Source organism: Mesorhizobium atlanticum (assembly GCF_003289965.1).
GTDB classification, from domain to species: domain Bacteria; phylum Pseudomonadota; class Alphaproteobacteria; order Rhizobiales; family Rhizobiaceae; genus Mesorhizobium; species Mesorhizobium atlanticum.
Map to the genome: position 1 here is coordinate 112,459 of NZ_QMBQ01000009.1, position 115,343 is coordinate 227,801.

The 115,343-nt window shown below is 60.0% G+C and carries 96 protein-coding genes, 7 pseudogenes and 2 riboswitches (1 of these 105 running past the window's edge); of the genes and pseudogenes, 55 read left to right on the forward strand and 48 right to left on the reverse strand.

Annotation, left to right across the window (positions count from 1 at the left end; genetic code table 11):
* From DPM35_RS26415 to DPM35_RS26455, 9 genes and pseudogenes are all read left to right on the forward strand, one after another.
* On the forward strand, positions 1 to 710 hold the final stretch of the coding sequence (locus tag DPM35_RS26415; RefSeq protein ID WP_112130135.1) for an L-aspartate oxidase. 832 nt of this gene lie to the left of the window's left edge; the window shows 710 of its 1,542 coding nt (coding positions 833–1,542); its start codon lies beyond the left edge, outside the window; it ends in the stop codon at positions 708 to 710.
* Positions 710 to 1,564: a carboxylating nicotinate-nucleotide diphosphorylase gene (nadC, locus tag DPM35_RS26420; RefSeq protein ID WP_112130136.1), complete on the forward strand. Its 855-nt coding sequence runs from the start codon at positions 710 to 712 to the stop codon at positions 1,562 to 1,564. The genes DPM35_RS26415 and nadC overlap by 1 nt, the downstream gene beginning before the upstream one ends.
* Before the next feature lie 152 nt (positions 1,565 to 1,716).
* The gene (gene bioB / locus DPM35_RS26425) at positions 1,717 to 2,658 is read left to right on the forward strand and encodes a biotin synthase BioB (protein WP_245431649.1); all 942 of its coding nucleotides are present in this window, start codon (positions 1,717 to 1,719) and stop codon (positions 2,656 to 2,658) included.
* Positions 2,655 to 3,803 carry an 8-amino-7-oxononanoate synthase gene (locus tag DPM35_RS26430; RefSeq protein ID WP_112130138.1) on the forward strand — a complete coding sequence of 383 codons (1,149 nt, stop codon included), beginning with the start codon at positions 2,655 to 2,657 and terminating at the stop codon, positions 3,801 to 3,803. The genes bioB and DPM35_RS26430 overlap by 4 nt, the downstream gene beginning before the upstream one ends.
* 16 nt (positions 3,804 to 3,819) lie before the next feature.
* Entirely contained in the window at positions 3,820 to 4,455 is a 636-nt protein-coding gene (gene bioD / locus DPM35_RS26435) for a dethiobiotin synthase (RefSeq protein WP_112130263.1), read from the forward strand.
* Complete coding sequence (locus DPM35_RS26440; RefSeq protein WP_112130264.1) at positions 4,455 to 5,720, forward strand: adenosylmethionine--8-amino-7-oxononanoate transaminase; 1,266 nt, start codon at positions 4,455 to 4,457, stop codon at positions 5,718 to 5,720. The genes bioD and DPM35_RS26440 overlap by 1 nt, the downstream gene beginning before the upstream one ends.
* A complete protein-coding gene (locus DPM35_RS26445) occupies positions 5,717 to 6,700 on the forward strand; it encodes a beta-ketoacyl-ACP synthase III (RefSeq protein ID WP_181592149.1) in 984 nt (327 codons plus the stop codon). Before DPM35_RS26440 ends, DPM35_RS26445 begins: the two co-directional genes overlap by 4 nt.
* A gap of 61 nt (positions 6,701 to 6,761) precedes the next feature.
* Positions 6,762 to 7,214: an aspartate 1-decarboxylase gene (gene panD, locus DPM35_RS26450; RefSeq protein ID WP_112130265.1), complete on the forward strand. Its 453-nt coding sequence runs from the start codon at positions 6,762 to 6,764 to the stop codon at positions 7,212 to 7,214.
* 219 nt (positions 7,215 to 7,433) lie between these two features.
* Positions 7,434 to 8,466: pseudogene (locus DPM35_RS26455) on the forward strand (MBL fold metallo-hydrolase).
* A gap of 35 nt (positions 8,467 to 8,501) precedes the next feature.
* Here DPM35_RS26455 and groL read toward each other — a convergent pair.
* Together groL and groES are read right to left on the reverse strand one after the other, a co-directional pair.
* Positions 8,502 to 10,133 carry a chaperonin GroEL gene (gene groL / locus DPM35_RS26460; protein WP_112130140.1) on the reverse strand — a complete coding sequence of 544 codons (1,632 nt, stop codon included), beginning with the start codon at positions 10,131 to 10,133 and terminating at the stop codon, positions 8,502 to 8,504.
* A 49-nt stretch (positions 10,134 to 10,182) separates the two neighbouring features.
* The gene (gene groES, locus DPM35_RS26465; RefSeq protein WP_112130266.1) at positions 10,183 to 10,497 is read right to left on the reverse strand and encodes a co-chaperone GroES; all 315 of its coding nucleotides are present in this window, start codon (positions 10,495 to 10,497) and stop codon (positions 10,183 to 10,185) included.
* Positions 10,498 to 12,020: 1,523 nt separating this feature from the next.
* Here groES and DPM35_RS26470 point away from each other — a divergent pair.
* The 9 genes from DPM35_RS26470 (at position 12,021) to DPM35_RS26510 (ending at position 20,670) form a co-directional block, all read left to right on the forward strand.
* Positions 12,021 to 12,977, forward strand: a complete 957-nt coding sequence (locus DPM35_RS26470; RefSeq protein ID WP_146767988.1) for a hypothetical protein — start codon at positions 12,021 to 12,023, stop codon at positions 12,975 to 12,977.
* 155 nt (positions 12,978 to 13,132) lie between these two features.
* Complete coding sequence (locus DPM35_RS26475) at positions 13,133 to 14,296, forward strand: porin (RefSeq protein ID WP_112130142.1); 1,164 nt, start codon at positions 13,133 to 13,135, stop codon at positions 14,294 to 14,296.
* A 297-nt stretch (positions 14,297 to 14,593) separates the two neighbouring features.
* Positions 14,594 to 14,709, forward strand: a riboswitch (TPP riboswitch).
* Positions 14,710 to 14,813: 104 nt separating this feature from the next.
* On the forward strand, positions 14,814 to 16,673 hold the full coding sequence (gene thiC / locus DPM35_RS26480) for a phosphomethylpyrimidine synthase ThiC (RefSeq protein WP_112130143.1): 1,860 nt from the start codon (positions 14,814 to 14,816) through the stop codon (positions 16,671 to 16,673).
* A gap of 3 nt (positions 16,674 to 16,676) precedes the next feature.
* Entirely contained in the window at positions 16,677 to 17,684 is a 1,008-nt protein-coding gene (thiO, locus tag DPM35_RS26485; protein ID WP_112130144.1) for a glycine oxidase ThiO, read from the forward strand.
* Positions 17,653 to 17,850 (forward strand): sulfur carrier protein ThiS, encoded by a 198-nt coding sequence (thiS, locus tag DPM35_RS26490; protein ID WP_112130145.1) that lies wholly within the window; start codon positions 17,653 to 17,655, stop codon positions 17,848 to 17,850. The genes thiO and thiS overlap by 32 nt, the downstream gene beginning before the upstream one ends.
* Before the next feature lie 2 nt (positions 17,851 to 17,852).
* Entirely contained in the window at positions 17,853 to 18,626 is a 774-nt protein-coding gene (locus DPM35_RS26495; protein WP_112130146.1) for a thiazole synthase, read from the forward strand.
* Complete coding sequence (locus tag DPM35_RS26500; RefSeq protein ID WP_112130147.1) at positions 18,623 to 19,228, forward strand: thiamine phosphate synthase; 606 nt, start codon at positions 18,623 to 18,625, stop codon at positions 19,226 to 19,228. Before DPM35_RS26495 ends, DPM35_RS26500 begins: the two co-directional genes overlap by 4 nt.
* Complete coding sequence (locus DPM35_RS26505; protein WP_112130148.1) at positions 19,219 to 19,977, forward strand: hydroxymethylpyrimidine/phosphomethylpyrimidine kinase; 759 nt, start codon at positions 19,219 to 19,221, stop codon at positions 19,975 to 19,977. The genes DPM35_RS26500 and DPM35_RS26505 overlap by 10 nt, the downstream gene beginning before the upstream one ends.
* Before the next feature lie 210 nt (positions 19,978 to 20,187).
* Complete coding sequence (locus DPM35_RS26510; protein ID WP_245431650.1) at positions 20,188 to 20,670, forward strand: hypothetical protein; 483 nt, start codon at positions 20,188 to 20,190, stop codon at positions 20,668 to 20,670.
* A gap of 74 nt (positions 20,671 to 20,744) precedes the next feature.
* Here DPM35_RS26510 and DPM35_RS32230 read toward each other — a convergent pair whose 3' ends face one another.
* Positions 20,745 to 20,927 (reverse strand): hypothetical protein, encoded by a 183-nt coding sequence (locus tag DPM35_RS32230; RefSeq protein ID WP_146767989.1) that lies wholly within the window; start codon positions 20,925 to 20,927, stop codon positions 20,745 to 20,747.
* 364 nt (positions 20,928 to 21,291) lie between these two features.
* On the opposite strand from DPM35_RS32230, the gene DPM35_RS26515 reads away from it, so the two are divergent.
* The 4 genes from DPM35_RS26515 (at position 21,292) to DPM35_RS26530 (ending at position 25,577) form a co-directional block, all read left to right on the forward strand.
* Complete coding sequence (locus DPM35_RS26515) at positions 21,292 to 21,645, forward strand: ArsR family transcriptional regulator (protein WP_245431663.1); 354 nt, start codon at positions 21,292 to 21,294, stop codon at positions 21,643 to 21,645.
* A gap of 28 nt (positions 21,646 to 21,673) precedes the next feature.
* Positions 21,674 to 23,011 (forward strand): serine hydroxymethyltransferase, encoded by a 1,338-nt coding sequence (locus DPM35_RS26520; RefSeq protein ID WP_112130150.1) that lies wholly within the window; start codon positions 21,674 to 21,676, stop codon positions 23,009 to 23,011.
* A gap of 55 nt (positions 23,012 to 23,066) precedes the next feature.
* Positions 23,067 to 24,263 carry a methionine adenosyltransferase gene (metK, locus tag DPM35_RS26525; RefSeq protein WP_112130151.1) on the forward strand — a complete coding sequence of 399 codons (1,197 nt, stop codon included), beginning with the start codon at positions 23,067 to 23,069 and terminating at the stop codon, positions 24,261 to 24,263.
* A 570-nt stretch (positions 24,264 to 24,833) separates the two neighbouring features.
* Positions 24,834 to 25,577, forward strand: coding sequence for an isopentenyl transferase family protein (locus DPM35_RS26530; protein ID WP_281004637.1), 744 nt, complete (start codon positions 24,834 to 24,836; stop codon positions 25,575 to 25,577).
* A gap of 226 nt (positions 25,578 to 25,803) precedes the next feature.
* Here DPM35_RS26530 and DPM35_RS26535 read toward each other — a convergent pair whose 3' ends face one another.
* Entirely contained in the window at positions 25,804 to 26,079 is a 276-nt protein-coding gene (locus tag DPM35_RS26535; protein ID WP_146767990.1) for a hypothetical protein, read from the reverse strand.
* Between the two features lie 388 nt (positions 26,080 to 26,467).
* Here DPM35_RS26535 and DPM35_RS26540 point away from each other — a divergent pair, with 388 nt between their 5' ends.
* The 3 genes from DPM35_RS26540 to metE all read left to right on the forward strand — a co-directional run bounded on the left by DPM35_RS26540 (position 26,468) and on the right by metE (position 32,255).
* Positions 26,468 to 27,325, forward strand: coding sequence for a sterol desaturase family protein (locus DPM35_RS26540; RefSeq protein ID WP_112130153.1), 858 nt, complete (start codon positions 26,468 to 26,470; stop codon positions 27,323 to 27,325).
* A gap of 766 nt (positions 27,326 to 28,091) precedes the next feature.
* Positions 28,092 to 29,084, forward strand: a complete 993-nt coding sequence (locus DPM35_RS26545; protein ID WP_112130154.1) for an adenosine kinase — start codon at positions 28,092 to 28,094, stop codon at positions 29,082 to 29,084.
* 529 nt (positions 29,085 to 29,613) lie between these two features.
* Positions 29,614 to 29,812: riboswitch (cobalamin riboswitch) on the forward strand.
* A 94-nt stretch (positions 29,813 to 29,906) separates the two neighbouring features.
* Positions 29,907 to 32,255 (forward strand): 5-methyltetrahydropteroyltriglutamate--homocysteine S-methyltransferase, encoded by a 2,349-nt coding sequence (metE, locus tag DPM35_RS26550; protein WP_112130155.1) that lies wholly within the window; start codon positions 29,907 to 29,909, stop codon positions 32,253 to 32,255.
* 63 nt (positions 32,256 to 32,318) lie between these two features.
* On the opposite strand, the gene DPM35_RS26555 is transcribed toward metE, so the two are convergent.
* The 4 genes from DPM35_RS26555 to DPM35_RS26570 all read right to left on the reverse strand — a co-directional run bounded on the left by DPM35_RS26555 (position 32,319) and on the right by DPM35_RS26570 (position 34,758).
* Entirely contained in the window at positions 32,319 to 32,729 is a 411-nt protein-coding gene (locus tag DPM35_RS26555; RefSeq protein ID WP_245431651.1) for a SemiSWEET family sugar transporter, read from the reverse strand.
* Positions 32,730 to 32,744: 15 nt separating this feature from the next.
* On the reverse strand, positions 32,745 to 32,927 hold the full coding sequence (locus tag DPM35_RS26560) for a tautomerase family protein (RefSeq protein ID WP_112130156.1): 183 nt from the start codon (positions 32,925 to 32,927) through the stop codon (positions 32,745 to 32,747).
* Between the two features lie 58 nt (positions 32,928 to 32,985).
* Complete coding sequence (locus DPM35_RS26565) at positions 32,986 to 34,089, reverse strand: mandelate racemase/muconate lactonizing enzyme family protein (protein WP_112130157.1); 1,104 nt, start codon at positions 34,087 to 34,089, stop codon at positions 32,986 to 32,988.
* 273 nt (positions 34,090 to 34,362) lie between these two features.
* The gene (locus DPM35_RS26570; protein ID WP_112130158.1) at positions 34,363 to 34,758 is read right to left on the reverse strand and encodes a response regulator; all 396 of its coding nucleotides are present in this window, start codon (positions 34,756 to 34,758) and stop codon (positions 34,363 to 34,365) included.
* Positions 34,759 to 35,325: 567 nt separating this feature from the next.
* On the opposite strand from DPM35_RS26570, the gene DPM35_RS26575 reads away from it, so the two are divergent.
* The 3 genes from DPM35_RS26575 (at position 35,326) to DPM35_RS26585 (ending at position 39,070) form a co-directional block, all read left to right on the forward strand.
* Entirely contained in the window at positions 35,326 to 36,087 is a 762-nt protein-coding gene (locus tag DPM35_RS26575; protein WP_112130159.1) for an SDR family NAD(P)-dependent oxidoreductase, read from the forward strand.
* An 8-nt stretch (positions 36,088 to 36,095) separates the two neighbouring features.
* Positions 36,096 to 36,905, forward strand: a complete 810-nt coding sequence (locus DPM35_RS26580) for an SDR family NAD(P)-dependent oxidoreductase (RefSeq protein WP_112130160.1) — start codon at positions 36,096 to 36,098, stop codon at positions 36,903 to 36,905.
* Positions 36,906 to 37,045: 140 nt separating this feature from the next.
* Entirely contained in the window at positions 37,046 to 39,070 is a 2,025-nt protein-coding gene (locus DPM35_RS26585; RefSeq protein WP_112130161.1) for a hydantoinase/oxoprolinase family protein, read from the forward strand.
* Positions 39,071 to 39,844: 774 nt separating this feature from the next.
* Here DPM35_RS26585 and DPM35_RS26590 read toward each other — a convergent pair.
* Positions 39,845 to 40,237, reverse strand: a pseudogene (locus DPM35_RS26590) (TIGR04141 family sporadically distributed protein); the annotation flags it as partial.
* A gap of 381 nt (positions 40,238 to 40,618) precedes the next feature.
* Entirely contained in the window at positions 40,619 to 41,161 is a 543-nt protein-coding gene (locus DPM35_RS26595) for a TetR/AcrR family transcriptional regulator (RefSeq protein WP_112130163.1), read from the reverse strand.
* A gap of 113 nt (positions 41,162 to 41,274) precedes the next feature.
* Between DPM35_RS26595 and DPM35_RS26600 the strand changes: the two genes are divergently transcribed.
* The 5 genes from DPM35_RS26600 (at position 41,275) to DPM35_RS26620 (ending at position 46,537) form a co-directional block, all read left to right on the forward strand.
* Positions 41,275 to 42,042, forward strand: coding sequence for an SDR family NAD(P)-dependent oxidoreductase (locus DPM35_RS26600; protein WP_112130164.1), 768 nt, complete (start codon positions 41,275 to 41,277; stop codon positions 42,040 to 42,042).
* Between the two features lie 262 nt (positions 42,043 to 42,304).
* Positions 42,305 to 43,624, forward strand: a complete 1,320-nt coding sequence (locus DPM35_RS26605) for a tetratricopeptide repeat protein (RefSeq protein ID WP_112130165.1) — start codon at positions 42,305 to 42,307, stop codon at positions 43,622 to 43,624.
* A gap of 51 nt (positions 43,625 to 43,675) precedes the next feature.
* Positions 43,676 to 44,833: a flavin monoamine oxidase family protein gene (locus DPM35_RS26610; RefSeq protein ID WP_112130166.1), complete on the forward strand. Its 1,158-nt coding sequence runs from the start codon at positions 43,676 to 43,678 to the stop codon at positions 44,831 to 44,833.
* The gene (locus tag DPM35_RS26615) at positions 44,830 to 45,870 is read left to right on the forward strand and encodes an alcohol dehydrogenase catalytic domain-containing protein (RefSeq protein WP_112130167.1); all 1,041 of its coding nucleotides are present in this window, start codon (positions 44,830 to 44,832) and stop codon (positions 45,868 to 45,870) included. Before DPM35_RS26610 ends, DPM35_RS26615 begins: the two co-directional genes overlap by 4 nt.
* Positions 45,857 to 46,537 (forward strand): cupin domain-containing protein, encoded by a 681-nt coding sequence (locus DPM35_RS26620; protein ID WP_112130168.1) that lies wholly within the window; start codon positions 45,857 to 45,859, stop codon positions 46,535 to 46,537. Before DPM35_RS26615 ends, DPM35_RS26620 begins: the two co-directional genes overlap by 14 nt.
* Before the next feature lie 31 nt (positions 46,538 to 46,568).
* On the opposite strand, the gene DPM35_RS26625 is transcribed toward DPM35_RS26620, so the two are convergent.
* The 7 genes from DPM35_RS26625 to DPM35_RS26655 form a co-directional block, all read right to left on the reverse strand.
* Positions 46,569 to 47,774: a MalY/PatB family protein gene (locus DPM35_RS26625; RefSeq protein WP_112130169.1), complete on the reverse strand. Its 1,206-nt coding sequence runs from the start codon at positions 47,772 to 47,774 to the stop codon at positions 46,569 to 46,571.
* A 46-nt stretch (positions 47,775 to 47,820) separates the two neighbouring features.
* A complete protein-coding gene (locus tag DPM35_RS26630) occupies positions 47,821 to 48,609 on the reverse strand; it encodes an amino acid ABC transporter ATP-binding protein (protein WP_112130170.1) in 789 nt (262 codons plus the stop codon).
* A 13-nt stretch (positions 48,610 to 48,622) separates the two neighbouring features.
* Positions 48,623 to 49,912, reverse strand: coding sequence for an amino acid ABC transporter permease (locus DPM35_RS26635; protein WP_112130171.1), 1,290 nt, complete (start codon positions 49,910 to 49,912; stop codon positions 48,623 to 48,625).
* Positions 49,909 to 51,177 (reverse strand): amino acid ABC transporter permease, encoded by a 1,269-nt coding sequence (locus DPM35_RS26640; protein ID WP_198419729.1) that lies wholly within the window; start codon positions 51,175 to 51,177, stop codon positions 49,909 to 49,911. Before DPM35_RS26640 ends, DPM35_RS26635 begins: the two co-directional genes overlap by 4 nt.
* 116 nt (positions 51,178 to 51,293) lie before the next feature.
* Positions 51,294 to 52,310: an amino acid ABC transporter substrate-binding protein gene (locus DPM35_RS26645; protein ID WP_112130173.1), complete on the reverse strand. Its 1,017-nt coding sequence runs from the start codon at positions 52,308 to 52,310 to the stop codon at positions 51,294 to 51,296.
* 89 nt (positions 52,311 to 52,399) lie between these two features.
* Complete coding sequence (locus DPM35_RS26650) at positions 52,400 to 53,713, reverse strand: mandelate racemase/muconate lactonizing enzyme family protein (protein WP_245431652.1); 1,314 nt, start codon at positions 53,711 to 53,713, stop codon at positions 52,400 to 52,402.
* Entirely contained in the window at positions 53,617 to 54,837 is a 1,221-nt protein-coding gene (locus DPM35_RS26655) for an MFS transporter (protein WP_112130175.1), read from the reverse strand. The genes DPM35_RS26650 and DPM35_RS26655 overlap by 97 nt, the downstream gene beginning before the upstream one ends.
* Before the next feature lie 161 nt (positions 54,838 to 54,998).
* On the opposite strand from DPM35_RS26655, the gene DPM35_RS26660 reads away from it, so the two are divergent.
* Positions 54,999 to 55,820 (forward strand): AraC family transcriptional regulator, encoded by an 822-nt coding sequence (locus DPM35_RS26660; protein ID WP_112130176.1) that lies wholly within the window; start codon positions 54,999 to 55,001, stop codon positions 55,818 to 55,820.
* 37 nt (positions 55,821 to 55,857) lie between these two features.
* Here DPM35_RS26660 and DPM35_RS26665 read toward each other — a convergent pair whose 3' ends face one another.
* The 6 genes from DPM35_RS26665 to DPM35_RS26695 all read right to left on the reverse strand — a co-directional run bounded on the left by DPM35_RS26665 (position 55,858) and on the right by DPM35_RS26695 (position 65,513).
* Positions 55,858 to 58,179, reverse strand: coding sequence for a molybdopterin guanine dinucleotide-containing S/N-oxide reductase (locus tag DPM35_RS26665; RefSeq protein ID WP_181592150.1), 2,322 nt, complete (start codon positions 58,177 to 58,179; stop codon positions 55,858 to 55,860).
* Positions 58,180 to 58,753: 574 nt separating this feature from the next.
* The gene (locus DPM35_RS26675; RefSeq protein WP_112130179.1) at positions 58,754 to 59,797 is read right to left on the reverse strand and encodes a GlxA family transcriptional regulator; all 1,044 of its coding nucleotides are present in this window, start codon (positions 59,795 to 59,797) and stop codon (positions 58,754 to 58,756) included.
* Between the two features lie 179 nt (positions 59,798 to 59,976).
* The gene (locus DPM35_RS26680; protein ID WP_112130180.1) at positions 59,977 to 61,497 is read right to left on the reverse strand and encodes a trimethylamine methyltransferase family protein; all 1,521 of its coding nucleotides are present in this window, start codon (positions 61,495 to 61,497) and stop codon (positions 59,977 to 59,979) included.
* Between the two features lie 506 nt (positions 61,498 to 62,003).
* A complete protein-coding gene (locus DPM35_RS26685) occupies positions 62,004 to 63,056 on the reverse strand; it encodes a quaternary amine ABC transporter ATP-binding protein (RefSeq protein WP_112130181.1) in 1,053 nt (350 codons plus the stop codon).
* A 140-nt stretch (positions 63,057 to 63,196) separates the two neighbouring features.
* The gene (locus DPM35_RS26690; RefSeq protein WP_112130182.1) at positions 63,197 to 64,207 is read right to left on the reverse strand and encodes an ABC transporter permease; all 1,011 of its coding nucleotides are present in this window, start codon (positions 64,205 to 64,207) and stop codon (positions 63,197 to 63,199) included.
* Positions 64,208 to 64,490: 283 nt separating this feature from the next.
* Positions 64,491 to 65,513 (reverse strand): LysR substrate-binding domain-containing protein, encoded by a 1,023-nt coding sequence (locus tag DPM35_RS26695; RefSeq protein WP_112130183.1) that lies wholly within the window; start codon positions 65,511 to 65,513, stop codon positions 64,491 to 64,493.
* Positions 65,514 to 65,893: 380 nt separating this feature from the next.
* Here DPM35_RS26695 and DPM35_RS26700 point away from each other — a divergent pair, with 380 nt between their 5' ends.
* Together DPM35_RS26700 and DPM35_RS26705 are read left to right on the forward strand one after the other, a co-directional pair.
* Entirely contained in the window at positions 65,894 to 66,586 is a 693-nt protein-coding gene (locus DPM35_RS26700) for a corrinoid protein (protein ID WP_112130184.1), read from the forward strand.
* 67 nt (positions 66,587 to 66,653) lie between these two features.
* Complete coding sequence (locus tag DPM35_RS26705; RefSeq protein WP_181592151.1) at positions 66,654 to 67,688, forward strand: GlxA family transcriptional regulator; 1,035 nt, start codon at positions 66,654 to 66,656, stop codon at positions 67,686 to 67,688.
* 162 nt (positions 67,689 to 67,850) lie between these two features.
* Here the strand turns inward: DPM35_RS26705 and DPM35_RS26710 are convergent, their stop codons facing one another.
* From DPM35_RS26710 to DPM35_RS32565, 4 genes are all read right to left on the reverse strand, one after another.
* A complete protein-coding gene (locus DPM35_RS26710; RefSeq protein WP_112130186.1) occupies positions 67,851 to 68,825 on the reverse strand; it encodes a DMT family transporter in 975 nt (324 codons plus the stop codon).
* Between the two features lie 931 nt (positions 68,826 to 69,756).
* Positions 69,757 to 70,230 carry a TniB family NTP-binding protein gene (locus DPM35_RS26715; protein ID WP_245431655.1) on the reverse strand — a complete coding sequence of 158 codons (474 nt, stop codon included), beginning with the start codon at positions 70,228 to 70,230 and terminating at the stop codon, positions 69,757 to 69,759.
* Positions 70,231 to 70,418: 188 nt separating this feature from the next.
* Positions 70,419 to 71,477, reverse strand: coding sequence for a hypothetical protein (locus tag DPM35_RS26720; protein ID WP_146767992.1), 1,059 nt, complete (start codon positions 71,475 to 71,477; stop codon positions 70,419 to 70,421).
* Positions 71,447 to 71,743, reverse strand: a complete 297-nt coding sequence (locus tag DPM35_RS32565; protein WP_112130188.1) for a hypothetical protein — start codon at positions 71,741 to 71,743, stop codon at positions 71,447 to 71,449. Before DPM35_RS32565 ends, DPM35_RS26720 begins: the two co-directional genes overlap by 31 nt.
* A 1,436-nt stretch (positions 71,744 to 73,179) precedes the next feature.
* On the opposite strand from DPM35_RS32565, the gene DPM35_RS26735 reads away from it, so the two are divergent.
* The 3 genes from DPM35_RS26735 to DPM35_RS26745 are packed head-to-tail and all read left to right on the forward strand — an operon-like array spanning position 73,180 to position 75,094.
* Positions 73,180 to 73,605: a hypothetical protein gene (locus DPM35_RS26735; RefSeq protein WP_112130190.1), complete on the forward strand. Its 426-nt coding sequence runs from the start codon at positions 73,180 to 73,182 to the stop codon at positions 73,603 to 73,605.
* 9 nt (positions 73,606 to 73,614) lie between these two features.
* On the forward strand, positions 73,615 to 74,133 hold the full coding sequence (locus DPM35_RS26740) for a hypothetical protein (protein WP_112130191.1): 519 nt from the start codon (positions 73,615 to 73,617) through the stop codon (positions 74,131 to 74,133).
* Position 74,134: 1 nt separating this feature from the next.
* Positions 74,135 to 75,094, forward strand: a complete 960-nt coding sequence (locus tag DPM35_RS26745; RefSeq protein WP_112130192.1) for a CBASS cGAMP-activated phospholipase — start codon at positions 74,135 to 74,137, stop codon at positions 75,092 to 75,094.
* On the opposite strand, the gene DPM35_RS26750 is transcribed toward DPM35_RS26745, so the two are convergent.
* The 5 genes from DPM35_RS26750 to DPM35_RS26770 are packed head-to-tail and all read right to left on the reverse strand — an operon-like array spanning position 75,091 to position 80,257.
* Positions 75,091 to 76,236 carry a hypothetical protein gene (locus tag DPM35_RS26750; protein WP_112130193.1) on the reverse strand — a complete coding sequence of 382 codons (1,146 nt, stop codon included), beginning with the start codon at positions 76,234 to 76,236 and terminating at the stop codon, positions 75,091 to 75,093. The two genes, DPM35_RS26745 and DPM35_RS26750, sit on opposite strands and share 4 nt — an antisense overlap.
* Positions 76,230 to 76,583: a hypothetical protein gene (locus DPM35_RS32235; RefSeq protein WP_146767993.1), complete on the reverse strand. Its 354-nt coding sequence runs from the start codon at positions 76,581 to 76,583 to the stop codon at positions 76,230 to 76,232. The genes DPM35_RS26750 and DPM35_RS32235 overlap by 7 nt, the downstream gene beginning before the upstream one ends.
* Positions 76,580 to 78,958 carry an argonaute/piwi family protein gene (locus tag DPM35_RS26760; RefSeq protein ID WP_112130195.1) on the reverse strand — a complete coding sequence of 793 codons (2,379 nt, stop codon included), beginning with the start codon at positions 78,956 to 78,958 and terminating at the stop codon, positions 76,580 to 76,582. The genes DPM35_RS32235 and DPM35_RS26760 overlap by 4 nt, the downstream gene beginning before the upstream one ends.
* Complete coding sequence (locus DPM35_RS26765) at positions 78,951 to 79,898, reverse strand: PD-(D/E)XK nuclease family protein (RefSeq protein ID WP_112130196.1); 948 nt, start codon at positions 79,896 to 79,898, stop codon at positions 78,951 to 78,953. Before DPM35_RS26765 ends, DPM35_RS26760 begins: the two co-directional genes overlap by 8 nt.
* Positions 79,895 to 80,257, reverse strand: coding sequence for a helix-turn-helix domain-containing protein (locus tag DPM35_RS26770; protein ID WP_112130270.1), 363 nt, complete (start codon positions 80,255 to 80,257; stop codon positions 79,895 to 79,897). The genes DPM35_RS26765 and DPM35_RS26770 overlap by 4 nt, the downstream gene beginning before the upstream one ends.
* Before the next feature lie 243 nt (positions 80,258 to 80,500).
* Here DPM35_RS26770 and DPM35_RS26775 point away from each other — a divergent pair, with 243 nt between their 5' ends.
* From DPM35_RS26775 to DPM35_RS33230, 4 genes and pseudogenes are all read left to right on the forward strand, one after another.
* Positions 80,501 to 81,487: a phosphoribosyltransferase-like anti-phage protein gene (locus DPM35_RS26775; protein WP_146767994.1), complete on the forward strand. Its 987-nt coding sequence runs from the start codon at positions 80,501 to 80,503 to the stop codon at positions 81,485 to 81,487.
* Between the two features lie 4 nt (positions 81,488 to 81,491).
* The gene (locus DPM35_RS26780) at positions 81,492 to 82,163 is read left to right on the forward strand and encodes an NADAR family anti-phage protein (protein ID WP_112130198.1); all 672 of its coding nucleotides are present in this window, start codon (positions 81,492 to 81,494) and stop codon (positions 82,161 to 82,163) included.
* Positions 82,164 to 82,616: 453 nt separating this feature from the next.
* A pseudogene (locus DPM35_RS33225) lies at positions 82,617 to 82,830 on the forward strand (hypothetical protein); the annotation flags it as partial.
* 36 nt (positions 82,831 to 82,866) lie between these two features.
* A complete protein-coding gene (locus DPM35_RS33230; protein WP_342633681.1) occupies positions 82,867 to 83,175 on the forward strand; it encodes a hypothetical protein in 309 nt (102 codons plus the stop codon).
* 78 nt (positions 83,176 to 83,253) lie between these two features.
* Here the strand turns inward: DPM35_RS33230 and DPM35_RS26795 are convergent, their stop codons facing one another.
* The 8 genes and pseudogenes from DPM35_RS26795 to DPM35_RS26830 form a co-directional block, all read right to left on the reverse strand.
* Entirely contained in the window at positions 83,254 to 85,275 is a 2,022-nt protein-coding gene (locus tag DPM35_RS26795; protein WP_112130199.1) for an ATP-binding protein, read from the reverse strand.
* Positions 85,272 to 86,690: an SIR2 family protein gene (locus tag DPM35_RS26800; protein WP_112130200.1), complete on the reverse strand. Its 1,419-nt coding sequence runs from the start codon at positions 86,688 to 86,690 to the stop codon at positions 85,272 to 85,274. Before DPM35_RS26800 ends, DPM35_RS26795 begins: the two co-directional genes overlap by 4 nt.
* 240 nt (positions 86,691 to 86,930) lie before the next feature.
* A pseudogene (scpB, locus tag DPM35_RS26805) lies at positions 86,931 to 87,661 on the reverse strand (SMC-Scp complex subunit ScpB).
* A 2-nt stretch (positions 87,662 to 87,663) separates the two neighbouring features.
* Positions 87,664 to 87,872, reverse strand: a pseudogene (locus DPM35_RS26810) (DUF1403 family protein); the annotation flags it as partial.
* Between the two features lie 572 nt (positions 87,873 to 88,444).
* A complete protein-coding gene (locus tag DPM35_RS26815; protein ID WP_112130201.1) occupies positions 88,445 to 89,206 on the reverse strand; it encodes an SDR family NAD(P)-dependent oxidoreductase in 762 nt (253 codons plus the stop codon).
* Between the two features lie 118 nt (positions 89,207 to 89,324).
* On the reverse strand, positions 89,325 to 90,326 hold the full coding sequence (locus tag DPM35_RS26820) for an alpha-ketoacid dehydrogenase subunit beta (RefSeq protein WP_198419730.1): 1,002 nt from the start codon (positions 90,324 to 90,326) through the stop codon (positions 89,325 to 89,327).
* The gene (locus DPM35_RS26825; protein WP_112130202.1) at positions 90,316 to 91,344 is read right to left on the reverse strand and encodes a thiamine pyrophosphate-dependent dehydrogenase E1 component subunit alpha; all 1,029 of its coding nucleotides are present in this window, start codon (positions 91,342 to 91,344) and stop codon (positions 90,316 to 90,318) included. Before DPM35_RS26825 ends, DPM35_RS26820 begins: the two co-directional genes overlap by 11 nt.
* A gap of 376 nt (positions 91,345 to 91,720) precedes the next feature.
* A complete protein-coding gene (locus DPM35_RS26830; protein WP_112130203.1) occupies positions 91,721 to 92,422 on the reverse strand; it encodes a class I SAM-dependent DNA methyltransferase in 702 nt (233 codons plus the stop codon).
* 1,238 nt (positions 92,423 to 93,660) lie between these two features.
* Here DPM35_RS26830 and DPM35_RS26840 point away from each other — a divergent pair.
* From DPM35_RS26840 to DPM35_RS26870, 7 genes are all read left to right on the forward strand, one after another.
* Entirely contained in the window at positions 93,661 to 94,425 is a 765-nt protein-coding gene (locus tag DPM35_RS26840; protein ID WP_112130205.1) for an SDR family oxidoreductase, read from the forward strand.
* 254 nt (positions 94,426 to 94,679) lie between these two features.
* Entirely contained in the window at positions 94,680 to 95,486 is an 807-nt protein-coding gene (locus DPM35_RS26845) for an SDR family NAD(P)-dependent oxidoreductase (RefSeq protein ID WP_112130206.1), read from the forward strand.
* Between the two features lie 36 nt (positions 95,487 to 95,522).
* Entirely contained in the window at positions 95,523 to 96,545 is a 1,023-nt protein-coding gene (locus DPM35_RS26850; RefSeq protein WP_112130207.1) for a beta/alpha barrel domain-containing protein, read from the forward strand.
* 154 nt (positions 96,546 to 96,699) lie between these two features.
* Complete coding sequence (locus DPM35_RS26855; RefSeq protein WP_245431657.1) at positions 96,700 to 97,809, forward strand: PLP-dependent aminotransferase family protein; 1,110 nt, start codon at positions 96,700 to 96,702, stop codon at positions 97,807 to 97,809.
* On the forward strand, positions 97,806 to 98,747 hold the full coding sequence (locus DPM35_RS26860) for an HAD-IIA family hydrolase (protein ID WP_112130208.1): 942 nt from the start codon (positions 97,806 to 97,808) through the stop codon (positions 98,745 to 98,747). Before DPM35_RS26855 ends, DPM35_RS26860 begins: the two co-directional genes overlap by 4 nt.
* 617 nt (positions 98,748 to 99,364) lie before the next feature.
* Positions 99,365 to 99,700: a LysR family transcriptional regulator gene (locus DPM35_RS33355; RefSeq protein ID WP_181592153.1), complete on the forward strand. Its 336-nt coding sequence runs from the start codon at positions 99,365 to 99,367 to the stop codon at positions 99,698 to 99,700.
* 272 nt (positions 99,701 to 99,972) lie between these two features.
* Complete coding sequence (locus tag DPM35_RS26870) at positions 99,973 to 100,812, forward strand: NAD(P)H-binding protein (protein ID WP_112130210.1); 840 nt, start codon at positions 99,973 to 99,975, stop codon at positions 100,810 to 100,812.
* A gap of 51 nt (positions 100,813 to 100,863) precedes the next feature.
* Here the strand turns inward: DPM35_RS26870 and DPM35_RS26875 are convergent, their stop codons facing one another.
* From DPM35_RS26875 to proX, 6 genes are all read right to left on the reverse strand, one after another.
* Positions 100,864 to 101,637, reverse strand: a complete 774-nt coding sequence (locus tag DPM35_RS26875; protein ID WP_112130211.1) for an SDR family NAD(P)-dependent oxidoreductase — start codon at positions 101,635 to 101,637, stop codon at positions 100,864 to 100,866.
* Between the two features lie 206 nt (positions 101,638 to 101,843).
* On the reverse strand, positions 101,844 to 102,080 hold the full coding sequence (locus DPM35_RS26880) for a biotin/lipoyl-containing protein (RefSeq protein WP_181592154.1): 237 nt from the start codon (positions 102,078 to 102,080) through the stop codon (positions 101,844 to 101,846).
* Positions 102,077 to 103,060, reverse strand: coding sequence for an alpha-ketoacid dehydrogenase subunit beta (locus DPM35_RS26885; RefSeq protein ID WP_112130213.1), 984 nt, complete (start codon positions 103,058 to 103,060; stop codon positions 102,077 to 102,079). The genes DPM35_RS26880 and DPM35_RS26885 overlap by 4 nt, the downstream gene beginning before the upstream one ends.
* Positions 103,057 to 104,067, reverse strand: coding sequence for a thiamine pyrophosphate-dependent dehydrogenase E1 component subunit alpha (locus tag DPM35_RS26890; protein ID WP_198419731.1), 1,011 nt, complete (start codon positions 104,065 to 104,067; stop codon positions 103,057 to 103,059). Before DPM35_RS26890 ends, DPM35_RS26885 begins: the two co-directional genes overlap by 4 nt.
* A 229-nt stretch (positions 104,068 to 104,296) precedes the next feature.
* Positions 104,297 to 105,070, reverse strand: a complete 774-nt coding sequence (locus DPM35_RS26895; RefSeq protein ID WP_112130214.1) for an SDR family NAD(P)-dependent oxidoreductase — start codon at positions 105,068 to 105,070, stop codon at positions 104,297 to 104,299.
* Positions 105,071 to 105,325: 255 nt separating this feature from the next.
* Positions 105,326 to 106,303 (reverse strand): glycine betaine/L-proline ABC transporter substrate-binding protein ProX, encoded by a 978-nt coding sequence (proX, locus tag DPM35_RS26900; protein WP_112130215.1) that lies wholly within the window; start codon positions 106,301 to 106,303, stop codon positions 105,326 to 105,328.
* 889 nt (positions 106,304 to 107,192) lie between these two features.
* Here proX and DPM35_RS26905 point away from each other — a divergent pair.
* From DPM35_RS26905 to DPM35_RS26915, 3 genes are read left to right on the forward strand one after another with little or no spacing between them, the layout of a single operon-like run.
* Positions 107,193 to 108,677, forward strand: a complete 1,485-nt coding sequence (locus DPM35_RS26905; RefSeq protein ID WP_112130216.1) for an aldehyde dehydrogenase — start codon at positions 107,193 to 107,195, stop codon at positions 108,675 to 108,677.
* 1 nt (position 108,678) lies between these two features.
* Entirely contained in the window at positions 108,679 to 109,566 is an 888-nt protein-coding gene (locus DPM35_RS26910; RefSeq protein WP_112130217.1) for a dihydrodipicolinate synthase family protein, read from the forward strand.
* A gap of 2 nt (positions 109,567 to 109,568) precedes the next feature.
* Entirely contained in the window at positions 109,569 to 110,906 is a 1,338-nt protein-coding gene (locus tag DPM35_RS26915; RefSeq protein WP_112130218.1) for an NAD(P)/FAD-dependent oxidoreductase, read from the forward strand.
* A 156-nt stretch (positions 110,907 to 111,062) separates the two neighbouring features.
* Here DPM35_RS26915 and DPM35_RS32935 read toward each other — a convergent pair whose 3' ends face one another.
* Together DPM35_RS32935 and DPM35_RS26930 are read right to left on the reverse strand one after the other, a co-directional pair.
* Complete coding sequence (locus DPM35_RS32935) at positions 111,063 to 111,311, reverse strand: hypothetical protein (RefSeq protein ID WP_342633684.1); 249 nt, start codon at positions 111,309 to 111,311, stop codon at positions 111,063 to 111,065.
* Positions 111,312 to 112,744: 1,433 nt separating this feature from the next.
* Positions 112,745 to 113,992, reverse strand: coding sequence for a M24 family metallopeptidase (locus DPM35_RS26930; RefSeq protein ID WP_112130219.1), 1,248 nt, complete (start codon positions 113,990 to 113,992; stop codon positions 112,745 to 112,747).
* Between the two features lie 401 nt (positions 113,993 to 114,393).
* On the opposite strand from DPM35_RS26930, the pseudogene DPM35_RS26940 reads away from it, so the two are divergent.
* Positions 114,394 to 114,930, forward strand: a pseudogene (locus DPM35_RS26940) (SDR family NAD(P)-dependent oxidoreductase); the annotation flags it as partial.
* A 41-nt stretch (positions 114,931 to 114,971) separates the two neighbouring features.
* A pseudogene (locus DPM35_RS26945) lies at positions 114,972 to 115,239 on the forward strand (hydantoinase/oxoprolinase family protein); the annotation flags it as partial.
* Positions 115,240 to 115,343 lie beyond the last annotated feature (104 nt).

Here is a 115,343-nt window from a genome sequence, read left to right on the forward strand (position 1 = left end):
GCGACGTCGTGGCGCGTGCAGTCTGGAGCCATCTGGCAGGCGGCCATCAGGTCTTCCTCGACGCGCGCAAACGGCCTGGCCCGGAATTTGTTCGACACTTCCCGACAATCGCAGCTGCCTGTCGCGGACTGGGCATTGATCCCGTGCACGATCCCATTCCCATTCATCCTGCCCAACACTATCACATGGGTGGTGTCGCTGTGGATGGGTTCGGCAGGACGTCGGTCAAGGGCTTGTGGGCCTGTGGCGAAGCTGCTTCGACCGGACTGCATGGCGCCAACAGGCTCGCCAGCAATTCCTTGACCGAGGCCGTCGTGTGCGCGCGGTGGGTCGCCGAAAGCGTAGCCGGCACGCCTTCTCGAAGAACAAAGCCAGTGTTTGCGGGCGATTACCCATCGCCAGATCCGATACCGGTGCGTGCGTTCGTCTCGCGCGCACTCGGAATTGTGCGCAATGGTGACGATTTGAAAGCAGCCGCACGGGCGTTGTTGCCGCTCGCCGAAAGCGAGAACGCGGCCTCGGATCCGGCGGCTGTCGCTCTGATGATTGCTATTTGTGCCTTGCGGCGCCGAGAGAGCCGCGGCGCTCATTACCGCGAGGATTTTCCTCGTCATGCGGCTGTTGCGCGACGTTCCGAGATCACCCTGGATGCCGCCTTGGCCGCAGCGCGGGAACTGGCACACTCGCCAACCCTTGAAGGCGCCCTTTGATGAGCCTGTCACCGCTTCCCGCAATCGTGCTCGAGCCGCTGGTGCGGTCAACCCTTCTCGAAGACCTTGGCAGAGCAGGTGACGTCACCACCGAGGCGACGGTCGCGAAGTATCATCACACCACGACTGTGCTAGCCGCACGCCAGCCCGGGGTTGTCGCCGGGCTCGATCTGGTGAGCCTCGCATTCAGGTTGATCGACCACAATGTCAAGATGGATGTGATCCGGGCGGACGGCAGCAGAGTTGCGCGAGGGGAGATAATTGCATCGGTGAGTGGTCCGACCCGGGCCATTCTCACCGCTGAACGGACGGCGCTGAATTTCTTGTGCCATCTGAGTGGCATTGCCACGGCAACCGCTTCGATTGTTGCAGCGGTTCGCGGACATCGCGCCAAGATCATCTGTACCAGAAAGACCACGCCCGGGTTGCGAGCTGTCGAAAAATATGCCGTGCGCGCCGGCGGCGGCGTCAATCACCGCTTCGGCCTCGATGACGCCGTCCTGATCAAGGACAACCACATTGCGGTTGCGGGCGGTATCCGCCCCGCCATCAAACGCGCGCGAGAGAACGTCGGCCATCTCGTCAAGATCGAAGTCGAGGTCGACACGCTGGCTCAGTTGGAAGAAGCCCTCTCGCTCGCCCCGGACGCTGTCCTGCTCGACAACATGTCGCTCGATGAGCTTAGCCAGGCGGTGGCCATGGTTGCCGGCCGATCAATCACGGAGGCATCGGGGCAGATCACCGCTGCAACAGCGCCGGCTATCGCAGCCACAGGCGTCGATCTGATCTCCGTCGGCTGGCTGACCCACAGTGCGCCAATTCTCGATATCGGACTGGACTTTTGCTCGCCATGAACGGCCAACGAGGGTTGGGCATCGACAGCATTCGAATCGGCATGGGTCGGACGAAGAAGCCAGGATAGGCGAAGAGCTAAAAAAACAGGACGGGTATGCGCGACACCAATCCGACTAAGACGATGTCACGGGCGCAATGTGCTGATGACGGGATGTGGACCGTGGAGAAGGCTCGGGCACTTCACGACGCACCCTTCAACAATCTGCTCTTCCTGGCGCAAACCGTTCACCGCCAGAATTTCGACCCCAACAAGGTCCAGCTCAGCCGGCTTCTCAGCATCAAGACTGGCGGCTGCCCGGAGGATTGCGGCTATTGCAGCCAGTCGGCGCATCACGAGACCGGCTTGAGGGCCTCGAAGCTGATGGAGGTCGAGCGCGTCATCGCCGAAGCGACCAAGGCACGTGACGCCGGCGCGACCCGTTATTGCATGGGCGCGGCCTGGCGCAATCCCAAGCCGCGCGACATGGATGCGGTGGTCGCCATGGTTGAAGGCGTCAAGGCGCTCGGCATGGAAACCTGCATGACGCTCGGCATGCTCGATCTCGAGCAAGCCGCGCGACTGAAGCAGGCGGGGCTCGACTACTACAACCACAACATCGACACGTCGGAACGCTATTACAGCGAGATCATCAGCACGCGCAGCTTTGCCGATCGGCTCGATACGCTCGACAATGTTCGCCAGTCGGGCATCAAGGTCTGCTGCGGCGGCATTATCGGCATGGGCGAGGAGCCGGCGGACCGGATCGACATGCTGGTCACGCTCGCCAATCTGCCGGAACATCCCGAAAGCGTGCCGATCAACATGCTCATCCCGATCGCCGGCACGCCGCTTGCCGAAGCAAGGCCGGTCGAACCGATCGAGTTCGTCCGCTTGATTGCGCTTGCCCGTATCATGATGCCGAAATCGCATGTCCGCCTTTCGGCCGGCCGCACCGCCATGACCGACGAGATGCAGGCGCTGTGCTTTTTTGCCGGCGCCAATTCGATCTTCGTCGGCGATACGCTGCTGACGGCGGACAATCCGGGCGAGGATAAGGATACGTTGCTGTTTAGGCGTCTCGGCATCGAGCCGATGGAACTCGATGCGCAATGAACGGAGCGCCGCTTGCTCGCTATGAGGCGACCTTGCAGGGGCTAGCGCGCAAGGACCGGCTGCGGACGCTTTCGCCGCGCGCCGGCCTCGACTTCTCGTCAAACGACTATCTTGGGCTTGCCGACTGCAAGAGGCTTGGCGATGCGGTTATAGCGGCGATCGCACGTGGCACGCCGGTCGGCGCCATGGGATCGCGGCTGCTGCGCGGCAATGCGCCGGAGCATGAGCAATTGGAAGCTCACGCTGCAGCCTTCTTCGGCGCCGAACGCGCGCTGTTCTTCGGCGGCGGCTACATGGCCAATTTCGCGCTGCTGACGGCGCTGCCGCAAAAGGGTGATCTGCTTGTTCTCGATGAGCTCGCCCATGCCAGCATGCATGAAGGCGCGCGCGCCGGCCGCGCGGAGTTCGTGCTGGCCCCGCATAACGAGGTGGACGCCGTCGAGAATGCGATCAAACGCTGGCGCGCCCAAGGCGGCATGGGGTGCATCTGGATTGCCATCGAAAGCCTCTATAGCATGGATGGCGGCTGCGCGCCTTTGGAGAGCCTTGTCGCGCTCGCCGACCGGCACGAGGCGTTCATCATTGTCGACGAGGCGCACGCCACCGGGGTGTGGGGACTGGATGGCCGCGGCCTTGCCGTCGCTTTCGAGGGCCGCGACAACATCGTCGCGCTCCACACATGCGGCAAGGCGCTCGGCGGCTCCGGCGCGCTGGTCACCGGACCAAGAACGCTGTGCGACTATCTCGTCAATCGCTCCCGGCCATTCATTTACGCCACCGCGCCTTCGCCGCTGATGGCGGTTGCTGCGCGTGAAGCACTCGCCATACTCGCCGACGAGCCAATGCGCCGTGTTCAACTGCATGAACGCATTGCCGTGGCGGGCCGCCAATTGGCAGAGCGCTGCGGCATAAAGCCCAGTGGAACGCAAATCCAGCCAGTTGTCATCGGCGACAATCGGCGCACCATGGCGGTGGCGGCTCAACTGCAGGCGCGCGGCTTTGACATCCGCGGCATTCGTCCGCCGACCGTGCCGGAAGGGACATCGCGCCTGCGCATATCGCTGACACTCAATGTCGACGAAGCCGCCATCTTTGCGATGATCGACGCGCTGGCAGAAGCGCTGGCCCAGGACGACCAAAGGTGACATGACCGGAGGCGGCATGACCAGAGGCATTGTCATCACCGGGACGGACACGGGCATCGGCAAGACGGTGTTTTCAGCGGGCCTCGCCGGCCTGCTTGACGGCTTCTATTGGAAGCCGGTGCAATCGGGCCTCGACGAGGAAACCGACAGCGAGATTGTTGCCCGGCTTTCCGGCCTGCCGGCCGGGCGCGTGCTGCCGGAAGTCTACCGCCTAAGCATGCCGCTATCGCCGCATCGTTCGGCCGAAATCGACGGCGTGGCGATCGAGGCGGCAAAACTCTCGCTTCCGGACCTGCCGGGACCGCTCATCATCGAAGGCGCCGGCGGACTGATGGTGCCGCTCAATCGGCAGACAAAATTCATTGATATATTCACGCAGTGGCAGCTGCCCGTCATCCTTTGCGCGCGCACCGCGCTGGGCACCATCAATCACACGCTGTTGTCGATCGAGGCCCTGCGGGCGCGGTCAATCCCGCTCGTCGGCGTCGCCTTCATCGGCGAGGAAATGGCGGACAGCCAACGGACGATCGCAGAGTTCGGCAATGTGCGGGAGCTCGGCCGCCTGCCGCACCTCGATCCGCTGACCTCCGCCACCCTGCGTGACGCGATGGCTGCCAATTTCGACCTTTCGTCAGTCGCGGGGATCGAATGATGTCGCAATCCCGCGTCTGGCATCCCTTCACACAGCACGCGCTGGAACCGGCGATCCCCGCAATCGTCCGGACGGAGGGCGCTTATCTCCATAAGGCCGACGGCACGCGCATCCTCGACGCCATCTCCTCCTGGTGGGTCGTCACGCACGGCCACCGCCATCCGCGCATCGTCAAGGCGATCGAGACGACTGCTGCCAGGCTGGACCAGGTCATTTTCGCCGGCTTCACGCACGAGCCGGCCGAAGATTTGGCCAAGGCCCTGGTGGATCTTGCGCCGGCAGGACTCGACTGGGTGTTCTATTCCGACAGCGGCTCGACCTCGGTCGAGGTCGCGCTGAAGATGGCGCTCGGCTATTTCCGCAACATCGGCGCGCCGCGCTCGCGCATCGTCGTCATGGAGCATAGCTATCATGGCGACACCATCGGCACGATGAGCGTCGGCGCGCGTGGCGTGTTCAACGCCGCCTACGAACCCTTGCTGTTCGAGGTCGACACCATCCCCTTCCCTGCCGCGGGGCACGAGCAGGAAACGCTCGATCGCTTCGAGGCCGTCTGTCGCGACCGGCGCGCCGCCGCGCTGATCGTCGAGCCGCTCGTGCTCGGTGCGGGCGGCATGCTGATGTATCCGGCTTCAGTTCTGACCGAGTTCAAGAGGATCGCGGAAACCTCAGGCACGCTGCTGATCGCCGACGAAGTGATGACCGGCTGGGGACGGACCGGAACCCTGTTCGCCTGCGAGCAGGCGCAGATCACGCCCGACATCCTGTGCACCTCGAAGGGTCTCACCGGCGGCACGGTTCCGCTCGCCTCGACGCTCGCGACCGAGGCCATCTTCCAGGCCCATTATTCGACAGACCGAAAAAAGACTTTCTTTCATTCGAGCTCCTACACGGCCAACCCGATTGCCTGCGCGGCGGCGCTTGCCAATGTCCAGATCTGGCACGATGAACCTGTGGCCGAGCGGATCGCGGCCCTGGGCATGCTGCAGGCCGCCCGCCTCCGGCGCTTTCGCGAAACTCCCGTCTTCAGCGACTGCCGGGCGACCGGGACGATCGCGGCGCTCGATTTGCGAACGAGTTCCACCGGCTATCTGGCCGAGATCGGTCCAAAGCTGCGGACGTTCTTCCTCGAGCGGGGACTGCTCATACGCCCGCTCGGTAACGTGCTTTATCTTCTCCCGCCCTATTGCATAACCGCCGACGAGCTCGACCGGCTCTATGACGCCATCGAGGAGGCCGGCGACTGCTTCGGCCCGAAAGCATGAGCAGGTCGTCGCGCATCCTCGGGCTTGGTCATCACGCGCCTGCGCGCAAGGTCGTGAATGCCGAGATCGAGAACAGTCTCGGCCTCGAGCCGGGCTGGATCGAGCGGCGCACCGGAATTCGCTCGCGCTTCTGGGCGACCGATGGCGATACGCTGTCCGGCCTTGCCGCGCAGGCCGGTGAGATGGCGCTGGCGAACGCCGATATCGATCGGAACGACATCCGCCTTCTCTTGCTTGCCACCTCGACCCCCGACCATCTTCTGCCGCCCAGCGCGCCGCTCGTCGCGTATCGGCTTGGCCTCGGCCGGGCCGGCGCCATCGATCTGACCGGCGCCTGCGCCGGCTTCATCTATGCGCTGATGTTCGCCGACGGTTTCACCCGCCTCCATGGCAGGCCCGCCCTTGTCATTGCCGCCAACATCCTGAGCCGTCGCATCAACCCGGCCGAGCGCGCCAGCGCCGTGCTGTTTGCCGATGCCGCCGGCGCCGTGGTGATCGGCCCCAGCGAGGATGCCGATAGCGGCATTCTCGGCGCCGCGGTGGACTCGGACGGTTCGCACTATGGGCTGATCCAGATTCCGGCGGGCGGCAGCAGTAGGCCATTCCATGATGAACTAGACATCGAACAAACCAGGATGACGATCATCGACGGCCGCGAAGTCTTCAGCAAGGCGGTGGAGATGATGACCGCTTGCTCGAAAGATGCGTTGGCCGCGGCCGGGCTGCAGCCGCAGGACATCAGCCGCTTCGTGCCGCATCAGGCGAATGCCCGCATATTCGACGCGGTCGGCAGGAACCTCGGCATTGCCGGCCACGCGGTCGTCAAGACGATCGCCGAATACGGCAATTCCTCCGCCGCGACGATCCCGCTGTCCCTGTCGCTTGCCAGTCAGGCCGAGCCGTTTCGGCCGGGCGAAAAACTGCTCCTGGCAGCGGCAGGTGCCGGGCTCACCGGCGGCGCGCTCGTGGTCGGAATTTAGCCGACCAGCGGCCGCCGACAAGACATCAAGCCTGATCATGGACCAAAAGGACAACAGCCCAATGCGGAAAATAGTCGCCGGCAAGCTTCACGGCATCCACGTCACCGAAGCAAACCTCAATTACCACGGGTCGATAACGCTCGATCCTGATCACTGCGAGGCAGCCGGGATCCTGCCCATGGAGTTCGTGGAGATATGGAATAAGAATTCCGGCGCGCGCATTTCGACCTATGTCATTCTCGGCGAGCGCGGATCACGATGCTGTATCCTCAATGGCGCTGCCGCCCGCACCTGCCAACCTGGTGACCCGATCATCGTGTGCAACTCCATCTACGTGAACGAAACGCATCTCACAGCGCTGAAGCCGCGGATCGTCACGTTCGACCAGGACAACCACATACGCGACCGCCTGAGCTACTCGGTCGATCTCGACGCATCTGGCCGCTATAGTTTCTCCATACTTGATGAGGCCAATGAAGCTTTGGCGATTTCTGCGGCCGTTTCCCGGGCGTGACTTTCCCTTTCCGCTCGCGTGAACCAACGCGCCGTTTGCTGCCCCGGAATCTGCGCGAGGTCGTGTCTTGATCGGCGCGCCATTTTCTGCGGCGTGCGAAGTATGACGAACCGCGAGGCCATCCCAAGGCGGGTGCTGAGCGTGCAGCGGCTGAGGCTAGCCTTAGAGCCGGACGACAGACCGCAATGATCTCGCGACCAGAAGATATGGAGCAAAATCATGATTTTCCGTCAGCTCTTCGATTCCGTTTCGAGCACCTACTCCTATCTGCTCGCCAGCCGCGAAGGCGGCGAGGCCCTGATTATCGATCCGGTTCTGGACAAGGTCGATCGCTATCTATCTACAGCTCATGCGCGAGCTCGATCTCAAGCTGGTCAAGGCGGTCGACACGCATCTTCATGCTGACCACATCACCGGTCTCGGTGCATTGCGCGACAAGACGCGGTGCATCACGGTGATGGGCGAGCAGACCAAGGCCGACGTGGTATCGATCCGGCTTGCCGACGGCGACAGGCTGACCATTGAAGGACTCGCTCTGGACGTCGTCCACACGCCTGGCCATACCGACGATTCGTATAGTTTCGTCCTGCCGGATCGGGTCTTCACCGGCGACACGCTGCTCATTCGCGGCACAGGCCGCACTGACTTCCAGAACGGCGATGCGCGACACCAGTACCAGTCGATCTTCGGCCGGCTGCTCAAGCTGCCGGACTCCACGCTGGTCTACCCGGCACACGACTACAAGGGCAACACTGTCTCCACCATCGGCGAGGAGAAGGCCTTCAACCCGCGCCTGCAGGTGAACTCGGTCGACGAGTATGTCGCGATCATGAATAATCTGAAGCTCGCCAACCCGAAAATGATGGATGTCGCCGTGCTCGCCAATAGGAAGATCGGGCTCAGCCAGGACGAAATCGCGCGGCGCGGCTGGGCGGCCAATGCCAACGAAGCGTTGGCGCTGGTCCATGTCGCGCTGATCGACTTGCGCGAGCGCTCGGAGCGCGAACGCCACGGCACAATTGCGGGTGCGCTGTATGTACCTTACCCGGAGCTGCAAGAAAATATCATGCCCGGCGGCGTGCTGCACGAGCTCGCCCGCTCGACCGGCAAGCGGCTTGTGCTTTACTGCGCCTTCGGTGAGCGTTCGGCCATGGCGGTGCAGGCCGCCCAGGACCAGGGCCTCACATCAGCCTGCCACATCGAGGGCGGAATCCACGCCTGGAAGAGGGCGAATGGACCTCTGGTAAGCTAGTCCCGCCCTCTCCCCAGAAAAGAAGGATGCCCTCGTCAGAAATCCATGCCGCCGCCGCCCGGCATTGGCGGCGCGGGAATTTCCTTCTTCGGCTTCTCGGCAACCATCGCCTCGGTGGTGACGAGCAGACCGGCGACCGAAGCGGCGTCCTGCAGCGCGGTGCGCACCACCTTGGCGGGGTCGATCACGCCTTGGCTGAAGAGATCGCCAAATTCGTTGGTCTGGGCGTTCCAGCCATAGCCGAACTCAGGCCTCTCGCGAACCCTGCCCACGATAATGGAGCCTTCCGCCCCACTGTTTTCGGCGATCTGGCGAGCGGGAGCCTCGATGGCGCGCCGCACGATCTCGACGCCGGTCCTCTGGTCTGGGTTTTCGACAGCTAAATTGTCGAGCGCCGTTGCAGCCCTCAAGAGTGCTACGCCGCCGCCCGGCAGGACACCTTCCTCGACCGCCGCGCGGGTAGCGTGCAGCGCGTCGTCGACGCGGTCCTTCCGCTCCTTGACCTCGACTTCGGTCGAGCCTCCGACTCGGATCACCGCGACGCCGCCGGCGAGCTTGGCTAGGCGCTCCTGCAGCTTCTCACGGTCGTAGTCCGAGGTGGTTTCCTCGATCTGCACCCTGATTTGAGCAACGCGACCGTTGATTTCATCCTTATGGCCAGCGCCGTCTACAATGGTGGTGTTTTCCTTCTCGATCTCGACGTTGCGGGCGCGGCCGAGCATTTCGAGCGTCACGTTCTCGAGCTTGACGCCGAGATCTTCGCTGATCGCCGTTCCGCCGGTGAGGATCGCGATATCTTCAAGCATCGCCTTGCGGCGATCGCCGAAGCCCGGAGCCTTGACAGCGGCGACCTTCAGTCCGCCGCGCAGCTTGTTGACCACCAGTGTCGCCAGTGCCTCGCCTTCCACGTCCTCGGCGATGATCAGCAGCGGCTTGCCGGACTGAACAACGGCCTCCAGCAACGGTAGCAAGGCTTGCAGATTGCTGAGCTTCTTCTCGTGGATCAGCACGTAGGGTTCTTCGAGCTCGGCCCGCATCTTGTCCTGGTTGGTAATGAAATAAGGGCTGAGGTAGCCGCGGTCGAACTGCATGCCTTCGACGATTTCGAGCTCGGTCTCGGCAGTCTTGGCTTCCTCGACCGTAATGACGCCTTCGTTGCCGACCCTTTCCATCGCCTCGGCAAGATAACGGCCGATCTCTTCGTCGCCATTGGCCGAAATCGTGCCAACTTGGGCGATCTCGTCGTTCTTCGTCACCTTGCGGGCATTCGCCTTCAAATCGGCCACGATCGCCTCGACCGCCTTGTCGATGCCGCGCTTCAAATCCATCGGATTTAGGCCGGCCGCGACTGCCTTGGCGCCCTCGGTCACGATCGACTGTGCCAACACCGTTGCAGTGGTGGTGCCGTCGCCGGCGATGTCGCTGGTCTTGGACGCGACCTCGCGCACCATCTGCGCGCCCATGTTCTCGAACTTGTCCTGGAGCTCGATCTCCTTGGCGACGGTGACGCCGTCCTTGGTGATACGCGGAGCGCCGAAGCTCTTGTCGATAACCACATTGCGGCCTTTGGGGCCGAGGGTCACCTTCACGGCATTGGCGAGGATATCGACGCCCCGCAGCATCTTGTCTCGAGCGTCGTTGTGGAATTTCACTTCCTTGGCAGCCATTGGTTCACTCCTGCGAATTATTGTTGACCACTTGTGGTACGCGGTTCGATCACGCGGCTTGCCTGGCCGAGGCCGAACCCTCGATCACACCCAAGATATCGCTTTCCTTCATGATGAGCAGTTCTTCGCCGTCGATCTTGATTTCGGTGCCGGACCACTTGCCGAATAGGATGCGGTCGTCGACCCTCACGTCGAGCGGGGTAAGCTTCCCGCTCTCGTCGCGAGCGCCAGGCCCGACGGCGATGACTTCACCTTCCTGCGGCTTTTCCTGGGCTGTATCTGGGATGATGATGCCGCCGGCCGTCTTCTCCTCGGCCTCGACGCGGCGGACGAGTACGCGATCATGCAATGGACGGAACTTCATGTCGTTCTCCTTCAGGATCAACAGATTGCGAAAGCTTCCCCGACTGGGCTGTCAGGACCAGATTGGGGTTCGCGCGAGCTTTGCGGCGTCGCGCGCACGCCGAACTGGTTTTGCTACCTTCTCATTCAAGAGGTGGACGGACCGGGGAATTCCGAATGCCATGGGCTCCTGCGCCATAAGGCGATTGAGGTTTGTCGCGTGAGTGCGAGGCCACGGTTCGGACCGGAACCATGCTGTGTACTGCGAAATAGGGTATTTGGCGCATATTGCATTGGGCACGCATAGATGGGTGCGCATCACATCAGGCAGGACGGGTTCAACTTGCGGCAGCGATATGAAATGAAAGAAGCGTCCACTTTCCCATTCGAAACAGGAAGCGGGCGTCTTTTGGCGGCTGCCAGTAGGTATTGATATCCCCAGCTATACGGCGCATGAAAGCTCGGCAAACCACCAGCTTCCTTTATCTCCGATACGAAAGCCAACGTGGAAACAAACAGCAAAGCTGTTATCGCTGTACATGTCACTTGAGTTCTCCGATCCTACTAGACAATGTTATCTGTTCTGCGCCTTTGAAAAGTGCACAGACCACTTAACATTTCACGCTCCACCTCCTCACAGACCACCAGCAAAACTCGTGCCACGCGCAGCGCCGACTTAAATTTCAATTATTTATCAAATGATGACGCCTCGTCGGTGAAAGTGGTGTCCCTATTTTGTCGAATTCCTTGCAGGAATTTGAATGAAAGCGTCGATGTTCCTTAACCCGTTAACTGAGGGCACGCCGAAGAGGCGAGATGCTCGTTGAGCGTTCGCCAGCGAGAAGCCATCGATTGTCGCGCAAGCGAACAACAGCCATGCTCAAAGCATGGCGGCAGACGTGACTGAACCGGATCAACACAAACCCAATGCGCGATTCAGCGGCGTTTGAATAATCGAGTGCAGCGCCTGCCCGGTCGACACATGACTGGTCAGGGCCGCGAGCCCGCCAGAAGCCGCTGGTCGCGCCCGGCGGGCATTTTTCACAGTAGGAGGCACGGATTAGCGCGAGAGCCTTCCCGCCGTGGGTCCGACCTCGAGAGTTTGCCCGCATCGCGAAGCCGGCGGATTTTGAAATTCATCACTCCTCACAAATTGAAGAGCTTCATGCCTCCAACCTTGTGACCGAGAATCGCGACATTGTCCGAAGCATGACAGATGTCCGACACACGCGGCATCTCAATTTTCATGCGGGTAAAGGTTTTCTTTGTTTGGCACGCATGTTGCGTCGGATGTCGCTAAACGCGTCTCGCGGAGAGTGTCGCAATGTTCGCACAATGCCGTCCCCGCCGGGATCAGGTCGTCCAATCGCGGAATCCCGGTGCCGAAGAAGCAAGCGGCCCCCTGGCAGCCATAGCCGGGGATGCACAGGGTCTTCGGCGAGGTGATCCTCTCGCCTGGAGATCAACTCTGAAGTTGGTCCAACCCGGTGAACTTCCGGATGTCTCCGACAGAACCCTCAAATCAACACAAAGGAGAATCTGGTGATGCGGCGAGTGGTTTTGACATGTGTCGTGCTATGCGGTCTGTCGGCGGGTGCGGCCGCTGCCGACGGACCGGTGGTTGCCGAAGCGGCGGTGCGAGGCGACGCGGTGGCCCCGGTCTTTTCGTTCGAAGGCGGGCTACGCTACTGGTACAGTAGCGGCGAAGCATCGAAGGATCTCTACGACAGCCGCGGCACGGTGATGGTGTCGCGCCTCACATATAACGACGTCGTTGCGAGTTCTGGCGAAGTCTTCTTCGACGCGACCCACAACCCGACTGGCATCTTCATCAAGGGCTTCCTCGGTGCGGGCGGGATTCCCAAGGGTTCTCTTAACGACGAGGATTTCGCGCAACCCCATTCGTTCGTGGAAATCTATTCCAACACGTTGTCCGGCCAACGCGGCGGCCGCCTCTCCTATTTCACCGCCGATGTTGGATACAATTTCTGGACGACACCACGCTCCCGCATCGGTGCGCTTGTGGGATACAATTTCTGGAACGAGAGCTACCACACCTTCCATTGCGCGCAGCAGGCGGCTAACCCGAGAATCTGCGTACCGGCCATAACGACCAATGTGGGCGTCATCAGCCAGGAGAACGATTGGCATTCGCTGCGACTCGGCCTGGCCGGGCAGACGCAAATCACCGAACGGCTGAGCCTTTCTGGTGACGTCGCGGTGCTGTTCACGCGGCTTGATGGCAAAGACCAGCACCATCTGCGCCCAGAGATCAATCCGATTCCCGAAGACGGCAACGGGCATGGCATCCAGCTCGAGGCAATGTTGAACTACAACGTCACGGATTTGTTCAACATCGGCATCGGCGGTCGTTACTGGCGCGCGGTATCTGCTGGCTATGAACATTTCGAGGAGACGCCGGGCGGTGGCCGACCGCAGGTCCTGCATTGGGAGGCTGAGCGCTACGGCGTGTTCGGGCAAGCGAGCATCAAATTCAACTGAAAGACGCCGCCAGCGCCAAGTTGCGGTTGGACAACAGCCCGAGCGTTTTGGACTCAACTTTCCCGGGTCGGCTGAGGCGGCGAGTCGGTGCAGCAGCCTTAAAGCTCGCGCGCAACGCGTCCCCTTCCCTTTTTATCTTTGAACGGAGAGCAAGAATGAACATCACGAGCCTTCTTCTCGGCTCAGCTGCGGCCCTGTTTGGAGCCTCCGACGCTCGCGCCGGCGTGATCGCCGCCGCGGAGCCAGACCCGACCGAGTATGTCAAGATCTGCGATGTCTATGGCGCGGGCTACTTCTATATCCCAGGCACCGAGACCTGCCTGCGCATCGGCGGCTATGTTCGCTACGACATCGGCCTGGGTGATGTCGGCGCGTTCGATGGCGCAAAGGCAACCGAGCAAGAGGACGGCAGCACCAATGCTACTTGGCACAAGAATGCCCGCTTCACGCTCAAGAGCTGGACGAACCAGGAAACCGAATTCGGAACGTTGAAGACCTATAGCGAAACCCGGATGAACTTTGGTAACCTCAACGCTTATTCAGATGGAGATGGTCTTCGAAACTACGCTTTCAACAGAGACCTAAGCCTGACTTTCGCCTGGATTCAGCTTGGTGGCCTGCGAGTCGGCAAGGACTGGTCGGCCTTCGACATGTTTATTGGCTATCCTGGCAACGTGATCAATCAGATGCTCGTTCCCTATGGCGATTTCGACACCACCGTCGTCCAGTACTACTTCGACGGCTGTGACGGAGTTTCGGCTGTGGTCTCGCTTGAAGACGGCGAAGGCGCGATCGACAGCCTGGACAGCTATGTTCCACATGTGGTCGGCGGCCTAAAATACACACAACCATGGGGCGCGATCACCGGCGTGGCTGCTTATGACAGCAACTACGAATCGGTGGCCGGGAAGGTCCGCGTCGAGGTCAATGTCACCGACGAACTGTCGCTCTTCGGAATGTTCGGCTACGGCTCCAATGGCAAGCTCAATGATGATTCGAATAATGCAGTCGACGCTCACGGCCGCGGTTTCTACAAAATTTGGGGGGGCAGCTGGTCTTTCTGGGCTGGCGGCACTTACCAGTTTAACGAGACAACTGCGTTCAACCTCCAGGTCTCGGGTGATCAGCTCAAGAACTATGCTTTCGCTATGAACGTCGCCTATACGCTCGTTCCAGATTTCACGGTTATAGCCGAAGTCGACTATGATCGCTGCGGCGACTTGTGCGTCGGGATGGTAGGTCCGTCGAAAACGAACTGGACGAACGCCGACAAAAAGAACAGCCTCGGCGGCATCCTGCGTTTCCAACGGTCATTCTAACGGGGGCCGTCCGTTCTAACCGGGTCCGCGAGAATAAGATTCGCCGCGTTGATCGCTATGAGGCGCGCGCCGATCGAGGCGATCTGCGCGCAATCTTTGTGCCGGTTGAAAAGGTGATTGAAAAAGGGCATCGCGGTCCGGTCCTACGACTTGGCAGTCTCGGTATCCCTGCCTTTATCCTCCGGGGCCATGAATTGTCGCCCAAGATGCGCGAACTTAGTCCTTGCGTTTGATCGGCCGCCGGTCGCAATCGCCGGCCGAACGCTTGACAAGATGGCGCTAGCCCGTTCAACCTAAGTCATTCACCAGGGGAGTCCCGGCAAGGGGCTGAGATACTGCTGGCTTCGCGGCGCAGTGACCCGTTGAACCTGATCCAGTTCATACTGGCGTAGGGACGGTGCAAGCGCTTTGCGGGACTCCATGCCCGAAGACCTGTGTCGAGCAGGCAGACCAAAGCGTCCTACATCCTTCCGGCACAGAACTGGGTCTCCAATGCAGTTGAGCAAAGGAGCCTCAAATGAATGCCTTGACCCCCACCGTTTCGACGGGACCGCTGCCCGCCTCGCGGAAGATCCACAAGACCGGCACTATCCATCCGCAGATCAGGGTGCCGATGCGCGAGATCAGCGTGCACCCGACAGCCGGCGAGCCGCCGGTGACGGTCTATGATCCGTCGGGCCCATACACCGACCCCGCGATCGAAACGAACATCGAAAAGGGACTTGCCCGGCCGCGCCGGGAGTGGATCGCCGCGCGCGGCGATGTCGAAGCCTATGATGGCCGCCACGTCAGGCCGGACGACAACGGATTTGCGACCGGCGAACGGCTGACGCCGGAATTCCCCGTCCGCAACCGTCCGCTGCGGGCGAAGGCCGGCAAGGCGGTGACGCAGCTTGCCTATGCGCGCGCAGGGATCATCACGCCCGAGATGGAGTTCGTGGCCATCCGCGAGAACCTTGGCCGCGAGATGCTACGTGGCAAGCTGCAACAGGACGGCGAGGCGTTCGGCGCGTCGATTCCGGACTTCGTCACGCCGGAATTCGTGCGCGACGAGGTGGCGCGCGGCCGCGCGATCATTCCCGCCAACATCAACCATCCCGAGAGCGAGCCGATGATCATCGGTCGCAACTTTCTGGTGAAGATCAACGCCAATATCGGTAATTCCGCCGTCACCTCCTCGATGGCCGAAGAGGTCGAAAAGATGGTGTGGGCGATCCGCTGGGGCGCCGACACGGTCATGGATCTGTCGACGGGACGCAACATCCACAACATCCGCGAATGGATCGTGCGCAATTCGCCGGTGCCGATCGGCACGGTGCCGCTCTACCAGGCGCTGGAAAAGGTCGGTGGTATCGCCGAGGACCTGACCTGGGAAGTCTATCGCGACACGCTGATCGAGCAGGCCGAACAAGGCGTCGACTATTTCACCATTCACGCAGGCGTGCGGCTGCACTACATCCCGCTGACCGTTGACCGGGTCACGGGCATCGTCTCGCGCGGCGGGTCGATCATGGCCAAATGGTGCCTGCACCATCACCGGGAGAGCTTCCTTTACGAGCATTTCGAGGAAATCTGCGACATCGCCAGAGCCTATGACGTCTCCTTCTCGCTCGGCGACGGCCTTCGCCCGGGGTCGATCGCCGACGCCAACGACAAGGCGCAATTCGCCGAGCTGGAGACGCTTGGCGAACTGACCAAGATCGCCTGGGCGAGGGATTGCCAGGTGATGATCGAGGGCCCCGGACACGTGCCGATGCACAAGATCAAGCAGAACATGGACAAGCAGCTTGCCGTCTGCGGCGAGGCGCCGTTTTACACCCTCGGCCCGCTGACGACCGACATAGCGCCGGGCTACGATCACATCACGTCCGGCATCGGCGCCGCCATGATCGGCTGGTTCGGCACGGCCATGCTCTGCTACGTGACGCCAAAGGAACATCTCGGCCTGCCGGACCGCAATGACGTCAAGACCGGCGTCATCACCTATAAGATCGCCGCACACGCCGCAGACCTCGCCAAGGGACACCCCGCGGCGAAGATCCGCGACGACGCACTTTCGCGGGCGCGGTTCGAGTTCCGCTGGGAAGATCAGTTCAACCTGTCGCTCGATCCCGAAACGGCGCGCGAGTTCCACGACGAGACCTTGCCCAAGGAAGCGCACAAGGTGGCGCATTTCTGCTCCATGTGCGGTCCGAAATTCTGCTCCATGCGCATCTCCCATGACATCCGGGCCGAGGCGCAGAAAGAGGGGATGGCGGCGATGGCGGAGAAATACCGCGCCGGCGGCGATCTCTACATGCCGGTCGAAACACCCGGGGCGGAGAAACAGGCCCTATCACAGGAAGACCGGGCGAAGGAAGATCGGGGGACGCGCTGAGCCATGCGCCGCATTCTTGTCAAAGGTGCCGGTGTGGCAGGTCTCACCGTCGCCCATGAATTGGCCGCGCGGGGTGCGTCCGTCACGGTTGCCGAAATCCGGAGCCAGATCGGCGGCAATGCCTCCTGGCTGGCTGGCGGCATGTTCGCCCCTTGGTGCGAACGCGAAAGCGCGGAGGAGGCGGTTGTCACCCTCGGCAAAACCTCGGCCGACTGGTGGGAAAGAACACTGCCCGGGCTGGTGACAAGGGCAGGCACTCTCGTCGTCGCCCATGCGCGCGACACGTTCGAGCTTGCTCGCTTTGCGGCTCGTACGCGTGCCTATGAGGCCGTCAACGAGGAAACGATTGCCGCCCTCGAACCCGACCTTGCCGGCCGCTTTCGCCAGGGCCTGTTCTTCGCCGGCGAAGCCCACCTCGATCCCCGCCGGGCGCTCGATGCCCTCGCCGGCAAACTGCGAGCGATGGGCGTCGACTTTCTTTTCGAGGCGGGCGAGCCCGCCCTTTCCGGCTTTAATCAGGTGATCGACTGCACGGGCATCGCGCGAACCGACGACGATTTACGCGGGGTGCGCGGTGAAATGCTGCTCCTCCACACGTGCGAGGTCTCGCTGGCCCGGCCAGTGCGTCTCCTCCATCCGCGCCACCCGATCTATATCGTGCCGCGGGCCGATCATCACTTCATGGTCGGCGCGACCATGATCGAAAGCGACCACGACGGACCGATCACCGCCCGCTCGCTGATGGAACTCCTCAATGCGGCCTACGCGGTCCATCCGGCGTTCGGCGAGGCCGAAATTGTCGAGACGGGCGTGGGCGTGCGCCCTGCCTATCCCGACAATCTGCCGCGCGTGAAGCGTCGGAAGGACGGCACGATCACGATCAACGGCCTTTACCGGCATGGTTTCCTGCTTTCACCGGCCATGGCCGAGCAGGCTGCCGGCCTTCTCTTCAATTCATCTGCCGATCTGGAGTCTGACAATGAAGCTGATCGTCAACGGCGAAGCGCTTGAGGCCAAGGCTACGACGCTCGACGCCCTTTTGAGGGAGCTCGACTATGAGGGCGGCTGGCTCGCCACGGCGCTGAACGGCGACGTCGTGCCCGCGGCCGAGCGGGCGGAATTCCGGTTGAGCGACGGCGACCGGATCGAGATCCTGTCGCCCATGCAGGGAGGCTAGCCATGTTCGACCTTCTCGGGACAAAGCTTGCCTCACGCCTGCTCCTGGGCACAGCCCAATATCCTTCGCCGGCCACCCTTGCCGATGCGGTCGAGGCGTCGGGAACTTCGGTGGTGACGGTCTCGCTGCGCCGTGAGATGGCCGGCGGCAAGGCCGGCGAGCGATTCTGGTCGCTGATCCGCTCGCTCGGCGTGAGCGTCCTGCCCAACACCGCCGGCTGCCATTCCGTCAAGGAAGCCGTGACGACCGCGAATATGGCGCGCGAGGTCTTCGACACGTCCTGGATCAAGCTCGAGGTGATCGGCAACCACGACACGCTGCAGCCCGACGTGTTCGGCCTTGTCGAAGCCGCGCGCATCCTTTGCGACGATGGTTTCGACGTATTCCCCTATACCACCGACGACCTCGTCGTCGCCGAGCGGCTGCTGGAGGCTGGTTGCAAGGTCCTTATGCCGTGGTGCGCGCCGATCGGCTCGGCGCTCGGCCCGGTCAACATCATGGCGCTGCGCTCGATGCGTGGACATTTCCCCGACATTCCGTTGATCGTGGATGCCGGGCTCGGACGGCCGTCGCACGCGGCAACCGTGATGGAACTCGGCTTCGACGCGGTGCTCCTCAACACCGCGGTCGCCAAGGCCGCCGATCCGGTCGGCATGGCGCGCGCTTTCGCGAAGGCGGTCGATGCCGGCCGCGAAGCCTATGGTTCGGGGCTGATCGAGCCGCGCGACGTCGCCGTGCCGTCGACGCCGACAATCGGCAGGGCGGTTTTTTCATGAAGCTCGATCCCTTCTACCTGATCGTCGACAGCGCCGCCTGGATCGAGCGGTTGGTGCCGCTCGGCGTCAGGCTGGTGCAGCTGCGCATCAAGGACATGGACGAGGGCGGGCTGCGCGCGGAAATCCGCAAGGCGAAAGCCCTGTGCGCCCGGCACCATTGCCAGCTCATCGTCAACGATCATTGGCGCCTGGCGATCGAGGAGGGTTGCGATTTCATCCATCTCGGCCAGGAGGATCTGCAAGCCGCCAGCCTCCCGGAGATACGGAGGGCCGGGATCAGGCTCGGGCTGAGCACGCATGACGATGCCGAACTGCAGACGGCCTTGGCCGCCATGCCCGACTACATCGCGCTGGGGCCGGTCTATCCGACCATACTGAAGAAGATGAAATGGGCACCGCAGGGGCTCGAAAGAGTTCGCGCCTGGAAAGACGCCGTCGCGCCCATTCCATTGGTCGCCATCGGCGGCCTCAATCCCGAACGGCTTGACGGCGTTTTCGAAGCCGGCGCCGACAGCGCCGCGGTGGTGACGGACATAACCTTGAACGCGGATCCCGAGGCGCGCACCAGGGAATGGATCGAAAAGACGGACCGATGGCGCTGAACCGAAACCCGCATGTGCTCGTCGTCGGCGGATCCGATTCCAGCGGCGGCGCCGGGATTGCGCGCGACATCGAGACGATCTCCAGCATCGGCTTGCGCACTTGCGTTGCCGTCACCGCGGTAACGGTGCAGACACATCAATCCGTTGCGGCAATCCACCATATGCAGCCCAGCCTGGTCGCCGATCAGATGCGCGCGGCGCTGCGGGCCAACAACGTGGCGGCCATTAAGATCGCCATGCTGCCAACCGGGCGAGTCATCCTGGCAGTTGCGGCGGTGCTCAGCGAAAATCCGCGGATACCAGCGGTGCTGGATCCGGTGCTCGTTTCCTCGTCGGGCAAACCGCTGGTGGAACCGAACGCGATCGAGGTCATGAAGCGGGACCTCACACCGCTCTGCCGCCTCGTTACGCCAAATCTCATGGAGTTGGCGGTGCTGACGGGCTCGGATTTGGCGGTGGACGACGAAGATACGCTGCGGCAGGGAAGACGACTGCTTGCGGCCGGGCCGCGGGCATTGCTGCTAAAGGGCGGCCATGCAGGAGGGGCCAGATCAACGGATATCCTGCTGAGCCCCGACCTGGAACCTGTCCGTTTCGACATGCCTCGGCTTGCCAGGTCGATGCGCGGGACCGGCTGTATGCTGGCCAGCGCGATCGCTGCGCATCTGGCTAACGGGAAGTCGCTTGAAGCAAGTGTGCGCAAGGGCAAGGTCCTTGTCTTCGAGAATATCTCGACAAACCTCATGTGAGGATCGGCTCGGATACCCGCTCTTGCTATCGCCTCGAGGGATCATGTTCGCCAGCCCCGTGCCTCATGACCAGGCATCTGGATCCTGACCGCTCTTGCGACACAGTTTTCGTCAATCGCCGATTGATGCAGCTCGCTCGCAACTGGCATTCCTCGTCAGGCAGCTTGCGCGCCATGCGACTTAGTTTTGCTCCTTTTCCTGTATCAAGAAATGGACTCGCTGATCGATTCGATGACAAGCCAGAAGTCGGCAAACGCCTTCTTCGAAGGCTCAAATTTGTCAGGGATCAGCTCACATTTGTACGAGGACCGCATAGCCCGACAGAGGGAGGGACGATTGGACGAGCATGACCGAAAGGAAGAACAGATCGAAACCCTCTTCCGGAACGGCACGATCACCGTCGTCGGCATATTGCTGGCGTTTTCCCTTGGTTTCGTCACACATTGGGCGGCGAACCCGGTGCCATGGCGGTTTTATGATCTTTTCGCGGTGGCCCCGATCTTGGTCGGCATAGCCTTCCAGATGCGAGCGCTATGGCGCTTGCTCGACGTGAATTCGCTGCGACGTCAGGTCTACGAACGCGCCAACCGCATTTTCATCGCCGGCCTCATCCTGACCGCCTGCGGCGTCGGACTGGCAATTCTGCTCGACGTCTTGGAAGTGGCATCCACCGGCACGCTGCCTGGAGCGTAGCCAAAACGCTCCACCCTCAAGACCTTCACGCCGTCGAGTTCATCTCAGCGCTGTTGCTGCTGGCCTTGATGTCATCAAGCACGTCTTACAAAATAATGCTGTCGATTCCGGCAAGCTGGGTTGTGATGACCTTCATGCTTCGGCGCAAAGATGTCCTGGAATTCTCGATCCCCCACCACGCCGCCCCATTGCTTGAAACCATGCCGGCTCATATTGAGCTGCATATCGGCGAGCATCGATCGCAACAGTTTCTTCAAAGAAATTCATAGACTTTTAGCAACCCGAAATCGCTGTCGATGGTAGACTCGCCTCACCGTCTGAAATCGGTGAGGAGCCTCAATCCTGTGATCCCGCCTGTTCTGCGACAGCCGAACTGCACGCGAACTTTGATTGAAGCCAATGGCATGAAGAGCGCTCATCCTGGGTCTTCGAGCATCACCGCCGGTTCAAACAATTACGTCCTAAAATAAGCTACCCAAAGCGACTGCGAGAGTATCTGGCCCGCGAGAAAAGCAACGGCATAATTGGTTCGAAAGCTGCAGCGTCTGCGGAGACTACCAAATGACAAATTCAGTAAAACGGGTGTCTTGTCTTTTCCATGTCGGTTGTTGCTGAACAATGATGACGCTGGTCAGTCGCCTCCGGACGGCAGCGCATTTGGATCGCCTTCGAATCCTTGGTCTTTGCGCGCACGCGGACCTAACAGTCTGCCAACTCGCAGACATATTGGATCTGCGTCGCGATCGTGTTGTGCGACACGTCCGGGTACTCGCCAGAGCTGGCTTTCTCGGCTGCAACGAACAACGCCCGTGGCGTTCCTATTATCTCGAAGCAGGAGGCAAGGATGGCGGTCTGGTGCAGTTGTTGGTCGATCTCCTGCCTCACACTGACGGCCATCATGAACGAGACCTGCAGCGGCTCGAAGCAATAGGAGACGCACGGCCGAAGGGGACGGCCTGTTTGGTCGCGAAATAGATCAAATTCAATTGGAGCGCGAACTACGATGGACAACTCCGCCGATCTCGCCGTCGCGCAGCCAGGCACTTACGTGCGCTCGCCCTTGTCCGCGGTTGACCCGACGGTTTACGAACTGCTCGTCAGACAAGAGCAACAGGAGCGCACGACGCTCAAGCTCATCGCTTCTGAAAATTTTGCCTCCTCGGCGGTACTGGAAGCGACTGGGTCGATTTTCACAAACAAGTACGCCGAGGGATACCCCGGTGCGCGCTACTATGCGGGAACCGAGATCGTCGATGAGCTCGAGAACCTCGCCATCGAGCGCTTGAAGAAACTATTTGGAAGCGAACACGCCAATGTCCAGCCTTATTCCGGCTCGCCGGCCAATCAGGCTGTCTATCGCGCGCTTTTGAAGCCCTGCGACAAAGTCATGGGCTTGCCCATTCCGCAAGGCGGTCATCTGACCCACGGTTGGGCCATCAACTTTTCCGGAACTGACTATCGACGGGTTCCTTATGGGCTGCACGAAAAGACGCAGGAAATCGACTATGACAGCTTGCGCGACACAGCCAAGCGGGAACGGCCGCGGCTCATTTGGGTGGGCGGAACCGCTTACCCGCGTATGTTTGACTATGCGGCGATGGCCGAGATCGCCCTCGAGCTGAACGCCTACCTCGTGGCCGACATCGCTCACATCAGCGGCTTGATTGCCGCAGGAGCGCACCCGAACCCGGTGCCTCATTGCGATGTCGTCAGCAGCACGTCCCACAAATCGATCCGCGGTCCTCGCGGCGGCTTCATTTTGTCAAGAAACGAAGATCGCTATCAAACCGTCTATCATCCGAAGGCCAAATACAATCTCGCCAGACGGATTGATCGCGCGGTCTTCCCTCACCTGCAAGGCGGGCCACATATGAACGTTATCGCTGCGCTCGCAGTCGCCCTGCAGGAAGCCGCGAACCCCTCCTTCCGTAGCTACGGCCAACAGACCGTCAAGAATGCCCAGGCTCTGGCCCAGGCGCTTCTTGAGCGAGGCTATGACCTGGTTACCGGGGGGACAGATAATCACATGCTGATTCTCGACCTGCGCAATCGACCACTGTCAGGCAAAGCCTACGCGGAGCTGTTAGCAAAGGCTGGCATCATTACGAACTTCAACATGGTGCCGGGCGATCCGCGCGACCCGGCGGTTACAAGCGGAATTCGCCTGGGAACGCCAGCTGTGACGTCAATGGGCATGCGCGAGGCGCAAATGATGCAGGTTGCTGGGTTCATTGACGCCGTGCTCCGGCGGCCAGACGATGAAGATCTCCATGCCAGCGTGCGAAGAGACGTTGCCGACCTGTGCGCTGCGTTCGAAGTCCCCGGCATTGCCGATAGGTAGGGCGGGCTAAGCAAAATCGCCCCACACAATCCAACACCCAAAAACGAGGCGTTTCATGGCTAGGCAGTTCGTGTTCTCTTCCGAATCGGTTGGCGCGGGACACCCCGATAAGCTCGCCGACAATATCTCGGACGCAATCCTCGATGCGGTGCTGCGTTTCGATCCGAAGGCGCGCGTCGCTTGTGAAGCCCTGGTAAAGACATGTGAAACCTTGGTGAAGACAGGAACGGTCGTTCTGGCTGGCGAGATTACCAGCGATGCAACGATCGACTACGGCCAAGTTGCCCGCGATACGATTGTTGAGATTGGATACGACGATGAGGCGATTGGCTTTGACGGCCGGCGTTGCTCCATCGTTTATGCCCTCACCGAGCAGTCACCCGACATTAGCCAAGGCGTTGACGAGGGTCGGGGGCAGGATCTCGAACAGGGGGCCGGAGATCAGGGCCTCATGTTCGGCTATGCATGCCGCGAGACCGATACTTTGATGCCTTTGCCGATCCAGCTCGCCCACCGCTTGACGAAAAGACAGGCGGATGTCCGCAAGGCAGGAGATCTTAGCTGGTTACGCCCTGACGTGAAATCCCAAGTCTCCGTGCGTTATGAGGGCTTGCGGCCCGTCGCCCTGGATACCATCGTAGTGTCGACGCAACACAATGAGCAGGTCTCACAAGAGACAGTTCGCGAGGGTGTCATTGAGGAAATAATAATGCCGGTCCTACCGACCGACCTGGAAACGAAAGACGTCAGGATTCTGGTCAACCCGACGGGTCGGTTCGTGGTCGGGGGGCCACGCGGCGACTGCGGCCTCACCGGACGCAAGATTATCGTCGATTCCTACGGTGGAATGGGGCGTCATGGCGGCGGCGCCTTTTCGGGCAAGGACCCGTCCAAGGTTGACCGCTCGGCTGCCTATGCCGCCCGATATGTCGCGAAGAATGTGGTGGCCAGCGGACTGGCGGACGTCTGCGAGGTGCAGCTCGCTTACGCGATCGGCGTGGCAAGTCCGGTTTCTGTCATGGTCAACACTTTCGGGACGGCAAGGGTTGAGGAAAGGCGGATCGAGGCGCTCATTCTTGAGCTGTTCGATCTCAGACCGAAGGGCATTATCAAGATGCTCGACCTGTTACGCCCGATTTACCGCAAGACCGCGACCTATGGGCATTTCGGGCGTGAAGAGCCTGAGTTTACCTGGGAAAGGACAGACAGAGCCGACGACTTGCGGCGAGAGGCAGGGCTCGCCGCCCCATGAGAGCCGACGCTAAATGGATCGGCACGCGGAACGCCCTCCCAATGACCAGACCTGCCCCCGGCCGCCATGACGGAAAGGCGCGATCGCGAGCATGGCGCCAAAGAAGCAAGGTTCAAAAGGAAGTCTTCTGGGCGACCCAGCTATGTCCGACCTCCGACATTCGTCGCGGAACCGACATATCGACGTCGCCCTGAGCATGGAAGAGACCTTCCCTTGCCAGTGGAGCCGCCTCGTTCGACCATGCAACGTGGGGGGCTTCATGCGGCGAGATCACGCTGATGGATAAGAGATTCTTGGCTGCTCACATCATCTCTTTGCGCTCTTAGAACGTTGTCGGGCATGATGCGACTGGCGGTGACGCAGTGGATTGCGTAGTGGGCAAACCGGCTTGAAGACGGACGGCGCTCTGCCTTTCTTTCGTGTGGCAGATATGCGACAAGGCGACGCGCAACGGGTCGCCGATGGCGACATGACATGCTCGCGGCCACCGGCGGCTTAAGGACTGACCCCTTATGATCGCTGGCCCTTGCAGTGGCCAACGCGGCACGGCATTTGCTTCGTTGATCAGGAATGCGCCGCGACGTCCGTCGCCTATCGATGGCGTTCCGGGTTCGAAGCTGGAATTCCGATAAAGCCAAGAAGATGCGAATCTGTCTAATCTATGGGCCGACCTGCAGCGGCAAAACAGACTTCGCAATCCAAGTGGCACGAGATACCGGATGGCCGGTCATCGCGCTGGATCGTGTACAATGCTGCCCTCAAGTTGCCACCGGCAGCGGACGTCCTTTGGAGCGGGAACTGCAATTCACTCAGCGAATTTATCTGGATTCCCGCCCGCTCGCCGCCGGTGTGATTGAGCCTGAGGCCGCCCATCTCCAGCTCAAATCGCAGGTGGAGCGCCGCAAATCTGAATCTGGCCTCATCCTCGAAGGCGGGTCGATCTCGCTTCTGAATAGCATGGCACGAAGCTGCTATTGGGATGGCGGTTTTCAGTGGCACATCAAGCGGCTGCGCCTTGGGTGTCCGGACCTCTTCCTGGCGCGAGCCAAACGTCGCGTCATGGAAATGTTGGCCATTAGAGAAGAGCGCCCGTCGCTGCTGCAGGAATTGGCAGATCTCTGGAAAGAGGACGCCAATGGCCCGATCCTGGAAGACATCGACGGCTATCGTTGCACTATACGTTTCGCCAGAGAGCGCAATCTTGCAATCAGCGCGTTGTTGCGCCTTAGTCCCGAGCGGCAGCAGGAACTCATAGAGGCAATTGCCGACGAATACCTTGAACACGCCAATTGGCAGGAGCGCGATTTTTCCTAACTGGCAGGAAGGTGAAGATGTTCGTCTCGCTCCTCTGCCGACGGCACCATGGAAGAGAAACGCGGACTGATTGCCGTGTCAGAGTGAGCGGGTTGTTGCGGCAGTCCAGGTTGAAGGCTTTCGCGGCATGCTGCCGCCATTCGATTTCGTGTTGGCTCCAGCGTCGCGATTGAACGGTTGAAGCGGGTGGACGAGACCGGCAGCGAGGCGCCTGCCAGGTCGGCGGCTACAAGCTGAAGAAGCTATCGGGCTCTTGGCGCGACTGGCTGATCGAGCGCTGCCGGACGAAGGGCCACGCGGGATTGCGAGGATCGTGCTGGTCCGACAGCGATGTGATTTCGTTGACGAACTTGAACCGTCTGGTCGGAGTAACCTGGCTATTGTCGACATCGTCGCCCAGAGACGACACGTTCCTCGACACCAACGGCATCGTCAACGGCGAGATGAACCTGATCGGCACGGGCGCGCTGAGCTGCTGGTTTTTACAAAGCTCTGCTGCCATGGCGGCTCGGCACTGGCGCATAAAATTAGTTTGTTACCCCGGGTAAGCCAAATCGTCGAACGGGCTTCTCCGACCATTTGGAAAACGGATACGTCTCATCCAAACAATCTATTTTACCAATCCGCAAGCATCCCACATAGTCCGCTCCCGCGGTGCCCCGCTGTGCCGGCGGAACATTCACCGTTTGGATGCGCACCGAAAAGTAAATTGCATGACTGATCATGTGCAATTCCTACTTTCTGCGTTGGTATAGATCCGGTTGCCGATCTCGATTTTTTCGGGAGGTGCTGGAGATTCATAACTATTGGATTCGGCCGGAAGCGAACATGACTTACTCGATTGTCCGATCTGAAACTGGCGCAGTTTGAACGATCCGCCGGAGCACACAATGCACTTTCTCGACTTTAATCACATATCTCAGATCTTCGTGGATTCGCTCGAGCTTGTCGTGGTCTTCGCCACCATTTGCGCCGCGCTGGAGTTCACCTTACCGGCCTATCGATACAGTCTTGCTTCGTACGCTCGCGGCGTGCGGAATTGGCTTATTCGGCTCGGCTTGGGTGCCTTTGTTTGGCACTTCTTCGCTGTTGGTCTGGCCCGGCTAGGAGTAAAGCCGCTGGTAACGATCAATTTCGCATCGTTGCTTCACTCGGACAACGCTATCATCAACAGCGGATTGGCGGTTCTTTCCGGTGTTTTAGTCGCGATTGCTGGCGACTTCTTTTACTACTGGATGCACCGCGCTCAGCATGCTGTTCCATTCCTCTGGCGGCTGCACGCTACGCACCACTCGATCCGCGAATTGACGGCATGGAATTGCAATCATCACATCTCCGAGCCACTCGTTTACGCGGCGTTGGTGGCACTGCCACTCGCTCTGATCCATTTTGAATCTGGCGTGGTGCCCATCGTTGCCATGACGCTGATTACCTTCCAGGCCCATCTTTCTCACTCCAGTACCCGCATCAATCTTGGCCTGCTGCGATACATTATTGGCGACAACAAATTCCACCGCATCCACCACTCGATGGAATCGCAGCACCGGCATCGAAACTATGGATTCTTCACAACTATCTGGGACACGGTTTTTCTAACGGCATACTGGCCAAAAACGAACGAGTGGCCGGAGGTTGGCATGCGAAACCAGCCCGAGCCGCTCACCGTGCGGGACTACATTATGTTCCCATTCGATCGCCGTCGCTGGCGTAAAGCCAAAGTCGGAAATGTTGTAGAGGCTAGGGATTAAAACGGGCGTAGCCGCACGCTTCGAATCTGAGAGTCGAAGCCAGAATGCCATGCAAAGAAAGCATGTCTCGAACATCCCACGGAGTCGAACACGCCTCCACCTGTGAAGAACTTTCGTTGATGAGTGGCGGTGTCGTAGGGAATTTTCCTACCGCCCTGCCGCGTTGATGAGATTCGACCGGAATGGTCGCGCCAGTCCGCGTCGACTTTGCCGACGCCGCATCGTGAAGTGCCAGCAATCCCTCTCGCGCCTCTGCGCGCTCTGTCCCTCCCGCGACAAGACGGGCATCTGCTTAACGATACGGCTGATCCATTTGAGACCAGTCAGACGGCGTGGGGCAAACCGGTCAAATAGCTGTTTTGCACCTGCACCGCCCAGTCGCCGGTACCATCAGCCCGCTACCACCTCGGATCGTCTCCGGCATAGCGTTGCGCTTCGGTTGAGCATTGCAACAGATTCTTCCCAGGAAATTCATAGAGGCTTAGCAACTCCGGATCGCAGCAAATGGTAGGCTGATCCCAATTCATTTGAGGTCAGCGAGGTCAAGCCGGAGTGCACTCATTTCCAACCACAAGGCCGCGTTCGATGAGCAATTCGGCCGCGAAGATCTTGAGTTCACGTGGGATAGGTCTGGCACTTACGGCGCGTGGCAAGACTCACAGCATCACGAGAGCCGCGCCGAATGGATCGGCATGCGGAAAGCCCATCGCATCGGGTAACGCCCGGCCGGCAAGTCAGAAAGCGGTGGTCGTTGGCGGAGACATTGATGCCGGAATATGACGTGCTTTGCATCGGCAATGCCATTGTCGACATCATCGCCCAGTGCGACGAGGCCTTTCTCGAAACCAACGGCATCATCAAGGGCGCGATGAACCTCATCGACGCCAGGCGAGCCGAATTGCTCTACAGCCGCATGGGACCGGCGATCGAAGCTTCCGGCGGCAGCGCCGGCAACACGGCGGCAGGCGTCGCCAGCCTCGGCGGGCGGGCCGCCTTCTTCGGCAAGGTGTCGAACGACGCGCTGGGCGAAATCTACACGCATGACATCCGCGCCCAGGGCGTGGCCTTCGACACCAGGCCGCTCGCGGGCGAGCCGCCGACCGCACGCTCGATGATCTTCGTGACGCCCGACGGCGAGCGTTCGATGAACACCTATCTCGGCGCCTGCGTCGAGCTTGGGCCCGAGGATGTCGAGGCCGACAAGGCGTCCAGCGCCAGGGTGACCTATTTCGAGGGCTATCTGTGGGATCCGCCGCGCGCCAAGGAAGCGATCCGGCAGACCGCCAAGCTGGCGCATGCGGCGGGGCGCGAAGTGTCGATGACGCTGTCGGATTCCTTCTGCGTCGACCGCTACCGCGACGAGTTCCTCGAGCTGATGCGCTCGGGCACCGTCGACATCGTCTTTGCCAACAGCCACGAGATCAAGTCGCTCTACCAGACGGCTTCCTTCGAGGAGGCGCTCGACGCCATCCGCAAGGACTGCAAAATAGCTGCCGTCACCCGTTCCGAAAAAGGTTCGGTGATCGTGCGCGGCGACGAGACCGTCACCATCGAGGCGACGAAGATCAAGGAACTGGTCGATACGACCGGCGCCGGCGATCTTTACGCCGCCGGCTTCCTTTATGGCTACACGACTGGACGCAGCCTCAAGGATTGCGGCGACCTCGGCTCGCTGGCCGCCGGGCTGGTGATCCAGCAGATCGGCCCGCGCCCGCGCCAGAATCTCCGCGGCGAGGCGGAACAGGCGGGATTGCTGTAGGGCGGGCCAAGAACAAGCTGCCCTCCTCCTGGTGCAGGCTGTCCCGGAAAGCGCGGACAAATTGGAAAGTCGCATGTGCATCCGACAGCGTGAGGGCTCGCATTCCGATTTGCTGGGCCTAAGGAACCGGTGGGCGCCACTTACCGTGGAGGCTTTAGGCGACGTTGATACGAGTCGGCGCACGCACGCGAGCATTCTACTACTGAAATATGCGACTCACCTCGCAACTCTGCTGGGCGTCGTCTTCCAAACAGTCCAAACGGCCTTACCCAAGGGCTGGCAACGTGTGCGTGGCCGGGCCGGGAACGCTGTCCGCCACTCCTCTGAACCGCGACCATTGGTTGATTGGCCCGGTCACCCGCAGCGGCCAACGTCCGGCTTCATGTAGCCAAACTGCCTTGCCGTGTGATGAACTAAACATATCGCGATCCACGCCCTTGTTCACCTGAAAACACGCCGACAGCGAAAGCGATTTGCATAACGATATAAACATCTCTTTATGCAGTATTGACAAGCGTAGGCCTGCTGTGATTGTCTGCGTCCGCGTGGTTCTCCGCACGGCGCTGCCGCAGCGGAGCTAAGAGGGAAGCCGGTGCGATGCCGGCGCTGCCCCCGCAACTGTTAGCGGCTAGCCAGCCCACTCATGTCACTGAGGCAAACAGCCTCGGGAAGACGGGTAGAGCCATGATCCGCGAGCCAGGAGACCTGCCACGGCGAACTTTTGTCCACGGGCGGGGTGTCTCGGTGGGCCGCGGCAGCTTGGCATACTTTGACCGGGTAGCAGCGCCTTCCTTGCCCCTGCCCTAACCATCGGGGTATGGCATGACTGTCTCTCAGCAAATTCCTGTAGCAACGCTCGGCGTACCACGTATCGGTCGTCGGCGAGAATTGAAATTCGCGCTTGAAAGCTACTGGTCCGGAAAATCTTCCGCTGCCGACCTTCTCACGACGGCGAAGGCACTGCGTGCCGCTAACTGGGAAGAGCAGCGCGATCGCGGCGTGTCGAAAATTCCGTCGAACGACTTCTCACTCTACGACCATGTGCTCGACACTGCCGCCATGGTCGGCGCTGTGCCTTCCCGATATGGCTGGAATGGTGGTGAGGTCCCACTCGACATCTATTTCGCCATGGCGCGCGGCAACCAAGGCCAGACAGAAAATGGCGGACATGGCCACAACTATGCGGCTCATGCACCTAGCCTGACCGCGATGGAAATGACCAAATGGTTCGACACAAACTATCACTACATCGTGCCGGAACTTGAAGACGATCAGGCGTTCACCCTCTCGTCGACAAAACCGGTTGACTACTTCCTCGAGGCGAAGGTCCTGGGCATTCATACACGCCCGGTAATCCTGGGACCAGTGACTTTTCTCAAGCTGTCGAAGTCACCGGCCGACGGTTTCGATCCCCTCGCGCTCCTGCCGCGGCTTCTGCCGATCTACCAGGAACTCTTGAGCAAATTGAAAGCCTCAGGAGCTGATTGGGTGCAGATCGATGAACCAGCGCTTGTGCTCGATCTTAACCCGAACGAACGCGCCGCCTTTGAATTTGCCTATGGGCAGCTGTCGACGGCCACGCCCGAGCTCAAGATCATGCTCGCAACCTATTTCGGGTCGTTGGGCGATAATCTGGAGACCGCGGTTTCTCTGCCGATCGCCGGGCTGCACATCGACCTCGTGCGTGCTCCCGAGCAACTGGAGCCCGTTGGGAGGCTCGCGCCGAAGGATCTGGTGCTCTCGCTTGGCCTGATCAACGGTCGCAACGTCTGGCGCGCCAACTTGCTTTCCATTCTCGATCGGATCAAGCCGACAGTCGCCGGCTGGCATCTAGACCGCGTCGAGATCGCGCCTTCCTGCTCGATGCTGCATGTGCCGATCGACTTGCGCATGGAGACCGCACTCGATGCCAACATCGGGTCGTGGCTTGCCTTCGCGGCCCAGAAGACTGACGAGCTGGTGGTGCTGGCGAGAGCGCTAAGCGAAGGCAGGGATGCTGTGGCAGATGCGTTGACAGCTTCTGCCGAGGCCACCGCTGCCCGCGCAACGTCTACGAAGATCCACGATCCGCTCGTTGAGGGGCGAATCGCAAACATCAAAGAGAGCATGAAACGACGGACCAGCGCCTTTGCCGTGCGTTCCCAGGTGCAGGCTGGTGCCCTGGAGCTGCCGCCGTTCCCAACCACGACCATAGGGTCCTTCCCGCAGACGCTTCAGCTGCGCAAGGCGCGTGCCGCACATGCCAAAGGCCAGTTGAGCTACGTCGACTACGAGACCTTCCTGAAAAAAGAGATCGAAGCTGCTATTCGCTGGCAGGAGGAGATAGGCCTGGACGTGCTGGTGCATGGCGAATTCGAGCGAAACGACATGGTCCAGTATTTCGGCGAGCAGCTTTCCGGCTTCGCATTTACCGAACATGCCTGGGTGCAAAGCTATGGTTCACGCTACGTGCGTCCGCCAATCATCTTCGGCGACGTATCGCGCTCCAATCCAATGACAGTGCGATGGTGGGAATTCGCCCAATCGCTTACGCAAAGACCAGTCAAGGGGATGCTTACGGGCCCAGTGACGATTCTGAACTGGTCTTTCGTACGCGACGACGTACCTCGCTCCGAAGTCTGCCGACAGATCGCGCTCGCCATTCGCGATGAAGTCACGGACCTCGAAAGATCCGGCGCCAGGATGATCCAGATCGACGAGGCGGCGTTTCGCGAAGGCCTGCCGCTGCGCGCGTGCGACAGGGAATCCTATCTCGACTGGGCAGTCGAATGCTTCCGGCTTGCTTCAACGGGTGTACAAGACGCGACGCAAATCCACACTCACATGTGCTATTCGGAGTTCAATGAGATCATCGGCGCGATCGCTGAACTGGACGCGGATGTAATTTCCATTGAGACATCGCGCTCGGCAATGGAACTGCTGGACGCCTTCACGAACTCCAAATATCCGAACGAAATTGGTCCCGGAGTCTATGACATCCACTCGCCGCGAGTTCCGGAAGTTGCCGAGATTTCAGCCCTCCTGTTGCTTGCCCGCGAGCGCCTGTCTGACGCTCAATTGTGGGTAAATCCCGATTGTGGGCTCAAAACACGCAAGTGGGATGAAGTCCGCCCTGCCCTAAAGAACATGGTCGCGGCAGCGCGCGCACTCCGGGAGAGAGTGCAGGCCTGATGATTTGCCGAATCGCGGAAGATCCGTGAACCGCCAAGAGCCTGGCTCCGAAACGGCGTCAGGCTACCACTTGGTTTCTGAATCACCTGAAGGGGTACCCTCATCAGACCGATCTGTGCGGGGGGCACCCGGGTCAAGCAGGTTCGCCACAGCATCTTTTTTCGCGCGTGGAAGAAGCGTCATGACGAGAATGAGACCTGAAGGCAGCAGGATCAGAGCGTTGGTGACGATGAGGGACCATTCATTCCGGAGTATCCCGAAGGTGAGCCACAACAAAAATCCTACGACGTTGATGGCGTACATGGGGGCTGACAGGCTGTCGGTGGCCCGCGTCTTGATGATCTTCCAGGCTTGCGGGGTGTAGGACGTCACGGAGCATAGCGCTGCAAGATAGCCGATAACCGAATCCCAGTTCATGGCTGGCTTGCCGGTGATGGTGACATCTGGCGCCTCGCAAACGGCTATCAAGGCCACGGCAGCCGGGACTGGTCACATCCTGGACCAGAGCTTGCCGCCGGTTGCCCAGTTGCTGGGCTCATATTCGTCGAAAACCACGTGAATCTGCTCCGGTTTCAAATTCATCTTGTCGCAGAACAGCTTCGTGATTTCAGCGGCCAGGCTCTCCTTCTTGTCGTCATCCGCCTTGAACGTCTCGATATGAATGACGGGCATGTCTTACTCCTTCATTATATGCCGGTGGATCGTCAATGACGACACGGCGGGACCGCGGTCAAAACTCCGCGATTGGTGCGCCAAATACCGCCGCATCGACCTCCAGCCCAAGGCCGGGGCCGGTCGGTAGTGAAACGTGGCCGTCCGTCACTCGAATTGGGTTGTTTGGATCGTAGTGACTCTCTTCGGAGATCTTGTTGACCCAGCTGCAGCCCTCGAACAAGTTCGGCCTCACCGTGGCTCCAAGATGGACGCAAGCAGCCCCGGTGATATCGCCTCCCCAGCTATCGTCACTGGTATGCGGTAGCGAGCGAGCTTCACAAATATCCCGGAACGCCGCCATCGGTTTCAGCCCGCCGATCCTCGTCACCTTCATCCCGAAGCCATCGCACAGGCCATTGACGGCGGCCTGGATCACAGTGCTGAGGTCAACGCCATTTTCGTCGATGTAGATGGGATGCTGCACCGACGGGCGTATGGCCGCAATTTCCTCAAGCGTGTTGCAGGGCTGCTCAAGAACGAATGGAATGTCCCTGCATTGCTGGCTGAGCAGGATCGCATCGCGCATGGTCAGGCTCCTGTTGCCGTCGACAGCCCAGCGCATGCCCTTTTTCATGACCTCGGCAACCTTACGGATGACTTCGATATCATGGTCGACAGGACGCCCGCCAATCTTCGTTTGAATGCGAACATATCCGCCCGCCTGCGCCTCCCTGACGGACCGAACCACTTCGTCAGCATCGCCAACGCCGATGAAGAAGTAGAATGGAACACGTTCGGTCGCGGCGCCGCCCAACAGGTCCGCCACCCGCATTCCCGTCTTCTTGCCGATCAAATCGTGCGCCGCAATGTCAAACGCTGCCTTTGCGTAGGAGTGCCCATTTAGCAGTGAGTTCATCTTGCGATGCAGCAGGCCCGGGCTAATGGGGGCTCCTATCAGACCGGGACCCATTTCCACGATTGCGGCGCGGGCTCCAAGCGCGTGGCTGGGAGCATAAGTCGGCCCGATCGGACAAGTCTCGCCCCAACCGACCACGCCGGTATCGGAGGTGACCTCAACGATGGTGGAATCAAAGGCGGCAAGCGTGGCCTGCCCGATCGTGACCTTGCCGCCAGGGACAGGCAGACTTTTGCGGAAAACCCGGATGCGCCTTATCTTCATTCCACCTATCCCGCTCGCCGTTTGTCTGGTTCGCGTTCTCCAGAACGCATCCCGCCCAAGCTTGGCGCGACCGGTTCCGAGCCGGCTAGACCGCCTTGCCGTTGCTTGCTCGGCCGTACCTTCCCTTGCGCCCAAGAGCCATTTGTTACTGAGATAACGCCGTCGGGCCGCGAACTTCAAATGAGTATTATTCGGCTCATCGATAACCAGAGATCATGACCGGTCGCGGGCCTTCAATTCCTGCGGCGCCAGGCGGCAGTTTCAGTTGCGCGGCTATCCGCGAGCACCGCCCTGCGAAGTTGCCAAAACGATCCTTGTCAGATGGTGAGCGGTATCGGCAAGATTACCGGACTTGTCGAACCGGCCGACGCCTTCGAAATGGCCCGGGATTTCGGGGGCGTTGTGGCCCTTCAGAAACACGAAAGGGATGTGGCGGCGGACCAGATTTTCCGCGGCAACGAACGTTTCCTCGCCCTGCAGCGTCAGGCTGAGCACGGCAGCGTCTATTGGCTGTGAGGACATGATCAGGTCGAGGACATCTTCGATGGTAGCGAAGGGATAAAGGACCTTCGCGCCTTGCGCCCCGAATGCCTCTCCCAGGCTGACTGCAACGGAGTTGTTATCCTCCGCGATCAGGATGTAACGGCCCAGAAGTTTTTGTTCTCTCACCTCGTTACCTGCCAGCCTTCGGAACGCCCGCTCTCAGCCGCCCCTTGCGATAGCGGTCAAGCCATTCGAATCTATATCCGGCATGGGCCTGAATTGGCGCAGATCGCTCCAGTTGTCATTGATTACAAATCCGTCGGGGGCTGGCGATGCGAGCTTTTTTCCCTCATCAGACTTTGCCCTCTTGCTGCAGCCTTCGTCTCCCACTCCTCGGACGGGGAGGCTACGTGAAACTATCGGCCGTCAGACAATCTATAGGGGAGCGCGCGCCATTCAAATGAGTATTACTGCTGGTCGCATAATTCAGAGTCATAGCCAGGATAGCGGCAACGCTCCCGATGGAATTCGCGCAATTCTTGGCTAACTGGCCCTCGCGAGAATGGAGATGATCTAGCCGCCGGCCCGATTGGCCATTTGGTCAAGTCGGCCTGGAGAGGGCGATAACTTCAGCTTGTCCGCCGCATGATTTTTTGGTCGCTTGCGAACGGGGAGACACAAGCGCTAAGCGAATTGAAAGGCAATCAGGCTGGCCAATCATCGGCCTCCCCACCATGTGACAAGTAGGCTTGGATGAGACATTCGAACAAGGTGGTTATCGTTACGGGCGCGACATCGGGAATCGGGGCGGCGGTTGCAGAAGGCTTCGCTGCGGCGGGTGCAGCGCTAATGCTGGTCGGCCGCGACCGGGCGCGGGGCCAGAAGGTGATGCAATTGGTCCACAAGCACGACTGCCAGGCCGAATTGATGCTGGGTGATGTGGCTGACTCGGCGTTCGCCGATCAGGTGATTGGATCCACCGTGAAGAGGTTCGGAAAAGTCAGTGTGCTGGTGAATGGCGCGGGCATTATCCGTCGTGGAAACGCTGTTGAGACATCGGATGACGAGTGGCGCCAGACCTTCGAGGCCAACGTCAACGGTGTCTTCTATTTCAGCCGCGCTGCGGTCCGGGCCATGAGGACGTCCGGCGGAGGCAGCATCGTCAACATAGCGTCGAACGTCGGGCTGGTTGGCTGTCCAGGTCTGGTCGCATATTGCGCGTCGAAGGGTGCAGTCGTTTCACTGACGCAGGCCATGGCCCTGGACCACGCCAAAGAACAGATCAGCATCAATGCCGTTTGCCCGGGCGCGGTAGACACGCCGATGCTCGTGTCAGCCCACAAGACGCCGGTCACTGCAGCTGGGGTCCTCCAACGGAATATCGATTCCAATCCTCAGGGTCGCGTGGCGACCCCGAAGGAAATCGCGAGCCTGACCTTGTTCCTCGCAAGCGACGAAGCAAGACACATCACAGGGGTTGCCGTGCCAATCGACGGCGGCTTCACAGCTGGATAGGAGAATTCATGGGTAATCGGCTAGCGGGCAAGGTTGCCGTCGTCACCGGTGGCAATCAGGGGATTGGACGTGCAATCGCCGAGAGGCTGGCGGAGGAGGACTGCGTGGTCGCCGTCGGTGATCTGCTTCAGGGACGCGCTGATGCCACCAACGCAGGGAAGCTCTCGTTCCTCGTTTTGGACGTAACAGATGAGGCCTCCATTCGCGCCTTTGTGGACCAGGTGCTAGAGAGGTTCGGCAGGATCGACATCCTAGTCAACAATGCTGGCATGGTCATTCATAAGTCCATTGACGACCAGACCGCCGAAGATTGGGACAGGCTCATGGCGGTCAATCTTCGTGGACCGTTTCTCATGGCCAAGTACGTTGTCCCTGAGATGAGGCGTGCCGGCTCTGGTGCGATCGTCAATATCGGCTCGGTGGAGGGCTACATGGTCAACCCCTGGCATACTGCCTACGCGGCCACCAAGGCGGGTGTACACGGTTTGACGCTTGGGCTGTCGGTCGATCTCGGACCGGACGGCATTCGCTGCAACACCGTGTGTCCCGGCTGGATCGACACGGACCTCAACCGGGCTTATGTCGAGATGCATCCGGACCGAAAACTGATCGAGCGTGAGCTGAGTTATCTTCACCCGGCTGGGAGAATTGGCGCCCCAAAGGAAATCGCCAACGCCGTGCTCTGGCTCGTCAGTGAGGAATCAAGCTTTGTCAGCGGCGAGATGATCTCCGTCGACGGCGCGCGAACCAAGAAGATTCCCCTGCCTGCCATCCTGGATGAGGAATACAGGTCCAAGCTTACTGAGACATCGGTATAAGTGTGGTGCAGGCTGCGGCCGCGCATGCGGACGATCGCAAGGGTTCGATTGAAATGAGCTAGGCTGCGGGTTTTGAACGATTTCACGTCTACAGAAAGCTCGCCCCTCGGCCGACGCCTCCTCTTCGATCCCGATTCTTTATGATGGCCACGCGGCAGCCAAAACCCCTCTTCCTCGGCATCGACACCGGCGGCACCTACACCGATGCGGTGCTGTGGTCGGAGGAGGGCGGCCCCAAGGGCAAGGTTCTGGCCAAGGCGAAGTCGCTGACCACCCGGCACGATCTCGCCGTCGGCATTTCCGGCGCGGTGGATGCGGTGCTGGAGAAATCCCGGACCGATCCTGCCGCGATCAAGCTGGTCTCGATGTCCACGACCTTGGCCACCAACGCGCTGGTCGAGGGCCAGGGCGGGCGCGTGGCGCTCGTCATGATCGGCTTTTCCGAGGCCGATCTTGCCCGCGACGGGTTGAAGACGGCGCTCGGCACCGATCCGGTGGTGTTCTGCCCCGGCGGCCATGACGTGCATGGCAATGCCGCCAAGCTCGACCTGTCCGGCCTCGAGGCCGCACTCCCCGAGCTTGGGCGTTCGGTGTCCGGCTTCGCCGTCTGCGCCTATTTCGCCACGCGCAACCCGGCGCATGAGCTTGCCGCTCGCGACCTGATCCGCGAGAAGACCGGCCTGCCGGTCACCGCCAGCCACGAGCTTTCGGCAAAGCTCGGCGGCCCGCGCCGCGCGCTCACCACGCTGCTCAACGCCCGCCTGATCTCGATGATCGACCGGCTGGTCGCGGCGACCGAAGGATTTCTGGCCAAGCGCGGCATCGCGGCGCCCCTGATGGTGGTGCGCGGCGACGGCGCGCTGGTGTCGGCGGCCTTTGCCCGCCAACGGCCGATCGAGACGATCCTCTCCGGCCCCGCCGCCAGCCTTGTCGGCGCCCGTCACATGACCGGGCTGGACGACGCCATGGTGTCGGATATCGGCGGCACCACCACGGATGTCGCCGTGCTCGATGGCGGCCGTCCTCGCCTCGATCCGGAAGGCGCCACCGTCGGCGGCTTCCGCACCATGGTCGAGGCCGTCGCCATGCGCACCTTCGGCCTCGGCGGCGACTCGGAAGTGGCGCTGGAAGACGGCGCGCTCGATCCGAAGATCCTGCTCGGGCCGCGCCGCCTGGTGCCGCTGGCGCTTGCCGGCATGGCGCATGGCGAGGCGGTCACCGCCGAGCTGGAACGGCAGCTGCGCGCGCCGAATCCCGGCCGCATGGACGGGCGCTTTGCCGTGCGCACCGGCGTGCCGGATCGCCTCGCCGCCGGCCTCACCGCGCCGGAAGCGAAGCTCTATGAGGCGATCGGCGCAGCGCCGCTGGCGCTCGACCGGCTGCTCTCGTCCAACGCGCAGAACGCCACGCTGAACCGTCTGGTTACGCGGGGGCTCGTGCACATCTGCGGCTTCACGCCGTCCGACGCTGCCCATGTGCTGGGCAAGCAGTCGAACTGGGACGCCGCCACCGCCCGGCTGGGCGCAGAGCTTTTCGCCCGCCGCCGCGACGGCCGCGGCCAGGCGATCGCTGCCACGCCTGAGGAGATTTCGCAGCGCGTGCTGGTCACGCTCACCCGCTGGTCGGCCGAATACATCCTCGAAACAGCCTTCGCCGAGGATGGCCTGGACGGCGCGGCGACCGTCGCGCACGCGCTGGTGCAGCGCGCGGTCGATGGCCATCCAGGCATCGCCCGCTTCACCGTCGCGCTCGACCGTCCGGTGATCGGCCTCGGCGCTTCCGCGCCGCTGCATTATGCGGGCCTGCCGCTTGTCGGCAATGGCTGCATCGTGCCGGAAGATACCGATGTCGCCAACGCGCTGGGCGCCGTGGTCGGCCAGGTGCGGGTCTCGGCCGAAGCCCGCGTCAGCCAGCCGAAGGAAGGGCTGTTCCGCCTGGCGTCGGGCCAGACAGTACGCGACTTCACCGACGAGGCGAAGGCGATCGAGGCGGCTGAAGCCGATGTGCGGGCGATCGCAGCCGGGCGCGCCAAGGACGCCGGCACCGACAGCGCCGAGATCGACGTCGCCACCGAGTTCAAGGTCTCGACCATCGAGGGCCAGCGCATGTTCATCGAGGCGCATGTGGTCGCGGTGGCGTCAGGACGGCCGCGGATCGCGGTGTGAGTGTCTCGGAACTTTCTGCATTTGTCGAATGGGTGCTGGCGAGCCGAGGCGCATAACGGCGGGGGCGGACCAGGAGGCTCGGGACCGTTCAAGCTGCTGGATGGCCGAACCTCCCATCTGGCGATGATGTCGAATGGGTTGAATGGCAAGCACCTGGAGGGCCAAACGATCGAGAAAATTCTCTGGGATGTGTTTAAGAAGTGAGGCTTCTGAGTAGGGCCGTTGAAATGGCTCGATCCAGAACCCGGCGGTTTTTGGGTTGCTCACTATTTTAGCGTGGTTGCCTGGAACTGGCACTGCATGAATGTCCCCTCCTCCCAAAGCCAGGTCCCAATCCTGCTTTGGCAAGTCTGCCTCCTCGGCGGGTCGAACGGACATCACTCCCGGATTACTTGGTTGCGGTTGGCAATGGAGCTTCGATGCAAGCTCCGAGGAGAGACCACGGCTGCATCAGATATGTGCGATGTGATGACAGTTCGTTTTCGTCGAGGACAAGCTGCTCCTTCGTTTCAACGAGAGCAAGCTTCTTGCTCTCGACGGGCTTAGGGCAGTGCCGGGTCATGTATTCGATAGTCTCAACTCCAACACCTAAAGCGTCCCCGCATCGATCAGTAAAGGCACGCCACTGCTAAAGCTCCCTCTCGCCGATGCGAGATATATCAAAGATCGCCTTCGGCACTGTATGCCTCGCAGCAATTCGCGCTGGCACGCGGCAACGGACGTACTCCTCGGCAGCGTCTCCCGCCACCTCTCCAAGCGCGCCATTCCGTTCTACTACTCTGCGGCCTCAGCCTGTATTTCCTGCGGCTGCTGGGGCGCTTTTTCTTCTTCCGCTTCTTCTTCCGGCCTCCGGTGGCAACGGCCTGATCCGCGATGAAAATGACGCTCCCCCGCCACATCCATGAGCTGCAGCGCCTTCATCCCGCGCATGAGGCTGATCCTGGAAAACAACGGCAGGTTCAGTGACCTCCCGGCAGGATCCTTACGGGTGACGATGCCAAACACGGTGCGATATCTGCGCTCTCGTACAAGAGCGACAAGCGCATCCGGGTCGCCGCCCGCCATCAGCGCGCGTACGAGCGCTTCCAGCTTGTCGATGGCCCGCGGCTCCAGTCGCATCAACTCGACGGCGTTGACGCCCTGATTGAAAAGGTGGCTTAGCTGCGCCGATAACGTCGACCTTCACGTGATAAAACGTAGCAACACCGTCCCGCACCGTTAACAGGTCGCAGGGCTCCACCTCACCTGCCTGCCGATACGCGAGCGGGCCTATAGCCTTGTCGACGCCGGTGCCGACGGCTGCAACCAAGCTTGGCTCACCCATAATAGTGGGCCCGCTCAGTCAATGGCTGCAACGGTTTAATATGTCAAATGAGGTCGACGCTTCCTGTGACACACGGTTCAGGGTATCTATCAGCCTATCATGACCGGTCGTGCTCAGGCTCACAGCTTTGCAAGTTCAAATTGAAAGCCGTTCATTGCCGTTCTATTGGTGCCAAAACATGTCGACGGCCATCCCCGCGTCTCTGGCAAGCCAAAGCGAACAACCTACCGCCACTGATGGGACGAGCCGGGGGACGCCGCTTTCATCTTCAACGTCTCGGTCCCGCTGTCGAATAATGACAGGTTTTCGAGCACATTCGCCGTCAACATCGCGCCCTCCAAGGTGGCGAGCACTTGAACTGCATCGACCGGCGCCACGCCCGCTTGCTGCAATCGGTCGAGAGCCAGCCGGAAGAACCGTTGCACCTCATGCCTGACTTCCTCTGAAAGATCTGACGCGGTTGCGCCCAAGGCGCCACATAGACACATCTTACCGTCGTTGAACAAGGCATCTCGGAATACATGGCGCGATGCGCCGATGATGTCTTCACCCGCGGCAAGTCGACGGTCCACCGCCGCCACAAAGCGATCCGTGTAGCGGCGCGCGACCGTAGCGGCGAGCTTATCCTTGGTCGGAAAATGATAGTGAACGCTGGCGCTCTTCACGCCGACATCGGCAGCGATGTCGCGGAAACTGAAACCGCCGTACCCGCCCAGCCGGATCCTCTTTTCCGCGGCGTCCATGATCGCATCTGCCATTTCGCTCATGAAACCTCTCTATCTATTGATAGATAGCGCTTGCAATCGCAATACGCAACGTCTATGCAGGGCTCACTTATCTATCGATAGATAGACAGGCAATTAGGTATAAGGAGACAGATATGCGTTTTGAAGGAAAAATCGCCGCTATCACGGGCGGTGGCTCCGGCATCGGCAAAGAAACAGCAGCGCGGTTTGTGGCCGAGGGCGCCAAGGTCGCAATCAACGGCCGCGACCTCGCCAAGCTCGAAGCAGCTGCCCGGGAAATTGATCCGAGCGGGAAAAACGTGGTTGTGTCTGCTGGAGATATTGCAAATCCGGAAACCGGCGCGGCGCTCGTCGAGGCCGCGATTTCGAAGTTCGGCAAACTCGATGTGTTGGTTAACAACGCGGGCGTGTTCAATCCCAAGCCCTTCCTCGAGCTCACCGAGGCGGATTACGACTGGTATCTTGACACGATCCTGAAGGGTAAGTTCTTCACGGCGCAGGCTGCCGCCAAGGCGATGAAGGACAACGGCGGCGCGATCGTTCAGACCGGCTCGATGTGGGCGATCCAGGCGATCGGCGCAACGCCGTCGGCGGCCTATTCGGCAGCCAATGCCGGGGTGCATGCCATGGTCCGCAATCTCGCGATTGAACTTGCGCCGCATAAGATCCGCATCAATGCAGTGGCGCCGGCTGTGGTCGAGACACCCGTCTACAACACCTTCATGTCCGAGGATCAGGTGAAGGAAGTGCTTCCGACCTTCGGCGCCTTCCACCCGCTCGGCCGCAACGGCAAGCCGCGTGACGTCGCCGAGGCGATTCTGTTTCTGGCGTCAGAACAGGCGTCATGGATCACCGGCACGATCTTGCCCGTCGACGGCGGCGTCACAGCCGGAAGACAGTGAGCGCGGCCTCGAAGTCGTCGAGCCCTCGGGCGGGGCGCAAGTTCATTCGCCGCGGGGTTGGCAGTTGATCTGTTGATCCACTCCAACAAAGAGAACAGATACGCCGGGCAGGTCGTGTTCAGCGTAGCAATGGTGATCCGATGATAGCATGACAGCTGGTCGACATTGTTTGTCTATCTGTCGCGATACAGACGAAGAGCCACCCACTATCATCCTTGACGATTGATTGCACGCGAATGTGTTTTTCGAGGGGATATCGCTAATGAACGATTTGGACAACCATGGACTTCCATTGTCGACGTCGTCTGACTTGGCGGCCGGGCGCTACCGCCACGGGGTCGATCTTCTATTGTCTGCTTGGCCCGGCGCGGCAGAGGCTCTCGACGAGGCGATCGCGACAGACCCGGATTTCGCTCTTGCCTATGCTGCCCGCGCTCGCCTTCATGCGGTGCGCTCCGAAATTGCAAGCGCCAAGGCCAAGATCGAAAAAGCCGAAGAACTTGTCGCCCGCCACGGAACCGAGCGGGAGCGAAGCCATGTCCAAGTCCTCTCACTGGCGATCAACGGACAGGCGGCCAGGGCGCTGGCGCGCGCACTTCAGCACGCCGAGCAATGGCCGCGCGACATTCTGATCCTTTCATTGCCGCTTGGCGCCTTCGGGCTTTTTGCCTTTTCGGGGATGGCAGATCACGACCAGGCGCGAGTGGATCTCTGCGAGCGCCTTGCCCCGAATTTCGGGGCCGACGACTGGTGGTTCATCACCTATCTCGGCTGGGCGCATACGGAGAACGGCAATGTAACTCACGGCCGGGACCTCACCGAGCGCGGCTATGATCTGAGGATCGAAAACGCCAATGCGGCGCACGCGCTGTCCCATGCAATGTATGAGGGGGGTGCCAACGAAGATGCTGAACGGTTGATCGCGGGCTGGCTGCCTCGCTACGATCGCGCAGGCATCCTCCATGGCCACATCGCGTGGCATTCCGCACTGGCAGCCCTGGAGCGGGACGATCCGGCGCGCGCGCTTGCGATCTATGCAGACCACGTGCAGCCTTCGGTGTCGAATGGAATGCCGGTCAACGTGGTCAGCGACGCCGCTTCTTTCCTGTGGCGGCTGCAAGCCTATGGCCACACTGTGCCGGCCGGACTTTGGGCACAGGCGTCAAGCTATTGCGACCACTGTTTCCAGAGAGCCGGCTTCGCCTTCGCGGATGTGCACATGGCGGTGATCGCAGCGGCCGTCGGCAACAGGCAAGCCGTAGAAGAGCGCGTCCAATCGTTGACGGACCTTGTCGAAACCGGAGCTCTGGCAGCAGGGCCGGTGGTGCCGGCAATATGCCGAGCGGCGCTTAGTTTCTTTGACGAAAACTATGCAGATTGCGCCCGGATTCTCGAGCCGATGGCTGGCGAGGTCGTGCGCATCGGCGGCAGTGGCGCCCAGCGTGAGATGATCGAGGACATGTTGCTTCTGTCGTTCATGCGCAGCGGTAACACCGCGAAGGCGCGGCTTTTGCTCGACCAGCGCCTGCATCGGCGCCCCTCGCCTCGCGACACGAGATGGTATGCGACCCTTGCAGCGTGATGGTGGCCGGGGTCGATTTGCAACTGGCGATCTGTTGAGGATTTTTTTGTTGTGTCACAACGCATCCTGATCGTCGGTGGCGGCCTTGCGGGCCTTATCGCAGCACGGCTCCTCCATCAAGCTGGCATCGGCTTCAAGCTTCTCGAGGCACGTGACCGTCTGGGGGGACGTATTGTCTCCGTCGATGCCGCAGGGGTTCCATCGAACGATGGCTTTGACCTCGGCCCCTCCTGGTTTTGGCCAGGCATGCAGCCCGCCATGGCGCGGCTCGTGGATGATCTCGGTCTGGCCTGTTTCGAGCAGAATAGCGACGGTGACGTGATCTTTCAGCGTATGGCGCAGGAACCCCCGCAGCGCTATCGCGGCATGCGCCAGGAGCCGCAGTCTGTGCGCCTGGTCGGGGGAACCAGCGCGATCATAGCCGCGCTTGCCGCAGGCCTGCCGGCGGAGACTATCAGACTCGGTGCACAGGTGACGCATGTCTCGCTCGACGCCAAGGGCGTCATTGTGCAATACCTCATTGCGAGCGGATCGACCGTGAGGGAGCAGGCGTCGCATGTCCTCTTCGCCTTGCCGCCGCGTCTCATCGGGGCCAGAATACTATTTTCGCCCGCGCTCGAGTTCGCAACGCTGGAACGGTGGCAGCGCACCCCGACCTGGATGGCGCCGCATGCAAAGTTCTTCGCGCTCTACGATCGTCCCTTCTGGCGCGCTGCGGGACTCTCCGGCACGGCGCAAAGCATGGCGGGACCGCTTGCCGAGATACACGATGCGACAACCGCTTCCGGCAACGCAGCTTTGTTCGGCTTCGTCGGCGCGCCCGCGACCGAGCGCGCCGCGACTGGTCGCGACGCCATTATTGCCGCTGCTCTCAAGCAACTCGCTCAGCTGTTCGGTCCTGAGGCCTCCAGTCCCCGCGCGACGTTGTTCAAGGACTGGGCAGACGATCCCCTGACTGCAACAGCAGACGACCGGCAGGCCGGCGGCCATCCGGACCCGGAGCCGCGGCCGTGGGTCAACGGAAAATGGGCGGATTATGTTTCCCTCGCAGGTAGCGAAACCAGCATCACCGAACCGGGCTACCTGGCCGGCGCTGTCGAGGCGGCAACCCGGATCACCAATGAGCTCGTCACCCGGTTTAATCACTCCGGACGGCACGGTTTCACGCCCCCTTCCCGACGGATCAACGGCATAGGACCAGGGCGATGAAGAGCAGCTATCGCGCTATGCAGGTTGGCCAAGGCCGGAAGCTTGAACTGGTGGAACGGCCGGTCCCGACGCCTGAATCCGGTGAGGTTCTGATCGCGGTCGAGGCGTGCGGCGTATGCGGCGCCGATGCCAACGACATCGACAGGGTCGACCCGGCGCTCACCCCGCCCCGTGTTCCCGGTCACGAAGTCGTCGGGCGTATCGTCGCGCTTGGCGCGAACACGCCCTCGATCTGGAAGGTGGGGAGCCGCGTCGGCGTCGGCCGTCTCGGAGGCCATTGCAACGAATGCAGCGACTGCCGGCGAGGGCGTTTTAACCTCTGTCGCAAGCAGCCCGTCGTCGGGTCGGCCTGCGACGGCGGCTACGCGGAGATGATGATCGCACGCGCAACCGGGCTCGTCTCGATTCCGAAAGAGCTTTTATCCGTGGAGGCCGCACCGATCCTGTGTGCTGGCATTGCGACCTTCAATGCGCTGAAAAAGTCAGGCGCCGAGGCCGGCGACACCGTTGCCATACTTGGCATTGGCGGACTCGGGCACATGGCGCTGCAATATGCCTGGAAGATGGGTTTCCGTGTGGTGGCGGTCGGCCGAGGCGCCGGCATCGCCATGGATGCGATGGGGCTCGGTGCGCATCGCTATGTCGACACCGAACGGGAAAACGCCGCAGAAATCTTGAATGCCTTGGGCGGCGCGAGGGCGATCCTGACCACGACCGGCAATCCGACGGCCGTCGCCGCCTTAATGCCCGCCCTTCAACCGGACGGCCGGCTTGTTGTTCTGGGTATCGGCAAGGAACCACTGCAGGTATCGACAGGATATCTGGTCACAGGAGAACGCCACGTGATCGGTTCGATCACCGGATCGTCCTATGAGAACGAGAAGGCCCTGGATTTCAGCGTGCTGACGGGCGTCCGCCCGTTGATCGAGATCATGCCGCTGGAGCGCGCCCAGGAAGCTGTCGAACGAATGCGCTCCGGTGCGGCGACGTTCCGGATCGTGCTGACCATGGAAGACGGGACAAATGCTGATCAATGAAGACCTGACGAAACCTATCGTGGTCCATGCCGCAAGACTTGATTGGGTGCCGAGCCCGGCGGCCGGTGTCGACCGCCGAATGCTCTACCGCGTTGGCGGCGAAGTCGCGCGCGCCACCACGATCGTGCGCTATGCGCCGCAGAGCGCTTTCCCGCGTCACATCCATTCAGGCGGCGAGGAAATTCTCGTGCTCGAGGGCACGTTCCAGGACGAACATGGCGACTACCCGGCGGGCTGCTACTTCCGCAACCCGCCCGGCACCTCGCACGTGCCGGCGTCCAACTCCGGCTGCACCATCTTCGTGCGGCTCTGGCAACACCGCAAGGGCGACGAAATCCAGATCGTGCGCCAGCCTGGCGAGGGTAATCCCGTGCCTCCGCGCCAAGGAGCCGAAGCAGCACGGGTCCTGTTTGACGATGGCCAGGAACGGGTCTCGATCGAGCGCTGGCTGCCCGGTGCGATGATCACGGTCGAAAACCGCCGTGGTCTTGAATTCCTGGTGCTGTCAGGCAGCCTGGACCTCGGTGCCGAGCGACTGGAAGCGCAGAGCTGGGGCCGGTTGCCGGCAGGCAAACCGCTGAAGGCCGCGACCGGACCTGACGGCGCCGAGATCTGGATCAAAGACGCACCGCTGCAGCACCCGGACGTGCTGGCGATGCCGGCCTGATCAAGCTTTGCTTCGCCTCTCGCGGCGCAGATCATCTCGCCGCGAGAGCGGCTTTGAGGCGCGTGATCGCTTCATCGACGGTTGCGCGTGGACAGCCGAGGTTCACGCGCATATAGCCATGTCCTTCCAAGCCGAACTTCTGCCCCTTATCGAGCCAGAGCCGCGCCCTGGTCAGCATGAAGGTTTCAAGCGCTGCGGCATCCATTCCCAAAGCCCGGCAGTCCATCCATGCCAGATAGAGCGCATCCGCCGGCAGCACCTTCAGACCCGCGTTGAGCTTGTTGATCTCGGTTGCGAAACGCGCGTGGTTTGCCCGCACGTAAACGATGAGGTGGTCGAGCCACGCCTCCCCCTGACTATAGGCAGCCTCGGCAGCAACCATGCCAAACGCGTTTACCTTCGGATAGAGGTTACGTTCCAACTGGCGCTGGAATTGCGCCCTTAGACGCTCATTGGGGATGAAGGCGTTTGCGCATTGCAGCCCCGGCAGATTAAAGGTCTTGGAAGGTGCGGTGCAGGTGATCGAATTTTCAGCGAAAGTGGTAGCCAGACTCGCGAACGGCACATGCATGCAGGCGAGATTCATGATCAGATCCTGGTGAATCTCATCAGAGACAACGAGAACTCCGCGGCGCGCGCAGATCTCGCCCATGCTGCGCAGCTCGTCTTTCGTCCAGACTTTGCCCGTCGGATTGTGAGGGTTTGAGAGAATGAAGATCCTGGTGTTCGGTTGGATCGCCGCCTCGAACACGGTCGCATCGTAACGATAGCCGTCTTCTGTCCGGATAAGGGGCGCGCTGACGGGAAACCGCCCGTTGACCAGCACATCGTCGTGGAAATGCGCATAGACCGGTGGCTGGATCAGAACAGTATCCCCAGGTGCCGAAAAGGCCTGCACGATTGTCTTGAGCGCTGTGATGACGCCGGAGACCGGCACCACCCATTCCGGCCACACATCCCATCCGAAGCGGCGATATTGCCAAGCCGTAACAGCGGCGACGTAGCTGTCGCTGGCGCCGAAGGAGTAGCCGAATACAGCCGCCTGCGCTGCCTTCACGAGCGCGTCGATGACCGGCTGAGGGGCCCGGAAATCCATGTCGGCGACCCACATTGGCAGCGGGTCGGCAGCCGCCGCCTCCGCAGGCAGGAACGCCTTGACGCTGTCCCATTTCAGTGAGTTCGAACCGCGGCGATCTATGGCCTCGTCGAAATTGATCGCCTGCGCATGCATGGTCATGCTTACCTCGCCGGGAGAAATGGGAGCACTGGCACCAGAGGTCGTGTCAGTGGCGCAGAATCTGGCTCAGGAACAGCCGCGTGCGGCCGGATTGCGGATTGTTGAAGAAGTCGTGCGGATTGTTTTCTTCGACGATCTGGCCCTGGTCCATGAAGATCACACGATTAGCCACAGCCTGGGCAAAAGCCATCTCGTGTGTGACGCAGAGCATGGTCATGCCCTCTTCGGCAAGCTCAACCATCGTGTCCAGCACCTCCTTGATCATTTCTGGGTCAAGTGCCGAGGTCGGCTCGTCGAAGAGCATGATCTTGGGCTTCATGCACAGTGATCGGGCGATCGCTACCCGTTGCTGCTGACCACCGGACAGTTGCCCCGGATATTTGTGGGCCTGCTCCGGGATCTTGACCTTCTCCAGAAAGTGCATCGCTGTTTGGATTGCTTCGTTCCTGGGGGTCTGGCGCACCCAGATCGGGGCGAGCGTGCAGTTCTCCAGAATGGTCAGATGCGGGAAGAGGTTGAAGTGCTGGAACACCATGCCCACTTCCGAGCGCACCTTGTCGATGTTCTTCAGGTCCGAGGACAGTTCGATCCCGTCGACGAAGATCCTGCCGGACTGATGCTCCTCGAGACGGTTGATGCAGCGGATCATCGTCGATTTCCCCGACCCCGAGGGTCCGGCGACCACGATGCGCTCGCCCGATTTGACACTCAGGTTGATGTCGCGAAGCGCGTGGTAGGACCCGTACCATTTGTTCATTGCCTCAATCCGGATCGCAATCTCTTCCGATACTCCCGCGCGGCTGCGGCCGGTTTCGTTGTCAATACCTGGCTCCATTGTAAACGGCTCCTTATCGATGGTCGGTTTTCAGGCGGCGTTCGAGATGCATCGAGTAGCGTGACATGCCGAAACAGAGGAGGAAGAACAGGCCGCCGATGAAGATGAAGAGTTCCCAATAGATGCCCTGCCAGTCGGTCGTCGCCCGGATCGAGTTGGAGAGCGCGATCGGGTCCAGGAGGCCTATGAAGACGACCAGCGTCGTGTCCTTGAAGAGCCCAATGAAGGAATTGACGATGCCGGGGATCGAGATCTTCAGCGCCTGCGGCATGATGACCAGCCGCTGCGCCTTCCAGTAGTCGAGGCCGAGCGCCTCGGCTGCCTCGTGCTGCCCTTGCGGCAAAGCCGCCAGCCCGCCACGGATCACCTCCGCCATATAGGCCGTGGCAAAGAGCGTCACCATGATGATCACCCTCAGGATCAGGTCGAAATTGGTCCCCGGCGGCAGAAAGGAGTTGAGCAGCAGCGAGGCGGTGAACAGCAGCGTGATCAGCGGCACCCCGCGGATGAACTCGATGAACACGACGCTCAGCATCATGACGAGCGGCATTGTCGAGCGCCGCCCCAGCGCCAGAACGATGCCAAGCGGCAGCGACAGGGAGATGCCGGTGACGCCGATGACGATCGACAGCAGAAACCCGCCCATTTCGCGGGATGTGACCGTGGCAAGGGCCAGCGGCAGCAGCTGCGCGAGTGCTGTCGTGACCGGACCAGACGCGACAAGCCACCATGTCAGCGCACTGATAAAGGCCAATCCGGCAGCAATGCCGCCGCCGAGCCGTGCCGTGAGCCGCATCGCGATCCCGCCGACGGCAAGTCCGATGTAAGCGGTGAGCGGAAGCCACAGGCTCCCGCCCCAGATGAGCCAGTAACCGAGGCCAGGGAAGACGGTGCTGAACAGGAGAAACCTGCGCGGCACGGACGGAAAGAGGATTGGTGCCAGCGCCGCTAGCATCAGCCCGAACGCCAGGACTGGGCGCCAATACTGGGTCGGCGGATAAAACCCGAAGAGAAGCTGTGCCCATCGGTCGCGGATAACCGCAAAGCAGGCACCTTCCGCGCCATTGAGGATCTCGCGGCATTCATTCAGCGAACGGGCGTTCCAGACGGCGTTGAAGAGCCAGGGCGATAGAGAATGCACGATCAACAACACCGCGATCAGCGACGCGACCGTCAGGAGCGCGCTCAGCCAGTCCCTGAAAAAATTCTCCCGACACAATTTGAGGAGGCCCTTCTCACCGGCTGGCGGCTCGCGAGCGGGCAGCAGTTCTCCCCGGACAAAGGCAGGGTTGCCGTCGATCATATCAACGCTCCTTCAGCCCGATGGCGGGCGTTATAGACGTTCATCGATCCGGAGATGATCAGGCTCAGCGACAGGTAGATCAGCATGATGAGCAGCATGCCTTCAAGTTCGCGACCGGTCTGGTTGATCGTAATCCCGCCGAGCGTCGAGCGCAGATCCATGTAGCCGACCGCAAGGCCAAGCGAGGTGTTCTTGGTGATGTTGAGATATTGCGAGATCAGCGGCGGCACGATGACCCTGAGCGCCTGCGGCAGGATGACCAGCCGCATCGTCTTGGCCGGCCCAAGACCGAGAGCGTGCGCCGCCTCCGTCTGGCCTTTCGAAATCGCCAATATGCCGGCGCGCACATTTTCCGCGATGAAGGCACCAGTGTAGATGCTGAGCCCGAGCCACATTGCGATCAGCGCGTTTCGCAGTTGCAATCCGCCCTGGAAATTGAAACCCCGCAGCTCGGGATAGCCGAGATGAAAGCCGAATGCCCAAAGCAGGAGGAGGAGTGGCGCGGTGAGGATGATGGCGCTCTTCCACCAGGTGACCGGCCGGATCCCGGTCTGGCTCTGAACACGATCGGCGTGATTGTGCACCGCCCGATTGGCGAAGACACACGCAAGGACAACCATCAGGAGGAAAACAATATTGAGGCTGGGCTGCGCGATTCCGAGATCGAGCGTGCCAAGATTTCGGGCAAACAGCGGCTCGGGAATGAACACACCCCGATTGGTGATCGCCACCGCGCCGAAGATCATGCTCGCCGTGGCATTGTCGCCCCTGAACGCGCTTGGCGCCGGCACTGCCTCGCTCATGATCGCACCGAAGACGAGGATCCACAGCAAAAGCGGAATATTGCGGAAGAGCTCGACGTAAACGGTCATCAGCCGCGCCACGATCGGGTTGCTCGAAAGACGCAGCACCCCTGCCGTTACGCCGATGATCGTTGCCCAGGCGCAAGACAAGACAGCAAGGACGACCGTATTCAAAAGCCCCACGATAGCGGCCCGGCCGTGGGTCATCTGCGTGTCGTATTCAATGAGCCGTTGGTTTATATCGTAGCCGGCGGTGCTCCACAGAAAGGAGAAGGAAAAATCCTTGCCCAAGAGCGCGAGATTGCGGATCGTGTTGTCAACCAGCCAGGCAATCCCGAGCATGAGGCACATCAGCACAAAGACCTGGATCGTGCAGGAACGGTACCGGCTATCGTTGAGCAGCATGCTCAATCGGAAGGTCTGGTGCGGCTCCGCAGTTGGAAGAGTGATTACGTGTGCCATTGGCGATATCCCTGCAGGTGCGTCACAGCAGTGCCAGCATCAGCAACAGTGGGACGGTAGCGGTTATGCGTTCCTCAGGAACGGCGCGCGATGTTCAACCCGCGCCCGACGTCTTCTCACCGGAACGGCTGGGCGTACATCAAGCCGCCCTTGGTCCACAGTGCATTGAGCCCGCGCTCGATGCGGATCGGCGTATTGCCACCGAGGTTATCGGCGAAGATCTCACCGTAATTTCCGCTCGCCGCAATCGCGCGCTTAGCCCATTCGGCATCGAGACCCAGCATCTTGCCGAGATCGTCCTCCTTGCCGAGCAGGCGATTGGTTTCCGGATTGTCCGAGCCTGCGGCGAGTTGATCGACATTGCTCTTCGTCACGCCCAATTCTTCGGCTTCGAGCAGTGCATTCAGGGTCCAGTGCACGATGTCGGCCCACTGTTCGTTGCCCTGGCGCACGACCGGCCCAAGCGGTTCCTTGGAGATGATCTCGGGCAGGATCAGGTGGTCCTCGGGATTCTTGAAGCTCGCGCGAACGGAGGCGAGGTTGGAGCCGTCACTTGTATAGACGTCGCAAGCGCCAGCCTGATACTGACGCTCGCCTTCAGCGCTTGAATCGACCGGTACCGGCTCGTAGCTCATCTTGTTGCTTCGGAAATATTCCGCGAGGTTCAGCTCGGTCGTCGTGCCGGACTGGATGCAGACCGTGGCACCGTTGAGTTTCTTGGCGGAAGTGACACCAAGTGCCTTCTTCACCATGAAGGCTTGTCCGTCGTAGAAGTTGGTGCCCGCGAAGGTCAGCTTGAGGTCCGTGTCGCGCGAGAAGGTCCATGTGGTGGCGCGCGACAAGAGATCGATCTCGCCCGAGGCAAGAGCGGTAAATCGGGTCTGTCCGGTGGTCGGGACAAATTCGACCTTCATCGGATCGCCGAGCACGGCTGCGGCCACCGCCCGGCAGAAGGCAACGTCAAAGCCTTGCCAGACGCCCTTGGCATCTGGAGCGGAAAAGCCGGCCGTGCCGGAGCTGACGCCGCAGTTGAGCTGGCCGCGCGCCTTCACCTCCTCGAGCGTGCCAGCCATGGCAGCACTGGACAGGAGCGCGACAGCGCCGAGCACTGACAGGAATGTGGTTTTCTTCATTTTCGTTCCCCATTGGTTTTGTTAGCGAAACTGAATTTTAAATGCTGTTTTCGAGTGCTGTTCCTTCCTCCTGTTTGTTCCCCGCACTGCTACTTGAGGCTGACGGTGGTTTTCTCCATGTGCGCCTCGGCATCCTTCCTGAGCGTCATGCCGAAACCGGGCGCGGTCGGCACAGCCAAACGGCCGTTGACCGGCTGCAGGTCTTCCTCGAACAGGTCGCGATTGCAGGATTTGAGCGAAAAGGTGTGATGCTCATGGATTTCGAAGTTCGGAATGGCGGCTTCGAACTGCAATGCGATTGCCGTCGAAAGCGGCGACCCGCAGACATGCGCCTGGACACCGATGTCATAGGCATGTGCGAGATGCGCGATCTTCATGCCCTCGGAGATCCCGCCGACGAGGCCGACATCGGGCTGGATCATGTCGATGGCGCCCGCCTGCAGATAGGGGAGGAAACCCCAGCGCGTGTAGAGCCTCTCGCCGGTCGCCATCGGAATGGGCGAGCGCGAGGCCACCTTCAGATGGGCATCGGGACTGTTGTAGTGGGTTGGCTCCTCGATGAGGAGAATGTCGAACTCGGCGCAAAAGTCCGCAATCTGAAGCGCGGATGCGGCAGATGTCAGCCCGTTCAATTCAAGGATAATGTCGACGTCCGACCCGACAGCCTCCCGGACCGATTCCATCCGGGCCCGCGCGAGTTTGCGATTTTGCGGCGTCAGAAGGCTGCGATGCCGTGCACGTCCGCCGCCCGCAGCGACATAGACCGGGCAGAGCTTGACGCAATCATAGCTTTCCTCTCGTACTCTTTGCGCAGTCTCCCGATATTCGGCGGGGTCGTCGTGCATCCTGTGCTGCGCCTCCCATCCGAAATGCAATTGGCTGGCATAGCAGCGTAGCGGCTCCGGCGTCTTTGCTCCGAGGAGGCGGTGGACCGGGAGCCCGGCAGCCTTGCCTTTGATGTCCCAGAGGGCTGCGTCGAGCGCGCTCATCGCACCAAAGATCACCGGCCCACCGCCTTGCGCCCAGAAGGATTGGCGCAGCATCTGCTCCCAGATGGTTTCGGTGTCGTTCGGGTCGTGGCCCAGCACGAAACGCTCGGCGAGCTTGCGGATCATGGGGCCAACGGCTTCCGATGCCGTGCCGAACGCCAGGGATGCCTCGCCGAGCCCGCAGATGCCTGCGTCGGTGTGGACCCGCGCGAAGATCGGCCGCCAGAGCGCCATGCCGTTTTGCCCGGAGAGATCGATTTCCAGCGTCTCGACCTTGGTAATCTTCATTGCGACTACATCCGCTATTGGGGTTGTTGTTATCGCGATCGTGCCGGGGCACGCCCATACGTGCCGGTGAGCACGACGAGCGCCAGCACGAGGGGAAGGAAGGAAACTGCCAGGATGGTGCCCCAACCGTAGGCCGTCAGCAGTCCCCCCGACAGGAACGAGCCGACGGTCATCGTTCCGAACACGGCGAAGTCATTGAGCGCCTGCACCCGCGCCTTCTCCTCGGGACGATGGCATTCGAGCACGAGCGCCGAGGCTCCGAGGAAGCCGAAGTTCCAGCCGACACCGAGCACGATAAGCGTTATCCAGAAATGCGCGACGTCGACTCCCGAAAGGCCGATAGCCGCGGACGCACCCGTCAACAACAGTCCCGTTGTGACCACGCGCGGCGCGCCGAAGCGTGTGATGAGGCGCCCGGTGAAGAAGCTCGGACCATACATGGCTACCACATGCCATTGGATGGCGAGGTTGGAGGACTCCTGGCTCAGACCGCAGAGCTGCATCGCCAGCGGCGCCGCGGTCATGAGGAAGTTCATGAGCAGGTATGAGACGACGCCGCAGGTCACGGCGGTTACAAAGCGCGGCTGGCGGGCGATTATGCGTAAGGGACGGCCGCCCACGGCCTCCACCTTGGTGGGCGTTGGAAGGCGAACGCCGACGAGCAGCAGCGCCGAAAGCGCCGCGAGAGCTGCTTGGGCGAGGTAGCTTGCCGCAAACAGATGCGGCATCCACAGATACATGGTGTTGTTGACGAGCTGCGGGCCGATCACGCCGGCGAGGACACCACCTGCCATAACGAGGGACAATGCCCGCGGGCGTCGATCCGCCGGGACACAATCTGCCGCCGCAAACCGGAAAGACAGCACTACGGCGGCATAAGCGCCACCGAAGAGTGTTGCGGCACAATAGAGCCAGAAGGACCCGATCACCACCGCGATTGCGGCCAGGAGACCGACCAGCACGCCGCAGCTCGTTCCGACCAGAAAGACCACCCGACGACCGTAGCGCTGCGCGAGGACACCCGCCGGCAGCGTGGAGAGCGCCATTCCGACGACAAACATCGATATCGGCATTGTGGCCAACGCCGGAGCGGGTGCGAGTGTGTTGCCGACGATCGCCCCGGTGGAATAGACCACCGCCGAGTTCGCACCTCCCAGTGCCTGCGCAATCGTCAGCCGTGTGAGGTTGGCGCGCGCGGCGTCGTGGTATGGGGGCGTTTCGAGCGCTTTCTCTATGGCGACTTCTGACATCCGGCTTCACTGGGCATGAGGACATTGGTCCGGCGTGAAGGATCCACGTCGGTGAAAGGCGTCTGGCTTTTGATGTGAGGGTAAGTTAGCGCAATGGCATGTGGCTGTATTTCAACGGCCTGACAATCGGTATAGAATAGCTGCCAAAGTGGAGCGTCATCATGATTTGGCAGCCGATCACCGCCCCTTCGGGACTTCGCCCGCCACAGCCGCTTACAGTGCGGGCGCAGTCCATCCCGGCGCGCCATTACTTCCCGGAGCACTCGCACGCCTGGCACCAGCTGGTCTATGCGATCTCCGGCGTGCTGACGGTCTATACGGAAAAGGAATCCTTCGTGATCACGCCGGATCAGGCCGTCTGGCTGCCGACCGGCGTCGTACACCGTGTCGGATCGCTCTTGGGAGCCGTTTTCCGCAGTCTGTGGATTGCCGATGAAGCCGGCGCCGACCTCCCGGCGGTCCCGACGATCTTCATGATGTCCCGGTTGTTGCAGGCTCTGATTATCGAGGCCACGGAACTCGAGGGGCAGGAAGACCGCGACGGCTATTCGAGCCGGGTGACGACACTCATCCTCGACCAGTTGGTGCGGGTCCAGCCCCTGCCCTCCGCTTTGCCCTGGCCAAAAAGCGCGGCGCTGACCAAATTGTGCGAGGCGCTTTATCTCGATCCGACCGATGACCGAAGCCCTGAAGACTGGTGCACGGTGCTCAATATGTCGCCGCGGACCTTGGCGCGCCGCTTCAACACGGAGCTGGGCATGAGCCTGCGCTCGTGGCGGCGGCGCCTGCGGCTGTTCAGGTCGATCGAGCTCTTGGGCGGTGGCCTCGGCGTCACCCAGGTTGCCATGGAGCTCGGCTACGGTTCGACTTCCGCGTTCGTGTTTGCCTTCCGCACCGAGATGGGCAGCAGCCCGCAGGCTTATATGCGCAGGCATCTTACGCCCGGATCGCCAACCGAGGCCGGGCGCAAGGCTCCCGAGTAGCGGCGGCCCCACAATCGGACTCGCCGATGGTCCCGCCTCAGACCGGAGGGTCGAAGGCGCGAATTACCGGAAGGTTGCCTTCGAAGCGCTCCACCTGGACTGTCGTCAGTTGCCCGGTACAACCCTGTGCCAGGCGAGACGTGCCGATGTCCCGGGTGAGCACATTCGGATTGCCGTGCACGCAGAGCGGCTTTTCTTCGTTCGGATCGGCCGGATCGTACCAGGCGCCGGTCGCAAGCTGGATAACGCCGCGTCGCACGCCAACTGAAAGCATCACCCCTGCAAGGCAGGCGCCGCGTTCATTCGACAGCTTGATGATATTACCCTCGCAGATACCGCGCGCCGCCGCATCCTCAGGATGCATAGTGGCGACCTCGCGGCCCCGGTGCTTGAAGGCAATGCTATGGCCGCCAAAGTCGAGCTGGCTGTGCAGCCGTGTCTTCGGTTGGTTGGAGATCAGCACAAAGGGCGTGTCTTTCGTCGGAACATAGACGGAGCCGAGCCAGGTCGGATGCCCGGGGCAATCGGCCTCTCCAAAGCTCGCGATCGTCTGAGAATAGATTTCCAGCCTGCCGCTTGGTGTCGGTAGCGGATGGGCCTCGGGGTCATTGCGGAAGGCGCGCAGGTAACCGCCGTCATCGGGCTGTTGCGGTAGGAGGAGCCCCTCGCCTGCCCAGAATGCGCCGAAGCTCGGCGCCGAAACACCCTGCTCCGAAAGCCCGGCACGGGTCTGCTCGTAAAGGTGCTCGAGCCATTGGCGCACGCTCCGGCCCTGTGTGAAAGCCTCGCGCACGCCGAGATACTCGGCGAGGTCTGCGAAAATCTCATAGTCGTCGCGCGCTTCACCGTAAGGGGGCGCGACAGGATGCATCGGCACCAGCAGTGGGTCGTTGGAGTTGGCGCCGATGTCCTCGCGCTCCAGGGTCATCGTGCATGGCAGGACAATGTCGGCGTGACGCGCGGTCGCCGTCCATGCCAGTTCGTGGACCACCAAGGTATCCACGCGTGCGAAGGCCTTTCGCAGCCGGTTGAGGTCCTGGTGATGGTGGAAGGGGTTGCCGCCGGCCCAATAGACCAGCTTAATATCAGGATAGGTCCGGGTTTCGCCGTTGAAGCGATAAGTCTCGCCGGGTTCAAGCAGCATGTCGGCAATGCGTGCTACGGGGATAAAGTCGCTAACGCCGTTGCGCCCCTGTGACAGCGTTGGGATCGGCACGGCATTGTAGCGGCGCCCGTAATAGGCAATCGCACCCAGCGCATATCCATAGCCGCCGCCTGGCAGTCCGATCTGCCCCAGGGCAGCAGCAAGCACCATGCCTATCCAGACCGGCTGCTCTCCATGCTCGGCACGCTGCAGGGAATGCGAGACGACGATCAGCGCGCGTTTGCCGGCAAGCCGCCTTGCAAGCACAATGATTTTGTCGGCGCGAACGCCGGTGAGCGGCGCCGCCCAGGCCGCGTCCTTGGGTTGGCCGTCCGTAATGCCGAGCAGGTAGCGCTCGAAGATCGGCCAGCCGGAGGTGTAGCGTTCCAAAAAGGCGCGATCGTGTTTGCCTTCGACGACGAGCGTATGCACGATCGCCAGCATCAGTGCGGTGTCGCTGCCCGGTACGCACGAGACCCACTCCGCATTCGCCTCCTCCGGCAGATCGGAAAGCAAGGGGCTGACCAGCACGAAATTGCAGCCGCGTTCCGCCGCGCGCTTCATGGCGGAGCGCTCGACATGTCTGCTGACGCTGCCGCCGGCGACCATTGAATTCTTCAGTGCCATGCCGCCGAAGGCGACGACGATCTCCGTATGCTCGGCGATCTGCTCCCAGGAGACATTGCGTTTCGTAAGCCCCTCATGATCGCCGATGATATGGGGGATAAGAACCTGAGAGGAGCCAGATGAATAGCTCGTTACCGACCGCACATAGCCGCCGCAAGCGACATTGAGAAAGCGGTGGATCTGGCTCTGCGCATGATGAAAGCGTCCGGCGCTCGACCAGCCGTAGGATCCTCCGAAAATGGCGCCCGGGCCAACCCCATCCCGAACCCGCATTAGTTCTTTGCCGAGCAGGTCGAGAGCCTTCTCCCAAGCTACGGGCACGAATTCGTCGCGTCCGCGGCGATCATCCGCGCCTGGACCGTTCTCCAGCCAGCCCTTGCGCACCATCGGCTGCGCCACGCGGGCGCGGTGACGCAATGCCGCGGGAAAATTCTGGATGATCCCGTTCGGGTCGGGATCGTCAGGATGCGGCCTCACCTCTAGCTGGTCGCCGCTCATCCGGGCTGAAAACACGCCCCAGTGCGAGGTGTGGGGACGAAAAACGGTGTCAGCGCGGTCATTTCGTTCGGCAGCGTCGGGCTGAAGCATCACAGGAGCTTTCTTGGCCGAGGTCGCTCAGCTGGCGACCACCATGGTTCATTGGAAAGACACTAGCGCATCCGGACATGGCCGTATCTCAACGAATTGACATTCGATTTAGACTATCTGCCAAATTCTCTTTTGCAGGGGTATCCGGGCTCCTCTGCGGGATCTGGTTTAGAACTAGCAGCCGGGCAGACGCCTTGATCGAGCGGACACGGAACGTCACACGGGACCGTCCCGATCTCAAACCGGAACATATCGATCGAATGCCGGAACTTATGAATCTCGCCGTGCCGGATCGCCTGGTGGAGGAATCAGGATCTCGCGATCTCGTGGTCGGGGCACAAGCATGGCAAACTACGCCAGAAGGCCGATTCTCAATTTGAGGAGAAGCCAGAGCAACAAGATGCAGAACAGCAAGGCTTTCCCTGCCGCATAAATCTGCCAACGGATTGTCGCTCGGCGCGGCCCTAGCGGATAATCTCTCACCTTATCCGGTCCTTCCACATCGTCGCCATGCCGAAAGAGCTGCAGCCCTCCCATCGTAACGACGCGGACGCATCCCTCGATGCAATGTCTTCTAGCCGAGGCCACGCCCTACCCAGGCCGGAACCATTGCGCGACACCTTTGTGGCGTGATGCCATTGAACATCCTGAAGCACTTGGCGAAATGCGACGGTGAAATGAAGCCACACGCGATCGCGACGTCGGTGATGGGCAAGCGTGTGCCCTCGATCAGACGCTTGGCGTGGTCAACGCGAATGCGCAGATATTGACGCACCGGCGGCATGCCGACATGCGTGGAGAACAAGCGTTCCAGTTGCCGCCGCGAGACGCCAGCCCGTCGTGCCACTTCAGCCATGGCTAGCGGGGTCTCAATGTTTTCCTCCATGATCCTCATGGCCATCAGAAGTTTTTCGCTCACGCCTGCAAATGCGACACCGGAAGGTCCTGTCTGGCGGTTTGATCCAGATCGCTGGCCATCGACAATGGCATGACGGCAGACCTCCTGCGCGATGAAGGCGCCGGCGTGGCTGGCAATGAGATCGACGGCCAGATCGAAAGCTGCCAATTCACCGGCGCAGGTCGAGAACTGGCCGTCCCTGATGAAGAGAGTGTCCCGGATTCGCGGCTGGGTGAACACCTCTGAAAAGGCGGCGAGCCGCGACCAATGGATCGTGCAGCGCGCGCCCGCCAGAAGACCGGTCTGGGCGAGCAGCCACGTCGCGGTCCCGACGGCGGTTACCGGGACACCGTGCCGTACAGCCGTGCGCAAGAAGCTGTTGAGCTGTGGCGTGAACTGTTGTTCCACCTGTTCACCTGCAACGACGGCCAGATAATCCGGCTTTTGCGAAGCTTGCTGGTCGCCGATCGTGGTGTCCACGGCGATCGAGATGCCGTTGGCACCCAGAACGTCACGGGCATTGATCCCTGCCACCCGCCACCGGAACAGCTCCGATCTCGACACCGTGTTGGCAATGCGGAGCGGTTCGAGGAAGGCATGCAAAGCGAGGTGCGAGAACCCTGGTAAAACCAGAACCAGCAACTCCGTCGAGCAGCCGCCAGCCGGACCGTCAAGCCGGACCGGTGAGGTGCTGGCGGTTATGTTGGCTGGTGCGTTCATCGGTTTTCGCCATTCGATTGGGCGGGCCTGATCCCGCTTGTATCACCCAGGCCCGAGGCCGTACGGGCCAGTACCGAAGAAATTTCCATTCCAGACGGACACCCTGCGGCTTTCTCCTCGTAATCCCCCCGATAATCCATGCCGTCACTGCGGCGGCCGCCGCGGCATAGCCGGCCGCGCTAGAGCACGGCATCGCCGATTTCGGTCTCCCTGCGCTTTATAAAGTCCAGAAGCGCCTCGTCGATGGCTTCGTCGATCGGCGGCGCCTCGTATTCCTTCAGCGCCCGCGCTGCTGCCTCGAGCCCCCGCGTGTTTGCATCCTTGGAACCGTTGAACGACCACTGCTCAAAGCTGTCGTGGTTCATCAATTCGGGGACAAAAAAGGCATGCTCAAAATTCTTCAGCGTGTGCTCGGTTCCCAAATAGTGAGACCCAGGCTCGCTCTGCCGGATCGCATCCATCGCTTCGTCGATCTCGCGCAAGGCGATGCCCTGTCCCAGCTTGTAGAACATCACCATCTGCTCGGCGTCGAGCATGAACTTGCTGTAGCTTTGGGTCAAAGCCGCCTCGAGATAACCGGTCGTGGAAAGCACGAAGTTCGCGCCGGCGATAAGCGCACCGTACATGTTGCGCGCGGCCTCATAACCGGCCTGAGCATCCACGAGCTTCGAGCTTGTGTTGCTGCCGCTGCAGCGCCAGGGCAGCTTGTAGTGCCTGGCCAATTGACCGACCAGCAAGTTCATGTGGCAGATTTCGGGCGTGCCGGCCATCGGCGCGCCGCTCTTCATCGACACCGTCGCCAGCCACTGGCCGTAGATGCAAGGCGCGCCAGGCCGCACCAGCTGTGCAAAGGCGATACCGGCAAGGGCCTCGGCGTTGAGCTGCGCAACCGCCGCAACGGTGCTTGCGGCGGTGCTGGCGCCGCCCAGAACGAACGGAGCGAAGATCATGGCCTGGTTGTTGGCTGAATATACCTTGACCGCATCGAGCATCGTTGCGTCCCAGACGAGAGGGGAATTGCAATTGGCAAGCGAAATGAGGACCGTGTTGTCCTCGAGGAATTCATCGCCGAACACGATCTTGGCCATGGCGATCGTGTCTTCCGCCCTCTCGCGCGAAGTAACCGCACCCATGAACGGCTTGTCGGAATAGCGTATCAGGCTGTAGTTCATGTGCAGATGACGCTTGGGGACGGCGACGTCCATCGGCTCGCACAGCACACCGCCTGTCATGTGGATTGCTGGCGCCTGATAGGCGAGCTTTGCGAAGTTTCTGAAATCCTCGATCGTAGAGTTCCGCCTCCTGCCCTCCAGATCGAGCACGTTAGGCGATCCGTAGGCAGGAACGAAGATGCTTCTTCTGCCGCCGAGACCGATCGTCCTGGCTGGATTTCTCGCAACCACGGTGAATGCTTCGGGAGCTTTGGCGACCAGCTCCAGAAGCTGATTCCGGTCAATCCTCACTCGCTGGCCGTCGACGGCAGCGCCGGCCGCGCGCCATAGCGCGACCGCCTCGTCATCACGGAATTCAATGCCTATTTCTTCCAGTATCTGCATGGATATATTATGAACCCGAAGCAAATCTTCCTGGCTCAGCAGATCCATATAGGGCAATCCGCGTTCAAGCGGCGGCATGAAAGTAACCGTTCTGTCAGAACGCATTTTTTGCCGAGCGCCTCGGCCGCCTGATCTCGCCGACATTTTTTTATCCCTGATTATAAGTCGGCAATATACGGCTCGGCGATGACGCGAACCACCAACAAAAAAATAATGTAACTTATGAACTGAGGTTATGAGCGTATCCGGCCGACATCGTCCGTCACACATGATCCCTGGCCTGCAAATCGCCAAGCCTCTGCCGGCGGCGCATAGGTAGGTTGCGCCGCGATCTCATCCAGGTTTCAGAATCTGACGCCCAAAAGGCGGCGTGCAGAAACCGCTTTTAGAGGGCCCCAGCGAGCTCCAGTGCGGTGCCGGCAATCACACAAGCGACCTCCGAGTTCAGAAGCTAGGCTGCAATGCTTTCAAAGCCGCCCGAGAGGCTTCAGCCTGAAGAGTTCCCACGATCGCATCGGCGGGGTCGGAATGCGAAGGAAGCATTGGCGCCTGACCCGTGCCGCAGATGGATTCAGCGCCTTGCCGTTGACCCTGCGGGGCAACAGCGGCGGCAAGCCCTGACAGCCGTGGCGCTTCAATGTCTCGTGTGCCTAAAGACGCTCATGCACGCCGCGCAGGATTGACGATGCGGTGATCACACCGACATCTGCACCGCCATCGTCGACCACGACCATCGGCGTGTTGCCATGTCGGTTGGACAGACCGAGCAGTTCCTCGATCGGCGTATCCAGTCTCAGCCGCGGGGCATCGGCCAAGGGCTGGCCCTGCCCCACGGTTCTGAACTCTTCGAGTGGCAACATCACCGTCTCGGCCTTGAGAAGCTTCAAACGACTGCTTCCCTGGACGAATTTCTCGACATAGGGGTCATTCGGGCTGCCGAGTATCTCGTCTGCCGAACCGATCTGAAGCATCTTGCCGTCTTTCATGACACCAATATGGTGTCCGAGCCGGACCGCTTCATCGAGATCATGGGTGATGAACAGCGTGGTCTTTCCCAATTTCGTCGACAACGCCTTGAACTGATCCTGCAATTCCCGCCGAATGAGCGGATCAAGAGCAGAGAAGGGTTCGTCCATCAACAGAATCGCGGGATCGGCCGCTAGTGCCCGCGCAAGCCCAACCCTTTGCTTCATTCCGCCGGAAAGCTGATCGGGATAACGGTCGCCCCAACCGGCAAGCTGGACGAGCTCAAGCTTTTCCTCCGCGATTTCACGGCGCTGCCGCACGCTTGCCTTGCGCAGCTCCAGGCTCAGCGCGACGTTGTCGCGAACGGTGCGATGGGGAAGCAGCGCGACGTTCTGGAAGACCATCCCCATGGTACGCGCGCGCAGCTCACGCATCTCATTTTCGGATTTCTGGTTGATGTCTTCGCCGCCGACGATAATCTGGCCGGAGCTCGGTTTTATCAGGCGGTTCACATGCCGGACCAGCGTCGACTTGCCGCTTCCCGAGAGCCCCATAACGCAGAAGATCTCGCCCGCCTCGACCTTGAAGGAGACACCGGCAACAGCTGCAACACAGCCGTATTTCTCAAGGAGCGCTGCCTTGGAAAGATCGTTGCGCTGGACGCTCGCGAGATCGAGCTTGGAGCCCGTCCCGAAGACCTTCCACACGTCCTTGAATTCAACGGAATGCGCTTTCAAAGGTAAGCTCCACTGTTGAGAAGTTTCGCCCGGCCGAACAACGGCTGATGGTAGGCGAACCAGCGTTCCTATTGTTTCGCTAGCCAATTTCCCGTTGATCGTAGTGGCCTTTGCGGGACTTGACGCACAGAGCTTCAGCGTTATGCGGGCCGCTCATAGTCGTTCCCTTTGTTTTGAGAAAGGAGTTCGGCGCCGGCCGCCTTCCAATCTTGTGTGGCGGAGGGGCTATAAGGTCTGAGCATCGTGGTAAACACGGATGCTGGTCCCCGCCTGTACCAGGCGACGTGGCCGAACTGTCTGCGTCGCGACATGGCGGCTTGCGTCAGGCGATCGAGGATGACGGCAAGAATAACGATGCCGATCCCGCCGGTCGCGGCGAGGCCGACATCCAGGCGACCGATCCCGCGCAAGACCATCTGGCCAAGGCCGCCGACGGCGATCATGGAGGCAACGACGACCATTGAAAGAGACATCATCAAGGTCTGATTGACGCCCGCCAGGATGCTCGGCAGCGCCAGCGGCAACTGAGCCTTGAACAGAAGCTGGTTGTTCGTGGCTCCGAAGGCGCGCATGGCCTCCACGACTTCTTCGGGGACCTGCCGGATGCCCAATGCGGTCAGCCTAATCACGGGCGGAAGCGCGAAGATGATCGTCACGATCACTCCCGGCACATTGCCGATCCCGAACAGCATGACGACGGGCACGAGATACACGAATGAGGGGATCGTCTGCATTGTGTCGAGGATCGGCCGATAGATCGCCGCCGCGCGTTCGCTGCGACCGGCAATCACGCCGAGCGGGATTCCGACGATCATGCAAAAGACCACTGCCGTGAACACGAGAGACAATGTCGTCATCGTTTCACCCCAAATGCCGAGGAGACCGACAACCACCAACAGGCCCGCCACCTGGAGCGCGAGGCGCCACCCGGCGATCTGCCAGGCAACCAGGCCGACGAACACGATGGTGACAAGCGGCGGGATGCCGTTTAGCCCAAGGTTAAAAGCCGTGAGCAGCTTGTCGAAAGGCCATTTCAAGGTCTGGAACAGCGGTCGATAATTCGTAACCACCCAGGTCAAGACGTCCTGAACCCACTGACTGAACGGCAAGTGCCAGCTTTTGAATGGATCTAAGATATCGGCCAGACTCAACGAAAGCTCCTTTCGACCAGAAAACCCACCCTCGAGTTTTCTGGAAACCGCCCATTGCGATGGTGCCAACGCCGCCTTGATTCCTCAAAAAGCAGACGGATTGGCTGCAGGCGCAGCACTGCACCATGCCCGAACAGCTGAAGCAGCCGCAGTCCGGATCGCATTGGCCCACTCACTCCCGACAGGGATTTCACCACATCGCGAGTTGTGGCCCTGTCACTTCAAGGGACGCTAGTCACGCGGGCGCGACAAAACAACCGAAGAAATAGTTATACGCGGCCGACTAAATGTTATCATTCGGACGCGGCTTCGAAGTTGCGGTCGGCGATTCCTGGCCAAGCCCCGGGGCCGCGCCAACGAACTCGGCGCTTGGCGCAGGCGCGGCAGGCTTAAGTTCCTGAACCTCTTCGACCAGCCAGTCTCGGAAGATTTGGACGTCTTCGCGTCCGATCGCGGTGTCCGGTATCACGAGATGATGTTTTCTGCCGGTGAGATAACTTTCGCCGAGAGGCCTGATCAGCGTACCTTCATTGACATAGTCGCTCACCAGGTGACGCCACCCCAGGCCGATGCCGTAGCCTCTGATGACTGACTGCATCATGGTTGGATAATTGTTGAAAGTAATGGTGCGCTTGAAGGAAGGGGAGACCCCGAACTGCTCTAGCCAGTGCACCCAATCGAAGGGCGACCACGGATAGGCGGACCAGTGCTGGTCGTCCATGACCAAAAGCACCTCGTTCACCAGATCCGTCGGCGTCAGGATTTGCGGTGAGTGCGGCTGGTAGGCTTTGCTGCAAACAGGAAAGACCTCCTCGCTGAAGAGTTCGGTCGCCGTGAAGCCAGGGCGCGGCAGATGGCCCATGACCACGGAAACGTCAAAACCGTCCGTGGCCGGCGCCGGGCTGCGCTCGAGCGAAACCAGGTGGAGATCGACCTTCGGATTGGCGGCAACGAAGTCGCCGATCCGGCGGCTCATAAACAGGGTCGCGAAGGACATCGGCATGCCGACGGTCAGGGGCTGGGCCTTCTGTCTCCTGCGCACGCTGTCAAATGCCGCCGCCATATGCCCGAGGCTCAGCGTCACCGCCTCGAACAGCTCTTCTCCGGGAGCCGATAGCGAGACCTTCTGGTTGCCACGATTGAACAGTTGGACTTGCAGATGGTCTTCAAGCGTCAGGATGTGGCGACTGACTGCGGCCTGGGTAACCGAAAGCTCGTTGGCAGCCTTGGTGAAGCTCAAATGCCGTGCCGCGGCCTCAAATGCCCGAAGGGCGCTCAAGGGAAGCCTGCGATAGTCCTTCGACATGATAAATTGTTATACCGGTCCCGACAAAAAGTAAATTGCGCCTCGTCGCTTTCTCTATAGCATGGCAGCAGTCGATATCAATGATCTCAATTGCGCAAGCTCGACCGGAGTAATTCCGAGCCGCAGCTTGAGCATAGTGGAGGTGATCTGGTCACACAAATAAAAGTCATTGCCCGACCAGGGATCGCGTGACGGACGGCAGGCGTTTTTTGCGCCGGTCGGCTGTTCGGCACAAGGCGGAAGAGGCTACAAAGCTCAAGCACTGCAAGAAGGTCTTCTTCGGCAGCATCAACTCCCAAGGCTTCGCCGGAAGCCTGGTCGGTGCCCCAGTGAATGGGGTACCGACCTTCTTGTTCGACCCACAATGAGGCAAGACCGACATGTCCGAAGACGAGATCATCCTTTCCGAGCTTTCCGACGAGGAGCTTGTGCAGCAGATGCACGACGACCTCTATGACGGTCTGAAGGAAGAAATCGAGGAAGGCACGCATATCCTTCTCGAGCGCAATTGGGCGCCCTACAAGGTGCTGACCGAAGCGCTGGTCGAGGGCATGCGCATCGTCGGCGAGGATTTTCGCGACGGCATCCTGTTCGTGCCGGAAGTGTTGCTCTCGGCCAACGCCATGAAGGCCGGCATGGCGATCCTGCGTCCGCTGCTTGCCGCCACCGGCGCGCCGAAGCAGGGCAAGATGGTGATCGGCACCGTCAAGGGCGACATCCACGACATCGGCAAGAACCTCGTCGGCATGATGATGGAAGGCGCCGGCTTCGACGTCATCGACCTCGGCATCAACAACGCGGTCGAGAAATATCTCGACGCCATCGAGCAGCACCAGCCCGACATCATCGGCATGTCGGCGCTGCTCACCACCACCATGCCTTACATGAAGGTCGTCATCGACACGATGAAGGAAAAGGGCATCCGCGACGATTATGTCGTGCTGGTCGGCGGCGCGCCGCTCAATGAGGAGTTCGGCAAGGCCGTCGGGGCCGACGCCTATTGCCGCGACGCCGCGGTGGCGGTCGAAACCGCCAAGGATTTCATGAAGCGCCGGCATAATGCACGGGGCTAGCCGACAGTGAATGCGTCGGCGTTCGCGAGCCGAGCTGCTGATCGCCATCGAGAGGACCTGTGATCTGATGAATGCGCCCTTTTCAGCGGGAGATCGTTCGCGCGTCGTGGGGTGGACCGCTGGCCGACCACAAATCGAGGGTCGTGACGAAGTGTTTCGGGTCAGCATCCTTGCGCTTCCAGGCTTTTCCCAGCTCAGCTTATCTTCGTTCGTAGAGCCTCTGCGCCTCGCAAATGCGGTTGCCGAGCGTCGGTTTTTCGAATGGACGGTGGTAAGTCCTGACCGAGGGCCGGTTGAATGCGCCAGCGGGTTGACCCTTGCGGTTGGCGGCGATTTTGCGGGAGTGGCCGAAAGCATTCAGGCCTGCAAGGGGCCCAGCATGGTCATCGTTTGTGCCGGGGAGCAGGTCGAAAGGCAGATCTCGGCATGCCTGAGCAGAGTGCTTCGTCTGTGCAAGCGTTTCGGCACGCCGCTCGTGGCGCTGGGTACGGCGACATGGTTGCTGGCTGAGAGCGGAGTGCTCGATGACATCGCCTGTACAATTCATTGGGACAAACGAGCGGCTCTTGCCGAGACATTTGCGCGCCTCCTGGTAACTGACCGCCTGTTCGTACGCGAAGCCCAATTGGCCACCTGCGCCGGCGAGTTTGCCTCCTTCGATCTGGTGATGGACCTGATCAGCGAGCAGCTCGGCAAAGAGATAGCTCTGGCTGTCTGCAGACATACGACGGCCGGGCACTGGCGCTCGGCATCCGACCGGCAATGGACGATCACCGGCAGCCAAACGATCACGTCAAAGGCACTTGCCGACATTATCCGCATCATGGAGGAGCATGTGGAGGATCCACTGCCGCTGCGCGATATTGCCAGATGCGTCGGCCGCTCGCGCCGTCAGATCGAGCGGCTCTTCGCGCGTTGCGTTTCGTCCTCACCCATGCGCTATTACATGACCTTGAGGCTTTCACGCGCCAAGCGTCTTATCCAGCAGACGGACCTGCCGATCGTCGAGATAGCGGTTGCCTGCGGTTTCGCCTCGGCGTCACATTTTTCGAAGTGCTTCCGACAGGTCTACGGCTGCAATCCGTCAACCTGCCGGGGCTGATCACGTGGCGCTCCCATATTGACAGGCGTGGCGCCGAGACCGACCATCCGACACGTGGAGCGGGTGTCAACAGGCCGAGCCGTTTTGTGTATCTGCAAAAAGGTGCTGGCGTAGATTGACTGCCACCCTCGATTGGTGAGCCGAACACGCTAGCAGGCTTGGCTATAGGCTTCTAACTTGGCGCGAAGAGACGAGTCCCCCGCCGACGATCAAGGTTGCGCCCACAAGGATACCTGCCGTGAGCTGGGCACGACCGAACGCGGCGAGGATCAAAATGCTAACCAGTGGCGTAGCGTAAGCGGACACCGCGAGAACAACTTTGTCACCCCGGCGCAGCCCATAGTCCCAGCATAGAGCGCCGACCGCCAGGGGGAAGACGCCAGTGAAAATCACGACGAAAAGGCTCAGCGGTGTCGGCAGCGTCGTCGTCTCGACCATGAAATGTATAACCATGGCCGATACGGATGAGACGGTCAGGCCGGCGATCAGAGCGTCCGGTGCGTCAGGGCCCTGCCATATCCGATAAACGCAGAAGACGGCCCAAGCGAGCCCACTTCCGAAGGCTAAGACTACGCCTTTCCACGATCCCGTCGCGAGGTCGGGCCCGATGACCAGCACCGCGCCGGTCAAAGCCAGCAGCACGGACAAGATGTGCCTTGGGGAAAACGTCATCAGGCCTAAAGCAGTCGCAAGTACGACGAGGATAACCGGCCAGAGGTAGACGATGACGTTTGATTGGGCGGGCGCAATGAACTTCAGCGAATAGAGGAAAAGGACATTGCCAACCAAGACCCCAAGGGCGACCATCAAGATGGATACCAGCTGCTGGTTGATCATCCGTGACGTATACGGCCGACGTCTCGAAGACAAAAACAACGTTGAGGCGGCTACCGCATAGTTGATTGCCGAAAACTGAAATGTCGGGAGGCTATCACTCGCAATTACCGCCATGAGAGGCCACAGCGCCCACAGCGGTACAGCCAGCAGGCCTATGATAGTCCAGAACCCCTTTCGTCGAGGTATCGACACATGCTCACTCCCTGATTGCCTGATACAAGGCGATGTGCGACCCCTCGCCTCCACGGGTAGAAGCGGGCTCGCAGCCTGGGAACCCGCCACCCAAGGGTCCATCAACATCGCAGCTTGGATGAGGTGCGCCTCACATCCTTGACAAGGCTTTCCTGGCGGCGGAGGTGCCAAATAATCTACTAAGCTTCAGGTCTTCAAATGAGTATTTCTGGGGCCTCCGATAACCGCTTGTCATCGGGCCCGCCTAAACGCCGCCCCACCGGTTTAATCAAGCCCTGCCCTGGCAGGTTGCAGCCGGTCTGGAGCCACAGGGTGCGCAAGGTGAGGCTCGTCTCATCCCCAGATTGTCGCGCTTCTCTATTCGGCGTGTTGAAGTCAAGCGCTTTGAACTTTCCGCTCGCCGGCTTGTGACGTCTTTCGCGGGCTCGTGCTTCTCTCGCTCTTGGCCCTCGCCTTGATGGGGATCAGAAGATGAGGCGGAACAATCTATAGCGCGTCCGGATCGTTGTGATGCGATCGGTGCTGCGTACATTGCGAACTCATCTCATCCATCGCCCCGCGAAGGACACCACTTCCACTGACAAGTGGAACTTTTATCGGGTGGTCCTTGTCACGTGATCGCTTTGGCGGGCGGCCTTGCTACTTCCGACCCGGAATCACGTAGGCTCATCAAATCCGCTCCCCCGCCGGGTGAGACTGACAAATGGATGTTTCTGCGCTTGGCGGACCGGCTCGCGGCCAATCGGCGGACTTCGTGCGGGCTGGCCCACGCAAGACTCCCACGATTGGCCTTTTCGAACACCTGGGCATCATGGTAGCCGATTTCCTGCTCAATTAGGCCCTCGCTATCGAGCAGATGATCTGGGGAACTTCTTGGTCAAGGGGAGCCGGGGTGCTTGCCGCCCGCGGGCAGTTCCAGTGTGCCGTCCGGAATTATCTGTCGATGTCCGGAATTATACCGATCTTGGGGGGTCGTTTCCGCGCTCGTGCAAAAGCTTGAGCGCATCGCTGCCGCACGACATGCCGCGAAGCGTGGTCTCTATACGGGAAGACGAATGCTGCCGAAGCCGCTGGTCCCGGCAGCGCAATTCTGGAGGAGATGGCAAAGCGCGCGAAGGGAGGTGTTCTCACCGTACATAACAATCGCTTCGTAGGCGTCGGCTCCCTCAACGTTGTGTTCCGCGCCGATCCTCACGCAGTCCTCCCGCGTCGGCTGCCCGATCTCGAAACGCATGCCGATACGGCTTTCGATATGATCCACAGCGTGGGTATCACGCCTCGTGCCCGCTAACCGATGAGTGTTGCCGGCGAGCAGTAAAGCGAAGCCGCACCGCTCCTGAAGATGCAGCAGCTCCCGCAAAACAGTGGGTGTGAAGTTCTGATATTCGTCCACCAGCAACGGACGCGACGGGCCGTATCGGGAGCCCAAAAAATTCATGCAATCCTTGGCAAGATCGTATGTGTGCTTACTGTCACTTTGGACGCCGTAGGCGTCATGCAGCATCAGGAACATCGGGCCGGATGGCCTTGGTGTGCTGCGCAACCTCCCAATAGGCAGCTCCGCTTTGGGCGGCTATCCAGTTGAGCGCTACAGTCTTTCCGAGTCCGGATTTGCCGATCGCGAGCACCGATATCGCATCTTGACCGCCGTATCGAAGGCGGCCCGCACGGCGAGCGCAGCCCGGGCTTCAACGAATATCGTCATCCGACGATCCTCTTCACTAGGTTCATCTGAGCGGCTATGCGCTCGTCCTGTTCGCGTCGGCGTTCTTCGGAGTTCGATGGCTTCTTCGGCATGACGATCCGCGCCGGCCGATCAGACGGATCGAGCAACACTTTGCCCGCCGGCTCGTTGGGGATGATGTCAGGTTGAGCCTGACCAAGAGCTATCAGCCGAGCTGCAACGTCGATTTTCGGGACTGAGCGAGCCATCTCCACGATCGCGCTGCGATGCGCCCTCGCCCGTGCTGCCGTGCTTTGGGCGCCCCGATGATCCAGCGGATGAAGTGCAACATCGGGGGTGGCGATCCCGAGCCTGTTGCCCTTCATGTCCAGCACAAGCAGCTCGGCCGGCGCATGATAGACCGGCTCGCAGACCAGAACCTTATCGTGCGTATACTGCCACAGCTCTTCGCAGGACCACCGACGCCCACGGATCTGGAACGCGCCTTGAATCACAGTGCGCTCGACGCGGCGCGCTACGGACGCGCGCACTTCATCCCGGCTCATGGTGATCGCTGACCATCCTGTAGCAACGTGCTGTTGAAAAATGGCGTTGGGCGAAAGACCCTTGAGGCCGCTCTGCTTTCCCGTGGGCACGCTGTGATAGGCCTTTAGGAGACCGAAGAACGCCGGAACGAAATCTTCGAAGGTGCCATAGGGCGCAACCGTCCGGCCGATCGCCTCCTGGCGCTTGTTCATACGGTTGCCGGAAATCCAGCCCGGTACCGTGCTCAGATAGCGAGACTCGAAGTCCCCGAACCAGCGTTCGATTGGCTTTGCCGGGGCGTTGTAGGGCAAGGTGTTGACAACTCGCATCGAGCGACCCGGCCCATGGAATCCGGGCACCGCCAGTGCCATGGCGTCGTCGAGGTACGTCGCGAACCCGTACTCCTTGCCGTTATCGATGTAGAGGGCTTTAGGCAGGCCAAAGGCAGGATGACCCACCATGGCCGCGAAGACTTCGATCACGTCACGATTGTTGACGCCGCCGCGCTTGTCAAATGCGATCAGATCACACCAGACGCGGCCAGCGCCCAATCGAGAAACGCGATCAACTTCGCAGTACAAATCGAGCCGTCAGCCCGCCTCAGGTGGATGTCGATCGGGTGCACGTCCCCGACGACCAATTCCATCGGGCGCATGCCTTCGACGGAGCGGCGACCGCGTGGGCGGCTGTCCTCGTAGGCTTTGCGGTTCGTACGGAACTGGTGGACCTTCCGATAATGTATCTCTTGCGAAACGAGCGTCCACGGGATCGAACAAGCTGGCTCGAAACTGGCTGGATCATTGGGGCGGAATCCCATGACCTGGTGGTCTCTGCCAGAAAGTTGCGCGCCAAGCTTTTGACATGTCCCCAGGCTGCGCCGGCCGCCAAAAGGCCTCGAATTTCCTGTTTCAGATCCTCTGCAATCTGGGCCTTGGTGACAGCGTCGAACGGTACCAGAGCATCCCACTGCCGGCTGATGACGACGCGTTTTTTGCCTTGATCCGCTCGGCCGCGCCGGCCCCGGCTTGCAATCGGCTTCGGACGGTTTTGAGCCCGCGCTTCAATGGGCTTTAACCGGAGTTGCAACTCGGGTGAGAGGGAAGCCAAACTGACGAGATAATGCTTGCCCGCGTTGCCACCCTTACCCTCCACAACGCGCACCTCCAGGGCGTGCCCTCGCCAGTTGCCACGCTGGCAGGCCTTCCAAACCGCCTGCCGCGAGATTCCTGCCGACTCGGCGAGCAGCTTGAGTGGTACGAATTCTTTCCTCGACATCGTGCGCTAGTCCCTAGCGGCGGAACGGAAACCACCGGGTAGCAGCTCGAGTTGTCCCTGGCGTGACAGCCAAACCTTGGATCTTCACGCAGCCTCATGAAGCCGTGCGGATGTCAGCCATTGGTCGCAGTTCGTTTCGCGAGGGTGTGGAAGGGTGACGGATGACAGTGGAAGGGAGAGCTGGGCCTTGGCCGATAGGGCTGCGGCCTTGGTTTACCAATCCTGGGGGTCTTGGGTTGACCAATCCGCTGCCGATCGTAAGCGGGTTTACCAACAAGGGATCCCATGCAAATCCAGCCACTTAATGCCAGTCCAGAATTAACTGTCATTGAGGGCATTGGTAAACCTGGTGTGGCGTCCAGAATTATCTGTCGCAGTCCGGAATTAAGTCAGGACGCCGCTGTCGTGCGCACGTTGCCTACGCTGAGATTCTGATGCCATCTGTCTCGACGGATTGTGGGGAGGTACAGGGCTGAACCTTGGTCGATAGGGCTGCTGCTTCGGTTTACCAATCCTGGGGTCTTGGGTTGACCAATTCGTTGCCGACCGTAAGCGGGTTGACCAATAGGGGCGCCTAAATTCCACGCAAATCCAATCACTTAATGCCAGTCCAGAATTAGCTGTCATTAAGGCCATTGGTAAACCCGGTATTCGGATCGGGAACCCTATCCTCGGCCTGAAAACCCTCTTGTTTTCAATCGCATAGTCCGAACATCCGCGACCCATAATTCCGGAATGGTAAACCCCATGAAATGCCAGATAATTCCGGACATCACACCAGGCTGCCCTTTATGCGACTTTCAGAGCACAAATAGCGAACACCAAGCTGGTTGGGTTCTAAGCCGTATCGAGCGGAAAGGTGTCAGAACGGTTCAATCACAGATCTAGCCGCTCTAATTCGCTCGATTGTCCTTGCTTTCGAGCGACCCTGACGCTACATACGGATCGTAACCGTGGAGCCGACAAAGGAACGGTCCAATGAGTGAGTTTGCCAAAACACTCCTGGGTTTTGTGGAGCAAATGCCGGACAGCCGGCAAAAACTAGAGTTTCTGGAGGCGTTACAGGTGTGCCCACCTATCGAATTGGAGGTCGTCCCTGAAGAGCGTGCAAATAAGAGTATGAACCATCTTCGCAAACGCGCGCTCGAGTCCGGGCAGGCCTATGTGATTGCAAGGGCCGGGCGTGTCGACAACCTGGCTCATGCAGCGTTCGTTTTATCTTCCGATACCATACTTTCGCTTATCGACTCGGTTCGTGAGGGGACAGAACGCAAAACTGCACGGCGAAGGCCGGCTAGTGCATTGCTGGCGCAGCTAAAGCCACTCGATGCAAGCTTTGTGAAGATGCGTCTGGAACCCCGGTCTCAAGAGGAGGCGATCGGCGGGCGTGGGCGGGTATTTTAGTCGTCGCCCATGTCGCGCTATTTGATGAGCTCCCAATGCGTCTTTGACGTGATCAAGAGGCGTAACCTTGATGCCGAGCTTTGGCTGGAAGCTGCGGACGCGCGCGGCATCTATGCAGACGACATTTGCATCAGTGCCGTGACGCCAATGACCATCCGATGGCAGCTTGAACAGGCACTGACTGCGGCACGGGCGAAGCCCGAAGCCGCCGCGTATCCAGTCCCCTTGATCAGGGATTTCATCGACCAGGCGAACAGGTTCTTCGAAGATTTCGCTCGCGATGATCGGATAATCGCGATGGATCATCGAATTGCGGTACGCTGGGGCGATCTGCTCGATATGAAGATCACCTATGGAAGCCCCGACGGTCGGCTTTACGATGTGCCAAGCGCGACGAAAGTTGAGATCGCCACGGCGTTAGTTGGGAGGGGAGATTTCCCGTTCGTCTACGTCGACTACCATCAGGATGCGCACGCAGGCATCCCGGGGCTCGCTGTAGAAAACCCCGAGAAGTTTTCGCGCAGGTAGAATGACGCAAACGGCTCCCAAACGCTTTCAGATATTGGCGCTCAGCGGTGGGGGTTATCGGGGACTCTTCGGCGCCGAGTTTCTCGCCGCGTGCGAGTCGACGTTCAAGGCTCGCTGCAGCAGCCGTTTTGGTATCATCGCTGGCACCTCCATCGGCGCGCTTCTTGCAGCCGGCCTTTCAGCATCCGTTCCAGCCACGACCTTGGCTGCAACAATCGAGGATTACGGACCGTCGATCTTTGCGCGCAGTTTCACCACTCGCATAAAACAACACGTGGTCGCGGCACCCTATTCGCCAATTTCAATCCTTGAGGCCATTCGCAAGACGCTCGGCAAGCCTGTTGCCACAACGCAACTCAGCGACTTTAGCCCACCGCTCATAATAACAGCCGTCAACTACTCCACAGGCGAAACGAGCATCTTTCGTTCCAAGGGCATCGCGGGTAAATCCGCCAGTTCCGTAAGCATCGAGGACGCCATCCTCGCAAGCGCGGCAGCGCCGACATTTTTCCCGACGAAGAAGATAGGCCCCAGCGAATACATCGATGGCGGCCTGGTGGCGAACGCACCAGACATGATCGCACTGATCGACGCGTTGAACTTCGGTCACGCGCGGATGGAGGAGGTCTATCAGCTTTCGATCGGCACCGCATCCCGCCGGCAGGGCGCTGCGGTGCATGACAAATCCCGAGCGCCTGGGTCCGTTTCGTGGATAGCACGCCGTGGGCTTGTTCAAACGATCATGGCAGCGCAAGAACATCTGGTATTGTCTCAAATGGACAGCCTCCTTCGAAATCGGTTCTTGCGCATTGACGAAGAACCCGCGCAAAACCAGGTTGAAGCCATCAAATCACTGGACCTTGCGTCGCGTGGTGCAACAGAAACATTGCGGCTCTTGGCAGACAAAGCCTTCGAAGAACGTAAAGCTAGTCGGCCGTTGAGGGATTTCTTCGTCCGTTAGCGAATTTCCTGAAGAAGACGTGCCCGAGCGTTTTTTTCCCAGTCGTCGTATGGTGTCGTCGGGCTCCAGAACATATGCCAAGCGTCCTGGAGCACGCCTGAGATCTTGGGAGGGTCCTGGATGTTGAACCCCATGATTCCACACTCCCGAAACGCAGTGACAGCGGCGCTGGCTATGCCCTGCAAGACCTCGGGTGGATAGCAAAGGTCAAAGAGGACCGTCTTTCCAGAAATCCGATCGCTCGCCAGATCCTGCCAAGCCCGCTCGACCGCTTCGGCATCCTGTTCACAGCCGGTTTGTCGCAAAACCGCAAGGATCACCGACATTCGTGCGTCGTCAGCGGGATGCGATGTAAGACTGGTGCGCGGAACTTGGAAAATGCCCTTCCCCCTTCGAAAGCAGAGATGGTAGTTGGTCCATCCATAGGCGGGTCCCGCGCAAAATGCCCCGAAGGCATCGCATAGAAACTCCTCACACCACGTTTCAATCCAGCATCTGCGCCAAAGTGCATACCGAAACGTCATGTCGGCTCCGCCGCGCCGACGTTCTGCGCGCACCGAGGCGCCGTCCAACGCAACACCCCGCTCGTTCCTAATCTTTCGAAAGGCGTCTGACAGGGGATCTAGCCTAGGATTTGTAACGCCTTCTAAAGCGACCAAGGGATGACAGAGCTCATGATAGAGGTCCGGAAGCTGCAGAAAGTAGCGGCCTTCGAGCAGAGGCACCCGCAGGAGGTTGAACGATGAGGAAATCTCGAAATAGTCCTGCGATGTGTGGCTGACCGACGGTGTCACGAGCGGGTAGCGGATTTCCATGCAAATGGCAGTCAAGAGCCGGTTCAGATCGGCGTCGTCGGAGGATGTGTTGCTCAAGGCAAAGACACCGAGACGTTCGACATCAGAAATATGCTTGGCAATTGCCTGATATGTTCGCGATATCGCTCCTATGTCGCGCGGCGACGCCTCAAGGCTTTCGAGCGCCTGGGCCAGCAGGGTAACCGCATTGTTCAACTCTCCCACGCATTTGCCCTGAAGAGCCCTGAGTTCGAGCCCGCCTGCTGAATGTGCAATCTCGATAAGATCCCTAGCACGCTTGATCGCGTGACTGATAGCCCCGCGCAAATACGCGGCGGCGATCACCAAGAGCTGGCCCGCGTCGAGAGCGCGGCGCGCTCAGAGTTTACACGCCTGGCGATATCGGCAAGCGCGTGCAACGCGTCGTCAGGAATTGGATGGCTTGCAACGGCCACCGCAAGGTGCCCAAGGTCTGCACGGGAATTCCCTTGAGCATCGCGAAGGAGGCTATCGAGCAACAAACCCTCATGACTTGCATTGCCATCTCGAGCGGCCGCCGCGGCCCGAAGCATTCCGGCCAGTTTTTCAGCTTTGTCAGCAACAGCCGCATCGGCCGACATGAGGATTTCATCGATCAAGAGATGGAAGGATGCAGCGAGGGATTCCGCACCGCTTATAAGCGACAGCGTACTCATGCCGTTTCCAACTCAACGCTATCGCTTTCATGGAGCATGTCGTCCTCATCGTGTTCCGCGCCTTCGTCTTTGAGGAAGGTGTCGCAAAGCTTCAAGGATACCGGCAACCGCGAGCAACTTTCTGGCCGCGTCCAGGTAAGGCAGGACAGCCGAAAAATATCGTGGAGGGCGTCCTCCATGGAAAGCGTTCCCGCGGCGCGTGTAACGTGCAATGGTCGGGCAGTCCCGCCAGGTAGAAGCGGCCAACCCGTGGTGCAGACGTGGCCTTCGCCTTCGGATAGCACCATCCATTCTCCCATGCCGGGATTGAAGATGTCGGGCTTTTGAGCCGGCCACTTGTGAACCTTAAAAAGTCGCAGCGGCGCCGGAGACGTTTTGCCGATTTCAAACACGCTCAGTTCAAAATCTTCGCAGATATGGCCGTCCTGGGCGAGCGCCCTGCAGGCTGACTGCAGACCCGCTATCTCGCTTGGGAAAACGCGCCCGTCCCGATGCACGACGATCCTTTTGGCCAGCCTGGGCAGATATTGTGCCTCACTGCGCAGCATGTCGGTCAGCAGGCTTTCAACGATGCCCGCCGAGAGTTTCTCGTGCTTGCTGGACGTCTTTAGCTTGTGGCGAATAATGCGACCGCCATCAGCAACAAGAACGATGCCTGCAGTCTGGTGTTTGACGTCGATGCCAATCACCACGTCCGCCGCAAGCCCCGCCGCGAGGACGAACGGCCATTTCGCGTTGGGAATAAGAATCTTGTTGAGGGCGGCGCCGGTCAGATACCCCGCGAACCGTCCGGCGGGGTCCGGCTTGCGCACATACTTTGCGTCCGCTCCACTGCCCACCCGTTGATAAGCCATGTCGGGCGTCGTTGCGTGAAAGACGGCGGCGTTGATGCCGTAATCGGTGCGAAGCTTGTTCATCAACAGTGCCGGAAGCTTGTCCTGCATCCGCGCCCGCCCATTACTGGCATGGAGCATGATGGCGCAGTCGCCTGGTGTCAGTTTACCTGTCTGCGCGAGCTCGAGGATTGCCTTGGCCTGGTTGGCAGAGTTGACCGGTGCACTGAGGTCGTTAAACGACAAGACCTTTGGGCGGTAGCCTCCGCCTGGATACAGTCTGGCGACCTCGTCCTGCAGGTCCTCGACGAAGGCCGGCCCCCATGCATTCATCACGCTTTGGGGCATAATAAGGACCTGTGGTTCGAGCGGGGAGGCTTCGTAGAAGCCAGCGCCTTTCTGTTCCAGAAGCCGGCGGCGGCTCTTTGCGTAATCGCGAACGTCGACCCGGCCCCCGTTGGGGTTGGTACCGTATAGCCGGCGCCCGCCGCCGAAAAGAATATCGGGCAAAGCAAAGGGGCGCGCCGTAAGCTCTGCCGCATGATCGGCAACCGTGATACGCGCATTGCCGAATATTATATTATCCAGAAAGCTTCTTTTAAATTGGAATACCTTGGATCGACGTGCGCCCGGCGATTGAATGGTCTGCCTTTGAAGGTAAGCGCCTCGCTTGGAATGCGTGTCGAGGACAGGAAAACAGAGCTCGGCGGGGGCGGCTTTGACCTGCGCTGTTTCAGATCCGCGATAATTCACGACCGCGCCATCGCCCTTGAGGTCTACCAGAATTTTGGGGATCGGACGTTGGGCATTCTTGTGGAGGTACTCCTTGAGCGAAATTGCCTTGCCGTTCTCAAAGAGGATAGGATCGCTGACTGACCTTCCGGCGCCACTTATTTTTATTTCGAACCATTGATCCCCCATGCGATAAAGGCAGGATGAGCCCTTCATGCCGCGGATGGTGTTTTGGTCGGCACCGGCGCCTATGGGACGAGCGGAGATTAGTTTGGTCTTCGCTTCCAGCAGAATGCCGAAACCACCGCGCGGGTAAGGAACGACCCGCAAGGAAACACCTTCGAAGATCTCCACTCCGTCGCGACTGGACGCGGGATCTCGGTGATAGAACGCGTCGCCCGACCGAGGTCGCCACAGCCCATTGTTTTTGTAGAGCGGGGTTTGAACAATGAAATTCAAAAACCGAAGCCGAATCGGGTCGAGCGCATCGCCATCGGCCGAGCAATCGATTTCGACGGTATCGCCAACCGGCTCTAGTGACGCAACCCACCGGACAAGGTTGTGATGCAAAGCGATATTGTCGGCGACGTCTTCGGGCACCGCCAGATTCATGGTGTCGCCACGTTGCAAGATGGCAAATGGCCGCTGGTATTGGCGCGTGAGCGTTCGCTGCAACCTGGTCACGCCGGCATAGTACAGGGATCCGGGGACATCATTGCCCATGATTTCAAAGAGCCTGTAGCGGGCAACGACGGTTTCCAGACCGCCGAGCCGATAAAGGTTCGTTTCAAGCATGTCCGGTTCATGCATGACGGGCGTCTTCCCAACAAATTATTCGGAATGCGCATGTGGTACAGGTTTCGGCATTCGTCGCGACATCGAATTCGTCGATATCGGAATCTTCATATTTTCCGCCGCCTGGCGCCTCGGACATGGCAAAGGCCGTTTCCATCATGAATAGCTCGGCGTCCTCGAGATCAGCTGCGGTCAGAACATGTTCCCGCACATCGCCCAAGAGGAGCTGGACCTCCTTGAGGACTATTTCGTGGGGAGGCGCCTGCCATTTATCCGGGAACTCGCGGTTAGGCTTGTCCATCCGACTGAGCGCAATGGCATAACTTGCAAGTTGATCGCGGGCATCGTTGGCCCCATCTGCATGCACTTTCCAGTCGATAATCTGGATCGGCGCGCCACCGGTATAGACAATCAGATCGGGAAAGGCGCTCCCCTCAAGATTGCCAAGGATGTTGAAGTGAAGCCGAGGTTGCGCATGGAAACTCCAGCCGGCGGCGACGCCGGCTCGGAAGTCATCGAGGTGATAGAGATTTGTCAGCGCCGTAACGATGTCGTCCCATGCCGCGTCGTAGTCCGCCACGGCAACGTCACGACCATAAGCGTGTTCAAACAGCAAAAGAAAGGCATCGCCATGATGCGATTTGACCAGTGTCAGGTCTTCCTTTCGGTGCGTTTCCGCGAATTGACGCTGCTTATCGAACAATTGCCTTGCATGCTCCTTCGCTTGGCGCAGAGTCAATCGCTCGTCAAAATCCAATTCCGGCACAATTCGCTCCGATATAACAGTATCGACGATCTGGCCCCGCCATGCCGATAGGGTCGACAGGCTCTTCAAGCGCCGCGCGCGCAACCGGGCTTCGTCCTTGACACGCCCGGTCGACGCCATGACGTTGGCGTAGAACCACTTGCGCTGACACTGGCGATACATCCGGGCGGATGAGTACGACCATCTCATGAGCGGCCCCGTTCACGCTTTCGGATCAGACTGAGAAAGTCGACGAGCGCCTCCTCTTCCTCCGGCGAAACGTCACCAAGTCGGGCGGCCAGGTCCAGCGATCGGGCGGGCGGATCATCGACAGAGCTATGCGGCACCGGGTAGCCAGCCAGGGCCATGAGGCGCTCGTAGGAAACCTCGTACCGCAGCGCCAAGGTATGCAGGACGGTGGGGGAAGGCGTCCTGATCTTGCCCGTCTCCAGCTGGCTGAGATAGGCGTTTGACACATCGGTTTCCGCCTCGACCGTGCGCAGACTCAGTCCAAGGCCCTTGCGAACCCTTGCAAGATAGGGACCCAGATCATTTTTGCCTTTGTCCATGGCGCTAATTATCGCAAGCATGCTAAGTTCGTCAAGCAGACTCTTGGCCGGAGCAGGGTGGTCCGGGATAGCCGTAATTTGCATATCCAGTCTCACTCACAGCCTGGCTGCCACATTCACACATGAAAATATTGGGGATTGGTCGCGGAATCAAATCTTGCGGTTGACAACAAAGATAGGCTGACGTTGCTATGCCTGTCGCGAATTGGGCTCAGGATGCTGACGGGCGCGGAGGGTGGGGACATGGCGACAAGAAAAGAACTGCTTGAGAATGTGGTTGAACAAGTGACTGACTATCGCGAGGGCGAGATTGCTCCGATGAGCGAAGCCCATGTGGATAAGTGGGTCAAGCAGTTTCCTGGCGCGACCCAGGAGCCTATTCTGGCAGAACTCGCCCATGTCTTTGGCAAGACTTATTTCACCCGAAAAAATGTCGCCGATTTTCTCTCAGCGATAGTTAGCAATCAGAAAATTACGGGCAACGATCCCAAAAAATTTTGGAAATCCGTCAAAATATTGCGGATTCAGACGGCAGGAAACAGCCAGAAGGATATGTTGGGAATATTTGAGCAAGCGCTGCAGAATACTTTCGGCTTGAAGATTGCCGACTGCGGCGCCAACGCGCCTGATACATTTTTTTACATCGATGACGTTTTATTTTCTGGCGGGCGGATCAAGCACGATGTCGTAAAATGGATCAAGGAGGCCGCCCCTCAGACGGGCAATCTTGCAATAGTGACAATGGCCTTCCACTCACTGGGCCAATGGAGAACCGCCAAAGACATTGCCGAGGCGGCCAAGGAATCGGGTAAAACCATCAAAGTGACGTGGTGGCGCGTATTTGAGGTCGAGGATCGCAAAGCTTACATGACTAACTCCGACGTGCTGCGACCCACGGTGATCCCTGCCGATCCAGCAACAGCAGCCTATGTACAAGGCCTTAGCCTGCAACCGGTTCTTCGAACGCCAGGGCAGGTCGGAGGCCTGGGATTCTTCTCCTGTGAGAAAGGCCGGGCGCTGCTTGAACAGCAATTCTTGGTGTCCGGCGTTGCCGTGCGCGCACAATGCCCCAACCTTAACACCTATATGCGCCCCCTGGGAAACAGCATGATGGGCACGACCGGCTTCGGTTCAATGATAGTCACCTATCGCAACTGCCCCAATAACGCCCCGCTGGTGTTATGGGCCGGAAATCCATGGTATCCCTTGTTCTCGAGGAAAACGAACTAAGCTCATGGCTCACGCCGAATTTCGAAGCTATCAGCGCGATCAAGTCGTCAGCTTTCGCAAGACGACTGAGGATTTTGGCGGCTTGTCCAACATGGCGCCAGGGTTTCCGATCGCGATGCTGGGTCATCTGATACGTACCTCTGAGGCCCTCTACCAAGCCTGTCGGTTCCCACACATGCCCGACGTCCAGCGGATGGTCATTGTCGAGACTAGCCCGATGACGGCGAAGATGAAATCCAAGCCATATCGCAAGGACACCCGGCCGGATTGGGAGGATGTACGGGTTCCAGTCATGCGCTGGTGTCTGCGCGTGAAGCTGGCCCAAAACTGGGAGACCTTCTCGGCACTTCTTATGGCAACCGGCGACAGACCTATCGTGGAGGATTCGCGGAAGGACGATTATTGGGGCGCAAAGGCAGCCGAGGACGATCTGCTAGCGGGCCGCAATGTCCTCGGCAGGCTTTTGATGGAGCTGCGCGAGATTGTACGCAGCGATCCCGATCGGATCGCCGAAGTGCTACCGCTGGACATTCCGCAATTTGTGCTGCTGGGCCATCAAATTCCGACTATCAAGCGCAAGATGAACGTGGTGCCGAACCAAGCGCAGGTGCGGGAATTGACTCATTCGGCTGCTAAGAAATCCGCCAGAAAGTCGAAACAGGACGTGTTGCTCTAGAAATTGGCCGCATTCGCCAGAAGCCGAAGTTGGAGCAATCCACTTTTTTATCCGGCTCGCGGATTGTTCCCACTTACGGACGCAGGGCCCGCTGCACTTCTGCGGGAATTGCTCCAGGAACGCGCAGCGAGGGTTAATCTGCGATGGGAATGTTCAGTAGACCGTGGCTGCTAATCGCTCGATCCGAAGCTGAAAGTCGTTGCTCACCGAACGTGAAACACGCCAGTTGTTGGCAACCAGCGTCCGGGCAAGCTCAAAAGCCGGCCGCGTCCAGCCACCGAATGTAGCCGTTGCGGAAGGCGGGGTATAACCTCATAGGTCCTCCGCCTATCCGTTCCGGTCAACTTGGCGACGTCGGTTTGCCATTCTGCTCCACCGGCCTCGTTTCGAGGCAGACTTGCTTGCCACCTCAGGAAGAGTTGAGGGTCAGCGTGTTTCGGCGTGCAATTTTGACAGTCGCGGCAGATCATTATGCTGACACACAATCCCAACCTGGCGGTCGTCTGCGATGCCGAGCAGATCATTCACGCCACTTTCGACGGAAAAAAGGCCCCCGAGTCTTCTACCATTCAGGTTCTATCGAGGACGGCACCATAAACCGGACGGTCGTCGGTGTGCTCGAGGGGGCGAAGATCGCCTCCGACAACAGGGACAGAAATACCATTGAGAGCCGATCGAAACAGCGCGGACGGCGCAGTGACCCGTGGGCAAGCAACGAATCCTCAATGTGCAGACAGGTGACCGACTTCGCAAGGTCGGCGAGGCGTCGTTCGATTTCCGCCTTTTCGATTGCGAGTCCGTCGAGATCGAGGCCTTCCAGCAGCGACCGCGCGTGGATGAAGTCGTCGAGGGCGCTCGTGAGTCGCGCTTCAAGCTCGGCCACGGCAGGCTGCAGGCCGTCTCGCTCGCGAACCTGTCCATCGCGCTCCCCGACCTCCGGCAGCGTTCTCACCCCGAAGGCATCGAGCACTGCCTGCTTTGTTGTCGTGTATGTGCACATAGTCGCGATTGATCGACCCGGCGTGAATGACCATCTCGTGCGCCCGCGCCGCCTCGAGCACGGGGGGCACCTATAGCTGGTCAGACGATGTCATCGAGCAAAGTCGTCCGCGTCAGCCTCAGCGCCATTCTCAGCCGCGTTTCCATCCCTTTGGGCAAGTCGGATCTCGACAGCTCGTCCCTCTTCATGGAACCAAAGATCGACGACCTTGGTGTCGTCACTCTTGGGGCGCGGGACCGCCTCGCGCACCTTGAATGTGGTCGGAAGGTTGACCGAAGTTCCGAACACCAAGGCATGCTGTCTCGGCAGCGATGGCAGCCGTTTCAACACCGCGTCGGAAATGAATGGAGTCATCTGCCGTATTTGCGAAAGGTCGTCCGGGTTTTGGATACGGTGAACCAAGAAGTTCGAGCACTGGCTGAGCACGGTCTTAGACAGCTCGCTCGGGCGCTGAGAGGCTAGCATGACGAACATGCCGTATTTGCGGCCCTCCTTGGCGATCCGTTCGAAGATCTTGGTCGCATCGACCGCATACCGCGATGGCGTCGCCGAGATATATCGATGCGCCTCCTCCAGCAGAAGGTGAATGGGGAAGCGGTTGCGCGGGTCGGCGCGGCGCAGCAGCCGGAACAGCATGCGGGCGATGACAGAGCTGACGAGCTCGACTAGCTCGTCCTCGACGTCATTCATGTCTATGATGATGATCTGCTTGACCTTAGTGTGTCGCTCACCGGAGACGGCCAATCCGACGAGCGTGGCGAGAAAGTCGAACTCATCGCCGCTCTCGGCTAGGTCACCGGCCTCATGCCGAAGGAATTCGTACTCTTGGCGGTCTTCCAGCGCCTGGAAGCGGGTTACCATCTGCGAGCAGTAGTCGCGGATTTGTCGGTTCCCATGAGCTTCGGCGTAAAGGATCGCTAGGTCGATGGCTTGCCCGAGCGCCGAAAAATCGAACGGTAGGTGGCGGTAGTCGGGCATTTTGAGATCATCTAGCTCGAAGCCGTTCTCGCCGGTTAGATAGTCGTCCAGGCCTTCTGGATCCGCAAGCTGACCGAAGTTGATCTGGATATAGGGGCGGATGATAGCAGCGTTGATCTCATTGGTGTTGAAGCGCTGCAGTATGCCGACGATGCGGTCGTGCTTGGAGGGACTTGAGGAGTCGTCCCGCAGTATCTGGGTGATGCACTTGGCCAGAATATGGTTGCGGACGCTGGCGAGCTCCGCAGCCCCCTCTCCCGAGAAGAGCGTCGAAAGGCCTAGAGCCATGCGGAGGATAGGAACTTGGGTGCGCTCGCTTGCCTGAAGAAGCAGCTCCCATTCAGACAGATCCAGGAACCAGTGCGGCAAACGAAACCCACCCGCGGTTCCATCCAATACCAGGCGATCGACACCGATGGCACCCTTTTTCGCCAAGTTTTTCAGCGCCGAATGGTATTCGCCGTTGACATCGAACACGATGAAGGTGGCGCCGCGCGCATGATGCTCGTCGGCTTTCGCGAACAAAGACTGAAGCACGGCCGCGACGGTGCAGGACTTGCCGCTGCCGGTGTTGCCGAGCACGGCCACGTGCGCGCCGAAGAACTCGTCAAGGCGCACCTTTACGTCATAGCTCTCGAAAACCACCGATCTGCCGATTGGCAACACCCTATAGCGGGTGGCGCCGTCGGGCTCGTTTGGATCTCCGCCCACACCAACCGATGTTTCGATCGCGGCCTGGGTTTCGAAGATCTGGTCAAGTTCGCCTTCGAGAGCGTAGAGGGCGTCCGCGTAAAGAGAGGGAAACACCGAAACGCCGAAGCGGAACCCGCCGCCCCTCGTCGGCAGCATACCGACCGGGACGACGTCGAGATATTTGGACGAGCCGGCACGATCGAAGTCACCCCGGTCTGAGGGCGAGCTCGCGTCGCGCTCTCGAAGACCCACGACCTCGACGACGATGTATTCAGACAGCGCTGGGATCATCAGGAAGGAGCCGAGCCGAGCGACGTAATGCACGTCGTCGAAGCCGACCATGGTGAAGTTGTCCGTGCCAGCGTGCATTTCGACGACAAATCGGTCAGCAGCTATTGAGACAACTTTACCGATCGCGCGCCTACGGTCGTCGTGGCTCATTCCTCATCATCCTTTTTCGCCGGAGCCAAATTGGAAAGCACTTTACGGACCGCTTCGTCGATGCGGTCACTAGCCCGTTGCGGCAGGAAGTGTTCGACGACCATGTCGAAGTAATGCGCCCTGGTTCCCTCCTCAGGCCCGTCTCCGCCAATGATCCAGATACGCGGATCGCGTAGCGCGCGTAGCTTAGCGATCTCACCCTCCATGTCTGGGTCGGCGAAAATCACCAATCGGAACGTCGGGATTGTGAGGGCCTGATAGATGATGTTGTTCAGGTGCTCGTCGCCAAATGCGTAGCCAGCGGTAATAAGGACGCTCTGCTCACGGACGATCCGCGACTGAAACTCACGGAACAGGTCTGCGTACGGTGACCCCAATGACGAATTCTGCTTCGCCGGCGTCGGATAGATCATCATCCGCTTAGCGTCGATCGGCGGCCAGGTTTCCCTGATCGGAAACAGGCCGTGATCGTCTTCGGTCCAAGTCACAGAACCATGCAGCTTGCACAGGTAGACGAAGGCATCGACGGCGGTCCATTTGCGGCTGGCGACGTCGAGCTGCTCCGCCAAAGCGTACCGGAAAGTTGCCGGGTTGAACCGCCGTTCGACTACCCCAGAGAAACCGTTGGCATAAGGGATGCCGAGCCGATCCATCGCCATCTCGTTAAAATGGTCGTAGTTAGTTGTGAAGACCCAAGGCCGCGGAAGCGACCGGTCGCGCAAGACCAACTTCTTGTAGAAGCGCTCGTAGAGGTCGCGAACGGCGGTGTCGCCTTTGGCGAACGCGCCCTCGGTGACGCGCGCCCAGAGGAAAGTCTGGACTTTCTGGATGATGCCGTCGACCAGATCCCTGGCGGGCCAGTGAGCTGCGGTACCGCTCTGGCGTAGGACGAAGCGCTGGGCGAACAGCACCTCCATAAGGCGTTCGAGGTTGCGGTTGTAGCCTTGCTCCAGGTCGATCCCAAGCGCGTCGAGATATTCGAGCTCGGTCTTGATCAGCCTCCATGGTGCGGGCTCGGGCTCTGGTTCCGACGGTGTGCCAAGGGGATCTGCGCCTTCGCCATCGTCGGCCCAGACCTCTTCAGCTTCGTCTTCTTCCCGCGCCGCTTGAACTTCATCGGCGTTTCCACCGGCATCCGCCACAGTGTCACCGTAGGAGCCCGCCGCTCGCGCCGCCAACGTTTCGCTGCAGAATTCCTTAGCAAGGGGTGCCATCGTCGAAATGCCGACCTCGGCGCCCGCCTTGATCAGCGAGGAGCAGCCCGCGCCTAACAGGAACGCGATATTCCTAGCGCTCATCGATTCGGAGATTGCCTGCCGAGCGGTATCAGCTCCCTTCGCCCAGTCGAACATCTCCGGATCTGCGTTACCGTTGCGAAGAAACTTGAACGTCCTTCGTTGCGTGTCGTCAGCCATCCCCAGCCCTCCCCTCCTGCGCGAATCGCATAAGAGTCAGTGTTCACAAATATTGATAGATAGAACCGGCCTACCAAATCGCCGGTTTCTCGGTTACAGACAATTTTCGAACTGCGATTACCCAGGCGCCGCCGAAATGGCGATCCATCATGCGCGACAGCGGCCGCAACGCGGATAAGATTTGAGCGCCCCCTTGTGCCGCCGCTTGGCGAACATCGACGCCGAACCGAACCGACCGGCTCAAGACAATTGGTCCTCAACGACAGCGGCGTCCATTTCCTCTCCTTCGTCGCCTTCCGCGCTCGCCAGCCCGGTTGGAATGTCTCCTGCCAGCAACTTCTCCTTCGACAGCAGCCCAGCGTCCTCGAGCGCCTCGAAATCCGGCAGATGGCGCAGCGTGTCGAGCCCGAACTGCGACAGGAAATTTTTCGTCGTCACATAAGTGTAGGGCGCGCCCGGCTGCGGGCTGCGCGGCCCCGAGGCAATGAGCTCCTGCGCGCGCAAAATGCCGATCAGATCCCGCGACACTTCCTTGCCGAAGAAGGAAGACAGTTCGCCACGCGTGATCGGCTGGAAGTAGGCGATGCACATCAGCACGAGCGCCTCCGACTGCGACAGTTCTTTCGTCCCCTGCCCCGCGGCTGTCCCGAATGCGGCGTGGATAGCGTCGCCAAAAACCACTTGGTGCGGTGCTGCCAGCCGCCGGCAACCGAGACCAGTTCGTAGGGGCGGCCGGCGAGCTCGGCGCGAATGTCATCGATGACCAGTTCGAGATTGCAGTTTTTTCCCACCACCCGCGCCAGCACCTCGCGCGGCACAGGCTCGCTGGCGGCAAAGATCATCGCTTCGACGCGGCCCATCCACTCGCGCCAGCGCAGTTCCGCCGGCAGATGCTCGAGCTCGGTGTCGACCAGCATTCGCTGGACATCACCCTTGCCTCGCGGGCGTTCGGATCGGGCCGCCTCGCTCATCGTTAGAGCCCAAACAGCCGGAAGCTGGTGCGGCCTGACAGCTCGCGCACGGCCCCGAGCTGCTGCAGCCGCTCGAACAGCCGCCGCGCCGCGAAGCGCGACAGGTTTTCCGTCATCAGCGATCCGGCGACGACATCTTCATTGAGCAGCAAAAAATCACGTCGCCAGCGCCCTTGGCGCGCAGTCTTGGCACCACCGCCAGGAGCTGTTGCGTCGCGGGATAAAGGCGAATCATGTGTTCGGAGGGTAAAGCGGCCGTGCGCTTTTGGCGATGATTTTCGGCGCAAAACGCACAGCCTGTCGGCGAATGATAATGTTGCCTTATCGTGAGTTCTTGTCTTTACGCTTCAACCGTTCGGGCATCGGCCAGCGGCGCGCCCTCAGAGAGGCCCGATACATTCACGGCTTGGCAAAGATGGTGAGCGGCACTAGCGTTGTTGGACGATCATTGAGCGGCTCGGCGCCGTAGCCCGCATATCAATTCGCGGACAGCTTGTCCTTGGCATTCGCTGCCATTTTCGTCCGTAAGCGGCTCCTGCGGCATCGACCGGGCTCCAAGCTCCCCGTCTCCATCGCCCTGCGTTCGCTCCAGGTGTCGTGGCCAGTTCAGGTGCATATCTAAGATTTTCTCGTTTCAGGATGCGACACCGACGGTCGGAGCCGCGCGCCGCTTCAGCAAACTCGCCGGGCTTCGCCAAAACGATCGTCAAGTCCCAGAGCAGCCACCTTGAAAGCGCTCATGCTGGGGTTTGGCAGACAATGTCTCGACTAGCGCCGGCGGCGCTACCAACAGGTATAGCCACCATCCACCACCAGAACCGCTCCCGTAATGTAACTTGAGGCATCGCTAGCCAGAAACTGAACCGCAGATGCCACCTCGTGCGGCTGGCCCAAGCGGCGCAGGGGAGTCCGATCGCACCACGCATTGACCACTTTCTTTGGATAATGATCGAGCACCTCAGACTGCACGAACCCAGGAGCAACCGCGTTCACTCGGACACCTGATCCTGCCCACTCACATGCCAGCGTCTTGGTAAGCATGTTCACCCCCGCCTTGCTTGCATTGTAGGCCGTGACGACGTGTTCCTGTCGGGTAACGATCGCTGCGCACATCGAACTGATGTTGACAACAGTGCCTGACCCGCGCTGTGCCATCAGGGATCCGAACGCGCGGCTGCAATAAAAGACCCCATCCAAATTCACGGAGAGCACCGCTCGCCAGTCCTCATCAGTGGTCTGATGCGTCGGCGCTGCGCGAGATACCCCGGCATTGTTGACGAGGATATCGGGGCAAGGAGCGATGCTGGCGGCAAGCCTGTCCACCGCCTGCGAATCCCTGACGTCGAGCCGGTGAACCTGCGGCTTCACGGGGAACCGTTCTGCAGCCTCGATCAGACGGGCCTCGTTGGTGCCAGTAAGGATTATCGCTGCGCCGGCTTGTTGCAGCGTGCGAGCGATCTGCAGACCGATGCCACGCCCAGCGCCGGTTACAAGTGCCGTTCTGCCATTCAGTTCGAACTTATGGGAACAACCCTCGGCTTTCATTGCAGCCTCCCCCGGAGACGTAAAGGCGCACAATTCGTGCCTTTCTGCCTGTCTCGTTGGATTCAACACTTCTCGATAAACATCGCGCCGAGGATGCTATCCGACCTTTCTTGGACGCTCAGATGAGTCTGCGCACTGCAGCAACGATGTGATCCTTCGTAGGATAGAAGTCCTTCTCAAGGCTCGGGCTGAAGGGAACGTGAATGTCTGGAGCGCTCAGGCGTAGGATGGGCCGCTTCAAAAAATGGAAAGCTTGCTCCGCTATTACCGCGGCGATCTCACTGCCGACGTTGCAGACGCGGTGCGCATTCTCGACGATCACAAGTCGTCCAGTCTTTGCGACTGAAGTCATGATGGTGCGATCGTCAAGCGGCTTCAAGGTACGTGGATCAATCACTTCGACCGAAATGCTTTCCTTGCCGAGCGCGTCGACAGCTTCCATTGTGGGCAGAATGGCGCCTGCGATCGCGACAACCGTCACGTCCCGTCCCTCCCGCTTCACGTCCGCCTGGCCAATCGGGATCAGATGGTTCGGATCAACAGGCACATCCCCGACCACCGGCCACAGGCGAGTGTCTTCGAAGACGAGCACCGGATCGCCGTCGCGAATGGCTGATTTCATCAGACCTTTAATATCGGCAGCGCTAGTGGGACTAATGATCTTGAGGCCCGGCACGTTCATGAAGAGCGGATAGGGCCGATCGGCGTGCTGCGCAGCTTCGGAACCCAAGCAGTACATGCAGCAACGAAATACGATTGGAATGTCGATCTGGCCTCCGGTCATATACTGCAATTTCGATGCCTGGTTGATGATCTGATCCGAGGCGAGGTAAACGAAGCTGGCGCCCGCGAGGTCTACTATCGGCCGCAGTCCGTTGATGGCAGCCCCAATCCCTAGACCGGTGAAGCTGCCTTCTGAGATTGGAGTGCTCCAAATCCGACTTTTGCCGAAGCGCTCGATGAGCCTGGTAACACCGTGGGCAGCAACATCCTCTCCCAGCAGGACGACGCGCTGATCACGATCCATTTCCTCCAGCTGAGCTTGCACGAGTGCATCGAGATAAGACATGCGCACATGAGTATGGGCCATGGCGGCATCGCTTCGGACGTCAGGCTCCATTGGAACAAATCCCCTTGTGAGTGTCTGAAACGCCGTCATTGCTTGGGGGCGAGCTGAAGATGAAATGAGGTAAGGTCTTGGGATGCGGCATAGGGCTTTGCAGACCAAACTCCACCGCCTGCTTGACCGCCTCCCGGACTTCCTCCTCCATTGCACTCAGACTTCTCTCACTCGCCCCCTCGCCGAGCAGCACAGCTCGATATAGCCGGATCGGATCTCGATCGCGTATGAACGCCTCCACCTCGTCGGCCGATCGATAGGGCGGGCCAGGTGTGATCAAGCCGACGTTGTGCTCATCGAACCGATAGGTGTTCGCTACTATGAGCGTTGGCCCGCCTCCTGCGCGGGCTCGCGTGACCGCCTGTGCCGCAGCTTCGAACACCGCGCGCACATCCTGTCCGTCCACAGTCGCCCCAGGCATGCCGTAGCCCGTCGCGCGTATTGCGATGTCGGGCTGGCCGTGACTTTCGGCCACCGAGGTGATCATTGCATAACCATTGTTCTCGCAAAGATAGATGACGGGGAGCTTCCATAGGGACGCCATGTTCAGGCTCTCATGGAATGTGCCTTGGTTCACCGCTCCATCGCCAAAGAAGCAAAGGCTGACCTGATCGGAGCCCCGCAACTTGGCACTGAAGGCGCAGCCTGTGGCAAGGGGGATACCGCCTCCAACGATACCTGACTCGCTAATGATGCCCACCGACTGGTCCGCCAAGTGCATCGAACCGCCGCGCCCCTTGCAGATGCCGCTCACCTTGCCCATCAGCTCGGCCATTAGGGCGTCGAGACGCGCGCCCTTCCCTATCGGATGCCCGTGCGAACGATGGGTTCCAGTCATGGCGTCATCATCTCGCAGTGCGAGACATGCCCCTACGATAGTGGCTTCCTGACCCGCGCTGGAGTGAAACCAACCAGGGACGTTGCCGCTATCGAACTGACGGGTTCCCTCTTCTTCGAATAGCCGAATGCTGAGCATCCTGCGGAAAGCCTCTAGCCGGTCAGCGCCTTTCGCATCCATGATCAGGCTTCACCCACTCCAAGAGCGCGCACCACGCTGCTAACTTTTGGCGGTGAACCCACCCGCCGTCTCCAATCGGTCGACCTCGCTCTGTTTTTCTCGACAAGTGCCGAACGCAAAGGAAGCCAGACTGTTTCAGTTTTCATATCGCTGACCTGCAAAGGATTGGCTCGCGTACGCCTCGGATGCTCCTTCGGCAGTTTCCTTGCCAATTGTCCGCGGTCGACGTGATGCCGCATCAAGTCTGCAGCAGAACCTGGCTTGGTCGGCGCATCGGCCAGAAGCCCGGCACCATGCAAACGCGGATAAGCTACGCCGACGAGACCAGTCTTCGCATAGGGATGAGAATTTGCCGTTGAACCGTGTATCAACGACCTCACGCTCGCTCCGCTCCGGAGTGGGATGCAGGCATCTGCAGAATCCAGTAGTGCCCGTCCTCTTCCTCGAGATACCGGCCATTCCTTAGACATTGTACCAGCTTGACGACACCTTCACCTTGCAGCCGTCGCACCTCACTTTCAAAGGACGTTACGTCCGCGTAGCTCTTGCGGGTGCTCGCAATTATGAAGCCGTTAGGGCGGGTGATGCGAGCCAGTTCGCGCAATCCGTCAGGTCGAACATGCCCGAGCGTGAAGACACCGCAGCAGACGGTTAGATCATAGGTGGCACTTGAGTAATCGGAGATCAGTCCGTTGAGGTCGATATCACCCCGGACATGACGGTACACGCCGGTTTGCCGGGCCTTTTCAGCCATGTCCTCGGAAAGATCAAACCCGTCGATCAACCCAAAGCCGAGGCGTTGCAGTTCCATCCCGACAAGTCCTGTTCCGCAGCCAGCGTCTAGGACCCGGACGGCATTTCGTGGCCCATCCAAATAAGCTTTCTGCACGGCTCCTGCCAGCTCCGCTACGATCACAGGACCGCAGTATCCGACCCGGATCTGATCCTGATCGAACGTATCGGCCCATCCGCGGTATAGCTGAGCCAAGCGGACGGTATCGCCGTTGAGGGCATGAGACGTCTTGATGCGCTCTCGTGCGGCCTGCTCTGCCGCTGTTTTGGGGTCCGCACTGCTCATCCAAGGTCCTTTTGTTGCCGTCATCGTCATCGGCACAGCACGCCCATTCGGCACTTGCCGGCGCTGGGAAACGAAGCATCAAAACTCATGCCATTTGGCGGAGGCAGGCGAAAAAGACGTCTTTCTATCGTTTTCAGCTGTCTGGATCGGATTCAAACGAGAGTTTGGCTGACAATCCGTGTAGTAATTACGTCAAAGAGCCTACAAAATACGACGATGAGCCAAACCACTCTTCTGAAAGCCGCACAGGCTCTGGACATTGAAGATATCGAAGATCGTGTACAAACGCGGCAGCAGACAGCGAAGACACCAGTTGCACTTTAATATCAACTCCTGAGTGCGATCGGAACATGAGCCCATCTAGGTTCAGGACGGCGCTCATACGGCTGTGACTCCTGGCCGAAAATACCCTCCCAGCTGTCGAGCGACGCCAGGGCGGGTGACGGGCCAAGAACCCGGGCGACCTCGAGCTTGAACTGTTCCAGGTTCAGGACTGAAGAGACCCGCGTCGCCTGGAAATAGATTACGCGACATCTGTCCACCCCGGCTTCATTGCTCCGTCCAATGTATGAGCGAACTTCTCGGCGCGTTCGGACGTCGGACCGGGCTTGCCGCGTCGCGGCAGGAGTCCGAGCCCGACCTGGCGTTGGTTCACGGCTCAACAGACTGACTTCACCTCATCTTAGTTGACGGCTGTTTGGCCGGAACGCCGCAATCTAGCTTCCGTCGGCTAAGTAGCCGGTTCGCAATGGCACCTGTCGATGGAACATGATCTGCTCTGGTGCTCGGCCCGTAGTGTCGCCAACGCCTCAAGGCTGCTGGTCAATTCGGCTCCTTTCAGCTTCAACTCACGCTCATACCCACGCTTTGTCTCCTTTCGGCTTGAGACGAGGTGTTTCGACCGGAGCGTTTCCCCACGCGAGTGCTACTTGCGGGACCAGATCACTGTTGCCGGCAACTGCCCTTCCGTTGTCTCCCGTGGCCGGCCTGTGTTGCCGGCATCGCTTCTGCCACCTGCCGCAGAACAGAATGCAGGCTGAGAACGTGATGCGGATCGGCACCTCTTCGGCTGGAAGGAGGACCTCGCAGCAGCCCGAAATTGCATGATGATGACACAAACGTCCGGAAGCCGACATCAGCGGGGCCTGATCAGACGCGCTATCTTATTGTTTCGTCGAGCTTTTGGCTTGGCACGCCTTATGCTGGAACATTTGCAGTGGTGCCCAAGAGGACAAGCAATGGATTTAGGGCTTGACGGCAAGGTCGCGATGGTAGCGGCCGCCTCCAGTGGTTTAGGTTTCGCAACAGCCGAAGAGCTAGCCAAAGAAGGGTGTCGGCTTTCCATCTGCGGGCGAGATCCGGCGCGATTGTCAAGAGCATGCGATCGGTTGCTCGGCACAGGCGCCGACGTGCTGGCACGCCCGACCGACGTTACCGACTGCGGCGACACAGCGGCCTGGGTTGCAGAAACAGCACAACATTTCGGATCTATCGACATCCTGGTGACGAACTGCGGCGGCGTCCCTGCTGGTCCACCCTCGGCCATGAGGTCCAAGGATTTTGACAATGCCTTCGGCCGGGTGCTGTTGCCCTCGGTAAACCTGGTTACGGCTGCCTTGCCGCATCTGCGTCTGTCACCGGCGGGACGAATATTGATGCTTGCTTCCGAAGCTGTCGTTCGCACACCGGCACATTTCGTGCTGTCGGGCGTCGCTCGAGCGGGGCTGGTGCCCTACTGCCACGCACTCGTTCAGGAATTGTCGGGAGAGAGTCTCACCGTAAACGTGCTCGCTCCTGGCGCGCACAGCACGGCTATTCATGAAGCCAATCGCGCCGGCGACCACGCGGAGGCAATCCGCGCTCTTGAGAACAGGACGCCCGCTCGACGCCTCGGCCATCCTTCGGAGTTCGCAGCAGTTGCCGCATTCCTGGCTAGCGCCCGGGCGTCTTACGTCAATGGCGGCCTGATTGTCGTTGACGGAGGCCTAAGCGCAACAGTCTGAGGAAACGGGCAGCAGCAGGACCTTTAGAATGAGGATGCCGATGCGAAAATGCCGATCTTTTGCAAGGGTTCAATGGGCGATCTGCGTGCTTAAAAGTGAGCGTTTCCCCATCAACGTGGCGCCTGGGCGTGCCTCGTCGGGCATCTTGCCATGGCCGCTAAGGCGCCGGCGCAGCTGGTCCCGCCATTCACGCCAGGCATGGCTTCGGTCCGGAACGTTGGTTTGCACCTAAGCGAAGAAGTGAGCGATCTACTATGGCTGAGACAATCCTCAATCCCGGCGTTGGCGCTGAAGGATACCGACAGCTGTTCGGCGTTGATGAGAAGGTGGTCTGCATCTCAGGCTCAAGCCGCGGTCTGGGGAAGTCACTCGCTATGTGCTTTGGAAAGCTGGGAGCGAAGATAGTTCTTTCCTCGCACAACACTGAGGAACTGGCCGAAGCCGAGGCAGAACTCGCGCGCCTGGGGATCAACGTCGCCGTCATTCGTGCTGATATGCGGTCGCACGATGATTGCGGCGCACTGATCAGTGGCACGGTCGACCGGTTTGGGCGGATCGACGTCATGATTTGCAACGCCGGTATCGACATCATCAGGCCAGCGCAATGCTACGAAGAGGCTGAATGGGACCAAATCGTCGATACCAACCTGCGTGGCTATTACTACTGTGCCAAATTCGCCGCCAAAGTGATGCTTGACCAAGGCGGCGGCAGCATCATCATGACGTCCTCCGTCGCCGGTTCGCTCGGAATCCCGGGGCTGGCCGCCTATGCTGCAAGCAAGGGCGGAGTGAACCAGTTGACGCGCACCCTGGCGGTGGAATGGGCCGACAAAGGTATTCGTGTAAACGCCGTTGCGCCTGGATTCATCAATAACTTCATGGATGGCGTACATCGGAATTCCGACAGCCCTTACCAGCGCCGCGCCATGGCACTCACACCCATGCAACGCCGCGGAGACTTAGCCGAGTATTTCGGCCCGTACGTCTTCCTTGCGAGCTCGGCCGCATCCTTCGTAACGGGCGAGATTATCTATGTCGATGGGGGTTATGCGGCAAGCTGACGTAGATCTTCCGAGGCATATTTGGCGGACCTGAAAATGCTGGACACAGAACGAAATACCATAAACATCCTGGACTGTACGTTGAGGGATGGCGGCTATTACACCGATTGGAATTTCCCGCCGGAGCTGGTGTCGGATTATGTCGGCATTATCAACACCCTTCCGGTGCGAATGGTGGAACTCGGGCTAGCCGGAAAACCGAAGACCCACGGCTACTTCGCCAATCTGACGAGCTCGAAGGCCCAAAAAATGGCGGCTGCTCTTGTGGTCGAAGCATGTGTGATGATCGACGCCAAGGATGTGCTTGCGAGCGAGCTGCCGCTGCCCCTGGCTGTCAGCCGCCTGACAGAAGGACTGGAGCCGGGGGCCATCACGACCGTGCGCTTGGCGATGCACTACAAGGACTTGGCTGCCTCCCGAAAGATCTGCGACGAGCTGTCTCGCAGGGGCTTCCGTGTGTTCGTAAACCTCATGCAAATCGACGCCGCCGACGCGGTCGAGACCGAGACGTGCCTCAAGGAGGCAGAACAGGCCGACACCATCGAGGTCTTTTATATCGCCGATTCATTCGGCTCAATGGCACCGGCCCGGGTTCAGGCTCTTGTTAGTAGGTTTGCAGCGCGGCTTGAACCTGCCGTCGGCTTCCATGGCCATGACAATCGCGGATATGCGCTGGTCAATTCGCTGACGGCCGCCAAGGCAGGAGCGACCTGGATAGACTGCACTATGGGCGGCATGGGCCGCGGAGCAGGCAATACAGCCAGTGAGCAGCTCCTGCCGATGCTTGCTGGTCTCGATCCCTGCAAGGAACGAGGACTCCTGGAGCACGTCCTGCGTCACTTCGATCCGCTTCGCAAGCAGCATGGCTGGGGCAGCAGCGCGGCCTATCAGTTCGCCGGCTCGAACTTCATCCATCCGACCTATGTTCAAAAGCTACGAGCTGGCGGGACCCTATGCGACGCAGCGATCATCAGCCGACTTTCAGGCTTGAGCGCCGACGAAAGGACGACTTTCGCCGGTGAAAGGCTGTCGGCGTTGATGGAGCAAGACCTCACCTGATCGCAGATAGCTTCGTTGAGGGCGCGCCTGTTGGCAGTCTGGAGGATCCATGAGTTTGGCAAATGCGGCAGGGAAACCTCGGGCCCTTCCCCGCGACCCCCGGTTTTCATCCGGTCCTTGCCGCAAGCATCCCGGTTGGAGTGTTCACCCTGCCATGCTGCGCTACGTCGGGCGAAGCCACAGGAGCTCCCAGGGTGCAGAAAGGCTGGCGGCGGTAATCAGGCGCATGGCTTGTTTGCTTGAGCTGCCCGATAGCTGGCTGTGCGGAATCGTGCCCGGTTCGGGGACCGGCGCCTGCAGCATGGCTTTGCAAAATCTGCTCGGCCCAGTTCCGGTCGAGACATTCTTGTCAGACAGCTTCTCGCACCATTGGGCAAATGAGATCGACGCTTTAGCGCTGGCTCCTCAAACGCGGCACAGCTGTTGCTACGGAGATTTTCCGAACACCAGCGGGATCGATCCCGGAAACGACATCGTTCTGGTGCTAAACGGCACCAGCAGCGGAGTTTGCCCACCCGATCTCGACTGGATTCCTGCGGATCGCGAAGGTCTTGTGATCGCAGATGCCGTCTCGGCGGCGTTTACGAGGCATATCGACTTCGACCGCGTCGATGTCCTGTGCTGGTCATGGCAGAAGGCGCTTGGTGGTGAAGGCGGCCACGGGATGATTGCGCTCTCGCCCAGGGCGCAGGCCCGGTTGAAAGCAGGCGAAGGTAGGCCCGTGGCCAAGCTCATGAGGCTGCACAACCCCGACGGATCGGTGAACAATGCCTTCTTTGGCGGCCGGACGATCTCGACACCCAGCATGTTCGCGACTGAAGACATCCATTCTGCCCTCGACTGGGCCGAAGCGTGCGGCGGATTGTCTGCGCTTGTGAAAAGGGTTGGTGACAACTATTCCGTCATGGCCGACTGGGTGAATGCCACTTCCTGGATCGACTGGCTTTGTACCAACCCGGGGGCACGCTCCAGATGCTCGATCACCCTCCGGCTGCAACCGGGTGCCGGCGAGAAGAAAGACAGCGGAAAGATCGTCAGCGGGATGATCCGGCTCCTCGAAGCAGAAGGCGCTGCTTTGGACATCTGGAGTTATGGTGATGCTCCACCAGGATTCCGAATATGGGCTGGCCCTACGGTCGAGGCCGATGACTTGGCGCTTTTATGCGAGTGGCTGGACTGGGCTCACCGCAAAGTGTGTGAGGCGACCACAATGCCCGACAGGATAATCGCGCCCCAACAGAAGCTGGCTTATGGCGAATCATGATCAATACCAGAAAGACCGTGGCGATCGAGATTGCTGGACAGCCGCCGGCGCCTCAGATTGATTCTTCCTCCTTGGCAAACTGCTATGACGCGATACTCTTCGATGCAACAGGAACACTTGTCGGCGAAAATGAAGCTATCCCTGGTGCTGCTGACGTCCTGGCGGCACTGAACCTGTCCGGCCCGCCATATTATATAGTCACCAATATCAGCAGTGGATCGGACGAAGCGATCTTCAAGCGGCTTTGCCGCGCTGGACTTCCGCTTCCGGCGGCCGATCGCATCGTGTCAGCAGGAGGTGTCGCACGAAGTCGCGTAGTCGAGGAGTTGGCCGCAGGGCGACAAGTTTCGTACCTGGGGAGTGCAAAAGCCGCACATGATATCTTCGGCCAACATCCAAATCTTCATCGCGCCGACAAGGGCGAGACATTCGACACGCTCGTCGTGCTCGATGACGAAGGTTTCGATTTCAAACGAGCTGCCGATCACATTCTCTCCACGTTCCAATGCAGGCTGGTCGAGACCGGCGAGATGCCCCGCGTGATTACCGCGAACGCGGACATGATCTATCCTAATGGGCGGGGCTCTCTGGTATTTGGGCCAGGCATAATAGGGCCAATGCTACAAGCAGGCCTTGCACCCTTCGGAGCTCCTCCAATTAGAGCGGAGCTTATGGGCAAACCTGGAAGTGCGATCTTCGAAGAGAGCATCGCTCGGGCCGGCTCCGATCGTCTTTTGATGGTAGGCGATCAGGTCGATACCGATATAAAAGGCGCGAAGGCTGCCGGGCTCGATACCGTTCTCGTAAACACTGGTCTCAACAGGCGCGGTGGTCTCTCCCAAGAGGAAAGCAGTGCTCCCGACTATGTAGCAAATAGCCTTCGCGAGATCTTGGACGGCAGCTTGTCATGTCGGCAGTTGGACGCTGCCCTCGAGTGAGGATGGCATTGGCCCGGAGGATCTCTCCTGACAATGCAGCGGCTCCAGCGTGCTCGCTCGTTTCTCCAGTCTCTATCGCCTAGAATGGTCCGGACGAGCTCGTCTCGCCATAGCCGACGGTCGCAGCACCGAACCTCCTCAAGCGTCCGGTCCAAAGGTCCAAAGCCAATGATCTCGCGCATGCCGTCAGATGTCCTGGTCACAATCGCGGCATTCCGACAAATGAGGCGGTCGGCAATCTGACGATTAGGCTCTGACACAGATCTTACCGGATGAGGTGATTGTTGGTCGCCCCCCGGCGCTTGCCGCAGCCCGGTTGAGGGCGCGCTCGCCGGCGGCCTTTCAGGCAAAACCGCTTCCCGGGATACAATTTTGTCTCATGTCCGACAAAGATGTCGGAAACCCTCCATTACAATCGAGGACATCGTTCCGTCCGGAAACGGGACCTTGGTTCGGCTGCCGTCCCACTGCCAGCGGCCGGCACGCAATTTGCAGAAGCGCCATCAGGAGCCTGTCACCGAGGGGAACTGGAACCACTTCCGACTGGTGCGGCCGTAAACTCGTGGACAGAGAGGACAAATGGCCACTGTAACGCTGCCCGTCGACTGGCGTGCTCAATGACCCATCGGTGTTATGATCTTGCGTTTTTCGCTGCTCTGGAGGCGTTCGAGGCATCCGCTCACCACCTCTGTTTCGAGCGGGCAGCTTGCGAACTTGGCGTGACGGCGGAAGTGATCGGCCGACAAATCAGAATCATTGAAGACGAGCTCGGTGCTCCACTGTTTTCGAAGGCAACGTCCGGAAGAGTTCTTACCGCGGCTGGAAGGGACCTGCGCAGCGCCCTGGCAAGAAGTTTTGCTGGAGCTTCGGATGCCCTTACCGCCATCAAGCACGGCAATTCCCGCCGAGCGTCTCGGCCGGCGCAGCCGGCATCTTCACGTGCATCGAGTTGATCATTGGCCCCTTCATTTTCGTCACGAACCGAACACTTCAAGACCGGCAACCCGGTCGTCGTGCGGAGCCAGAATGCCGCATGCCGCCGCCATCAGGGGCATTAGCGGATGGCAAACTGCTCAGCGTCAGCATAGCATCGTGGATGGCCGATGCGTTTCCCATGAGGTGCCGCTGATCGGCATAGCGACCAGATCTCACGTCAATTCGATGGTCTGAAGACACCAGCAGTGAATTGGGAGCCAGCTGTCGCACATCGACGAAAGGAGGAGCCATGATCCTCATCACCGGAGCCTCGGGCCAGTTGGCGTCGCAAATCGTAAGAGCGGCTCGGCAAAAAGGCATTGCCATTCTGACCGGCAGCAGAGCGCCTGGCGCTGACCGGCTGATGGACTTCGATAGGCCCGAAACGCTCAACTTCACTGGAATTGCGACCCTGCTGATGACTTCAGCGGGCTCTGCCGAAGACGATTGCATAATGCGAAGGCATGGTGCTGTCGTGGCTGCGGCACGCGCTCAAGGGGTGAGGCAGGTTGTTTATACGAGCCTCAGCCATGCTAGTGATCACCTTGGCTTTGCCCTGGGCCATCGCTGGACCGAGCGCGAGCTTCGAACAAGCGGAATGGCATGGACCATTCTTCGCAACGGCCTTTATGCAGAACTGATCGGTGATCTCTTGGCGCCGCGCGGCGGGTTGATCACCACGCCCTTCGGTACGGGTCGGGTTTCGGCCGTCGCAAGAGCGGATTTGGCCCAAGCGGCGGTTACCGTATTGAGCGATCCCGTCGCCCATGCCAACTGCTGTTACGAGCTTTCGGGAACTGATGCATTCTCGGCTCCGGACCTCGCACGCAACATTGGCGCCATCTATCAGCCCGGCAGCTTTGAGGATGAGCGCGCGCGGCTTTCAGCCAAGCCATTATTTCCCTTCCAACCGCCGATGCTGATGTCCATTTCGTCCGCAGCGGCGGCCGGTTTCCTTGAAACCAATGCAACAGATCTGACGCAGCTGGTGGTGCCAACGCCTCTGGATGCGCTAGAGATCTCGTGCACAGTGGCCCGGGCAATCGGCTCAATAGAGCTCGCGCACCGGCTGTGTCGTCCCCGAGTGTGACTGGGCATCGTTGGCCGGGCTGCCTGTCGTCTAAAGTGGGCCGACAGACAACTAGCCGCCCATATAGGATCCGCCATTAACATGAATTGCCTGGCCAAACGTGTAACTTGAAGCCCCGCTGCAAAGAAAGACAACCGCGTTCGCGACTTCCAGAACTGTCCCGATGCGGCCCGCCGGGGTCCTGGAAATCCAGTCGGGACCATGTTTCTTCATGTACTCGTCAACCATTGGCGTGTCTATCGTGCCTGGAGAGACCGTATTCACCCGAATCTTCGGGGCCAGCTCCTTCGCCAACGATTTCGTGAAAGCCAACACGCCGCCTTTCGACGCCGAATAATGGACGTGCCCAGGCGACCCGGAGTGTGCCGCACCTGATGATATCGTCACGATAGACCCACCAGGCCTGATGAAAGGGATTGCTCGTCGGCATACGTAAAACACGCCATCGAGATTGACAGACATTGTTCGCCGCCACTGCTCGTCTGTCATTTTCTCTATCGGCTGGTCTTCGAATATCCCGGCCGCCGGAACCAGGTGATCTATTTGCCCGAACCGGCTGATGCACTGCTCAACAAGAGCATCGGCGTCGGATGGATTGGTTGCATCATACGCCACCGGTATCACCCGCGTTCGCGTTTTATCGAGCTCGGAGGCTAACCCTGATACGCCCGGTTCATCGTAGTCAGCCAGCACCAGCTTTGTGCCCGCTTGATGAAAAAGCCGGGCAATTGCCATTCCGATGCCGCCTGCCGCCCCTGTGATGATTGCAACATGATCCTTGAGATCAAGTCCATCAACCAACGCCGTGTGACCAGGCTTTTGCATCCCAACTCCAATCGCAAGCAATTGCTTTTGCCAGGCTATCGGCCGCACCGATGCTAGGCAGTTCGGCGATGCCGCGGCTCACGCACGACCGAGCCCATGAGGTGCAAACCGCGTCCGCTGCTCGCTAATGGCTCCTGACGGGATCGTGGCCTTTGGCGGCCAGATCGTCGCCGCAAAGCCCTGCCGTGCGGCTCAGTGCTAGCGTATCAGGTCGGACGTAGCCGGCAAATGACCACGCCGACCTCGGTGGAGGCGCCTTCCGGGACGCAGATTTCCTCAATGACACCTGCGTGTTGCACTTCGATTTCGATGGTCGTCTTTTCGGATTCCACTTCCGCTATGATCTGGCCGGGCGCGACGGTCGACCCTTTGGAAACATGCCATTTGGTAAGATCGACCTCGACTGTGGCCGCGCCCATCTTGGGGATTTTGATACCGATCATGATTTCGAATAACTCCATGCAGAGCAGATCGCCTGTTCCAATTGCTTTGGAGAAGGCAAGACCGCGGCCTCGAGGTCGGGATTGTATGGCAGCGGGATGTCAGCACGCGTGATGCGCTTGATGGGCGCAACCAGGTATGAAAAGGCGTGTTCGCCAAGAATTGCGCTGATTTCGGAGGCGTAGCCGCAGCTGCGGTTGGTGTCGTCGTAAATGACGACACGTCCGGTCTTGCGCACGCTTTCAAGCAGACCGTCTCTGTCAAACGGCAGCAGAGTGCGGGGATCCCAGACTTCCACGCTTATGCCGCGTTTCTCGAACAAAGAGTCGGCCACCGCGAGCGCCTCGGGCACAAGATGTCCGACAGCCACGACCGTCACGTCTGTTCCGGGCCGCCTGACCTGTCCCTTGCCCAGCGGCACCGTATAGATATCTTCCGGCACCTCGCCTTTCTGAGGCAGCGACATCGCGGACGCGATAAAGACCACGGGATCCTGTTCTCGGATCGCCTGTATCATGAGCCCCTTGGCATCGTATGCTGTTGAGGGGCAGACGACCTTGAATCCTGCGTGCACCAGATACGGATAAGGGTTGTCGGAATGCTGACCTGCGTTGCCGCCTCGCGTGCCCGAAACCATGATGGTGTAGGTGACCGGCAGATCTGCCTGCCCGCCCAGCATCAGTCTCATCTTCGCCGCCTGGTTGACCAGCTGATCGAAGGCTACGTAGATCAGGGACGGAACCTGGAACTGGACGATCGGGCGCAAGCCGGCCAACGCCGCGCCCGTCGCGAAACCGGTGAACGCCGCTTCCGAGATTGGCGTGTCCAGGACCCGATCGTCGCCGTAGGCGGCGTGCAATCCTTTGGTTTCGCCTCGTATGCCGCCCCTGATGTCCTCGCCCAGGATCATCACTGACTCGTCTTGGGCCATGACCTGCCGGTAGGCCTCGTTCATGGCCTGAAGGAAACGAAGCTGCCTCACTGCTCTGCTCCCTTGGCCGGCGTGTAGGGATAGTTCACCGCGTACATGTACTCCAGCGCATCTTGCGGCGAAGGCGTTGGACATCCACGAGCGTACTCCACGCCCTGAGCAATCTCGTCATCGACCTCCCGCTTCATGCGCTCGATATCTTGTGCGGAACAGATCGAGCCTCGGATCAAACGCTCAGCCCAAAGGTCCAATGGGTCCCGCTTCTTCCACTCGTCGATTTCCTGCTGGGTCCGATAGGTCGTTTTCATGTGACGCTCGCCGGAGTAATGGCCAAAGTACCTGTAGGTATCGCATTGAAGGAAGCTCGGCCCCCCACCGGAGCGTGCCCGTTCGACAGCGGAAAGGGCCGCGTCGAATACGGCGCCGACATCCATGCCGTCGACCTTGATGCTCGCCATCCCATAGGATTGCGCACGCTCATGGAGTTCCAGAATTGTCACTTCGCGAAGCGGCGTGGTCATTGCGTATAAGTTGTTCTCGCAGACAAAAATGACCGGCAGACGCCAGATTGCCGCAAGGTTCATCGCTTCGTGAACGACGCCTTGATTGATGGCCCCGTCCCCGAAGAACGACACCGCGACATGCGGCTCGCCGGCTGCCTTGAACTTGTGGGCCGCACCGCAGGCGATCGGGGCCCCGGCGCCGACAATTCCGTTTGCACCGAAGATGCCTAGCGAAACGTCGGCGATATGCATGGAACCGCCGCGTCCCTTGTTGTAGCCGGCGGACCTGCCGAAAAGTTCCGCGAACATCTTGCCGACGTCGCCTCCCTTGGCCAGCGTATGGCCATGGCCTCTGTGGGTGCTCGTCAGGATGTCCTTGTCGGTCAGCGCGCTGCAGACGCCGACCGCGACCGCCTCCTGCCCGCAATATTCGTGACAGCTGCCCGGGATGAGATCATCGTCGACAAGCTCGACCACCTTGGTGTCGAACTGCCGGATTCGTAACATGTCGGCGTACATCTTGCGTGCCATCTGGGGCGGCAGAATGTTCGACATCAAATACCTCCGCTTGAGAACCTGGTAGTGCGTTGCGCCGTGACATCCGTGCGCCGAAGAACAGTGTCAGCCAGACAATGAGGCTCTTGATGGGTGCCTGCCAAAGCGTCTCCAGCCTTGATCTGGCATGGGTCGTCACGGAGCTTTGGCCCGACATGCATCGGCCGCCTCCGGCCACGTTGCAGAAATGACGGGCCTGTCTTTCGCGGTTGCCCCATGTCGCGGCCAGCTACAAAGAGGTATATCCGCCGTCAGCTGACAGGATCGTACCCGTGCAGAAGCTGGAAGCGTCGCTGGCGAGATAAAGCACCGCTGAAGCGATTTCCTGCGGCGTACCCATGCGGCCAAGCGGAGTTTGTTCAATCCACCGTTCGTACCATACGGCATTGTCGGTCTTGAAGCGGTCGAGCATGTCTGTGGCTATGTAGCCGGGCGCAACGGCGTTGACGCGCACGTTGAACTTTGCCCAGGCGCAGGCCAACGATTTCGTCATCATGTGAAGCGCGCCCTTGCTTGCGATATAGCAGGTATTGTTTTGCGGCTGGGTCACGATCAGGCCGCACATGGATCCTATGTTGACGATGCTGCCGGAGCCGCGGGCGGTCATATGACGTCCAAAAGCGCGGGAACACCAAAAAGGCGCATCGGAGTTCACGTTCATCGTCTTCGACCACACCTCGTCGGGGGTGTCGAGCGCTTCAGCCTTGGGACCCACTCCAGCGTTGTTGACCAGGATATCGACAGGACGCTCTGCGTTAAGCTCGTCGCCGAGCGCGGTGACATCGGCAGAGCTTGTGACGTCGATTGTCCTGTAGCCGACCTCCAGTCCTTCGGCCGCAAGAGTTTCGGCCGCCGAATGCGCGGCCTGCTCATCCAAATCAGCAAGAATGATCGCCGCACCAGCCTGCCCAAGAGCCCGACAGATTTCCAGGCCAATGCCGCGGGCACCGCCCGTGACAATGGCGCGTTTGCCCGCGAGGGAAAATCTATCCAGGTAGTTCATTCCAAGTGATCTCCTGTCAGCGTCCCGGTCTTCAGCCTCACCGCCAAAGACCCAAGGCGCCGTGTGAATTCGAAGCCGTGACCGGCCGAGCCTGCCTGCCCGCCGTAGCTCGGCTTCCAGCACTCTTGTCCGGCAATTTGAGACGCCAGGACCAGAATAAGAGTATGGAGCCGCTATCCTTTATCTCGTGCGTGGCGATCAGGATTCAGTTCAGTGGAGAGCCAGACAAGACATCCAACTCTCCACTTTTTCGAACTACTTCGCGGCCTTGGCGTCGGCGATCCACTTGTCCCACTGGGCCTTGTGGGCCGCTATCCAGTCCGTGGCATGCTTGGCGATCTGATCGGGGTTTTTCTCTCCCTCGTAGATCTGCTTGTTTTCGGCGGTAACGTCCTCGACCGGGATCGAGAGCTCCTCCAGAAACTTCTTTGCCGAAGGATTGGCCTTCAGCCATTCGGCGTTTGCCATTACCTTGGTGTCGTTGACCGGAAAGCCGAGGTTGCCGAGGCCCTTGATTTCGGTGCTGCCAGTCTGGCCATCAGGAAGCGAGGTCGACTTGACGTTCAGCCATGTGACATCCTTTCCAGGTATCAGGACGCCGGAAATCCAGCCGGGGATCCAGGTATAGTAGAGCGTCGGCTTGCCTTCTTTGATGCGCTCGATCGCATCCGCCATGATGGCGAAATAGCCGCCCTGCTTGTGCTCGACTGTGTCGCGCAGCCCATATGCGTCGAGGTGATGCTCGATCATGCGTTCGCAACCCCAACCCGGGTCGCAGCCAAACAGATCCGCCTTTCCATTGCCGTCGATGTCGAACAGCTTGGCTTTTTCGGGGTCCTTCAGGTCCTCGAGATATTTGATGCCGGTCGCATCAGCCGTCTTCTTGTCGATCAGATATCCCTGGATGTCGCCATGGACGAGCGTGCCGACGGGCATAAGCTTGTCGGCGCCCCCGGCCCCCTTCCAGAAGGCATCGTGCAACGGCGTCCAGAACGCCGGATAAAACTGCAGATCTCCCGACGCTACCGCGGTATATGCAAGGGTGACCTGGACTTGTTCGGGCTGTTCTTCGACGTCGTATCCCAGCTCCCGCAGGCCATCTCTGACGACGTATCCTTGGAACAGTTCCTCGTTTACGCCGCCAATCCAGCCATATTTCACCTGTGCGGCTCCGGCCGACAGCGAACTACTGGCCACTAATGCGAGCGCTGCAACGGCAATCTTAAATTTCATTTCGTTCTCCCTAGATCCTCGGGCGCCATGCTCGGGGCACTCTTCTTGTTTCGTCCGACTGGTTGCTTTGCCGGAGACCTGGCCTGCCTCCCAAGCAACGGCACCCCACGGGTATAAGCTTAGGGACAGACTGGCACTTGAAGTGCTTGCGTTCCCATGCTCAGCGATAATGCAATCTTGCGCAAATCAGTTTTTGTGCGCGCCGCCATAACGACAGGTCATGATAAAGGTGGAGGGATAGAGCGGCCCCCCCTGCCCGTCCCCGACCTGGAGCTGGTCGGCTGCGATTTGCGTCCAATCATGCGGGCGAGGCGATTGGCCAAGTGGCCCACGTCCGCCAGCTGCCACTGCAGCACGGGAGTTGCTCGTCAGGACGTCATCGCGCACTCAACAAGAAGGGCAGCGAAAGCTGGACGTCGCAATCATGTCGGCGACCTGCCTTCACGATTAAAGCTGCGCCCCGCTTCCAGCGCCATTGCTATTTCCTACGCTATGCTGGTGCGAGCTGAGCAGCAGTTCCTCGCCAACGGCACGTGTCGGCGAGGAAGCGCACCGAACAGGCGGCCGAACATCCATGACTCCTGGTTATCTCGACCCTCATTAATACTCATTTGAAGTAGGAGAACCTGCTGCCTATAGCATAGCCAGCGTTGCTCTTGCTCGAACCGTTCGTCGGCTGGCCGGCACTCGCGGAGTGGCAGGCCCGGCGAAGGGCGAGCCTGCATCCGATGGCCAGAAGCAGCTACGGGGAACGGCCATCATGGCACGGTATATGACCGGCCATGGGTAGCAGTCCTCTCGGTCTTCGGAAGCGATGACCTTGCTGGCATCGGCAGCGAGCTCACCAACAAGCGTGTCGGTGTCGTGGTGACACCAGAGGAGAGTTGGAATGCACGGCGCAGTCGACTACAGGACGCAGGCTCAATCCATCAGGTTGCCCGCCCATATGATCGTGAACGGAGAGCCGGTCGCGGCTTTCTCGGGCAAGACATATCCCACCATCAACCCGGCGACAGGCAAGGTCCTTGCTGAACTGCCCTCGGGTTCGGAAGCCGACGTCGACAGGGCGGTTGCCGCCGCGCGACACGCTTTCGAGGATGGCCGATGGTCGAAGCTCGCTCCGGCCAGCCGCAAGCAGGCGCTTCTGAGGCTCGCCTCCGTCATCGAGGAAAATGCACTCGAACTGGCGCTGATGGAAAGCATTGACAGCGGCAAGACCATTACAGACTGCATCAACATCGACTTGCCGGAGGCGGTCAACAGTCTCAGGTGGCACGCCGAAGCCGTCGACAAGATCTACGACCAGGTGGCCCCGGCAAACGATTCTTCTCTTGGCCTGATCGTGCGCGAGCCGATCGGGGTGGTGGGCATCGTTCTGCCGTGGAACTTCCCGCTTCTCATGCTCGCCTGGAAGATCGGCCCGGCGCTTGCCGCGGGCTGCACCGTCGTGGTCAAGCCGGCGGAAGAGACATCGCTCACGACCTTGCGGGTGGCCGAGCTTGCCATCGAGGCTGGAATCCCGGCCGGCGTCTTCAACGTCGTGACCGGCGATGGTCCCGATGTCGGAGAACCGATCGGCCGCCACGCGGATATTGACGCAGTCTCTTTCACCGGCTCGACCGAAACCGGCCGGCGCTTCCTCAAATACTCATCAGAGAGCAACCTGAAGGAAGTGGTCCTCGAGATGGGGGGCAAGAACCCCTGCATCGTGATGGATGACGTTCGCAACCTGGACGCCGTGGCATCTCACATCTGCAACGGCGCGTTCTGGAACGTTGGCCAGAACTGCTCGGCCATCTCGCGCCTGTTCGTTCATCGGGCGGTCAAGGACCGGCTGCTTGAAAAGCTGGCAGCGGTCGCAAAGACCTGGAGCGTTGGCGATCCGCTGGCGCCCGAGACCCGCATCGGCCCGCTGGTTTCGACCGTTCATTTCGAAAAAGTCAGCGGCTATCTGGAAAACGATGGCAAGGTCGTCGTTGGCGGAAAGATCGTGGATGGAACGACGATCGAACCGACGATCATCGAATTCTCCCGCCACGAGGGCAGGCACATTCGCGAAGAGATCTTTGGGCCGATCCTCTCTGTCATTCCGGTGGACTCGCTTGCAGAGGCGGTCTCGCTCGCAAATCAGACCGAATACGGCCTGGCCGCCTCGGTTTTCGTCGGCGACGGCACGAAGGCGCTTCGAGCCGCTCGCGCGATCAGGGCAGGCACGGTGACGGTCAACTGCTACGGCGAGGGAGACGCTGCTACCCCATTCGGGGGCTACAAGCAATCGGGCTTTGGCGGCCGGGACAAGTCCATCCATGCGCACGATCAGTACTGCCAAACCAAGACCCTTTGGGTCGATCTGAGCTCCGACGAAAGGATCTGACATGTCGACGTTTGCTTTTCCTGGTCTCAATCTGGCGATCACGACGCCGTTCGATGCGAGCGGGCAGGTCGATTTCGGGCGCTTGGAGGACCTTATCGAGCGCTATCTGGCGGCAGGCGTCGATGGCTTCGTGTTCAGTTCCGGCACGGGGATGCATGTCTACCTGACGCCTGAGGAATCGAGATCGGTCATTGAGCGCGGCGCGCGGGTGGTGGCCGGACGAGCCAAGGTGATCGCCCAGACTTCCGCACTGCTCACGGCGGAAGTCGTTGCAAGAACGCAAGGTGCCAAGGATGCCGGCGCCGACGGTGTGATGGTTCTGCCGCCCTTTTTCGAAGGTCCCTCCGATGACGGCAGCATCTTCGCTTTCTACGCCGACGTCGCAAAGGCAGGACTGCCGATCATCGGATATAACGTGCCGCAGGCCGTGGGCGTGCGGATCACACCTGGCCTGCTGCGGATGCTGTGCGAATTGCCCGAGTTCTGCGCCGTCAAGGACAGCAGCGGCGACCTGATCTCCCAAGTCAGGCTGATCGGCACCGGCCTTGGCGTGATAAATGGAGCAGACCCGCTCGTTCCATTCTCGCTGTTTGCCGGTTGCTCCGGGCTGATTTGGGGTGGCGCAAACATAGCACCCCGGACCTGCGTTGCGATCACCAAGGCTGCCAGGGAAAGAAGGTGGGACGATGTCCGCTCGATCTGGCGCAAGCTCGAACCGCTTATGTCCCTGCTTTGGGAGGGAGATTACGTCCAGCATGTCTATGCGGCGGCGGAGCTCACCGGCTATGGCTGCGGCGTGGCGCGCAAGCCGTTCGGGTCGTTGTCCTCGGATCGGATCGCAGCGCTCCAGAAGGCGATAGGCGGCCTCGCCGAGCAAGAAGCCTTGTGACCATGGGTAAGACTTTTCGCGCCCGCCGACTGCCGGCGCATGGTGTGAAAGCAGGCTGGGCGGCGCTGCTTCCTTCCAGAAAGCCGACGCCGGAGCTCGATCGCGCCATCACGGCCGATGTGGTCGTTATCGGCGCCGGCTTCGCCGGATTGGCCGCGGCGACGAGACTGACTGAGCTCGATCCGAGCCTTTCCGTGGCGGTCATCGATGCCGATGTCGTCGGCAATGGTGCCAGCGGCCGTAACTCCGGTTTCCTCATCGACCTACCGCATGACATCTCGTCAGGCAATTTCGGGGTAGACGCCGCTACCAAGAGCCGCAACGAGATAACGGTCGCGCGAAGCGCCATCCAGCTGTACACGCGGCTGGCGCACACGAATGGCTGGGACAAGGACGTCTTCGATCCCTGCGGCAAGTACAGCGTGGCAATGACCGATGCCGGCAAAGAGCATCTGGCGGCATATTCTTCCAAGCTGAAGGCACTGGGCGAACCGCATCAGCTCCTTGACGCCGCCGCGATCGCCGACGTGACGGGCACGCGTTCGTTCAAATCGGGCCTCTTCACTCCCGGTGCCGCCATGATCCAACCGGTTGCGCTAGTGAGAGGGATCGCTGACTCCTTTGAAGGATCTTCCGTCACCCTGTTCGAGCGGACGCCTGCTCTATCCATTGAGACCTCATGGTGCGGGTGCGCCGTGAAAACGCCCAAGGGCGAGATCAGAGCCGACAAGGTGATCCTGGCAACGAACGGGCATGCTGAAAGCTTCGGATTTGGACGCGGTGAACTTCTCCATGTTTTCACTTACGCATCGTTGACGGAGCCATTCGACCCGTCGGTCCTTGGCGGCTTGAGGAAGTGGGGAGCAACGCCGGCAGCGCCGATGGGCACGACGGTGAGACGGATCAACGGCGCTGAAGGAGACAGGATCCTCATCCGGTCGCGCTATAGCTACAATGCCAGCATCGAAGTTGGCTCCAGCTCGATGAAAGGCGCGAGCAAGCTTCACGATCGCAAATTTGCGGATCGTTTTCCTGAACTTCGCAACCTGAAATTCCAGTTCCGCTGGGCGGGCGCAATGGCCCTCACCTGGAACACGGTTCCACTGTTCGGCGAGCTGGAGGATCGTATTTTTTCGGCATGCGCCTGCAACGGCATAGGGGGCACGAAGGCCACCGCCGCGGGGATCGCTGCTGCAGAGCTCGTCATCGGTCATCGGTCGGCGCTCAGGGAAATATTCCAGGCATTCGACAAGCCGCAGAAATTGCCGCCAAGGCCGCTCGTCGAAGTGGGCGTCCGCTTCAACCTTGCAATGCGAGAGTGGCGGGCCGGGCGCGAGTAGGGCAGGAGCTTCGTGCCAGTTCCAATCCTCCCCCATTTTTGACCACGATCTCGGCGCCTGGCGTAGGGGCAGGCACTTTCTCCGAACGCTGCGTCAACCAGCGGTTCGTTGTCAAGGATGAGTTATTTCGGCTGTCCGTCCTGCGGATCCGACGGGTCAGACCAGCCGGTCGAAGGCGCGGTACCGGATGAAGTAACGTCGAGCGTTCGCCACGGCATCCTTCTTGTCTCGGTGAAAGAGCGTCATGACCAGAAGGAAGGCCAAACGTGCCAGGATCAGCACGTTGGTGATGATGAGGGACCATTCGTTCTTGAGTATCCCGAAGATGGGCCACGACGCAAACCCCGTGACGTTGATGGCGTACGTCGGCGCCGATATGCTGCCGGTGTTCCGGTTTTTGATGATCTTCCAAGCTTGGGGTGTATGAAGTCACGGAGCAGAGCGCCGCAAGATAACCTATAACCGAATCCCGATTCATGGTTTGCTTGACCGGGATGGTGCATCTTACCCTTTCGAGCGGTTGCCAAACCAAAGGAGGGCAAGGCTGCTTGGCGGGTGCGGACTTGCCGCCCGCGAGCTTTCTCCGATCGACGTCACTGCGCCGTCCCGCACGGGCGTCACAGCATAAAGCGCTCGCCGGCGCCGAGTCCAAGAGCGTGCAACAAGCTCCTTCACCGAAACGGTCGAAGGAGGGGATTCTACATGATTGCGGCTGGGGCGCTTCACATCCTCCACCAGAGCTTGTCCCCGGTTGCCCAGTTGCTCGGCTCATACTCATCGAAAACCACGTGGATCTGTTTGGCCTCAGGTTCATCTTTTCACAGAATAGCTTCGCAATTTCAGCGACCAGATACTCCCTCTTATCATCATCCGCCTTGAAGGTCTCGATGTGAATAACGGGCATGTCATACTCCTTCGTCGTTATGTCGGTTGGATCGTCAATGCTGGCGCGCGGTTCACGCTTAAAACCCTGCATTTGATGCACCGAACATGGCCTCATCGACTCCAGCCCCAAGCCGGCGCCCGTTGGGAGCAGAACGTGGCCATCCGTCACGCGAATTGGATTTTTCGGGTCGTATTAGCTTTTCATCAGAGATCTTGTTGACCCAGTTGCAGCCCTCGAACAAATTCGGCCTCACCGGGGGTCCAAGGTGAACGCAGGCAGCACCGGTGATATCGCCTCCTCAGCTGTCATCAGCGAACTTCACAGATGCCACGGAACGCTGCCATCGGCTTCAACCGTCCCATCCGCGTCACCTTACAGGCCATTGCCAGCCGCCTGGACAATCGTGCTGAGGTCGACGCCACTTTCATCAATGTAAATTGGTGCTGGACCGCTGGGCGGAGGGCTGCAATTTCCTCAAGCGTGTTGCAGCGCGAAGCCGGGTCAGCACACGGCTATCCTCGAGAACCGCCAGGACCTGCGGTTGCCAATACGATTGTTTTCAGATGACGAACGATATCGCCAGCATCGCAGGTCTCGTCCAAAACCGTGACACCTTTGAACTGTTCGGGGAGTTCCGGAGCATTGCGGGCTCCAAAAACACAAAAGGGATTTGACAACGGGCACGATTTTCGGCCGCGACCAATGTGTCTTCCCCTTGAAGGCTCAGGCTCAGTACAGCGCCGTCTATTGGCCGCTAGGACATAATCGTGTCGAGAAGATCCTAAATCGAATCCTTTGCCCCTTCGGCGCTGAGCACGTCTTGCAGGTAGGTGGCGACGGTGCTGTTGTCCTCCGCGATCAGGATTGCACATCCTGGAAGATTCTGTTCTGCCAACTCGGGCACCTCCCTGCCACCGAAAAGGCTTCGTCGTCCGCCACGGGAGCTGTGTTTCTAGTCCAAGAGACGTTCGTCAAAGGCATAATTCGACATGAGTTCGTAGCCGTCGAAGGTGACAAGCAGTTGCTCCTCAAGCTTCACACCGTCCCGCTCGCCAACCGCACCGATATAGCTTTCAACGCAGATCACCATCCCGGCCTCTAGTGTCGCGTCATAAGCTACCGGACCATGGAACGATGGCTTGACTTGCGGATACTCGTCGCACATTCCCACACCGTGTATCAGGCAGCTGTAGGCCTGTGCACGAAACTCCTCCGGCACAGGCCAGGCGGATTCCTGCAGGTCCCGCATGCTGACGCCCGGGCGTATCAGCTTTATGTTTGTCTGCAACTCGTCATAGGCATAACGATAGAGCTGGCGCTGCCTGGGGGTTGGGCGCTCCTTGCCGTAGTAGAAGGTGCGCGAGATGTCGCAGAAATATCCGAACGGACCCACCATATCGGTGTCAAATCCAATCAGGTCGCCCGGTTCAATGACGCGTTGAGTGGCCTCCTGAAGCCAGGGGTTGATCCGCGGCCCGGATGCCAGCATGCGCCCCTCATGCCAGCCTCCGTGATTGGCGAGATTGGTATAATTGAGAATTCCCCAAAGCTGGGCTTCCGTTACCCCCGGCCCCATCGCCTCCTGCATTCGGGCGATCCCATGCTCGGCGACGGCGCATGCCCATCGCATGCAGGCGATTTCATCTTCCGATTTGATGACCCGCGCGCCTTCGACGATGTCGACCGCGTCGATAACCTCCAGTCCGCGCTGCAGAAGGGCCTGTGTCAGGCTAGGGTTGACGTATTCTACCGCGACCTTGCGGTTGGTCGCGCCGATCTCGCTTAGGAAGCCGACAATGTCATCGGCAAAGAGCCTCGCGCCCTCCGCCAATTCATTGCCGCCTTCAAAAAAAGACATCGGCCTGCCTGTCCTCGACCGGTCGGCCGATGACCGGTGGCCGACGGTGCCCTGGTGAAGGGTAATCGGCCCATCGAGCGGCAGGAAGAGGTAGGTAACGGGAATATGGGACTGAAACAGCGGATAGGAATTGTAATCCACTGCATAACGGATGGTGATGGGACTGACCAGGACACACATGGCGACATCGGCCTTGCGCATCGCCGCCCTCAAACGACCCTTGCGATAGCGATCAAGCCGTTCGAAGTCTATGTCCGGCATGGGCCGAAATTGCCGCAGGTCACTCCAGTTATCCCTGATTACAAATCCATCGGGAGTTGGCGATACTTTGTCTTCGCTCATTCGACTTTGCCCCTCTTTGCTGCAGCTTTCGTCTTCCGTCTCCACGACGGGGAGACGAAGTGGACGATCATCGACGAGGAGCCAATCATAGGGGAGCGCATGGTCGTGTCTCAAATGAGTATTACTGCTGGCCGCATAATTCAGAGTCATCGCCGAGTGGGTGCCGAACTCACGACGAAATACGCCTAAGTTGCTTCTGCACGATTTCGGGGGTGGAAAATCGCCCGGCCTCCCCGATGAGTATCTGGGTGAAGCCGGCCTGGAGAGGGCGATAACTTCAGCTTGTCCGCCGCATGATTTTCTTTGGTCGCTTGCGAACGGGGAGACACAAGCGCTAAGCGAATTGAAAGGCAATCAGGCTGGCCAATCATCGGCCCCCACCATGTGACAAGTAGGCTTGGATGAGACATTCGAACAAGGTGGTTATCGTTACGGGCGCGACATCGGGAATCGGGGCGGCGGTTGCAGAAGGCTTCGCTGCGGCGGGTGCAGCGCTAATGCTGGTCGGCCGCGACCGGGCGCGGGGCCAGAAGGTGATGCAATTGGTCCACAAGCACGATTGCCAGGCCGAATTGATGCTGGGTGATGTGGCTGACTCGGCGTTCGCCGATCAGGTGATTGGATCCACCGTGAAGAGGTTCGGAAAAGTCAGTGTGCTGGTGAATGGCGCGGGCATTATCCGTCGTGGAAACGCTGTTGAGACATCGGATGACGAGTGGCGCCAGACCTTCGAGGCCAACGTCAACGGTGTCTTCTATTTCAGCCGCGCTGCGGTCCGGGCCATGAGGACGTCCGGCGGAGGCAGCATCGTCAACATTGCGTCGAACGTCGGGCTGGTTGGCTGTCCAGGTCTGGTCGCATATTGCGCGTCAAAGGGTGCAGTCGTTTCACTGACGCAGGCCATGGCCCTGGACCACGCCAAAGAACAGATCAGCATCAATGCCGTTTGCCCGGGCGCGGTAGACACGCCGATGCTTGCCAGGTGCGCGTCTCGGCCGAAGCCCGCGTCAGCCAGCCTATGGAGGGGCTCTTCCGCCTCGCCTCGGGCCAGACGGTGCGCGATTTCACCGACGAGGCGGCGGCGATCGTGGCTGCGCAAGCCGATGTCCACGCCATCGTCGCCGAACGGGCGAAAGATGCCGGCGCCGACAGCGCCGAGATCGACGTCGCCACCGGAGGACCGGCGCATGTTCATCGAAGCGCATGTCGTGGCGGTGGCGTCGGGAAGGCCGCGGATTGCGATGTGAAAACGCGCCCTCGTTCAGCCAAAGCTCCTTTGATTAGCCCCGCTGTGAGGCAAGCCGGTTCATACGGCACGCAGGTTGCAGTAACAGGCTCTGTTCGGCTCGCC

Bases quoted from the DNA above. Each gene is read 5' to 3' on its own strand.
- DPM35_RS26620 (WP_112130168.1), top strand. From the start codon at position 45,857: ATGCTGATCAATGAAGACCTGACGAAACCTATCGTGGTCCATGCCGCA.
- DPM35_RS26560 (WP_112130156.1), bottom strand. From the start codon at position 32,927: ATGCCCGTCATTCATATCGAGACGTTCAAGGCGGATGACGACAAGAAG.
- DPM35_RS26795 (WP_112130199.1), bottom strand. From the start codon at position 85,275: ATGAGCCACGACGACCGTAGGCGCGCGATCGGTAAAGTTGTCTCAATA.
- metK (WP_112130151.1), top strand. From the start codon at position 23,067: ATGGCTAGGCAGTTCGTGTTCTCTTCCGAATCGGTTGGCGCGGGACAC.
- DPM35_RS26890 (WP_198419731.1), bottom strand. From the start codon at position 104,067: ATGTCGAACATTCTGCCGCCCCAGATGGCACGCAAGATGTACGCCGAC.
- DPM35_RS26895 (WP_112130214.1), bottom strand. From the start codon at position 105,070: ATGAACTACCTGGATAGATTTTCCCTCGCGGGCAAACGCGCCATTGTC.
- DPM35_RS26605 (WP_112130165.1), top strand. From the start codon at position 42,305: ATGAACGATTTGGACAACCATGGACTTCCATTGTCGACGTCGTCTGAC.
- DPM35_RS26595 (WP_112130163.1), bottom strand. From the start codon at position 41,161: ATGAGCGAAATGGCAGATGCGATCATGGACGCCGCGGAAAAGAGGATC.
- DPM35_RS26760 (WP_112130195.1), bottom strand. From the start codon at position 78,958: ATGCATGAACCGGACATGCTTGAAACGAACCTTTATCGGCTCGGCGGT.
- DPM35_RS26530 (WP_281004637.1), top strand. From the start codon at position 24,834: ATGCGCCGCGACGTCCGTCGCCTATCGATGGCGTTCCGGGTTCGAAGC.
- DPM35_RS26495 (WP_112130146.1), top strand. From the start codon at position 17,853: ATGTTCGACCTTCTCGGGACAAAGCTTGCCTCACGCCTGCTCCTGGGC.
- nadC (WP_112130136.1), top strand. From the start codon at position 710: ATGAGCCTGTCACCGCTTCCCGCAATCGTGCTCGAGCCGCTGGTGCGG.
- DPM35_RS26915 (WP_112130218.1), top strand. From the start codon at position 109,569: ATGGGTAAGACTTTTCGCGCCCGCCGACTGCCGGCGCATGGTGTGAAA.
- DPM35_RS26705 (WP_181592151.1), top strand. From the start codon at position 66,654: ATGAATGCGCCCTTTTCAGCGGGAGATCGTTCGCGCGTCGTGGGGTGG.
- DPM35_RS26880 (WP_181592154.1), bottom strand. From the start codon at position 102,080: ATGATCGGTATCAAAATCCCCAAGATGGGCGCGGCCACAGTCGAGGTC.
- DPM35_RS26660 (WP_112130176.1), top strand. From the start codon at position 54,999: ATGATTTGGCAGCCGATCACCGCCCCTTCGGGACTTCGCCCGCCACAG.
- DPM35_RS26700 (WP_112130184.1), top strand. From the start codon at position 65,894: ATGTCCGAAGACGAGATCATCCTTTCCGAGCTTTCCGACGAGGAGCTT.
- DPM35_RS26815 (WP_112130201.1), bottom strand. From the start codon at position 89,206: ATGAAAGCCGAGGGTTGTTCCCATAAGTTCGAACTGAATGGCAGAACG.
- DPM35_RS26535 (WP_146767990.1), bottom strand. From the start codon at position 26,079: ATGGCAGCAGAGCTTTGTAAAAACCAGCAGCTCAGCGCGCCCGTGCCG.
- DPM35_RS26770 (WP_112130270.1), bottom strand. From the start codon at position 80,257: ATGGACAAAGGCAAAAATGATCTGGGTCCCTATCTTGCAAGGGTTCGC.
- DPM35_RS26780 (WP_112130198.1), top strand. From the start codon at position 81,492: ATGGCTCACGCCGAATTTCGAAGCTATCAGCGCGATCAAGTCGTCAGC.
- DPM35_RS26580 (WP_112130160.1), top strand. From the start codon at position 36,096: ATGGGTAATCGGCTAGCGGGCAAGGTTGCCGTCGTCACCGGTGGCAAT.
- DPM35_RS26545 (WP_112130154.1), top strand. From the start codon at position 28,092: ATGCCGGAATATGACGTGCTTTGCATCGGCAATGCCATTGTCGACATC.
- DPM35_RS26695 (WP_112130183.1), bottom strand. From the start codon at position 65,513: ATGTCGAAGGACTATCGCAGGCTTCCCTTGAGCGCCCTTCGGGCATTT.
- DPM35_RS26430 (WP_112130138.1), top strand. From the start codon at position 2,655: ATGAACGGAGCGCCGCTTGCTCGCTATGAGGCGACCTTGCAGGGGCTA.
- DPM35_RS26905 (WP_112130216.1), top strand. From the start codon at position 107,193: ATGCACGGCGCAGTCGACTACAGGACGCAGGCTCAATCCATCAGGTTG.
- DPM35_RS26850 (WP_112130207.1), top strand. From the start codon at position 95,523: ATGCTGGACACAGAACGAAATACCATAAACATCCTGGACTGTACGTTG.
- DPM35_RS26640 (WP_198419729.1), bottom strand. From the start codon at position 51,177: ATGGCACACGTAATCACTCTTCCAACTGCGGAGCCGCACCAGACCTTC.
- DPM35_RS26600 (WP_112130164.1), top strand. From the start codon at position 41,275: ATGCGTTTTGAAGGAAAAATCGCCGCTATCACGGGCGGTGGCTCCGGC.
- DPM35_RS26910 (WP_112130217.1), top strand. From the start codon at position 108,679: ATGTCGACGTTTGCTTTTCCTGGTCTCAATCTGGCGATCACGACGCCG.
- DPM35_RS26825 (WP_112130202.1), bottom strand. From the start codon at position 91,344: ATGGATGCGAAAGGCGCTGACCGGCTAGAGGCTTTCCGCAGGATGCTC.
- DPM35_RS26615 (WP_112130167.1), top strand. From the start codon at position 44,830: ATGAAGAGCAGCTATCGCGCTATGCAGGTTGGCCAAGGCCGGAAGCTT.
- thiS (WP_112130145.1), top strand. From the start codon at position 17,653: ATGAAGCTGATCGTCAACGGCGAAGCGCTTGAGGCCAAGGCTACGACG.
- DPM35_RS26445 (WP_181592149.1), top strand. From the start codon at position 5,717: ATGAGCAGGTCGTCGCGCATCCTCGGGCTTGGTCATCACGCGCCTGCG.
- DPM35_RS26735 (WP_112130190.1), top strand. From the start codon at position 73,180: ATGAGTGAGTTTGCCAAAACACTCCTGGGTTTTGTGGAGCAAATGCCG.
- DPM35_RS26635 (WP_112130171.1), bottom strand. From the start codon at position 49,912: ATGATCGACGGCAACCCTGCCTTTGTCCGGGGAGAACTGCTGCCCGCT.
- DPM35_RS32235 (WP_146767993.1), bottom strand. From the start codon at position 76,583: ATGAGTACGCTGTCGCTTATAAGCGGTGCGGAATCCCTCGCTGCATCC.
- metE (WP_112130155.1), top strand. From the start codon at position 29,907: ATGACTGTCTCTCAGCAAATTCCTGTAGCAACGCTCGGCGTACCACGT.
- groL (WP_112130140.1), bottom strand. From the start codon at position 10,133: ATGGCTGCCAAGGAAGTGAAATTCCACAACGACGCTCGAGACAAGATG.
- DPM35_RS26565 (WP_112130157.1), bottom strand. From the start codon at position 34,089: ATGAAGATAAGGCGCATCCGGGTTTTCCGCAAAAGTCTGCCTGTCCCT.
- DPM35_RS26665 (WP_181592150.1), bottom strand. From the start codon at position 58,179: ATGCTTCAGCCCGACGCTGCCGAACGAAATGACCGCGCTGACACCGTT.
- DPM35_RS26470 (WP_146767988.1), top strand. From the start codon at position 12,021: ATGCGGCGAGTGGTTTTGACATGTGTCGTGCTATGCGGTCTGTCGGCG.
- bioB (WP_245431649.1), top strand. From the start codon at position 1,717: ATGTGGACCGTGGAGAAGGCTCGGGCACTTCACGACGCACCCTTCAAC.
- DPM35_RS26860 (WP_112130208.1), top strand. From the start codon at position 97,806: ATGATCAATACCAGAAAGACCGTGGCGATCGAGATTGCTGGACAGCCG.
- DPM35_RS26440 (WP_112130264.1), top strand. From the start codon at position 4,455: ATGTCGCAATCCCGCGTCTGGCATCCCTTCACACAGCACGCGCTGGAA.
- DPM35_RS33355 (WP_181592153.1), top strand. From the start codon at position 99,365: ATGACCCATCGGTGTTATGATCTTGCGTTTTTCGCTGCTCTGGAGGCG.
- DPM35_RS26715 (WP_245431655.1), bottom strand. From the start codon at position 70,230: ATGTTCCTGATGCTGCATGACGCCTACGGCGTCCAAAGTGACAGTAAG.
- DPM35_RS26575 (WP_112130159.1), top strand. From the start codon at position 35,326: ATGAGACATTCGAACAAGGTGGTTATCGTTACGGGCGCGACATCGGGA.
- DPM35_RS26830 (WP_112130203.1), bottom strand. From the start codon at position 92,422: ATGAGCAGTGCGGACCCCAAAACAGCGGCAGAGCAGGCCGCACGAGAG.
- DPM35_RS26800 (WP_112130200.1), bottom strand. From the start codon at position 86,690: ATGGCTGACGACACGCAACGAAGGACGTTCAAGTTTCTTCGCAACGGT.
- DPM35_RS26855 (WP_245431657.1), top strand. From the start codon at position 96,700: ATGCTGCGCTACGTCGGGCGAAGCCACAGGAGCTCCCAGGGTGCAGAA.
- DPM35_RS26710 (WP_112130186.1), bottom strand. From the start codon at position 68,825: ATGTTGATGGACCCTTGGGTGGCGGGTTCCCAGGCTGCGAGCCCGCTT.
- DPM35_RS26675 (WP_112130179.1), bottom strand. From the start codon at position 59,797: ATGAACGCACCAGCCAACATAACCGCCAGCACCTCACCGGTCCGGCTT.
- DPM35_RS26475 (WP_112130142.1), top strand. From the start codon at position 13,133: ATGAACATCACGAGCCTTCTTCTCGGCTCAGCTGCGGCCCTGTTTGGA.
- DPM35_RS26845 (WP_112130206.1), top strand. From the start codon at position 94,680: ATGGCTGAGACAATCCTCAATCCCGGCGTTGGCGCTGAAGGATACCGA.
- DPM35_RS26510 (WP_245431650.1), top strand. From the start codon at position 20,188: ATGGACTCGCTGATCGATTCGATGACAAGCCAGAAGTCGGCAAACGCC.
- DPM35_RS26500 (WP_112130147.1), top strand. From the start codon at position 18,623: ATGAAGCTCGATCCCTTCTACCTGATCGTCGACAGCGCCGCCTGGATC.
- DPM35_RS26875 (WP_112130211.1), bottom strand. From the start codon at position 101,637: ATGCAAAAGCCTGGTCACACGGCGTTGGTTGATGGACTTGATCTCAAG.
- DPM35_RS26765 (WP_112130196.1), bottom strand. From the start codon at position 79,898: ATGAGATGGTCGTACTCATCCGCCCGGATGTATCGCCAGTGTCAGCGC.
- DPM35_RS26745 (WP_112130192.1), top strand. From the start codon at position 74,135: ATGACGCAAACGGCTCCCAAACGCTTTCAGATATTGGCGCTCAGCGGT.
- DPM35_RS26775 (WP_146767994.1), top strand. From the start codon at position 80,501: ATGGCGACAAGAAAAGAACTGCTTGAGAATGTGGTTGAACAAGTGACT.
- DPM35_RS32565 (WP_112130188.1), bottom strand. From the start codon at position 71,743: ATGGGATTCCGCCCCAATGATCCAGCCAGTTTCGAGCCAGCTTGTTCG.
- DPM35_RS26585 (WP_112130161.1), top strand. From the start codon at position 37,046: ATGATGGCCACGCGGCAGCCAAAACCCCTCTTCCTCGGCATCGACACC.
- panD (WP_112130265.1), top strand. From the start codon at position 6,762: ATGCGGAAAATAGTCGCCGGCAAGCTTCACGGCATCCACGTCACCGAA.
- proX (WP_112130215.1), bottom strand. From the start codon at position 106,303: ATGAAATTTAAGATTGCCGTTGCAGCGCTCGCATTAGTGGCCAGTAGT.
- DPM35_RS26515 (WP_245431663.1), top strand. From the start codon at position 21,292: ATGACGCTGGTCAGTCGCCTCCGGACGGCAGCGCATTTGGATCGCCTT.
- DPM35_RS26740 (WP_112130191.1), top strand. From the start codon at position 73,615: ATGTCGCGCTATTTGATGAGCTCCCAATGCGTCTTTGACGTGATCAAG.
- bioD (WP_112130263.1), top strand. From the start codon at position 3,820: ATGACCAGAGGCATTGTCATCACCGGGACGGACACGGGCATCGGCAAG.
- DPM35_RS26680 (WP_112130180.1), bottom strand. From the start codon at position 61,497: ATGTCGGCGAGATCAGGCGGCCGAGGCGCTCGGCAAAAAATGCGTTCT.
- thiO (WP_112130144.1), top strand. From the start codon at position 16,677: ATGCGCCGCATTCTTGTCAAAGGTGCCGGTGTGGCAGGTCTCACCGTC.
- DPM35_RS26930 (WP_112130219.1), bottom strand. From the start codon at position 113,992: ATGAGCGAAGACAAAGTATCGCCAACTCCCGATGGATTTGTAATCAGG.
- DPM35_RS26540 (WP_112130153.1), top strand. From the start codon at position 26,468: ATGCACTTTCTCGACTTTAATCACATATCTCAGATCTTCGTGGATTCG.
- DPM35_RS26820 (WP_198419730.1), bottom strand. From the start codon at position 90,326: ATGGAGCCTGACGTCCGAAGCGATGCCGCCATGGCCCATACTCATGTG.
- DPM35_RS26870 (WP_112130210.1), top strand. From the start codon at position 99,973: ATGATCCTCATCACCGGAGCCTCGGGCCAGTTGGCGTCGCAAATCGTA.
- DPM35_RS26645 (WP_112130173.1), bottom strand. From the start codon at position 52,310: ATGAAGAAAACCACATTCCTGTCAGTGCTCGGCGCTGTCGCGCTCCTG.
- DPM35_RS26520 (WP_112130150.1), top strand. From the start codon at position 21,674: ATGGACAACTCCGCCGATCTCGCCGTCGCGCAGCCAGGCACTTACGTG.
- DPM35_RS26630 (WP_112130170.1), bottom strand. From the start codon at position 48,609: ATGGAGCCAGGTATTGACAACGAAACCGGCCGCAGCCGCGCGGGAGTA.
- DPM35_RS26505 (WP_112130148.1), top strand. From the start codon at position 19,219: ATGGCGCTGAACCGAAACCCGCATGTGCTCGTCGTCGGCGGATCCGAT.
- DPM35_RS26840 (WP_112130205.1), top strand. From the start codon at position 93,661: ATGGATTTAGGGCTTGACGGCAAGGTCGCGATGGTAGCGGCCGCCTCC.
- DPM35_RS26655 (WP_112130175.1), bottom strand. From the start codon at position 54,837: ATGTCAGAAGTCGCCATAGAGAAAGCGCTCGAAACGCCCCCATACCAC.
- groES (WP_112130266.1), bottom strand. From the start codon at position 10,497: ATGAAGTTCCGTCCATTGCATGATCGCGTACTCGTCCGCCGCGTCGAG.
- DPM35_RS26625 (WP_112130169.1), bottom strand. From the start codon at position 47,774: ATGACCATGCATGCGCAGGCGATCAATTTCGACGAGGCCATAGATCGC.
- thiC (WP_112130143.1), top strand. From the start codon at position 14,814: ATGAATGCCTTGACCCCCACCGTTTCGACGGGACCGCTGCCCGCCTCG.